The 93361-nt window shown below is 58.5% G+C and carries 90 protein-coding genes and 6 pseudogenes (1 of these 96 cut by a window edge); 38 read left to right on the top strand and 58 right to left on the bottom strand.

Features of this window, described 5'->3' with window-relative positions:
- A protein-coding gene (gene hemF, locus FQ187_RS04715; RefSeq protein ID WP_149628589.1) for an oxygen-dependent coproporphyrinogen oxidase crosses the window boundary here: on the top strand, nucleotides 1-343 show its 3' end. The gene continues 572 nt to the left of window position 1, outside the view; the window shows 343 of its 915 coding nt (coding positions 573-915); its start codon lies off the left edge, out of view; it ends in the stop codon at nucleotides 341-343.
- A 13-nt stretch (nucleotides 344-356) separates the two neighbouring features.
- The gene (aroE, locus tag FQ187_RS04720) at nucleotides 357-1178 is read left to right on the top strand and encodes a shikimate dehydrogenase (RefSeq protein ID WP_149628590.1); all 822 of its coding nucleotides are present in this window, start codon (nucleotides 357-359) and stop codon (nucleotides 1176-1178) included.
- A gap of 109 nt (nucleotides 1179-1287) precedes the next feature.
- Here the strand turns inward: aroE and FQ187_RS04725 are convergent, their stop codons facing one another.
- The 3 genes from FQ187_RS04725 to betC all read right to left on the bottom strand — a co-directional run bounded on the left by FQ187_RS04725 (nucleotide 1288) and on the right by betC (nucleotide 5406).
- A complete protein-coding gene (locus tag FQ187_RS04725; protein WP_149628591.1) occupies nucleotides 1288-2856 on the bottom strand; it encodes a SulP family inorganic anion transporter in 1569 nt (522 codons plus the stop codon).
- A 98-nt stretch (nucleotides 2857-2954) separates the two neighbouring features.
- Nucleotides 2955-3875: a choline ABC transporter substrate-binding protein gene (gene choX / locus FQ187_RS04730; RefSeq protein ID WP_149628592.1), complete on the bottom strand. Its 921-nt coding sequence runs from the start codon at nucleotides 3873-3875 to the stop codon at nucleotides 2955-2957.
- 16 nt (nucleotides 3876-3891) lie between these two features.
- A complete protein-coding gene (betC, locus tag FQ187_RS04735) occupies nucleotides 3892-5406 on the bottom strand; it encodes a choline-sulfatase (RefSeq protein ID WP_149628593.1) in 1515 nt (504 codons plus the stop codon).
- A gap of 114 nt (nucleotides 5407-5520) precedes the next feature.
- On the opposite strand from betC, the gene FQ187_RS04740 reads away from it, so the two are divergent.
- Entirely contained in the window at nucleotides 5521-6471 is a 951-nt protein-coding gene (locus tag FQ187_RS04740; RefSeq protein ID WP_095126794.1) for a LysR family transcriptional regulator, read from the top strand.
- Here the strand turns inward: FQ187_RS04740 and FQ187_RS04745 are convergent.
- Nucleotides 6458-7129, bottom strand: coding sequence for an NAD(P)-dependent oxidoreductase (locus FQ187_RS04745; RefSeq protein ID WP_149628594.1), 672 nt, complete (start codon nucleotides 7127-7129; stop codon nucleotides 6458-6460). The two genes, FQ187_RS04740 and FQ187_RS04745, sit on opposite strands and share 14 nt — an antisense overlap.
- 82 nt (nucleotides 7130-7211) lie before the next feature.
- Between FQ187_RS04745 and FQ187_RS04750 the strand changes: the two genes are divergently transcribed.
- Nucleotides 7212-7538: a DOPA 4,5-dioxygenase family protein gene (locus FQ187_RS04750; RefSeq protein WP_149628595.1), complete on the top strand. Its 327-nt coding sequence runs from the start codon at nucleotides 7212-7214 to the stop codon at nucleotides 7536-7538.
- Between the two features lie 5 nt (nucleotides 7539-7543).
- On the opposite strand, the gene FQ187_RS04755 is transcribed toward FQ187_RS04750, so the two are convergent.
- Nucleotides 7544-7945, bottom strand: coding sequence for a GFA family protein (locus FQ187_RS04755; protein ID WP_134421120.1), 402 nt, complete (start codon nucleotides 7943-7945; stop codon nucleotides 7544-7546).
- A gap of 319 nt (nucleotides 7946-8264) precedes the next feature.
- Between FQ187_RS04755 and FQ187_RS04760 the strand changes: the two genes are divergently transcribed.
- Nucleotides 8265-9572, top strand: a complete 1308-nt coding sequence (locus FQ187_RS04760; RefSeq protein WP_149628596.1) for a CitMHS family transporter — start codon at nucleotides 8265-8267, stop codon at nucleotides 9570-9572.
- 85 nt (nucleotides 9573-9657) lie between these two features.
- Entirely contained in the window at nucleotides 9658-10425 is a 768-nt protein-coding gene (locus tag FQ187_RS04765; RefSeq protein ID WP_149628597.1) for a TerC family protein, read from the top strand.
- A 72-nt stretch (nucleotides 10426-10497) separates the two neighbouring features.
- Here FQ187_RS04765 and FQ187_RS30830 read toward each other — a convergent pair.
- A pseudogene (locus tag FQ187_RS30830) lies at nucleotides 10498-10599 on the bottom strand (DUF6124 family protein); the annotation flags it as partial.
- A gap of 176 nt (nucleotides 10600-10775) precedes the next feature.
- Between FQ187_RS30830 and FQ187_RS04770 the strand changes: the two are divergent.
- The 7 genes and pseudogenes from FQ187_RS04770 to FQ187_RS04800 form a co-directional block, all read left to right on the top strand.
- Nucleotides 10776-11402, top strand: coding sequence for a hypothetical protein (locus FQ187_RS04770; RefSeq protein WP_256667278.1), 627 nt, complete (start codon nucleotides 10776-10778; stop codon nucleotides 11400-11402).
- Nucleotides 11403-11707: 305 nt separating this feature from the next.
- Nucleotides 11708-12040: a hypothetical protein gene (locus FQ187_RS04775; RefSeq protein WP_149628598.1), complete on the top strand. Its 333-nt coding sequence runs from the start codon at nucleotides 11708-11710 to the stop codon at nucleotides 12038-12040.
- Between the two features lie 284 nt (nucleotides 12041-12324).
- On the top strand, nucleotides 12325-13983 hold the full coding sequence (locus FQ187_RS04780; RefSeq protein ID WP_149628599.1) for a Na/Pi cotransporter family protein: 1659 nt from the start codon (nucleotides 12325-12327) through the stop codon (nucleotides 13981-13983).
- 56 nt (nucleotides 13984-14039) lie between these two features.
- Complete coding sequence (locus FQ187_RS04785) at nucleotides 14040-15428, top strand: pitrilysin family protein (RefSeq protein ID WP_149628600.1); 1389 nt, start codon at nucleotides 14040-14042, stop codon at nucleotides 15426-15428.
- Between the two features lie 220 nt (nucleotides 15429-15648).
- A complete protein-coding gene (locus tag FQ187_RS04790) occupies nucleotides 15649-16680 on the top strand; it encodes a DUF5924 family protein (RefSeq protein ID WP_149628601.1) in 1032 nt (343 codons plus the stop codon).
- A 53-nt stretch (nucleotides 16681-16733) separates the two neighbouring features.
- Nucleotides 16734-17342: pseudogene (locus tag FQ187_RS04795) on the top strand (ABC transporter permease); the annotation flags it as partial.
- A pseudogene (locus tag FQ187_RS04800) lies at nucleotides 17330-17821 on the top strand (ABC-type transport auxiliary lipoprotein family protein); the annotation flags it as partial. The pseudogenes FQ187_RS04795 and FQ187_RS04800, both read left to right, overlap by 13 nt.
- Nucleotides 17822-17940: 119 nt before the next feature.
- On the opposite strand, the gene FQ187_RS04805 reads toward FQ187_RS04800, so the two are convergent.
- The 4 genes from FQ187_RS04805 to FQ187_RS04825 form a co-directional block, all read right to left on the bottom strand.
- Complete coding sequence (locus tag FQ187_RS04805) at nucleotides 17941-19170, bottom strand: nucleoside recognition domain-containing protein (protein ID WP_149628602.1); 1230 nt, start codon at nucleotides 19168-19170, stop codon at nucleotides 17941-17943.
- A 102-nt stretch (nucleotides 19171-19272) separates the two neighbouring features.
- Nucleotides 19273-20604, bottom strand: coding sequence for a glutamate/aspartate:proton symporter GltP (gltP, locus tag FQ187_RS04810; protein WP_149628603.1), 1332 nt, complete (start codon nucleotides 20602-20604; stop codon nucleotides 19273-19275).
- Nucleotides 20605-21438: 834 nt separating this feature from the next.
- On the bottom strand, nucleotides 21439-21603 hold the full coding sequence (locus FQ187_RS04820; RefSeq protein ID WP_003177151.1) for a DUF1328 domain-containing protein: 165 nt from the start codon (nucleotides 21601-21603) through the stop codon (nucleotides 21439-21441).
- 81 nt (nucleotides 21604-21684) lie between these two features.
- Entirely contained in the window at nucleotides 21685-21972 is a 288-nt protein-coding gene (locus FQ187_RS04825) for a hypothetical protein (RefSeq protein ID WP_149628604.1), read from the bottom strand.
- Between the two features lie 435 nt (nucleotides 21973-22407).
- Between FQ187_RS04825 and algB the strand changes: the two genes are divergently transcribed.
- Both algB and FQ187_RS04835 read left to right on the top strand, forming a co-directional pair.
- Complete coding sequence (gene algB, locus FQ187_RS04830) at nucleotides 22408-23754, top strand: sigma-54-dependent response regulator transcription factor AlgB (RefSeq protein WP_149628605.1); 1347 nt, start codon at nucleotides 22408-22410, stop codon at nucleotides 23752-23754.
- A gap of 10 nt (nucleotides 23755-23764) precedes the next feature.
- Nucleotides 23765-25555, top strand: a complete 1791-nt coding sequence (locus FQ187_RS04835) for an ATP-binding protein (protein WP_149628606.1) — start codon at nucleotides 23765-23767, stop codon at nucleotides 25553-25555.
- Nucleotides 25556-25567: 12 nt separating this feature from the next.
- On the opposite strand, the gene FQ187_RS04840 is transcribed toward FQ187_RS04835, so the two are convergent.
- The 7 genes from FQ187_RS04840 to FQ187_RS04875 form a co-directional block, all read right to left on the bottom strand.
- Nucleotides 25568-27181 (bottom strand): EAL domain-containing protein, encoded by a 1614-nt coding sequence (locus FQ187_RS04840; protein WP_149628607.1) that lies wholly within the window; start codon nucleotides 27179-27181, stop codon nucleotides 25568-25570.
- A 75-nt stretch (nucleotides 27182-27256) separates the two neighbouring features.
- On the bottom strand, nucleotides 27257-28036 hold the full coding sequence (locus FQ187_RS04845; protein ID WP_149628608.1) for an N-acetylmuramoyl-L-alanine amidase: 780 nt from the start codon (nucleotides 28034-28036) through the stop codon (nucleotides 27257-27259).
- Nucleotides 28037-28139: 103 nt separating this feature from the next.
- Nucleotides 28140-30215, bottom strand: coding sequence for a diguanylate cyclase (locus FQ187_RS04850; RefSeq protein ID WP_149628609.1), 2076 nt, complete (start codon nucleotides 30213-30215; stop codon nucleotides 28140-28142).
- Nucleotides 30212-31090, bottom strand: a complete 879-nt coding sequence (locus tag FQ187_RS04855; RefSeq protein ID WP_033059783.1) for an endonuclease/exonuclease/phosphatase family protein — start codon at nucleotides 31088-31090, stop codon at nucleotides 30212-30214. The genes FQ187_RS04850 and FQ187_RS04855 overlap by 4 nt, the downstream gene beginning before the upstream one ends.
- Nucleotides 31091-31104: 14 nt before the next feature.
- Nucleotides 31105-31746: a thiol:disulfide interchange protein DsbA/DsbL gene (locus tag FQ187_RS04860; RefSeq protein ID WP_149628610.1), complete on the bottom strand. Its 642-nt coding sequence runs from the start codon at nucleotides 31744-31746 to the stop codon at nucleotides 31105-31107.
- A gap of 200 nt (nucleotides 31747-31946) precedes the next feature.
- Nucleotides 31947-32558, bottom strand: a complete 612-nt coding sequence (locus FQ187_RS04870; protein WP_008156009.1) for a cytochrome c4 — start codon at nucleotides 32556-32558, stop codon at nucleotides 31947-31949.
- A gap of 46 nt (nucleotides 32559-32604) precedes the next feature.
- Nucleotides 32605-32895 carry a cytochrome c5 family protein gene (locus FQ187_RS04875; protein ID WP_149628612.1) on the bottom strand — a complete coding sequence of 97 codons (291 nt, stop codon included), beginning with the start codon at nucleotides 32893-32895 and terminating at the stop codon, nucleotides 32605-32607.
- 191 nt (nucleotides 32896-33086) lie between these two features.
- On the opposite strand from FQ187_RS04875, the gene yihA reads away from it, so the two are divergent.
- Entirely contained in the window at nucleotides 33087-33728 is a 642-nt protein-coding gene (yihA, locus tag FQ187_RS04880; RefSeq protein WP_046044882.1) for a ribosome biogenesis GTP-binding protein YihA/YsxC, read from the top strand.
- A gap of 301 nt (nucleotides 33729-34029) precedes the next feature.
- Here yihA and polA read toward each other — a convergent pair whose 3' ends face one another.
- Nucleotides 34030-36801, bottom strand: a complete 2772-nt coding sequence (gene polA / locus FQ187_RS04885) for a DNA polymerase I (protein ID WP_149628613.1) — start codon at nucleotides 36799-36801, stop codon at nucleotides 34030-34032.
- Nucleotides 36802-36875: 74 nt separating this feature from the next.
- Here polA and FQ187_RS04890 point away from each other — a divergent pair, with 74 nt between their 5' ends.
- Both FQ187_RS04890 and FQ187_RS04895 read left to right on the top strand, forming a co-directional pair.
- Entirely contained in the window at nucleotides 36876-37166 is a 291-nt protein-coding gene (locus FQ187_RS04890; RefSeq protein WP_008156001.1) for a DUF2782 domain-containing protein, read from the top strand.
- Nucleotides 37167-37224: 58 nt separating this feature from the next.
- Nucleotides 37225-38175: a homoserine kinase gene (locus FQ187_RS04895; RefSeq protein ID WP_149628614.1), complete on the top strand. Its 951-nt coding sequence runs from the start codon at nucleotides 37225-37227 to the stop codon at nucleotides 38173-38175.
- A gap of 66 nt (nucleotides 38176-38241) precedes the next feature.
- Here the strand turns inward: FQ187_RS04895 and FQ187_RS04900 are convergent, their stop codons facing one another.
- A complete protein-coding gene (locus FQ187_RS04900) occupies nucleotides 38242-39162 on the bottom strand; it encodes a zinc ABC transporter substrate-binding protein (protein WP_149628615.1) in 921 nt (306 codons plus the stop codon).
- A gap of 66 nt (nucleotides 39163-39228) precedes the next feature.
- On the opposite strand from FQ187_RS04900, the gene zur reads away from it, so the two are divergent.
- From zur to FQ187_RS04920, 4 genes are read left to right on the top strand one after another with little or no spacing between them, the layout of a single operon-like run.
- A complete protein-coding gene (zur, locus tag FQ187_RS04905; RefSeq protein ID WP_129439659.1) occupies nucleotides 39229-39711 on the top strand; it encodes a zinc uptake transcriptional repressor Zur in 483 nt (160 codons plus the stop codon).
- Nucleotides 39711-40496 carry a zinc ABC transporter ATP-binding protein ZnuC gene (znuC, locus tag FQ187_RS04910; RefSeq protein WP_149628616.1) on the top strand — a complete coding sequence of 262 codons (786 nt, stop codon included), beginning with the start codon at nucleotides 39711-39713 and terminating at the stop codon, nucleotides 40494-40496. Before zur ends, znuC begins: the two co-directional genes overlap by 1 nt.
- Nucleotides 40489-41277, top strand: coding sequence for a zinc ABC transporter permease subunit ZnuB (gene znuB / locus FQ187_RS04915; protein ID WP_046044875.1), 789 nt, complete (start codon nucleotides 40489-40491; stop codon nucleotides 41275-41277). Before znuC ends, znuB begins: the two co-directional genes overlap by 8 nt.
- 37 nt (nucleotides 41278-41314) lie before the next feature.
- Complete coding sequence (locus FQ187_RS04920) at nucleotides 41315-42031, top strand: PA5502 family lipoprotein (protein WP_149628617.1); 717 nt, start codon at nucleotides 41315-41317, stop codon at nucleotides 42029-42031.
- 64 nt (nucleotides 42032-42095) lie between these two features.
- Here FQ187_RS04920 and katE read toward each other — a convergent pair whose 3' ends face one another.
- A complete protein-coding gene (gene katE / locus FQ187_RS04925; protein ID WP_149628618.1) occupies nucleotides 42096-44234 on the bottom strand; it encodes a catalase HPII in 2139 nt (712 codons plus the stop codon).
- A gap of 263 nt (nucleotides 44235-44497) precedes the next feature.
- Between katE and FQ187_RS04930 the strand changes: the two genes are divergently transcribed.
- From FQ187_RS04930 to FQ187_RS04940, 3 genes are all read left to right on the top strand, one after another.
- On the top strand, nucleotides 44498-45505 hold the full coding sequence (locus tag FQ187_RS04930; RefSeq protein WP_149628619.1) for a methionine ABC transporter ATP-binding protein: 1008 nt from the start codon (nucleotides 44498-44500) through the stop codon (nucleotides 45503-45505).
- Nucleotides 45505-46179, top strand: a complete 675-nt coding sequence (locus tag FQ187_RS04935) for a methionine ABC transporter permease (RefSeq protein WP_149628620.1) — start codon at nucleotides 45505-45507, stop codon at nucleotides 46177-46179. Before FQ187_RS04930 ends, FQ187_RS04935 begins: the two co-directional genes overlap by 1 nt.
- Before the next feature lie 78 nt (nucleotides 46180-46257).
- On the top strand, nucleotides 46258-47031 hold the full coding sequence (locus FQ187_RS04940) for a MetQ/NlpA family ABC transporter substrate-binding protein (RefSeq protein WP_149628621.1): 774 nt from the start codon (nucleotides 46258-46260) through the stop codon (nucleotides 47029-47031).
- Between the two features lie 209 nt (nucleotides 47032-47240).
- Here the strand turns inward: FQ187_RS04940 and FQ187_RS04950 are convergent, their stop codons facing one another.
- From FQ187_RS04950 to FQ187_RS04970, 5 genes are read right to left on the bottom strand one after another with little or no spacing between them, the layout of a single operon-like run.
- Nucleotides 47241-47876: an SCO family protein gene (locus tag FQ187_RS04950; RefSeq protein ID WP_149628622.1), complete on the bottom strand. Its 636-nt coding sequence runs from the start codon at nucleotides 47874-47876 to the stop codon at nucleotides 47241-47243.
- Nucleotides 47873-48772 (bottom strand): heme o synthase, encoded by a 900-nt coding sequence (cyoE, locus tag FQ187_RS04955; RefSeq protein WP_134421173.1) that lies wholly within the window; start codon nucleotides 48770-48772, stop codon nucleotides 47873-47875. The genes FQ187_RS04950 and cyoE overlap by 4 nt, the downstream gene beginning before the upstream one ends.
- Nucleotides 48760-49839 (bottom strand): heme A synthase, encoded by a 1080-nt coding sequence (locus tag FQ187_RS04960; RefSeq protein WP_149628623.1) that lies wholly within the window; start codon nucleotides 49837-49839, stop codon nucleotides 48760-48762. The genes cyoE and FQ187_RS04960 overlap by 13 nt, the downstream gene beginning before the upstream one ends.
- Before the next feature lie 10 nt (nucleotides 49840-49849).
- The gene (locus tag FQ187_RS04965; RefSeq protein ID WP_149628624.1) at nucleotides 49850-50443 is read right to left on the bottom strand and encodes a hypothetical protein; all 594 of its coding nucleotides are present in this window, start codon (nucleotides 50441-50443) and stop codon (nucleotides 49850-49852) included.
- Complete coding sequence (locus tag FQ187_RS04970; RefSeq protein WP_149628625.1) at nucleotides 50409-51149, bottom strand: SURF1 family protein; 741 nt, start codon at nucleotides 51147-51149, stop codon at nucleotides 50409-50411. Before FQ187_RS04970 ends, FQ187_RS04965 begins: the two co-directional genes overlap by 35 nt.
- Nucleotides 51150-51219: 70 nt before the next feature.
- Between FQ187_RS04970 and FQ187_RS04975 the strand changes: the two genes are divergently transcribed.
- Nucleotides 51220-51423 (top strand): twin transmembrane helix small protein, encoded by a 204-nt coding sequence (locus FQ187_RS04975; RefSeq protein WP_094469789.1) that lies wholly within the window; start codon nucleotides 51220-51222, stop codon nucleotides 51421-51423.
- A gap of 4 nt (nucleotides 51424-51427) precedes the next feature.
- Here FQ187_RS04975 and FQ187_RS04980 read toward each other — a convergent pair whose 3' ends face one another.
- From FQ187_RS04980 to coxB, 4 genes are all read right to left on the bottom strand, one after another.
- A complete protein-coding gene (locus tag FQ187_RS04980) occupies nucleotides 51428-52315 on the bottom strand; it encodes a cytochrome c oxidase subunit 3 (RefSeq protein ID WP_149628626.1) in 888 nt (295 codons plus the stop codon).
- A 33-nt stretch (nucleotides 52316-52348) separates the two neighbouring features.
- Complete coding sequence (locus FQ187_RS04985; RefSeq protein WP_149628627.1) at nucleotides 52349-52906, bottom strand: cytochrome c oxidase assembly protein; 558 nt, start codon at nucleotides 52904-52906, stop codon at nucleotides 52349-52351.
- A gap of 126 nt (nucleotides 52907-53032) precedes the next feature.
- Nucleotides 53033-54625, bottom strand: a complete 1593-nt coding sequence (ctaD, locus tag FQ187_RS04990; protein ID WP_149628628.1) for a cytochrome c oxidase subunit I — start codon at nucleotides 54623-54625, stop codon at nucleotides 53033-53035.
- Between the two features lie 82 nt (nucleotides 54626-54707).
- A complete protein-coding gene (coxB, locus tag FQ187_RS04995; protein ID WP_149628629.1) occupies nucleotides 54708-55835 on the bottom strand; it encodes a cytochrome c oxidase subunit II in 1128 nt (375 codons plus the stop codon).
- A 371-nt stretch (nucleotides 55836-56206) separates the two neighbouring features.
- Between coxB and FQ187_RS05000 the strand changes: the two genes are divergently transcribed.
- Nucleotides 56207-56857 carry a hypothetical protein gene (locus FQ187_RS05000; RefSeq protein WP_149628630.1) on the top strand — a complete coding sequence of 217 codons (651 nt, stop codon included), beginning with the start codon at nucleotides 56207-56209 and terminating at the stop codon, nucleotides 56855-56857.
- 60 nt (nucleotides 56858-56917) lie between these two features.
- Here the strand turns inward: FQ187_RS05000 and FQ187_RS05005 are convergent, their stop codons facing one another.
- The 9 genes and pseudogenes from FQ187_RS05005 to FQ187_RS05045 all read right to left on the bottom strand — a co-directional run.
- Nucleotides 56918-58444 carry a SulP family inorganic anion transporter gene (locus FQ187_RS05005; RefSeq protein WP_149628631.1) on the bottom strand — a complete coding sequence of 509 codons (1527 nt, stop codon included), beginning with the start codon at nucleotides 58442-58444 and terminating at the stop codon, nucleotides 56918-56920.
- A gap of 90 nt (nucleotides 58445-58534) precedes the next feature.
- Nucleotides 58535-59266: a carbonic anhydrase gene (locus tag FQ187_RS05010; RefSeq protein ID WP_149628632.1), complete on the bottom strand. Its 732-nt coding sequence runs from the start codon at nucleotides 59264-59266 to the stop codon at nucleotides 58535-58537.
- Nucleotides 59267-59509: 243 nt separating this feature from the next.
- A complete protein-coding gene (locus FQ187_RS05015; RefSeq protein WP_149628633.1) occupies nucleotides 59510-60568 on the bottom strand; it encodes a PA0069 family radical SAM protein in 1059 nt (352 codons plus the stop codon).
- 136 nt (nucleotides 60569-60704) lie between these two features.
- A complete protein-coding gene (locus tag FQ187_RS05020; protein WP_149628634.1) occupies nucleotides 60705-60944 on the bottom strand; it encodes a pyocin S6 family toxin immunity protein in 240 nt (79 codons plus the stop codon).
- 8 nt (nucleotides 60945-60952) lie between these two features.
- Nucleotides 60953-61144, bottom strand: a pseudogene (locus tag FQ187_RS05025) (colicin E3/pyocin S6 family cytotoxin); the annotation flags it as partial.
- Nucleotides 61145-61209: 65 nt separating this feature from the next.
- A complete protein-coding gene (locus FQ187_RS05030) occupies nucleotides 61210-61449 on the bottom strand; it encodes a pyocin S6 family toxin immunity protein (RefSeq protein WP_149628635.1) in 240 nt (79 codons plus the stop codon).
- Nucleotides 61450-61457: 8 nt separating this feature from the next.
- Nucleotides 61458-62595 (bottom strand): annotated as a pseudogene (locus tag FQ187_RS05035) (colicin E3/pyocin S6 family cytotoxin).
- A 253-nt stretch (nucleotides 62596-62848) separates the two neighbouring features.
- Nucleotides 62849-64153, bottom strand: coding sequence for a cytochrome c (locus tag FQ187_RS05040; RefSeq protein ID WP_149628636.1), 1305 nt, complete (start codon nucleotides 64151-64153; stop codon nucleotides 62849-62851).
- 12 nt (nucleotides 64154-64165) lie between these two features.
- Nucleotides 64166-65348 (bottom strand): annotated as a pseudogene (locus FQ187_RS05045) (GMC oxidoreductase); the annotation flags it as partial.
- Between the two features lie 167 nt (nucleotides 65349-65515).
- On the opposite strand from FQ187_RS05045, the gene FQ187_RS05050 reads away from it, so the two are divergent.
- A complete protein-coding gene (locus FQ187_RS05050; RefSeq protein WP_129439616.1) occupies nucleotides 65516-66160 on the top strand; it encodes a tyrosine-protein phosphatase in 645 nt (214 codons plus the stop codon).
- A 9-nt stretch (nucleotides 66161-66169) separates the two neighbouring features.
- Here the strand turns inward: FQ187_RS05050 and FQ187_RS05055 are convergent, their stop codons facing one another.
- The 3 genes from FQ187_RS05055 to prlC form a co-directional block, all read right to left on the bottom strand.
- The gene (locus FQ187_RS05055) at nucleotides 66170-68212 is read right to left on the bottom strand and encodes a M3 family metallopeptidase (RefSeq protein ID WP_149628637.1); all 2043 of its coding nucleotides are present in this window, start codon (nucleotides 68210-68212) and stop codon (nucleotides 66170-66172) included.
- A gap of 114 nt (nucleotides 68213-68326) precedes the next feature.
- Nucleotides 68327-68614, bottom strand: a complete 288-nt coding sequence (locus tag FQ187_RS05060; RefSeq protein ID WP_149628638.1) for a YheV family putative zinc ribbon protein — start codon at nucleotides 68612-68614, stop codon at nucleotides 68327-68329.
- Nucleotides 68611-70662 carry an oligopeptidase A gene (gene prlC, locus FQ187_RS05065; RefSeq protein ID WP_149628639.1) on the bottom strand — a complete coding sequence of 684 codons (2052 nt, stop codon included), beginning with the start codon at nucleotides 70660-70662 and terminating at the stop codon, nucleotides 68611-68613. Before prlC ends, FQ187_RS05060 begins: the two co-directional genes overlap by 4 nt.
- Before the next feature lie 89 nt (nucleotides 70663-70751).
- On the opposite strand from prlC, the gene FQ187_RS05070 reads away from it, so the two are divergent.
- Both FQ187_RS05070 and FQ187_RS05075 read left to right on the top strand, forming a co-directional pair.
- Nucleotides 70752-71297 (top strand): gamma carbonic anhydrase family protein, encoded by a 546-nt coding sequence (locus tag FQ187_RS05070; RefSeq protein ID WP_149628640.1) that lies wholly within the window; start codon nucleotides 70752-70754, stop codon nucleotides 71295-71297.
- 26 nt (nucleotides 71298-71323) lie between these two features.
- A complete protein-coding gene (locus tag FQ187_RS05075) occupies nucleotides 71324-71974 on the top strand; it encodes an HAD family hydrolase (RefSeq protein WP_149628641.1) in 651 nt (216 codons plus the stop codon).
- 87 nt (nucleotides 71975-72061) lie between these two features.
- Here the strand turns inward: FQ187_RS05075 and FQ187_RS05080 are convergent, their stop codons facing one another.
- Nucleotides 72062-73153: an aminopeptidase gene (locus FQ187_RS05080; RefSeq protein ID WP_149628642.1), complete on the bottom strand. Its 1092-nt coding sequence runs from the start codon at nucleotides 73151-73153 to the stop codon at nucleotides 72062-72064.
- A 59-nt stretch (nucleotides 73154-73212) separates the two neighbouring features.
- Here FQ187_RS05080 and FQ187_RS05085 point away from each other — a divergent pair, with 59 nt between their 5' ends.
- Both FQ187_RS05085 and FQ187_RS05090 read left to right on the top strand, forming a co-directional pair.
- A complete protein-coding gene (locus FQ187_RS05085) occupies nucleotides 73213-73635 on the top strand; it encodes a hypothetical protein (RefSeq protein WP_149628643.1) in 423 nt (140 codons plus the stop codon).
- A 40-nt stretch (nucleotides 73636-73675) separates the two neighbouring features.
- Nucleotides 73676-74098 (top strand): hypothetical protein, encoded by a 423-nt coding sequence (locus FQ187_RS05090; RefSeq protein ID WP_149628644.1) that lies wholly within the window; start codon nucleotides 73676-73678, stop codon nucleotides 74096-74098.
- Between the two features lie 6 nt (nucleotides 74099-74104).
- On the opposite strand, the gene FQ187_RS05095 is transcribed toward FQ187_RS05090, so the two are convergent.
- Nucleotides 74105-74338 carry a DUF1161 domain-containing protein gene (locus FQ187_RS05095; protein WP_149628645.1) on the bottom strand — a complete coding sequence of 78 codons (234 nt, stop codon included), beginning with the start codon at nucleotides 74336-74338 and terminating at the stop codon, nucleotides 74105-74107.
- Between the two features lie 156 nt (nucleotides 74339-74494).
- On the bottom strand, nucleotides 74495-74926 hold the full coding sequence (locus FQ187_RS05100) for an OsmC family protein (RefSeq protein ID WP_008152515.1): 432 nt from the start codon (nucleotides 74924-74926) through the stop codon (nucleotides 74495-74497).
- Between the two features lie 241 nt (nucleotides 74927-75167).
- Here FQ187_RS05100 and FQ187_RS05105 point away from each other — a divergent pair, with 241 nt between their 5' ends.
- Nucleotides 75168-76169, top strand: coding sequence for an LLM class flavin-dependent oxidoreductase (locus FQ187_RS05105; protein ID WP_149628646.1), 1002 nt, complete (start codon nucleotides 75168-75170; stop codon nucleotides 76167-76169).
- Nucleotides 76170-76233: 64 nt separating this feature from the next.
- On the opposite strand, the gene FQ187_RS05110 is transcribed toward FQ187_RS05105, so the two are convergent.
- Both FQ187_RS05110 and FQ187_RS05115 read right to left on the bottom strand, forming a co-directional pair.
- Nucleotides 76234-76458 (bottom strand): DUF1161 domain-containing protein, encoded by a 225-nt coding sequence (locus tag FQ187_RS05110; protein ID WP_149628647.1) that lies wholly within the window; start codon nucleotides 76456-76458, stop codon nucleotides 76234-76236.
- Between the two features lie 122 nt (nucleotides 76459-76580).
- Entirely contained in the window at nucleotides 76581-76796 is a 216-nt protein-coding gene (locus FQ187_RS05115) for a dodecin (RefSeq protein WP_123367386.1), read from the bottom strand.
- A gap of 155 nt (nucleotides 76797-76951) precedes the next feature.
- Between FQ187_RS05115 and FQ187_RS05120 the strand changes: the two genes are divergently transcribed.
- Entirely contained in the window at nucleotides 76952-77278 is a 327-nt protein-coding gene (locus tag FQ187_RS05120; protein WP_054047930.1) for a YqjD family protein, read from the top strand.
- On the opposite strand, the gene FQ187_RS05125 is transcribed toward FQ187_RS05120, so the two are convergent.
- Nucleotides 77275-78168, bottom strand: a complete 894-nt coding sequence (locus tag FQ187_RS05125) for a LysR family transcriptional regulator (protein WP_149628648.1) — start codon at nucleotides 78166-78168, stop codon at nucleotides 77275-77277. The two genes, FQ187_RS05120 and FQ187_RS05125, sit on opposite strands and share 4 nt — an antisense overlap.
- Before the next feature lie 126 nt (nucleotides 78169-78294).
- Between FQ187_RS05125 and trpB the strand changes: the two genes are divergently transcribed.
- Both trpB and trpA read left to right on the top strand, forming a co-directional pair.
- Nucleotides 78295-79515, top strand: a complete 1221-nt coding sequence (gene trpB / locus FQ187_RS05130) for a tryptophan synthase subunit beta (protein ID WP_149628649.1) — start codon at nucleotides 78295-78297, stop codon at nucleotides 79513-79515.
- Nucleotides 79515-80327: a tryptophan synthase subunit alpha gene (gene trpA, locus FQ187_RS05135; RefSeq protein ID WP_149628650.1), complete on the top strand. Its 813-nt coding sequence runs from the start codon at nucleotides 79515-79517 to the stop codon at nucleotides 80325-80327. The genes trpB and trpA overlap by 1 nt, the downstream gene beginning before the upstream one ends.
- A 126-nt stretch (nucleotides 80328-80453) precedes the next feature.
- Here the strand turns inward: trpA and FQ187_RS05140 are convergent, their stop codons facing one another.
- The 11 genes from FQ187_RS05140 to FQ187_RS05190 all read right to left on the bottom strand — a co-directional run bounded on the left by FQ187_RS05140 (nucleotide 80454) and on the right by FQ187_RS05190 (nucleotide 90570).
- Nucleotides 80454-82415 carry a DUF4105 domain-containing protein gene (locus FQ187_RS05140; RefSeq protein ID WP_149628651.1) on the bottom strand — a complete coding sequence of 654 codons (1962 nt, stop codon included), beginning with the start codon at nucleotides 82413-82415 and terminating at the stop codon, nucleotides 80454-80456.
- The gene (locus tag FQ187_RS05145; protein WP_149628652.1) at nucleotides 82412-82732 is read right to left on the bottom strand and encodes a DUF2388 domain-containing protein; all 321 of its coding nucleotides are present in this window, start codon (nucleotides 82730-82732) and stop codon (nucleotides 82412-82414) included. The genes FQ187_RS05140 and FQ187_RS05145 overlap by 4 nt, the downstream gene beginning before the upstream one ends.
- Before the next feature lie 27 nt (nucleotides 82733-82759).
- Nucleotides 82760-83077 (bottom strand): DUF2388 domain-containing protein, encoded by a 318-nt coding sequence (locus FQ187_RS05150; RefSeq protein ID WP_149628653.1) that lies wholly within the window; start codon nucleotides 83075-83077, stop codon nucleotides 82760-82762.
- Between the two features lie 107 nt (nucleotides 83078-83184).
- A complete protein-coding gene (locus tag FQ187_RS05155; RefSeq protein WP_149628654.1) occupies nucleotides 83185-83502 on the bottom strand; it encodes a DUF2388 domain-containing protein in 318 nt (105 codons plus the stop codon).
- Between the two features lie 143 nt (nucleotides 83503-83645).
- Nucleotides 83646-83855 (bottom strand): DUF1127 domain-containing protein, encoded by a 210-nt coding sequence (locus FQ187_RS05160; protein WP_149628655.1) that lies wholly within the window; start codon nucleotides 83853-83855, stop codon nucleotides 83646-83648.
- 257 nt (nucleotides 83856-84112) lie between these two features.
- A complete protein-coding gene (locus FQ187_RS05165) occupies nucleotides 84113-84328 on the bottom strand; it encodes a DUF1127 domain-containing protein (protein ID WP_008154465.1) in 216 nt (71 codons plus the stop codon).
- Between the two features lie 319 nt (nucleotides 84329-84647).
- Nucleotides 84648-86141, bottom strand: a complete 1494-nt coding sequence (locus tag FQ187_RS05170; RefSeq protein ID WP_149628656.1) for an acetyl-CoA hydrolase/transferase family protein — start codon at nucleotides 86139-86141, stop codon at nucleotides 84648-84650.
- A gap of 181 nt (nucleotides 86142-86322) precedes the next feature.
- Nucleotides 86323-87774 (bottom strand): NAD(P)(+) transhydrogenase (Re/Si-specific) subunit beta, encoded by a 1452-nt coding sequence (locus FQ187_RS05175; protein ID WP_149628657.1) that lies wholly within the window; start codon nucleotides 87772-87774, stop codon nucleotides 86323-86325.
- A complete protein-coding gene (locus FQ187_RS05180; protein WP_003187010.1) occupies nucleotides 87774-88097 on the bottom strand; it encodes an NAD(P) transhydrogenase subunit alpha in 324 nt (107 codons plus the stop codon). Before FQ187_RS05180 ends, FQ187_RS05175 begins: the two co-directional genes overlap by 1 nt.
- Before the next feature lie 15 nt (nucleotides 88098-88112).
- A complete protein-coding gene (locus FQ187_RS05185; RefSeq protein WP_149628658.1) occupies nucleotides 88113-89234 on the bottom strand; it encodes a Re/Si-specific NAD(P)(+) transhydrogenase subunit alpha in 1122 nt (373 codons plus the stop codon).
- Between the two features lie 436 nt (nucleotides 89235-89670).
- The gene (locus FQ187_RS05190) at nucleotides 89671-90570 is read right to left on the bottom strand and encodes a LysR family transcriptional regulator (protein WP_149628659.1); all 900 of its coding nucleotides are present in this window, start codon (nucleotides 90568-90570) and stop codon (nucleotides 89671-89673) included.
- 157 nt (nucleotides 90571-90727) lie between these two features.
- Here FQ187_RS05190 and FQ187_RS05195 point away from each other — a divergent pair, with 157 nt between their 5' ends.
- Both FQ187_RS05195 and FQ187_RS05200 read left to right on the top strand, forming a co-directional pair.
- The gene (locus FQ187_RS05195) at nucleotides 90728-91909 is read left to right on the top strand and encodes an acyl-CoA dehydrogenase (protein ID WP_123369330.1); all 1182 of its coding nucleotides are present in this window, start codon (nucleotides 90728-90730) and stop codon (nucleotides 91907-91909) included.
- A 13-nt stretch (nucleotides 91910-91922) separates the two neighbouring features.
- Nucleotides 91923-93143: a CaiB/BaiF CoA-transferase family protein gene (locus FQ187_RS05200; RefSeq protein WP_149628660.1), complete on the top strand. Its 1221-nt coding sequence runs from the start codon at nucleotides 91923-91925 to the stop codon at nucleotides 93141-93143.
- The last annotated feature ends 218 nt before the right edge of the window (nucleotides 93144-93361 follow it).

Below are 93361 nucleotides of genomic sequence, written 5' to 3' on the forward strand. Positions count from 1 at the left end.
GAACGAGTGGGACTTCGACACCAGCTTCGCCTTCATGCGCGCCATCGGTGACGCGTTCATCGACGCCTACCTGCCGATCGTGCAGCGCCGCAAAAATGATGCGTTTACCGCCAAACAGCGTGAATTCCAGGAATTCCGCCGTGGGCGCTACGTTGAATTCAATCTGGTCTACGATCGTGGCACGCTGTTCGGTCTGCAATCGGGCGGGCGTACCGAGTCGATCCTGATGTCCCTGCCGCCGCAAGTACGCTGGGGTTACGACTGGAAAGCCGAGCCGGGCAGCGAAGAAGCACGGCTCACCGAGTACTTCCTGCAAGACCGCGATTGGTTGGCCAAGGCCTGAAAGAGGAATTCTGATGGACCGTTATGTCGTTTTCGGTAATCCGATTGGCCACAGCAAGTCGCCGCTGATCCACCGTCTGTTCGCCGAACAGACGGCTCAAAAACTCGACTACAGCACGTTGCTGGCGCCCCTCGACGATTTTTCTACCTGCGCCCGGACGTTTTTCCTCGAAGGTCGTGGGGCGAATGTGACGGTGCCGTTCAAGGAAGAGGCCTATCGTCTGGCGAACAGTCTGACGGCGCGGGCGCAGCGCGCCGGTGCGGTGAACACCCTGAGCAAACTGGCTGATGGCAGCCTGCTGGGCGACAACACCGATGGCGCCGGACTGGTGCGAGACCTGGCGGTCAACGCCGGTTTCAGCCTCAAGGGCAAACGCATCCTGCTGCTCGGTGCCGGCGGCGCGGTGCGCGGTGCGCTGGAGCCGTTGCTGGCCGAGCAACCCGCTTCGGTAGTCATTGCTAACCGCACGGTGGAAAAAGCCGAACTGTTGGCGGAATTGTTCGCGGACTTGGGGCCGGTGTCGGCCAGTGGTTTTGATTGGTTGAAGGAGTCAGTGGACCTGATCATCAACGCGACGTCCGCCAGTCTGTCAGGGGATGTACCGCCGATTGCCAGCAGTTTGATCGAGCCGGGCAAAACGGTGTGCTACGACATGATGTACGGCAAGGAGCCGACCTCATTCTGCCGTTGGGCCAGTGAACATGGCGCGGCAGTGTCGATGGATGGCTTGGGGATGCTCGCCGAACAAGCGGCAGAAGCGTTCTTCCTGTGGCGCGGCGTGCGCCCGGACACGGCGCCGGTGCTGGCTGAACTTCGCCGCCAACTCGCACTTTAAGAGCTTCGCGAGCAAGCCCGCTCCCACATTTTTACCGAGTTCTCCCAGAAGAATGCGATCGAATGTGGGAGCGGGCTTGCTCGCGAATGGCCGCGACCCCGACTTCGGATCAGTCCTCAAACCGGATCGGGCATTTCTCCGCGCCTTCCAGCTTCCTCAATTCTTCCACCACCTGCGGCCGTGCCCGCCGCAGGGTCAGGCTGCGATCCTGGCGCAGTAGCCGTCGCGCTTCCTGGTGCAGCATCTCCACGCCCGAATAGTCGATGAAGTTGATTTGCTGCGCTTCGATCACCACGCGTGCGCCGTGCATCCGTTGCAGGCGTACTTGCAGGTAATGACTGGCGCCAAAAAAGATCGAACCGCCAACCCGCAGAATGTCTTCATCTCCATCACGCCAATGCTGAACCCGCGGTTGCGAGGTGCGTTTGAGGTAGAAGAACAGCGAAGCCAGCACCCCGGCGTAGATCGCGGTCTGCAATTCCAACAGCAGCGTGGCGACACAGGTCAGCGCCATGACCAGGAACTCGGCGCGGCTGACCCGCAACAACGCGCGAATGCCGCGATGATCCACCAGCCCCCAGGCGATCAACAAAATGCTGCCGGCCATGGCCGGGATCGGAATGTGTGCGATCAAATTCGCGCCGAAGATGGCGAACAGCGCCACCCACACCGCCGAAAAAACACCGGCCATCGGCGAGCAGGCACCCGCTTCGTAGCTCAGGCCGGAGCGGGTGAAGGAACCGGCTGACAGCGATCCGGAAAAAAACGCACCGACCATGTTCGATAAACCCTGGGCGCGGACCTCTTGGTTGGCGTCCAGCAACTGCTGGGAGCGGGCCGACAAGGATCGGGCAATCGACAGACTGGTGACCAGCCCGAGCATGCCCACCGCCACCGCGCTGGGTAGCAAGCGCAGAATCAGGTCCAGATCCAGCGGCAGCGGGCTGAAGGGCGGCAGCCGCCCGACAAACGCGCTGACCAACTTCACATGGCCGAACATCGATGGCCAGAGCCAGACCAGCAATCCGCTCAGCGCCAGGGTGATCAATAGCGTCGGCCAGCGCGGCAGGAGCAATTTCAGGATCACGCCCACGACGACCGTCGCCAGGCCCAGCATTAGCGAGGGGTTATCCACTTCGCCGAGATGACTGAGCAGCATCATCAAACTGTTCAGCGCTGTTGCCTGGTTGGGCAAGTCCAGCCCCAACAAATTCGGCAGTTGGCCGATGGCAATCACCACCGCCGCGCCGAGGGCGAAACCCAGCACCACCGAGTGCGAGACAAAATTCACCAAGGCGCCGAAGCGCAGTAAACCGAGCAGCCACTGAAAAATGCCGGCAAGCAGCGTCAGTAACAGGATCAGAGTGACGTAGTCCTCTGACGCAGGAACAGCCAGAGGACTGACGCTGGCGTACAACACAATAGAAATCGCCGCCGTAGGACCGCAGATCAAGTGCCACGAAGAACCCCAGAGACACGCGATCAGCACCGGAATAATCGCAGCGTATAGACCGTACTCAGGTGGGAGACCGGCGATCAGCGCGTAGGCAATGGATTGCGGCAGCGCGAGAATCGCGCCGCTGAGGCCGACGATCAGGTCACGACCGACGCTGGCGCGGGTTTGCCGGGGCATCCAGGTGAGGAAGGGGAAGAGCGAATGGCGACTTGGGAAGGCCATGGTTCCTCTCGGGTGAGATTTTGCGCAAGGGTAGCAGGACGAGACACCGATCGCTGATCGTTCCCGTGCAGAGCGTGGGAACGATCAGCGGCGGGGGTTCAGAGTTTGGCTTTCACCGCCCCCAACGCATCCTTTCCATCCACTGTTTTCACCCCATCCAGCCATTTATCCAGTACCGCCGGATTAGCCTTGATCCATGCCTTGGCCGCATCAGCATTGCTGACTTTCTTGTTCACCACCTCGGCCATGATGCTGTTCTCCATTTCCTGGGTGAAACTCAGGTTGGTAAGCAGTTTGCCGACGTTCGGGCAGGCTTGTGCATAACCTTTGCGAGTCAGGGTGTGGACGCTGCCGGTGTCGCCGAAGTACTTCTCGCCGCCCTTCAGATAGTGCATTTTCAGCTGCACGTTCATCGGGTGCGGGGTCCAGCCGAGGAAGGTCACGAACTTCTGTTTTTTCACCGCGCGAGACACTTCCGCCAGCATTGCCTGCTCGCTGGACTCGACCAGTTTCCACTGGCCCATGTCGAAATCGTTCTTCTTGATGATTTCCTGCAAGGAGATGTTGGCGGGAGCGCCGGAGCCGATGCCGTAGATCTTCTTGTCGAACTTGTCGGCGTATTTGTTCAGGTCGGAAAAGTCATGCACACCCGCGTCCCAGACGTAATCCGGGACGGCGAGCGTGAACTCGGTGCCGTCGAGGTTCTTCGCCAGTTGCGTGACATCGCCGGTGGCCACGAACTTGTCGTAGAAACCTTGTTGTGCTGGCATCCAGTTACCCAGAAACACGTCGACCTGACCATCTTTCAAGCCGCCAAAGGTGATCGGCACCGCCAGCGTGTCGACCTTGGCCTTGTAGCCCATGCCGTCCAGCAGAAACCCGGTGATGGCGTTGGTCGCGGCAATGTCGCTCCAGCCAGGGTCGGCCATTTTCACCGTCTCGCAACTCTGATCGGCATACGCCGATGCACTGCCCAGAGCCAGAAGCCCGACCGTCATTGCTGTGGATAACCTACGCATGGCATTCCCCTTAACATTATTGGTTTTGGCAGGGTTGTGGATAACGTGCTTTACGCTCCAGATCGTCGAGGTCGATGTGGTTGCGCATGTACTGCTGACTGGCGTCTACCAGCGGCTGGTGATCCCAGCTCTTCAGTTTGCCGATGGTTAACGCATCGGCGACAAAACGTCGGCGCCGTTGGCTGGCGAGCACTTGTTGGTGGATCGCCGGGATATCCCATTTGGCCCGGGCTTCGGCGAGAAATTCATCGAAAAGCGGCCGATGTTGCGGCGATTGGCTGAGTTCTTCCTGTTCACGCGGGTCATTGTGTACATTAAATAGTAGGCAAGGGTCGTCTTCGCTGTAGATGAATTTATAGGCGCCGCGACGAATCATCATCAACGGGCTGATGGTGCCTTCAGCCATGTATTCGCCGAAGACCTCGTCATGACCGCCCTGCCCTTGCAGGTGCGAGACCAGTGAGCGGCCATCCAGCGGCAGTCCTGGCTCCAGCGAACCGCCGGCCAGTTCCACAAAGGTCGGCAACAGATCGGCCGTGGAGACCGCCGCGCTGACCCGGCCAGCCCCGAATTGCCCCGGCGCACTGATCAACAGCGGAACGCGGGCGGCCATTTCGTACCAATGCATTTTGTACCAGAGCCCACGCTCGCCGAGCATGTCGCCGTGGTCGCCGGAGAACACGATGATGGTGTCGTCGATCAGGCCGGTTTCCTCGAGTGTTTGCAGGAGTTTGCCGACGTTGCTGTCGATATAACTGCACGCACCGAAATACGCACGGCGTGCATCGCGAATCTTATCCACAGGCAGCGGTTTGTCCCACAGGTCGTAAACCTTGAGCAAACGCTGCGAGTGCGGATCAAGTTCGGCCTGCGCCGGGGTTTCGGGCAATGGGATGTCGGCGTCGTCGTACATATCCCAGAAGGCCTTGGGAATGGTGTACGGGTCGTGTGGGTGAGTCATCGAAACGGTGAGGCAAAACGGCTGATCGCCCTCTTCGCGGATGTGATCAAACAAATACTGTTGGGCCTTGAACACCACTTCTTCGTCGAAATCCAGTTGATTGGTGCGTACGCACGGCCCGGCTTGCAACACTGAAGACATGTTGTGAAACCAGGTCGGACGCACGTCTGGTTCGTCCCAGTTCACAGACCAGCCGTAATCGGCCGGGTAGATGTCGCTGGTCAGGCGTTCTTCATAGCCATGCAGCTGATCCGGGCCACAAAAATGCATCTTGCCCGACAGCGCGGTGCGGTAGCCGAGTCGACGCAGGTAGTGGGCATAAGTCGGTACATCGGCGGGGAAATCGGCCGCGTTGTCGTAGGCGCCTATCTTGCTCGGCAACTGACCGCTGACCAGGGTAAAACGCGACGGCGCGCACAGTGGGCTGTTGCAATAGGCGGCGTCGAACACCACGCCTTGGCCGGCGAGGCGGCTGAGATTAGGCAGTTTGATGGGCGAAGGTCCGTAGAACGGCAACATTGGCGCGGCCATCTGATCGGCCATGATGAAAAGAATATTCTTGCGCTTCATGTGATCGCGGCATTCCATAGTGAATATTTATGCGAGAGTGCTGCGATTGAGCATGTAGCCCAAGCAATTTGTGGTAAAGCCCATGCACGGCAATGACTAGGATAAGCACAGCTTATGTATGACGCCCTTGGTGATTTGTCTCTGGATTTGCTTCGCGCCTTTGAAGCGGCGGCCCGTCAGCGCAGTTTCACGGCGGCCGCAGTGGAGCTGGGCACCACGCAACCAGCCATCAGCCAGCAGATCAAACGGTTGGAAGAACAACTCGGGACGCGGCTGTTCGACCGGATCTATCGCGGCATCGAACTGACCGAGGCCGGGACGATCCTGTTTGAGCAGGTTCAGCTCGGATTGCAGAATATCGATGCAGGATTGAGCGCGATCAGTGCACAGCACCAACATGAAGTGTTGCAGGTCGCCACCGATTTCGCCTTCGCCGCGTATTGGCTGATGCCGCGCCTGCACCGCTTCCATGCCGCCAATCCTCAGGTGGATGTCAGCCTGGTCACCAGCGAACGCAGCCTCAACATGCTGCGCACCGATATCGATGTGGCGGTGTTGTTCGGTGATGGCCGATTCAAGCAGGGCGAAAGCCATTGGCTGTTCAGCGAAGAAGTCTTTCCGGTGTGCAGCCCGCTGCTGTTGAAGGATCGTCCCCTGCCCTTGCCATCCCAGTCATTGCTTGAGTTCCCGCTGCTGCACCTTCGGGGCGAAAACAGCAGCAACTGGTTCGACTGGAGCGGCGTGTTTCGGGAATTGGGGATCGCTTCGGCACCTGCGCCCGGGCAATTGCGCTTCGACAATTACACGCTGCTGATTCAAGCGGCGATTGGCGGCCAAGGTGTGGCGATTGGATGGCGGCACCTTGTGGATAACTTGCTGGCGCAAGGTTTGTTGTGTCGACCGATCGCGGAAACGGTCATTTCCAGGCTCGGCTATTACGTGGTCCTGCCTCAGCGAAAACGGCGTGGTGCGCTGATTCAACAGTTTGTGGACTGGCTGATGGCCGAGCAGGCCAGCAGTGCGCAATCGTTGAACGGCTTACCGTTGCCGTCTATCGCTGTATAGCGTCGGTCGCGACGAAGGTTACGTGTTCGCCGACATGCAGGTTCAACCGCAACTCATCGGCAATCCCGACCGCCACCCGGCTCAACCGTTCAAGCGGTTCGGCGAGGCCCGGCTCCAGGCTGCTGCTGACGTGCCTGAAATGCTCGATGGTCAGCCCGGCCACGCCGCGCGGCGCATTCACCAGTGTCCAGTGCAAGGTGCTGCTTTGCAGGGCCTCGCGGATTTCTTCGGCGGCGTGGCGTTGCAGTCGATCTTCTATCTCCGGATCGTCCAGTACCTCGAAATCTCCGACCAGAAACAGCCGGGTAATCCCCGAGGCCTGCATGCCATCGATCAGCGCATCCACCGCCAGCACTTGCTCGACCGGGCCGGGCACGATGGATTTTTCCACGTGCTCGCTGTTCATCGGCAACCCGGGTGCATCCAGCAGACAGATCACCGCCGAACACCCGGCGACGCTCTGCTTGACCCGCTTGGCGTCGAACAAATCACCGGTCTTGGTCCGCAATCCCGGGCGCGGCGCGAGCGCCGTCAAATCATCGAGAATCGCGATCACTTCATGTTGGCGCCGCAGCATTTCAGCCATCAGCGCACTGCCCAGGCTACTCATGGCACCATAAAGCACCACTTTCACCACCGGGGTTTCGGCATTTCTCATGGCCGTGCTCCGTTTTTCCTACCTATATGGCGTGTGACCTGTGGGAAACAACGCCGGTTCGACTCGGTTCAGAGGCTTTCAAATGAAGCGGATCAAGGGCTACCACGCCCATGTTTATTTCGACGCCAGTACGCTTTCTCAGGCGCAAGCCTTGTGTGAGCAGGCGGCGCAACTGTTTCCAGTGAAAATGGGTCGCGTCCATGAACGCCCGGTGGGCCCGCACCCGGATTGGAGCTGCCAGTTGGCTTTCGAGCCGCAATACATCGGCGACGTGCTGCCCTGGCTTGCGCTCAACCGCAACGGTTTGGTGGTGTTCCTGCACCCGGACACCGGCGACGATCTGCTCGACCACACCGAGCACGCCATCTGGATGGGCGCGATTCGGCCGCTTGATCTGTCTATTTTTTGATCAGTTTACAACTGTTCCTCAGCTTCGCCGGGCAAATGTTCGTCCAGATGCAGCCAGGGCAGGCGGTTGTCGGTCCAGATATGCCGTTGGGCGGGTGCCTGCTCGGGATGATCGAGGGTGGCGATGGTCACGTCGATGCTGTCCGGGCTCAGGTGCGAGACCAGCGCCAGTTGCGCCCCACAGTTGCCGCAGAAATACCGCACGCAGGTTGTTGAAGAGTCGTACTGCGCGGGTGTCCCTTTCACCCATTCAAAGGCGGATGCCGGCACGGTGATCCAGGTGGTCACGATCCCGCCGCTGACCCGTCGGCAAATCGAACAATGACAGTGGGCGATGTCGTGCAAAGGCCCACTGAATTGATAGCGCAGATTTCCGCAATGGCAGCCGCCTGTATGAATTTCGACCATGTTTTGTCCTCCTGCCCTGTTTTCAGGGACTTTGACCCCGCCCGACGACCGGTTGCATATCTGGTCAATGCTTTCATCCGCGAAAGCTGGGTGAAAGCTTCCCCGATTAGGATCGCCCCCACTACCGGCAACAGACCGGTCGGCCAATGCCAGTGTTCTATCGCTCGCACAGCCCATTTAACAACAACAATGGTGATCCTGATGTCCTCTGCTACCCGCCGCTTCGCTGTCACTCCGCCCATACGCCTCGTGCTTCCCGTTCTGCGCTGACCCACCCGGTTCGCCCATTCCCTAGTCGCGCTATGCCTGGAGTATTCCCATGCTGACTTTCCTTGGCTTTGCCATGGTCATCACGTTCATGTTCCTGATCATGACCAAGCGCCTGTCCGCGCTGATCGCTCTGATCATCATCCCGATCCTGTTCGCGCTGTTCGGTGGTTTTGCGCCGAAGATCGGCCCGATGATGCTCGAAGGCATCACCAAGCTCGCACCGACCGGTGTGATGCTGATGTTCGCCATTCTGTACTTCGCCCTGATGATCGATTCCGGCCTGTTCGACCCGGCCGTGCGCAAGATCCTCAAACTGGTCAAGGGCGACCCGTTGAAAGTTTCGGTCGGCACCGCCGTACTGGCGCTCGTCGTCTCCCTCGATGGTGACGGCGCGACCACTTATATGATCTGCGTGGCCGCCATGCTGCCGCTCTACGCCCGCATCGGCATGAGCCCGCGGATCATGGCCGGCCTGATCATTCTCGCCGGTGGCGTGATGAACATGACGCCATGGGGCGGCCCGACCGCTCGTGCGGCCAGTGCGCTGCATGTGGACCCGTCCGACATCTTCGTACCGATGATTCCGGCGATGGCTTTCGGGGTGCTGGCCATCCTCGTGATTGCCTACTTCTATGGCAAGCGTGAGCGTGCGCGTTTGGGTGAGCTGCACCTGGTGGGCGATGAAATCGACCACAGTGAAATCACCGTTTCGCAATTCCCGGATGCCCGTCGTCCGAAGTTGATCTGGTTCAACGGCGCCCTGACCCTGGCCCTGATGGGCACCCTGGTTGCCGGTCTGTTGCCGCTGCCGGTGCTGTTCATGGTGGCGTTCAGTATCGCGATGATCGTCAACTATCCGTGCATGCAACAGCAGAAGGACCGCGTCGCGGCCCACGCCGGTAGCGTGCTGGCGGTAGTCGGTTTGATCTTCGCGGCCGGTATCTTTACCGGTATCCTCACGGGCACCGGCATGGTCGATGCGATGTCGAAAAGCCTGTTGGCGGTCATCCCGGACTTCCTCGGCCCGTACCTGGCGGTGATCACCGCACTGGTGAGCATGCCGTTCACGTTCTTCATGTCGAACGATGCATTTTATTACGGCGTGTTACCGGTACTTGCGGAAGCCGCCAGCCATTACGGTATAACCGCGGTTGAAATGGCACGTGCCTCTATCGTTGGTCAGCCCGTCCACCTGTTGAGCCCGCTGGTACCATCGACCTACCTGTTGGTGGCCCTGGCCGGTATCGACTTCGGTGATCACCAGCGTTTCACCTTGAAGTGGGCAGTGCTGGTTTGCATGTGCATACTGATCGCCGCTTTGCTGATGGGGATTTTTCCGCTGTTCAGCACTCTATAAGCCCAAGACTCACCATGAAGGGTCCAGGCTTTGTTGTTTGAAGCCCGGGCCCTTCGTGGTTTAACACATCCACAAAGGAATACACATGGAATGGCTGACCAACCCTGAAATCTGGGTTGCCTTCTTTACCCTGACCGCCCTGGAAATCGTCCTCGGTATCGATAACATCATCATGATTTCGATCCTGGTCAGCCGCATGCCCAAGCACATGCAGGCGCGCACGCGGATTTTCGGCCTGGCACTGGCTATGGTTACGCGGATTCTGTTGCTGCTGTCGATCACTTGGGTCATGCGCCTCACCGCGGACCTGTTCGAAGTGTTCGGCCAAGGCATTTCCGGGCGTGACCTGATCCTGTTCTTCGGTGGTCTGTTCCTGCTGTGGAAGAGCTCGCAAGAGATGTACCACGCGCTGGAAGGTGAAGACGAAACCAATGAGGAGCCGGGCGGCAAGGGCGGCAACTTCCTCTACACCATCATTCAGATCGCGATCATCGACATCGTGTTCTCGCTGGACTCGGTTATCACCGCCGTGGGCATGGTGTCCCACGTACCGGTCATGGTCGCGGCGATCATCGTTGCCGTGCTGGTGATGATGTGGGCTTCCGGCACCATCAGCGAGTTCATCGACAAGCACCCGTCGCTGAAGATGCTGGCGCTGTCGTTCCTGTTGATCGTCGGCACTGTGCTGATTGCTGAATCCCTCGACGTTCACGTGCCAAAAGGCTACGTCTACTTCGCCATGGCGTTCTCGCTGGCGGTGGAAGCGATCAACATCAAGATGCGCACCGCGATGGCGAAAAAGCGCAAGCAGCAGGATCCAGTGAAGCTGCGCAAGGATATTCCGGGTCAGTAACCCGAATTCCATGTGATGACAAAGGGGCCTTCGGGCCCCTTTGTCATTTCTGTGGGGATTGGGAAATAGTGTTTACTCCGGCGGATCGAGGTTATCCAGCGCTCGATTCACCGCCAACTCCCCGAGCATGATGATCTGCTGAATCCCCAGCAGGGTGTTGCGCTGAGAACCATCCGCTAGCAAATCTTGCGGATAAAAATCAAAGGATGGAATTCGTGCTTCGTGCCGCAGCACAATTCAACAGCCTACTAAAGAATCCAACCACTAAAAGCCAGCTACAAAGCTCCATCACAGATATCGCAAATGGAAATGGAGTGCGCCAGTGACCAGATTAATGCAACGCTGGTTGGATGTTGATTTTTTTAATTCTTCTAGTGGTGGGTAGCCTGGTGTATTCCCGCTCGGGCACCAAGACGTTATCCGTCCATATAGGAAAACCCTACGAGCAGGTTGTCCAAGATTCGACATTCCCTGTCGAGGACAACACGGCGATTTATCCCGGTGACCCTACCGACGCAGAAGAACCTCCGCAGCCAGGCTCCACGTGGATCAGCAGCCCGACCGTCGTTGATTTTGATGATCCCACTTACGGATTCAAACTCCCACCGACGGTATTTGGTGCAGTTACGTATGCAGGCCAGAAAGTCACGACACTGACTACGTCGCCCATGTCGGAAACAATGCCATTTGGAGAGGCAGTGGTTCGATTGGTGGAGGTACAAAACACCCTCAAATCCCAAGGATGGAAGCTTGCGTCTGTAGAGAATAATGATTGGTTCGAAGTCGAGAATGTTGCAGAGCGTGATCAATTACAGGCCAAGCTCTTCGATCAGGCCGTGGGCATCGATTTGTATGTACCTGGAAAGTACAACCTGCTGCTTTTGATTAAGTGCTATGCACGCTGCGATAAGCGTGATTCGACGACAGCAAAGTATCTGATCGATATCAGCGTTGGGCGGGATCGCACCGAGAAATGAGGAGCCACTTCCCGAGGTCAGGCGATTATCTGCACAAAGCAACGTTTTTTATGCTTTTCGTTTGCCTAACCTCTTTTCATTTCCCGATTGATAGGTTGGCCCTTCATATCGGTAAGCCGTACGCAGCAATCGTTAAAGACTCCACATTCCCAGTCAAACGAAAAACCGCGGTTTACCCAAGCGAACCTCCCGAAGTTGACTCCACCTGGATAAGCAGTCCGGTCGTCATTACGTTTGATGATCCTGAACATGGCTTTACCTTGCCCCAAACCATCTACGGGGCTGTGGGTTAGAACAAGGGAAAAGTGGATGGCATCACTACGTCTCCGATGGTGGAGACGCTACCTTTCGCCCAAACAGCAAAACTGTTGGGCGAGCTGCAATCCATGTTCAAAAAGACCGGTTGGACACCTGAGTTGGCTGAAGGTAACGACTGGATAAAAGTATCGAGTGATGAAGAGAAACGACAGTTACAAGCCAAGCTGTTTGATCAGGCTGATGGAGTAATTCTTCTGATTCCCAACAAATACAGTCTGTTACTGCACATCAAATGCTACGCCCGCTGTGATGAGCGAGACGCCGAAACAGCCAGGTATCTGATCGACATAGGGCTGAGCATGGATCATTTCAGCGATTGAGTTCTCCCCCCGATTTTAGGGCTGCTGCGCAGCCCAGCGGGAGCAAGCTCCCTCGCCACAGGTTATGGTCGCGTAACCTTTCAACTGAGGGGCTGAGATCTATGGGCCCCTTTCTCACCTCGGCATCAAGCTGTTTTCATGACAGTTTTGTTTCAATCGCTTCTTTAGCTGTGCGATGCTGGCGCGCAGACCGTTAGCCAACTACAGCTTAAGTACAGAACGTAGAAGAACGCGCGGCACCGTCAACTTGCCCCTTTGGGGCGCTACCACCACAGGGGGCCTGCATGCTCACCCTGCTCAATCTGTTATCTGCCGTGGCCTTGTTGATTTGGGGCACGCACATCGTCCGAACCGGCATCCTGCGGGTCTACGGTTCAAACTTGCGCCACGTGATTGGCCGGAACATGTCCAAGCGCTGGCTGGCGTTCATCTCGGGGATCGTCGTGACAGCGATGGTCCAGAGCAGCAACGCCACCGCCATGCTCGTCACCTCCTTTGTCGGTCAGGGCCTGATGGCGCTGACCCCGGCCCTGGCGACCATGCTCGGGGCCGACGTCGGTACCGCGCTGATGGCACGGGTGCTGACCTTCGACCTGTCATGGTTGTCACCGCTACTGATCTTTCTTGGGGTGATTTTCTTCCTGTCGCGCAAACAGACCCGGGTCGGACAGATGGGCCGGGTCAGTCTCGGCCTGGGGCTGATCATCCTGGCGCTGCAACTGATCGTCGAGGCTGCCGCGCCGATTACCCAGGCCCAAGGCGTGAAGGTGATTTTCGCCTCGCTCACCGGCGACATCTTGCTGGATGCCCTGGTCGGCGCGTTGTTTGCGATGGTTTCTTACTCCAGCCTGGCCGCCGTCCTGCTGACCGCGACCCTGGCCGGTGCCGCAGTGATCAGCCTGCCCGTGGCCATCGGCCTGGTGATCGGCGCCAACATCGGCAGCGGCATCCTTGCCTTCCTTAGCACCAGCATGCAGAACGCCGCTGGCCGTCAGGTGGCGTTGGGTAGCCTGCTCTACAAACTGATCGGCCTGTTGCTGATCATCCCGGTACTCGACCCGTTGGTGCACTGGATCGACAGCCTGGACTTCAGCCCTCAGGAAATGGTCATCGGCTTTCACCTGCTCTACAACACCGCGCGCTGCCTGATCTTGCTGCCCAGTGTCGGGGCGATGGCCAGGCTCTGCGCGTGGCTGCTGCCGGAGCAGCCGGAAATCAACGGCACTGCCAAACCGCGGCATCTTGATCCAACAGCGCTGGTCACGCCCAGCCTGGCGCTCGCGAATGCCGCCCGGGAAACCCTGCGCATCGGCGACCTGATCGACAACATGCTCGAGGCCATGCTCGACGTGCTGAACGGCAAGCAAACCGCCGTTACCCAGGAAATGCGGCGCCTGACCGATGATGTGGAATCGCTCTACGGTGCGATCAAGCTCTATCTGGCGCAAATGCCCCGTGAAGACCTCAGCGAGCAGGACAGCCGGCGCTGGGCGGAAATCATCGAGCTGGCGATCAACCTTAAACTCGCCAGCGACCTCATCGAACGCATGCTGCGCAAGGTCCAGCAGCAGAAAACCTCGCAGCGCCGGTCTTTTTCCGAGGTCGGCCTGGAAGAGCTGGCGGGGCTGCACAGTCAGTTGATATCCAACCTGCGCTTGGGGTTGTCGGTGTTCCTCAGTGCCGATAAGGAAAGTGCCCGCCAGTTACTGCGTGAGAAACGTCGCTTTCGCGCGCAGGAACGGCGCCTGGCCCATGCTCACGTCAGCCGATTGCAACGTAAGATCGTGCAGAGTATCGAGACCAGCTCGTTACACCTTGAGTTGATTGCCGACATGAAGCGTCTGAATTCGCTGTTTTGCAGCAGCGCCTATGTGGTGCTGGAAACTTCCGACACCGGCGCCCTGGCGGTCGACGATTTGGCTGACATCACGCATTCGCCCTGAACGTCCACAGTTGCCTGAAGTCTGTTGAACTTACGCTGGCCGTATGGAAACTCGTTATGCGTTGTCTGTTGTTCGCCTGTCTGTTGCTTGGCTCATTCCCTTCATTTGCCCTGGATCGCTTTCAGGTCGAGGGCTATACGCTGCCCAACGGCCTGCAATTAATGCTCAAACCCGGCACCGAGCGTGGGCATGTTGCGATTCGTTTGGTGGTCGGCGTCGGCATCGATGATTTCAGCTGCGCCGACAAGGAGCTGCCGCACCTGCTTGAGCACTTGCTGTTCAGCGGCATCGACGCCACGGGCGAAGGCGGGCTGGAAGAGCGCATGCAGGCCTTGGGTGGCGAGTGGAACGCTTACACCAGCAATGCCGACACGACGTTCGTCATCGAAGCCCCTGCGAAAAACCAGCGCAAGGTCCTCGACCTGCTGCTGGCGCTGCTGACCCAGACCCGAATCGACGACAACGCCATCAACGCCGCCAAACAAGTGGTCGAGCGCGAAGACGGCGGCCATTACTCGCACCTGCAACGCTGGCTGGATCGCCAGGATCTTGGCCACACGGCGAGCAATCAGCTGGCGGTGGAACTGGGCCTCAAGTGCCCCGAGCGGCCTGAGGTCGATCACCTGACCCGCGATCAGGTGGAAAAGGTACGCAAGGCCTGGTACGCGCCCAACAACATGACGCTGATCGTCGTCGGCGACCTTGAGCGGTTGCTGCCGGCCTATCTGGAACGGTCTTATGGCGCGCTTGAAGCGGTCGACCCGACCGATCACCTGCCCCTGCCGGCCATCCAGGCCAGTGCTGCCCATGAACGGACCCTGAGTCACGGTTTTGTCGGCGGCAGTGCCAAGTTGCATTGGCTGGTACCGGAGCCGGTGCTGGAAGACCTGCACGACGAAACTTTCGACTTGCTCAAGGACTATCTGGACTGGGCGCTCTACCGCCAGTTGCGCCTGACCCATAGCTTGTCCTACGGGCCTTCGGCCGAGCGTGAGGTGTTTGGCGGCGTGGGCTTCATGAGCCTGAACGCGGACCTTGACCGCGACGACGTCACCGAGGCCGAACAGGTGCTGGATAATCTGAAGGCCGGGTTGCTCAGGGACGGTCTCAATGCCCACACCTTCAACCGCCTCAAAGAGGCCGCCATCGCCCGCCAGGCCTGGGCCGTGCAAGGCAACAGCGCGTTGGCCGATTATTACTGGAGTGCTCTTGGGGACTACGAGAACGGCCGTTTCGCGAACCCGGCCAAGGAACTGCAAGGGGTGACGCTGGAGGAGGTGAACAAGGCCATGCGTGAATTGCTCATGCAACCGGGGTATTTACGCATCGAGAAACCGCTGATGAGTGATGACCAGTTGATGTGGGCGATTGGCGGGGTGTTGGGGCTCATCGTATTGATGCTGCTGGGTTGGCGCTTGCATCGAAGGGCACCACGAACCGTGTAGCAGCTGCCGAAGGCTGCGTTCGGCTGCGAAGCAGTCGCAAATCCGTTACGTCAGATATATCTGATGGACCGCGTTGAATGGTTTACGACTGCTCCGCAGCCGAACGCAGCCTTCGGCAGCTGCTACACGGGTTTTTTGATCGGACCGCCGCCCCTCGCCACGCCGACCCGCGGCGGTTACCCTGTCGGGGATTTTTCCCACGACTATTGCGAACCGCCGAATGCCTACTCTGACCCTATACGTACAGCGCATCCTGGAATTGATGAAGCGCTACCCAGGGGTGATTGCGCTCGGCGGTTTCATTTCCGGGGTCGGCAGTTTCATTCTGGTGGATCGCCAGCAAGGTCTGGCGACCTGGATCACCACCATCATGCTGGTCAGCTGGATCTGGCTGATGCTGGAAAACAGCCTCACCAAGCTGTTCGCCAGGATCTTCAAACGCGAAATACCCCAGCCCCTGCTGCGCTACGCCACGCAGATGATCCACCAGGAAAGCCTGTTCTTCGTCCTGCCGTTCTTTTTTATCACCACCACCTGGAACAGCGGCCAGCTGTTTTTCACCGGGCTGTTGGGCATCGCCGCGCTGATTTCCATCATCGACCCGCTCTACTACAAATGGCTGGCCCCCCGACGCTGGGCGTTCCTGGCGCTGCACACACTGACGCTGTTCGCTGCACTGCTGACCGCCCTGCCCGTCATTCTGCACCTGACCACCGCTCAGAGCTTCAAGCTGGCCCTGGGCACGGCCGTCGTGCTGTCGTTCCCGAGCCTGGCGTCGATCTTCCCGATTCGTACCGTGCGCAATGCCTTGGCGATTCTCAGTATCACGCTGGGCATCGGCGTGCTCGGTTGGGTGTTGCGATCCTGGGTGCCGCCAGCGACCCTGTGGATGACCGACGTGGCGATCAGCACCCAAATGCAGGACCGCACCCCCGGCGACAGCCTCGATGAAGTCAGTGCCGAGCAGATTCGCGGCGGCGGGCTGTACGCCTACACCGCGATCAACGCCCCGCGCGGTCTGGATGAGCGGATCTATCACGTGTGGCATTTCAACGGCAAAGAGGTCGACCGCATCCCCCTGGACATCCATGGCGGGCGCAAGGAAGGCTACCGCGCCTGGACCCACAAGCAGAATTTCCCTGGCAACCCCGCGGGTAAATGGCAGGTTCGGGTGCTGACCGAAGATGGCCAGGTCATCGGTGTGTTGCGCTTCGTGGTAAAGGACAGCAAGCCTGCGACTGCCGCAAAGTAACCCGTTCGTGCTATTACGTAGAGCTGCGTAATAGCCGATAAAGCACGGAGCTTATGACCAGCAGCACAATGGCCGGCAGTGCCCAATTGGACACCTCTCACTCCCCCGCTCAGTTGCGGGTCACGGGTGACTGGACGCTTGCCCATTACGCCGATCTCAAGCACTTGTGCGAAAATCTCCACGGCCAATACGACGACAGCACTCACATCGACCTCAATGGCCTCGGTGCGCTCGACACCGCCGGCGCGTCGCTGCTGGTGGAGTTGCTCGGGTCCGAGCGTTTGGGCCGATCCGCCGAACACCCCGATTGCACACTGTCCTCGGCCGACCGTGCCTTGTTACAGACCGTCTATTGTTCGCTGACCGACTTCTGCGTGCCGATCAAAGAGCCGGAAATCAGCGTTGGCATTCAGCTGTTGACCCGTATTGGCCGCGCGGTCGACGCGATCTGGCAGGACACCCTGCAACTGCTGGGTTTCGTCGGCCTGATTCTGGAAACCATCGCCCGCAATCTGTTTCGCCCCAAGCGCTGGCGCATTTCGCCGATGGTGGCGCACATCGAACAGACCGGCCTCGACGCCGCCCCCATCGTCGCCCTGCTGACCTTTCTGGTGGGTGCCGTGGTGGCGTTTCTCGGGGCGACGGTGTTGCGCAGCGCTGGTCGCTGCGCCTGACCAAGCCGCAGGCCAGCGAGGCCTTGAACAGCCCGAATATCGCCGTGATCCCTCAAGGTGACCTGATCAGCAGCTACAAAGCCTCGCGCTGGAGCGACCCGGCACCGGTGTTGCTGCGCAATCGTCTGTTGGATGGTTTCCAGCGTGATGGTCGGGTGACATTGCTGAGCACCGACGACAGCAATTTCCAGGCGGATCTTGAACTGGGCGGTAGCCTGCAGGCATTCCAGACTGAATACCAAGGAACGCACGCGAGCATCGTCGTGCGTCTGGATGCGTTGCTGGTGCGCGGTTATGACCAGCGAATCCTCGCCAGCCGACGCTTCGAAGTGCGCCAGCCGTTGAGCGATGCGAAGGTGCCGGCGGTGGTGGCCGGGTTTGGCCAGGCCAGTGACCAGTTGACGGCGCAGGTGGTGGCTTGGGCGGTGGAGCAAGGGCAGAAAGTCGCGCCACCGCTCAGACCTTGAGGCCAACGCAAACCCAATGTGGGAGCGGGCTTGCTCGCGAAAGCGGAGTGTCAGTCGACATCAATGTTGAATGACATACCGCTTTCGCGAGCAAGCCCGCTCCCACAAGGGTTTTGTGGTTAGCCAAAGAACCAGTAGCAAACCCCGATCGCGCCGAGAACGCCGGCAAACTCCGCCAGCAACGCACACCCTACCGCATGCCGCGCCCGCTGGATCCCCACCGCGCCGAAGTACACCGCCAATACATAGAACGTCGTTTCGGTACTGCCCTGAACCGTCGCCGCCACCAGCGCCGGGAAGCTGTCGACCCCCGACGTTTTCATTGTTTCAATCAGCATCGCCCGGGCGGCACTGCCGGAGAACGGCTTGACCATGGCGGTCGGCAGCGCATCGACGAAGCGCGTGTCCCAACCGGCCCATTCCACCAGATGCCGAATCCCGTCCAGGCCAAAGTCCAGCGCGCCGGATGCCCGCAGCACACCGACGGCACACAACATTGCCACCAGATACGGCAGCAGGTTCTTGGCCACGTCGAAGCCTTCTTTGGCGCCTTCGACGAACGCTTCGTACACCTTCACTTTGCGCAGCGCGCCGATCACCAGAAACAACATGATCAGCCCGAACAGCGTCAAGTTGCCGAGGATCGATGACAGGCCGGCCAGAGCGGTCGCCGAGAGCGTCGCCAGCAGCGCCATGAATGCACCGAGGGCCAAGGCGCCGGGAATCAGGTACGCGAGCACCACCGGGTCCCACAGGCGCAGGCGCTGCATGAATGCCACCGACAGCAGACCGACCAATGTCGAGCAACTGGTGGCGAGCAGGATTGGCAGGAACACCAGGGTCGGATCGGGCGCACCTTGCTGGGCGCGGTACATGAAGATCGTCACCGGCAGCAGGGTCAGGGAGGAGGCGTTGAGCACCAGGAAGAGGATCTGCGCGTTGCTGGCGATCGTGGCGCTGGGGTTGAGCTCTTGCAGCGCCTTCATGGCTTTAAGGCCGATTGGCGTGGCGGCGTTGTCCAGCCCCAGGCCGTTGGCGGCGAAGTTCAGCGTGATCAGGCCGATGGCCGGGTGACCTGCCGGCACCTCCGGCATCAGCCGCAGGAACAACGGGCCCAGCGCTTTGGCCAGCCACTCGACAATCCCGGCCTTCTCGGCAATGCGCAGAAAACCCAGCCAGAGGGTCAAGGTGCCGAACAGCAGGACCATGACCTCGACGGATAACTTGGCCATGGCGAAAATGCTTTCCACCATCGCGGCGAAGATCCCGGCGTTACCGCCGATCAGCCACTGCGCCAGTGCCGAAACGGCAGCCACGATGAAGAAGCCAAGCCACAGGCCATTAAGCATCAGTCAAATCCCCCGAAGAATGCGGCGAATGATAGCGGGGTAGCCAGAAACGACAAACCCCGGATTTCTCCGGGGTTTGTTTTGGCTCTAATGCAGCATTACTCAGTTGCGGGAGATTTCACCCACCGGCAATTTTTCCTTGCTGCGCCAGTGCGGCAAGGAGTTCCAGTAGCGCTGGCCCTTGGCGTCGTCGTACATGCCTTCCCAGCGGGAGATGACCAGCACGGCCAGGGCATTGCCGATCACGTTCAGTGCGGTACGCGCCATGTCCATGATGCGGTCGACACCGGCGATGAACGCCAGGCCTTCAAGTGGAATACCCACGCTGCCCAAGGTGGCCAACAGCACCACGAAGGACACACCCGGTACGCCGGCGATGCCTTTGGAGGTGACCATCAGGGTCAGCACCAGCAGCAATTGCTGGCTGATCGACAGATCAATGCCGTAGAGCTGGGCAATGAAAATTGCCGCGATGCTCTGGTACAGGGTCGAACCGTCGAGGTTGAACGAGTAGCCGGTCGGGACCACGAAGCTGCAAATGGCTTTCGGTGCGCCGTAGGCTTCCATTTTCTCGATCACGCGAGGCAGCACGGTTTCGGAACTGGCGGTGGAGTAGGCCAGCACCAGCTCATCCTTGAAGATGCGCATCAGCTTGATCACCGAGAAGCCAAACAGGCGAGCGATCAGGCCCAGCACCACGAAGGCGAAGAAGGCGATGGCGACGTAAACCAGGATCACCAGTTTCGCCAGCGGCAGCAGGGAGGCGAAGCCGAAGTTGGCCACGGTCACCGCGATCAGTGCGAAAACGCCGATCGGGGCGTAGTTCATAATCATGTGAGTGACTTTGAACATGCTTTCCGACACGCCCTGGAACATCTTCACCAACGGCTCGCGCAGGTCCGATTGCAGGCTCGACAGACCGAGACCGAACAATACGGAGAAGAAGATGATCGGCAGCATCTCGCCGCGGGCCATGGCCGCGAAGATGTTCGACGGGATCAGGTTGAGGATGGTTTCGATGAACGCATGTTCATGCTTAACCTCGGCGGCAGTGGCCTGGTACTTGGAAATATCCACGGTACCCAGGGTGCTCATGTCGATGCCGGTGCCCGGATGGAACACATTGGCCAACACCAGCCCGACCACGATGGCGATGGTGGTGACGATCTCGAAGTAAAGAATGGTCTTCAGACCGATACGCCCGAGCTTCTTCGCGTCGCCGACGCCTGCAATACCGACGATCAAGGATGAGATCACGATCGGGATCACAATCATCTTGATCAGACGGATAAAGATATCGCCTGCCGGTTGCAGGACGTTGCTGACCCACCAGGCTTTTTCGGCGCTGAAATGGTTGAGCAGCGCACCGATTGCAATCCCCAATACCAGACCGATGAGGATCTGCCAGGCGAGGCTAAGCTTTGCCTTCTTCATATCTTTACCCTTACTTGCGTTTGACTCAGACAGATGCAAGAACTGGAACGCTTGTGGCGAAAAAGTCTTGTGCATCGGCCCCCGTATAAGGTGCCCCGGAGCGCTTGTTATCGGCTCTCTGGCAGGCGAAAAAAGGCGCAACTATTCAGATGCAAGGAAGCGACGTCTAATGCCGTAAACGCCTACCCTATGCCGAATCGGCATGAGCTTTTTTAACTGAAACTCGCGTCCCAACCGGTTCGAATACGACATTTCGGCAGGCATAAGTGCCGTGAACCGGCCATCGCAGAGGAGATTGGTTGTTTTTTGAGCAAGGGGGTGCGGGCTAAAACTTGGGAAAAAGCCTACGTTTAAGCGCGAAAAATCTCGGACTTTGAGTCGCAGTTTCTCGATATACGGTCACCAAAGAAACACCGCGAAATGGTTTTGCGAGGGATTAACGGAAATGAAGCGGGGATGCGAGCAGAGCGCTCTAAGACAACGCTTTGCGCTGAGGAAGCTCTTCGCAAGTCCGTCGATCCATGAGTGACCGACGAACTTGCGTCGCAGCTTCTGCCTGATCCGGCCCTTGCGCAGGCACTCCCTGTACCCGTAGGTCACTCCGCCCCTGAAACAGGCAGAACGTCCCGGCCCCTTGATCATGCGTCTACCGTCCTCGGGTAGCGCAGTGGAAAGAAGCCATGCTGCTTCTTTCATGTTACGAATTCAGTACCAGTGTGGATCTTTCTTCAGCTGTTCCATCAACAAGTCCTGCATACCGACTTGTCGCTGTTGCCATGGCACAACCGCCCAAAAGCAGGGCGGCTGCCAGTGTCTTTGACAAAACGCTCATATTCACCCTCGACCGCGACGGCCAAAGAAGAAGGAAGCAATGAACATCACCAGGAACACGACAAAGAGAATCTTGGCGATACCCGTGGCGGTGCCCGCGATACCACCGAAGCCCAGTACCGCAGCGATGATGGCAATGATCAAGAATGTGATTGCCCAGCTCAACATGGTGATTCTCCTTACGCTTCTATTTAGAGATGTTGCTTTTGGTGCTTTTCCCGGCGCATCTAATGCGCCAAGTTCATGTGTTTAGAACACCCAACGTTCCTGGCGAGCCATCTCATCCGCAGGCTGAGCCTGGTCGACGTCCATCATTCGCATTGGGGGGCTGTCAGCCTGGTTACTGCTGGCCGCGATGAAATGGGTTTGTGTCGGGTGCTGAATCGACAAGTGTGGCGCTTCTTGCTGTTGGCTCTGCTCCCAACGCTGAAACTGCTGGCCGCCGATAAAGGTGATTAATAGCGCCAGAACAGCAAACAGACCTTGCTGGATATGCAGTGGCGAGATACGCAACTGGGCGGCACGTTGGCGACTCATCCTGAAGCTCCTCCCACACGGTGGTGATCTTGGTTGGGGGCGACGTCTAAATGCCCTGGTTACTCAGACCATTGCAGCCTGCATGCCAGCTTTTCATGATAATAAAAATCAATAAAATCAATTAGTTATGAATGATGTCGAATTCGGATCGGACGCATCCTGCACGATGGTCCTTTTGAAGTCGTGCGTAATGCACGATGGACTCGTAGGAACTTTCAATATTTTTGAATTGCGAGGAGGGCGTGGATGTCACAAGGGGACACCGGCAATCGCCTGCGAACCGGCTATCTGATAAAAAAACAACAAAATCAGGCGATTAGCCGTAGGGTGAGGAGAGAGCTACGCTGCTGTGGCTGGAATCGACCAGAATCAACCATGCAACTTGCCCGATTATTCCGGGACTAACCAAGATAATTCATTAAGGAGCGTAGGAAAATGGAATCAGCCAGTCAGCATCAAGGCCGCATTCTGCTGGTGGACGATGAGTCCGCCATCCTGCGTACTTTCCGCTATTGCCTGGAAGATGAAGGCTACAGTGTCGCTACCGCCAACAGTGCCGCTCAGGCTGATGCACTGCTTCAGCGCCAAGTCTTCGACCTGTGCTTCCTCGACCTGCGTCTGGGTGAAGACAATGGCCTCGATGTGTTGGCCCAGATGCGCATTCAGGCGCCTTGGATGAGGGTGGTAATCGTCACCGCTCATTCGGCCGTGGACACTGCCGTGGATGCCATTCAGGCCGGTGCCGCCGACTATCTGGTCAAGCCTTGCAGCCCCGACCAATTGCGCCTGGCCACCGCCAAGCAGCTGGAAGTGCGGCAACTGTCGGCACGTCTGGAAGCCCTTGAAGGCGAAGTACGCAAACCCAAGGATGGCCTCGACTCTCACAGCCCGGCGATGAAAGTCGTGCTCGAAACCGCCCGCCAGGTGGCCAGCACCGATGCCAATATTTTGATTCTCGGCGAGTCCGGTACCGGTAAAGGCGAACTGTCCCAAGCCATTCACGGCTGGAGCAAGCGCGCGAAGAAATCCTGCATCACGATCAACTGCCCGTCCCTGACCGCCGAACTCATGGAAAGCGAGCTCTTCGGCCACAGCCGTGGCGCGTTCACCGGGGCCAGCGAAAGCACTTTGGGGCGAGTCAATCAGGCCGACGGTGGGACGCTGTTTCTTGACGAGATCGGCGATTTTCCGTTGGTTTTGCAGCCTAAACTGCTGCGTTTCATCCAGGATAAAGAATACGAACGGGTGGGCGACCCGGTCACCCGCCGCGCCGATGTGCGCATCCTCGCGGCCACCAACCAGAACCTCGAAGACATGGTGCGCGACGGCCGTTTCCGCGAAGATCTGCTCTACCGCCTGAACGTGATCACCCTGCACCTGCCACCCCTGCGCGAACGCAGGGAAGATATTCTGAACCTGGCCGATCGCTTTCTGGCCCGTTTCGTCAAGGAATACGCGCGTCCGGCTCGGGGCTTCAGCGACGAAGCCCGTGAAGCGCTGCTCGGCTACCGCTGGCCGGGGAACATTCGCGAACTGCGCAACGTTGTGGAGCGGGCAAGCATCATTTGTCCACAGGAACGGGTCGAGATCAGTCACTTGGGCATGGCTGAAACCCCGGTCAACAACGCACCTCGCATCGGCGCTGCGTTGAGTCTGGATGAATTGGAAAAAGCCCACATCGGAGCGGTACTCGCCACTGCAGATACGCTAGACCAGGCCGCCAAGACCCTGGGTATCGATGCCTCGACGTTGTACCGAAAACGCAAGCAGTACAACTTGTGAGCTGTCTCCGATGAGACTGGCGATGAAGTTGCGCACGCGGCTGTTTCTGAGTATTTCCGCACTGATCACCGTGGCGCTGCTGGGGCTGTTGCTCGGGCTGGTCAGCGTGATGCAGATGGCGAGTTCCCAGGAAGCGCTGATTCGCAATAATTTCGTCACGCTCGACCTGGGACTGAAATTGCGTCAGACCTTGGGCGATCAACTGATGATCATGCTCAGCGAGAAGCCGGATCCTGCAGCGTTCGAGGCGTCCAAGCAGCATTACTTTCAGTTGCTTGATGACGGCATTGTCCATGCCCAGGCTGGCGATGAGCGCCAGCACGGTTTCGAACAGGCCAAGACTGACTACCTGAGCTTTCTACAGGCATACGACCTGTCACGTGACTCGATGCAAGTGTTGAGTGGCAATAAAGAACTCACCGAAAAATTCAATGCGCTGCGCAATGGTTTGATCGTCGAGCAACAGCGTGCGCTGGATAACATCAATGCCACCGAGCGCCAGGCTCGGGAGAGGGCGCTGCTGGTTGCCGGCCTGCTCGGGTTGGTGGGGTTGGCGGTGCTGATCATCGGTTTCGTCACTGCCCACGCTATTGCTCAACGTTTTGGTGCACCGATCGAGGCCTTGGCCCAAGCGGCGGACAACATCGGCAAAGGCAATTTCGAAGTGACGCTGCCGATTTCCTCGGCCGTGGAAATGAACCAGCTGACCAAGCGCTTCGGGATCATGGCCGAGGCCCTGCGCGAGCATCAGGCCACCAATGTCGATGAGCTGCTCGCAGGCCAGCAGCGTTTGCAGGCCGTGCTCGACAGCATCGACGATGGGTTGCTGATGATCGATCGCGATGGCCGTTTGGAACACCTCAACCCAGTGGCGCAGCGTCAGTTGGGTTGGGACAGCGATCGTCTCGGTCAAGGACTGGGTAAGGCGCTTGAGCGTCCCGAACTCGATGATCAGCTGCAACTGGTGCTGCGCGGCGGCACCCTTGAGCGGGCGCCTGAGGACCTGAGTATCGAGGTCGACGGTGAGTCGCGGTTGCTGACCTTTAGTCTGACGCCAGTCAGCCATACACAGGGGCATATTCTGGGCGCCGTGATGGTGCTGCATGATGTCACCGAACAGCGGGCGTTTGAGCGGGTGCGCAGCGAGTTCGTCCTGCGCGCCTCCCATGAATTGCGAACGCCGGTCACCGGGATGCACATGGCGTTCGGCCTGTTCCGCGAGCGCGCGCACTTTGCCAAGGACTCGCGTGAAGCTGATCTGCTGGACACCGTGAATGAAGAGATGCAGCGCTTGATGCAGTTGATCAACGACCTGCTGAACTTCTCCCGCTACCAGAACGGATTGCAGAAGCTCACGTTGGCGCCGTGCTCCATCGAGGATTTGCTGGAGCTGGCCCGGGCACGTTTTGCCGGCCCTGCAAAAGAGCAGGGCATCGACCTGCTAGTGGAAGTGCAAGGGCCATTACCGCGATTGCAGGCCGATCAGCCGCAGCTCGACCGGGTGCTCGATAACCTGATCGACAACGCGTTGCGCCACACCACTTCCGGCGGGCAAATACGTTTGCAGGCTCGACGCCATGGGGATCGAGTGATTGTCAGCGTCGAGGACAACGGTGAAGGCATTGCCTATGGCCAGCAGGGGCGGATTTTCGAACCCTTTGTACAGGTGGGTCGCAAAAAGGGCGGTGCCGGGCTCGGTCTGGCATTGTGCAAGGAAATCGTGCAGTTGCACGGCGGCCGGATGGGTGTTTATTCGCGGCCAGGGCAGGGGACTCAGTTTTATATGGCGCTGTCAGTTTAAGCCGCAGCCGCTTCAGGCTTCGTCATCGAGACGTCGGGCGGCCAATCGGCGGCCACGGGTTATCAGCTCGGTGAACTGCACCGCACTCAACGCATGGGCGAATAGCCAACCCTGACCGAACTTCACGCCTTCACTGCTCAGTAGCGCCGCCTGGGATTCGAGTTCGATGCCCTCGGCAATTACCTTGAGTTGCAGGGCCTGAGCCATGTGAATGATGTGCGGGGCGACACCGCTACTTGCAGCGTCATGCCCCAACGCATCGATAAACGCCTTGTCTATTTTCAGGCAATCGACTGGCAGGGTTTGCAGATAGGCGAGGCTGCAATAGCCGGTGCCAAAGTCATCGATCAGCACTTGATGCCCGACGTCCCGCAAGGCTTGCAGGTTTTCTCGGGCTACCACGACATCGATCAATCCCCGCTCGGTGACCTCAAAGGCAATTTGTTTTGCCGCGACGCGGTGCAAGGTCAGCAGTCGCGCCATTACCTGACCGATACGCGGCACCATGACGTCGCAGGCCGCCAGGTTGACCGATATGTACAGTTGCGGATTGGCCCGCAACAATTGACCCAGCTGCTCAAGCAGGCGTTGCAGGACGAAGTCGGTCATCTGGCGGATCTGGCCGGTGTTCTCCGCCATCGGAATAAACAGGTCGGGGCTGGTCAGGGTGCCGTCCGGTCTTCGCCAGCGCAGCAAGGCTTCTGCCCCGACACAGTTGCGGCTGTCGAGGTCGAAGATCGGTTGATACAGCACCTGCAATTCGCCTCGTCGTATGGCGCCACTCAGTTCGGCGTCCAGCGACTGTCGCTGGCGCACCAGCAGAAGCACCAGAAAGCCCACGCACATGGCGAGTGCCAGGCTGGCCGGCAGCAACCACCACCAGACTGCGGGCACATGCATCCCGGTGCGCGGGCTGATCAGCACCAATTGGTATTCCGGATTGTTGGTGGGCATGCGGTAAATCAAGCGGGTATGCGTCACTTGTAGCGCGTCGAGGCTTTTCGGGGGCCAGGGTTCGGTTGGTGGCCAGACCTGCAAGACACCCAGCACCGGAATCGCGCGCGTACCGTGGTCGAGCACCACCAGCAGGCTGCTTCCCGGTGGCAAGTCGACCATGTCGGTCAAATGCCCGCGAGACGTCGCGACACGAAAATTTCCGCGTCCGAGCATCAGCGCGGCACGGTTTTCATCAGGTTCGGTGGTGGTGTTCAGCCAGTAACTGTAGGTCGGCCCCTTGATGTCTGGCGGCCTTATCATCGACAGCCCTTCCTGGCGGGGGCGGTTGGAACAGATCCGCGAGGCGTCCATATAAGCGGCTTCGTAAACGAAACGGTAATTGAAGCTGACCTGTTGCAAGGTCGCGATCATTTCGTCATCGCAGCCGCGTAACGGCTGGGATTCCAGGTCGTCGAGGCTTTCACGCAGTTGCCCGAAAAGTTGCTCCAGGCGAGCAAGGAAGCGCTCGCCCTGGGCATTCATTTCTTCACTTTCGCTCTGCTCGACTTGATGCATGGCCACGAACATGCTGCCGGCCATCAGGAGTGTCGCGCTCAAGGCAGCAGCCAGTATCGCCAAAAACCAAGGGCGAAAGAACCAACTACGTAGCGTCTCTCGAGCAGCAGGCATAGGGAATATCCGAAGAATTACCAATGAGTTATAGCTGCTGATTGGAAAAAAGCCCTGACCGTCGGGCGGGCGTCATTATTTTGTCTGGTTCAAGACTTGTAGAAGCGCCGCGGTTTGCGCATCCGGGGTGCCGTCGAAACGTGACGGTCGGAAATGCATCTGGAAGGCCGCAATCACATGACGTGTCGCAACATCCAGTTCGCCGGTTTGCGGCGTGGGATAACCCGCGCGGGCCAGCTGTGCCTGAAACCAGCTGATGGTTGGCAGTTGTACTTCGAACTGTGCTTGTTGACGCGTTACGGCCTGCTCGTTCGGCCAGATTCCCAGGCCTTCGGCAGCCAGACGTTTCCAAGGGAACAGCGGCCCCGGATCAAGCTTGCGCAGCGGGGCGATGTCGCTGTGGCCGATGATGCTGCGGGGATTGATGGCGTAACGCTTGCTGATGTCCTTGAGCAGGACGATCAGGGACTGGACCTGGTCTTCGCTGTAGGGGTACCAAAGGCGCCCGGTAGGGGTGTCTTTAAAACCCGGATTGACGATTTCGATACCGATGGAGCTGGAGTTCAACCAGGTCCGGCCCTGCCATTCGCTTTCCCCGGCGTGCCAGGCTCGGAGGTTTTCATCCATCAGCTTGTAGATGGTGGCGCCCTTGTCGTCGCCAATCAGATAGTGGCTGCTGACGTCGCCGTGGGTCAGCAGTTGCAGCGAGCGTTCCAGTGAAGCGTTGGTGTAGTGCACCACCACGAACTGTATGCGGCTGTCGTAATTGGCTGAAGGGTGACGGGTGTCGAACCGGGGGCCGCTGGCACAACCGGCCAACAGAATCAGCGACACGATGAGAGATAGATATTTCATGGCAGAAGGCAATACACGCAAGACAGTAATGCAACAGTGTAACGTACTGTCTTGCGCGCAGAAGGCCGACGCGATGTTTTAAACAAAATGGAACAATTGACCGTCAGCCCAGTACCACTTGGTTACGGCCGGCATGTTTCGCGCGATATAGAGCCTGATCGGCTCTTTTAAGGACCAGATCGCTATGTTCGCCGGGCTTGAATGCGGTCAGGCCCATGGAAATGGTGATGGTTACCGGCTCACCCTTGAAGTGGAAAGGGCAGGCTTCGATCGAGGCGCGCAGCTTTTCCAGCAGTTTCGCACCAGCAGCTGGCACTGTGTCTGGCATCAACAGGACAAACTCCTCACCGCCGAACCGGGCAATGAAATCCGTCCCACGCAGGCGCTTGTGTAGCACGCTGGCGATGATTTTCAGTACTTTGTCGCCCGCCAGGTGACCATAGTTATCGTTAATGCGTTTGAAATGGTCGAGGTCGAGCATTGCCAGCAACAGGGTGTTGCCGTGTTGCTGCCATTGGTTTATTTCGTGATCCAGCCGTTCGCTCCAGGCTGCCCGGTTAGGCAGCCCGGTCAGTGGGTCGATCAAGGCTTTCTGCCGCTGCTCTTCGAGATGCTCGCGGTAGCCCAGGGCTTCCTGCTCCATGTGCGCAACGCGTTCGGCCAGAGCATGGAGGCGGACCGCGACTTCCTGCTCACGCTCGTCACGCTGCTTCTGGTGCTGGTCCATGGTGCCGAGCAGGCCTTCCAGATGGTTTTCCAGCACGTGCTTGAGGTCGTCCAGGTTGGCTGCTTCCTGCATGCTGCTCTGCAAGCCGTCGACCTGCTCGCGGATCTGCGTGTCCATCTCGCGTGCGGCGGAACGGTTGTCGGCATGGCCTTCACTGGCGGCTTGCAAGTTGCTTTGGAACGACTCGAGGCGTTCGTTTAGCTGTTGCAAGTAGACTTCGAATTCATGCTGGCCACTGTCGGTGATTGCCAGCATCAAGGTTGCCAGATCGTCGAGGATTGGCAGCAGTTCGTACCAATTCAAACCGTTTTGCAGGCGATCACGCATCGCTTCGGCTTGCGGACGATGACGCTCGGGCAGCGTCAGGTCGTCGAGCAGGCCCAGGAGCGTGTCTTCGATATGCTTGGCCACCGAGCTGTAGGACGGCTCGGGTGAGTCCGGCAGGGCGTAGAGAACATCCTGCTCGGATTGTTCAGTGTCTACGGCGGCCAACACCTCGGCCATGGCCGGGGGCAACGGCAGGCTGTCGAGATAGACCACCGGGGTTAGTTCGTCGGGATTGATTGCCGGGAGAGCCTGGGTGGTTGGCTCGATGATCAATGGCGCCGATTCTTCTGGATGTTCAATGTCCGGTGGCGATTGCGGTTGTGTATCTGGAGTCTGGGGTCGTGCTTGCTCCGACTCAAGCACCGGCGGGACAAACGCTACGACCGCAGGAGAAGGCGCTGGCAGAGACTCGATCGCCAGTGGCTCGAGTGCGGCGGCAGCGGCGACTTGTGCAACCGCCCCTTGCGGTTTATCGACCTCTGGTGCGAGATCGACAGCTACCTGTGGTGTTTCGGTATGAGGCACAGCAACTGCTTTGGCATGTTGCGGGATGGGCATCGGGACGGCGGCGGGGGTGACCTGTGATGCCGTTTCACCCGCTTCACGGCTACCGAACAGTCGCTGCAGCAAACCCGGGCGGCCGGGTTCTGCCGGGCTTTCAAGCTGATACAGAGCTTTGGCTTGCAGACCGCTCAGTTCGCTGAGCAGCAACGGAATCTCGCGCGCCTGCCCGACTCTTGCATCCAGCTGCTTGGCGAAGTTTTTCAGCGGCCGGCTTACTTCCCGGGGCAGCGGTAATGTTTGCAGTTGCGAGACCAGCGCGGTCAATGCCGCGCTGGTCTGGTTGACCCGGGTTTCCCGGCGTTGTTCGGAGTCGAGTACGGCTTTTTCCAGCCGCGGAAGCAGGGCAGCCAGGCCGGCGTCCATGTCGTCGGTGCGCACGACTTCACGCATTTCCTTCATGCATTGGTCAACGACGCGGTCGGTACCCTCGGCTGCCAGCGTGCTGCGTACCAGACCACGACGCAGCAGGTCGAGTCGGGCGTCCCATCGACGTTCGAGCTTTTCCTGTTGTTCGATGCTTTTGAGGTATTTTTCTTTCCAGCGTTGTGCTTCGTCGCTCATTCATGGGATCCGCGAGGGGCAGGACTCAACGCGGGCAATGCATCGGCCGTGAGCGAACCCGGCAGACGAATCTCTACCGCGACCGGCAGGTGATCGGAAATGGGTTGTGCCAGCACCTCGACCTTTTCAAGGGTCAGGGTGGGGCTCAGCAGAATATGGTCCAGACATCGCTGCGGGCGCCAGCTAGGGAACGTCGCTTCCAGTTGCGGCGCGAGCAGGCCGAGGTCGCGCAAAGGGGAATTTTGCAGCAAGTCACTGGCATGGGTATTCATGTCGCCCATCAGCACCTGATGTTTATAGCCGCCAATCAGCTCGCGGATGTAAGCCAGTTGCATGCTGCGGGCGCGAGCGCCCAGTGCCAGGTGCATCATGACCACCACCAGCGCCTCAGGACCTTCGCCAAAGCGCACCAGAATTGCCCCGCGACCCTTGGGCCCCGGTAGTGGATGATCTTCAATCGCCCACGGGCGCAGGCGGCTGAGCACACCATTGCTGTGCTGGCCGAGGCGTCCGAGATTGCGATTGAGTTGTTGATACCAGTAGGGGAATGCGCCGAGCTGGGCCAGGTGTTCGACCTGGTTGACGTAGCCTGATCGCAAGCTGCCGCCATCGGCTTCCTGCAAAGCGACCAGATCGAAGTCGCCCAGCAAATTGCCGATCTTTTGCAGATTGTCGGCACGCCCGGTGTGCGGCAACAGATGCTGCCAGCCTCGGGTCAGGTAGTGGTGATAACGCTCGGTACTGATGCCGACCTGGATATTGAAACTGAGCAGACGCAGACGGCTGTCCGCAGGCAGGCCCGTCGATTCCAGATGATGCTCGTTGACCCGCGGATCATGCAGGCCAACGACGCGTTCAGTGCCCCAGCGGCGCATGGCAGTCGCCGCGCTTAGTTGGCAGCAGCCTTGCTAGCCGCTCGCTCTTTGTCGATCAGCTTGTCGGCCAGTTGCAATGCTTGCTCGGCGCCGCCGGCAGAGCCCACGTCGAAGCGATACTTGCCGTTGACGATCATGGTCGGAACGCCGGAGATTTCATACTTTTTGGCCAGGTCAGTGGCCTTGACGATCTGGCCCTTGATGGCGAAGGAGTCGAAGGTGGCCAGGAACTTGTCTTTGTCTACGCCCTGAGTGGCCAGGAAATCCGCCATTTCATTCTTGTCGACCAGCTTCTTGTGTTCTTTCTGAATGGCGTTGAACACCGCAGCGTGAACCTTGTTTTCGACGCCCATGGCTTCAAGGGTCAGGAACATCTGGCCGTGTGCGTTCCACGGGCCGCCGAACATGGCCGGGATGCGGACGAAGTTCACGTCGGAAGGCAGTTTCGCAACCCATGGATTGATCACGGGTTCGAAAGCGTAGCAGTGCGGGCAGCCGTACCAGAACAGCTCCACCACTTCGATCTTGCCAGGCACGGCTACCGGGACGGGATTGGTCAGTTCGACATAAGGCGCTGCGGGTGCTTCAGCAGCTTGGGCGGTCATGCCGAACAGGCTGGCAGCGACGAGTGCGGCGCTGATGATCAGATTACGCATGCTTTACTCCTGGACAATTTGGGTCGCCTCGCGCGACCTGTTTTCAGACAGGTCCTGGCGGGCTTGAGTTCTGTAGTGTAACGGCAGCGGCCACAAAAAAGGGCGGCCTAAGCCACCCTTTTTATACTTGCTGCGACGGATTAATAGAGCGTTAACGTTGCGGGAGATGTACACCTCGCGCAACCCCCGATTCGTCGGTCTTAGTGCAGGCCCTGAATATAGCTGGACACCGCTGCGATATCTTCGTCGCTCAGCTTTTTGGAGATGCTCTGCATCGGCTTGGTGTCGCCATCGTTGGTGCGGCCGGCTTCTTCCTTGCGGAAGTCGGTCAGTTGCTTGGCGATGTATTGAGCGTGCTGGCCGCCCAGGTGTGGGAAGCCGGCAGCTGCGTTACCCGCACCATTTGGCGAGTGGCAACCGGTACAGGCTGGCAGGCCCTTGGCCAGATCGCCGCCGCGGAACAGTGCTTCACCGCGAGAAACGACTTTCGGGTCGGCGGCGCCAACGCTGCCTTTCTGGCTGGCGAAGTAGGCGGCGATATCGGCCAGGTCCTGATCGCTCAGGTTGGTCAGCAGGCCGGTCATTTCCAGTACCGTGCGTTTGCCGGACTTGATGTCGTGTAGCTGCTTGTTCAGATAACGCTCGCCCTGGCCTGCCAGTTTCGGAAAGTTAGGCGCCATACTGTTGCCATCCGGGCCATGACAGGCGCCACATACTGCGGCTTTCGCCTGACCAGCAGTCGCATCACCTGCAGCATGGGCAATGCCGGAGATCCCCACGGTCAACAGCAGACTCACGATCAATTTGTTCATCAGCTAATCCAACTACGGCTAAGGGTTAAAGAGTTATGGACCGGGATCACTCGCTCATCCACTGGATGATTGCTTGGTAATCCTCGGCACTGCAGTCCATGCACAAACCACGCGGCGGCATCGCCTTGAAACCCTGGGTCACGTGTTGCACCAGCGTCTCCATACCTTTCGCCAACCTAGGCGCCCAAGCTTCCTGATCGCCCTTTTGGGGCGCCATGGGTAGTTGGCCGGAATGACAGGCACCACAAACACGGTTGTACACAGCTTCCGGATCCTGTGTAGCCTGAGCGCTGTAAAGCGGCATCAAGACACCGGCAGCTAGCAGCCATTTCGTCATAAAACGACCTTTTCAGGGTTGAGAGCGTTCTGCGTTCTAGTGCGCAATCAAGGTCAATCGCTCTCGTGAACTTCATCCTACGCTGGGACAAAGCGCACACAAAATCTGCGGCATTATATACTGGCGTCACTGAAACGGAAACGACACTGCTCGCCGCGTCCATTCCCGGCGCCGCCCACATCGGAAATCCCATGCAACTCAAGAACCCCATCCTCGGCCTGTGCCAACAGTCCACCTTCATGCTCAGCGCTGCCAAAGTCGACCAATGTCCCGACGACGAAGGCTTTGAAGTGGCCTTCGCCGGGCGTTCCAACGCCGGCAAGTCCAGTGCGCTGAACACCTTGACGCACGCCAGCCTTGCGCGGACCTCGAAAACTCCGGGTCGCACGCAGCTCTTGAACTTCTTCAAGCTAGACGATGATCGTCGTCTGGTCGACCTGCCGGGGTACGGTTACGCGAAAGTGCCTATCCCGTTGAAGCTGCACTGGCAGCGTCACCTGGAAGCCTATCTGGGTGGTCGTGAGAGTTTGAAGGGGCTGATCTTGATGATGGACATCCGTCATCCAATGACCGACTTCGACCTGTTGATGCTCGACTGGGCTGTCGCCAGCGGCATGCCGATGCACATTTTGCTGACCAAAGCCGACAAGCTGACCTACGGCGCGGCGAAAAACGTCCTGCTCAAGGTTCAGGCAGACATCCGCAAGGGTTGGGGTGATGCGATCAGCATCCAGCTGTTCTCGGCGCCAAAACGCATGGGCCTGGAAGACGCCTACACTGTACTGGCGGGCTGGATGGAACTGGCGGACAAGGGCGCCGAGCTCGCGGAGTAAGCTCATTTACAAAAACCGCGGGCAAAAAAAACCCCGGACTTCTTATGGGGAGGGGGAAGTTCCGGGGTTCAAGTTCCGGACCGTTAGGGCGGGGTCCAGATATCTGCCAACACTTAACACAACATTAGGAGCATCGAAGGGCTTCACCACCCATTCAGTAAATCTGAGTGGCGATTCAGGAGATTAGTTCATAATTTTTTAAAAAGCCTTTGGAATAGCCCCTCGAATTTTCCGAACTAAGAGCCCTTCGATCTTTCTGCCGCGGCACTATGCCGCAGCGGAAAACTCCTTTTCACACGGCTCAGTGAGCCTCATCCCAGTTATTTCCTACACCAACCTCGACCAACAGCGGCACATCAAGCTTCGCTGCGTCGCTCATGTGCATGCGAATTTCATCACGGACCTGGTCGACCAAATCTTCACGCACTTCCAGAACCAATTCATCGTGCACCTGCAGGATGACTTTGGCGTCGAGGCCTGACGCTGTCAGCCAGCTATCCACGGCAATCATGGCTTTCTTGATGATGTCCGCCGCGGTGCCTTGCATCGGGGCGTTGATCGCTGTGCGTTCGGCACCTTTGCGCAGGGCTGGGTTTTTCGCGTTGATTTCCGGCAGGTACAAGCGACGACCAAAGATGGTTTCGACGAAACCTTGTTCGGCGGCCTGGGCGCGGGTGCGCTCCATGTACTCGAGCACGCCTGGGTAACGGGCGAAGTAACGGTCGATGTAGGCCTGGGATTGCTTGCGATCAACACCAATCTGCTTGGCCAGGCCGAACGCGCTCATTCCGTAGATCAAACCGAAGTTGATCGCCTTTGCGCTGCGCCGTTGGTCGGTGGTGACGTCTGCCAGTTCAACCCCGAAAACTTCGGCGGCGGTGGCTTTGTGCACGTCCAGGTCATTGCGGAACGCGTGCAGCAAACCTTCGTCCTTGGCCAGGTGAGCCATGATTCGCAGTTCGATTTGCGAATAGTCCGCTGCCAGCAGCTTGTAGCCTTTGGGTGCGACGAACGCCTGACGAATCCGGCGCCCTTCGGCGGTGCGGATAGGAATGTTCTGCAGGTTTGGATCGCTGGACGACAAACGTCCGGTTGCCGCTACGGCTTGGTGGTAAGAGGTGTGAATCCGTCCGGTGCGCGGATTGATCTGCTCTGGCAGGCGATCGGTGTAGGTGCTTTTCAGCTTGCTCATCGAGCGGTACTGCATCAGCACTTTGGGCAGCGGGAAATCCTGTTCGGCCAGTTCCGCCAGCACGGCTTCGGCGGTGGACGCCTGGCCCTTGGCGGTTTTGCTGAGGATTGGCAGGCCGAGCTTTTCGTACAGGATCACGCCCAATTGCTTCGGTGAGCCGAGGTTGAATTCTTCCCCGGCGATGGCGAACGCCTCACGCTCGAGGGCGACCATTTTCTCGCCCAGTTCAACGCTCTGAATGCCCAGCAAGTTGGCATCGACCAGCGCGCCTTGGCGTTCGATTCGTGCCAGCACCGGCACCAACGGCATTTCGATTTCGCTCAGAACCTTGCTCAAGCTTGGGATGGCGTTGAGTTTTTCCAGCAGGGTTTGATGCAGGCGCAGCGTCACGTCGGCGTCTTCGGCGGCGTAAGGCCCGGCCAGTTCCAGCGAAATCTGATCGAACGTCAGCTGTTTGGCGCCTTTGCCGGCGATGTCCTGAAAACTGGTGGTGGTGTGATTCAGGTACTTGAGCGCCAGGCTGTCCATGTCGTGGCGGGTCGCGGTGGAGTCCAGCACGTAGGATTCGAGCATCGTGTCGAAGGCGATGCCTTGCACGGTGATGCCGCAGCTCTGATCGCCACCGATGGCACAGTTGGCCAGAATGTTCATGTCGAACTTGGCGTGCTGGCCAACCTTGAGTTTGCTCGGGTCTTCCAGGATCGGCTTCAGCGCGCGAAGCGCGGTGTCGCGATCGAGCTGATCCGGCACGCCCATGTAGGAATGGGTCAGCGGGATGTAGGCCGCTTCGTTGGCTTGTACAGCGAAAGACAGGCCCACCAGTTGCGCCTGCTGCGCATCGATGCCGGTAGTTTCGGTATCGAAGGCAATCAGCTTGGCATCGTTGAGCTTCTTCAGCCACAGGTCGAAATCAGCCTGGGTGAGGATCGTTGTGTACTTGAGTTCGGTATCGACGGCCGCTTCTTCAGCCACCGGAGCGGCGACTTCCAGGCCGGAACGCTTGGCGTCGCGCTGGTTCTCTTCGAACCAGCTCTTGAACTCCAGCAGGGTATAGAGCTCGGCGAGTTTGTCGTGATCCGGGTTGCCCATTTGCAGGTCGTCGAGGCCGATATCCAGCGGCACGTCGATCTTGATGGTTGCCAATTGATAGGAGAGAAACGCCATCTCCTTGTGCTCTTCGAGCTTGGCCGGCAGGGTTTTGGCCCCGCGAATCGGCAGGGTCGGGACGATGTCGAGTTGCGCATAGAGCTCGGTCAGGCCGCCGTTCACGCCCACCAACAGGCCGGAAGCGGTCTTCGGACCAATACCCGGAACGCCCGGAATGTTGTCGGAAGAATCGCCCATAAGTGCCAGGTAATCGATGATCTGCTCGGGAGCGACGCCGAATTTCTCCTTCACGCCCTCCACGTCCAGCGCACTACCGGTCATGGTATTGACCAAGGTAATGTGGCCGTCGACCAGCTGCGCCATGTCCTTGTCGCCGGTGGAAATCACCACCGGGCGGTCGGCCGCCGCGCTGCTGCGGGCAAGGGTGCCGATCACGTCATCGGCTTCGACGCCTTCGACGCAAAGGAGCGGGAAGCCCAAGGCGATCACGCTCTGGTGCAGCGGCTCGATCTGAACACGCATGTCGTCGGGCATGCTCGGACGGTTGGCCTTGTATTCGGCGTACATGTCATCGCGAAATGTCCCACCCTTGGCGTCGAACACCACGGCGAACGGACTGTCCGGGTACTGCTTGCGCAGACTCTTGAGCATGTTCAGCACGCCTTTGACCGCACCGGTCGGCAAACCTTTGGAAGTGGTCAGCGGCGGGAGGGCGTGAAAGGCGCGGTACAGGTAAGAAGAACCGTCCACCAGGACGAGGGGGGCTTGGCTCATGAGCAGGATCAACCTTTTCGGCGGGTCCGGCGCTAGAATAGCGGGACCGTTGACGACAAAGGGACAAGGTTATCATGCGCACACTAAATCGCCTGTTGCTGGCTGGGTTGTTTGCATCCGTTCCGTTGGCCGTCATGGCGGCGGACGATGCACCGACACCGGAGCCGGAAGTCACTATCCGCACGGAAGGGGATAAAACCATCCAGGAGTACCGTCAAAACGGTTTCCTGTATGCCATCAAGGTCACACCGAAGGGCGCTCCGCCGTATTTTCTGGTGCGCGCGGATGGGACCGATGCAAACTACATCCGCTCGGATCAGCCGGATATGCTGATTCCGTCGTGGAAGATTTTTGAGTGGAAGTAGGTTCTTAATTTCAATCGGCGCTGGCTCAAGCAGCGGCGCCCGTACTGGCAGTTCAAACATGTCTGTGTTCACCCCGCTGGCTCGGCCCGAGCTGGAAACCTTTCTTGCCCCTTACGGGCTCGGCCGCCTGCTTGATTTCCAGGGGATTGCCGCTGGTAGCGAAAACACCAATTTCTTCATCAGCCTGGAGCAGGGCGAATTTGTCCTGACCCTGGTTGAGCGTGGTCCCGTTCAGGAAATGCCGTTCTTCATAGAACTGCTCGACGTGCTGCATGACGCCGACCTGCCCGTGCCTTATGCCTTGCGCACCACCGATGGCGTCGCCTTGCGCGAACTGGCCGGCAAACCTGCGCTGTTGCAGCCACGCCTGGCCGGCAAGCACATCAAGGAAGCCAATGCGCAGCATTGCGCTCAGGTGGGCGAGTTGCTCGGCCATCTGCATTTGGCGACCCAGGCCAACATGATCAAGCGCAAGACCGATCGCGGCCTGGACTGGATGCTGGAAGAGGGCACGCAGTTGCTTTCGCACCTGAATGCCGAGCAGAGCGATTTGCTGCAACGGGCGCTGGACGAAATCTCACAGCAGAAGACGAAAATTCTGGCGCTGCCGCGAGCCAACATCCACGCTGACCTGTTCCGCGATAACGCGATGTTCGAAGGCACTCACCTGACCGGGTTGATCGACTTCTACAACGCCTGTTCGGGGCCAATGCTCTACGACGTGGCGATCGCCTTGAATGACTGGTGTTCGGACGGGAGCGGGTTGATCGACGGGCCGCGGGCGAGGGCGTTGCTTGGTGCTTATGCAGCGTTGCGACCGTTCACGGCGGCCGAGGCGGAGTTGTGGCCGACCATGCTGCGGGTAGCGTGTGTGCGGTTCTGGTTGTCGCGGTTGATCGCCGCCGAGTCGTTTGCCGGGCAAGACGTGCTGATTCACGATCCGATGGAGTTTCAGCAGCGTTTGGCGCAGCGGCAGCACGTCAGTACTCATTTGCCTTTCGCGCTTTAAAGTCAAAAGATCGTCCGAACGCGGCCCGAACCTTCGGGCCGCGTTCGGACGATCTTTTTTATGGGCTTACAACGACTCCAGGCACCCCGCCAAATCATTGCCCAATTTCTCCAGCACCTGCTCATACCCCTGAGCGGTCGCCGGCGTGTACCCGCCCAGCGCGTCCAGTTCCGCCAGCTTCACCGGCAGGCCCGCTACCAGGGTTTCCGCCAGGCGCGGACGCAGCGGCGGTTCGCTGAACACGCAGGTTTTGCCGACTTCCTGCAATCGAGTGCGCATCGCCGCGACGTGCTGGGCGCCGGGCTGGACCTCGGCGGCGACGCTGAATACGCCGGCGTGCTTGAGGCCATAGGCGTCTTCAAAGTAGTCGAAGGCCTCATGGAATACGAAGTACGGTTTGCCCGCGATGCCGGCCAGACGCGCTTTCAAGCGAAGATCCATTGCATCCAGGCGCTCATCGAACGCCTTGAGGTTGCTCTGATAACGTGCGGCATGGGTCGGATCGGCTGCACTCAAGTCAGCAGCCATTTTTGTGGCGATGACACGGGCGTTGACCGGCGAAAGCCACAAGTGCGCGTCCAGGCTGCCGGGACGGTGGTCGTGATCATGTTCGTCGACTTCTTCAGCGTGGGAGTGGCTATCTTCTGCGAAATGTCGCAGTTTCAGGCCCGGCAAATCCTGCACGGCGACGCTGGGCAGCGTACGACCGTTCAGCACGCGTGGCAGGAAACCTTCCATGCCCGGACCGATCCAGTAAACCAGATCCACCGATTGCACCTTCCGTACGTCGGATGGGCGCAAGGCATAGTTATGAGGCGAGGCGCCGGGCGGCAGCAAGACTTCCGGAATCGCTACACCGTCCTGCACCGCCGCGGCGATCAGCTGTAGAGGCTTGATACTGGTGAGAACTTTGACTTCGGCGTGAGCAGAACCCATCAGCAGAAAACTGGCGACAAATGCGACAAAGATAGAAAAAAGTCGGGACACGATGATCACTCGAAGAGGCGAGAACGGGTAACATAATAACGTCTCTCACAAAACTCGTCGCCGCTCATGCCTAAAACACCGATTGCCAGCCGTCCCCACGACCACTCTCATTGCGTCCATAGCGCATTGTCTGAGGCCGATGTTCTGTGCGCACGTCAAGGCCTGCGCCTGACCGCCTTGCGCCGGCGGGTGCTGGAACTGGTATGGCAAAGCCACAAACCGTTGGGTGCCTATGACATTCTCGCGGTGCTCAGCGAGCAGGACGGCCGCCGCGCGGCGCCGCCGACCGTGTACCGCGCACTGGATTTCCTGCTGGAAAACGGCCTCGTACACCGCATCTCCTCGCTGAACGCCTTCGTCGGCTGCAATCACCCGGAACATGCCCACCAGGGCCAGTTCCTGATTTGCCGCGAATGCCACGCCGCCATCGAGCTCGAACAGAAATCCATCAGCGACGCGATCATCGGCAGCGCCAAGGATGTCGGATTTGTCGTCGAAGGCCAGACCGTTGAAGTGGTCGGCCTCTGCTCAGGTTGCCAGGGGGTTTGATGAGCAACGCGCTGATCCGCCTCGAGCAGGTTGCCGTCACCTTTGCCGGGCAAAACGTGCTGGATAACATCGAGCTGAGCGTCGAGCCCGGGCAGATCGTCACCCTGATCGGCCCTAACGGCGCCGGCAAGACCACGCTGGTGCGCGCGGTACTCGGTCTGTTGAAACCGGACAGCGGCAGCGTGTGGCGCAAGCCGAAGCTGCGGGTCGGTTACATGCCACAAAAACTTCACGTCGATCCGACGCTGCCGCTGTCGGTGCTGCGCTTCTTGCGTCTGGTGCCGGGCGTGGACCGCGCCATGGCCTTGGCGGCACTCAAGGAAGTCGGCGCCGAACAGGTGATCGACAGCCCGGTGCAAAATGTTTCAGGTGGCGAAATGCAGCGGGTGCTGCTGGCCCGGGCATTGCTGCGTGAGCCGGAATTGCTGGTGCTCGACGAACCTGTTCAAGGCGTCGACGTTGCCGGTCAGGCCGAGCTCTACAGCCTGATCACACGATTGCGCGACCGCCACGGTTGCGGCGTGTTGATGGTGTCCCACGACCTGCACCTGGTGATGAGCACCACCGACCAGGTGGTCTGCCTCAACCGTCACGTTTGCTGCTCCGGGCATCCCGAGCAGGTCAGCAGTGATCCGGCTTTCGTCGAGCTGTTCGGAAAGAACGCACAAAGCCTGGCGATTTATCACCACCATCACGACCACGCCCATGACCTGCATGGCTCGGTGGTCAGCGCCGGCCCGTCGGCCCCTACCCACGTTCACGGAGATAGCTGCAAGCATGGCTGATTTTCTGCTCTACGCCCTGCTTGCAGGTCTGGCCCTGGCATTGGTCGCGGGCCCGTTGGGTTCGTTCGTGGTCTGGCGGCGCATGGCCTATTTCGGCGACACCCTTTCCCATGCCGCGCTGCTCGGCGTGGCGCTGGGTTTTCTGCTGGATGTCAGCCCGACCGTTGCGGTCACCGTAGGCTGCCTGCTGTTGGCGGTGTTGCTGGTGACCTTGCAACAGCGCCAACCGCTGGCGTCCGACACGCTTTTGGGAATTCTCGCACCGAGCACGCTCTCTTTGGGCTTGGTCGTACTAAGCTTCATGCACGAAGTGCGGATCGACCTGATGGCTTATCTGTTCGGCGACTTGCTGGCGATCAGCCCGACCGATCTGGCCTGGATACTCGGCGGCAGCGCGGCTGTTCTAGCCTTGCTGGTGACGTTGTGGCGGCCATTGCTGGCAATCACGGTGCATGAAGAACTGGCCAGGGTTGAAGGTCTGCCGGTGGCGGCGTTGCGCCTGACCCTGATGTTGTTGATTGCCGTGGTGATCGCTGTGGCGATGAAAATCGTCGGTGTGTTGCTGATTACGTCCTTGCTGATTATCCCGGCGGCTGCGGCACAACGTCACGCCCGGTCACCGGAGCAGATGGCACTGGGCGCGAGCCTGCTGGGTATGCTCGCGGTCTGTGGCGGGCTGGCGCTGTCGTGGTTCAAGGACACCCCGGCGGGCCCATCGATTGTTGTGACGGCCGCCGCACTGTTTCTGCTGAGTTTTGTCCTGCCCCGTCGAGGGGTGTAGACTTGCTCGTTTTTTGCGCAAATAGAGAGTCGCAGGAATGAAGCCGTTCGCCTCCCGTTATCTGCTCCTTGTCGCATTTTCGCTGCTACTGGGCGCTTGCCAAAGCACGCCACCGGCGGCCACCGAGGCTACCGGTGCACGGGCCACGGCCATCGCACAGCTGGAACAAAGCCTCGCCAGCAGTGAGCTGGCGACTGCCGAAGATCAACTCGCTGCCTTGCAGGCTGAGTCGCCCAACGATCAATCCCTTGAGCAATACCAGCGGCAACTGGCCGAAGCCTATCTGCGCCGCAGTCAGATCGTGCTGCAAAAAGGTGATGTGAATGCTGCCGCGACGGCGCTGGCCCGGGCCCGGGCGTTGATGCCCAAGGCTCCGGCGCTGACCGGAGGGGTCAACAACGCCATCGTCAATGCCCGTAAAGCCGAGCTGGATAGAGCCGAAGCTGCGCTCATGGCTGCCGAAGCCAAGCCACAGGCCAAAGTCATTGATCCGACGGCTGAAAGCACCACGGTTGCGTTGAACCTGACTGATATGACCAAACTTCGTCGTCAACTGGATGCGATCGCCGCCGATGTGGTGAATTACCAATGTGATGTGAGTATTCAGGCGCCACGCACCCAGGACTTCCCTTGGTTGACCACGTTGCTGACCAAACGCGTGAAGAAGCTCGATTCGGATTTTGATCTGAATCTGGAGAAGCAGATTCTGCGCAACGTTCCTGCGCAGATGGTTCTGAGCCCGCGTAAACCTTAAAAGCATCGCGAGCCGGCTCCGGGCGGCGTTCCGACGAAGGCGTCCCTGCCATCGATACAAAACGTTAGGCCGGAATCGCCTTGGCTTTCGGCTCCCTGTCCCACACCCGATGCTGCCCGATCGCGGCAAAAAACGGTTTGATCAACTTCACATCCGTACCCACAATCAACCCCGCATCAGCCTCCAGCTTCAACACATCCAGCAACTGTTTGGCCTCGCCCTGCAGCGCAATCGCTTTCAAGTGCTTGTACGCCTCCAGCACGTAATGCAGCGCCACGCCGTCAGTGCTCAACGCCTTGATCGACGCCGCGCCACCGGGCACAAACACCGCATCGAACGCCACCGAAGGCAAGCCTTCCATTGACGCATCGACCGGTAATGCTTTGCCATCGGCGGTGGTCACAGGAGCAGACGTCGGGCCGAGCAGTTTGGCGTGCGCACCTTCGGCCTTCAGCGCTTTCTTCATGGCATCAATCGCTGCACCATCGACGCCATTGGCTGCCAGGATTGCCACTTTGCGGGTTTTGATATCCGCCGGCAGCAAGTTGGCCTGGCTCAGGGCCGGCGAGTGATCCAGTGAGGTTTTGCGTACTTCGACCGTCCCGGCGTTGGGCGCGGGCAACCCCAGGTTCTGCGCCACGCGTTTAGCCAGTTCCAGATCAATGTTGGCCAGAATCTCATTCACTTGGCGCGTGCGGATGAACTCCCGCTCAACCTTGCCCAACTCGAAGCTGTAAGCCGAGATGATGTGCTCCTGCTCGTGCTTGCTCATGCTGTGGAAAAACAGCCGTGCCTGGGAGAAGTGGTCGCTGAAGGATTCGCTGCGCTGACGGATCTTGTTGGCGTCGATGCGCTCTGGATAACTTTCGAAACCGCCATCCTGGGCTGCCGGCGGTGTTTCTTTCGGCCAACCGCTATCAATGGAGTTCGGCTCGTAGGACGCGCGGCCCTTGTCGATGGTGGAACGATGCAACGCGTCCCGTTGACCATTGTGGAACGGTGCCACCGGGCGGTTGATCGGGATCTCGTGAAAGTTCGGCCCACCGAGTCGGCTGATTTGCGTATCGGTGTAGGAAAACAACCGACCTTGCAGCAATGGATCGTTGGAAAAGTCGATCCCCGGCACGATATGCCCAGGGCAGAAGGCGACCTGTTCGGTTTCGGCGAAGAAGTTGTCGGGGTTACGGTTGAGGGTCATTTTGCCCAACGGGGTGATCGGCACCAGTTCTTCCGGGATCAGCTTGGTCGGGTCGAGGATGTCGAAGTCGAATTTATGTTCGTTTTCCTCCTCGATGATCTGTACGCCCAGTTCCCATTCCGGGTAGTCGCCCATCTCGATCGACTCCCAGAGATCGCGACGGTGGTAATCCGTGTCTTTACCGGCGAGTTTCTGCGCTTCATCCCACACCAGCGAACAGGTCCCGGCAGTGGGGCGCCAGTGGAATTTGACGAAGCGCGATTTACCTTCGGCATTGATCAGGCGGAAGGTGTGCACGCCGAAGCCTTGCATGCTGCGCAGGCTTTTCGGGATCGCCCGGTCGGACATGGCCCAGATCACCATGTGCGCCGACTCCGGTACTAGAGAGACAAAATCCCAAAAGGTGTCGTGAGCTGAACCGCCGGTGGGCATCTCATTGTGCGGCTCGGGTTTCACCGCGTGCACGAAGTCAGGAAACTTGATCGCATCCTGAATGAAAAACACCGGCATGTTGTTGCCCACCAGGTCGAAGTTGCCTTCGTCGGTGAAAAACTTCACCGCGAAACCTCGTACGTCCCGCACGGTATCGCCCGACCCACGAGGGCCCTGCACCGTGGAGAAACGGACGAAGACCGGGGTTTTTTGGCTTGGGTCTTGTAGGAACCCGGCCTTGGTCAGCACGGAATGGGTTTCATAGCTCTGGAAGTAGCCGTGAGCACCGGTGCCGCGGGCGTGGACGATGCGCTCGGGAATGCGTTCATGGTCAAAATGCGTGATCTTTTCACGCATGATGAAATCTTCCAGCAACGATGGCCCGCGGGCGCCGGCTTTCAACGTGTTCTGGTTGTCCGAGACTTTCACGCCCTGGTTGGTGCGCAGGGCCTGTTCAGTGGCGTCCGAGCGAAATTGCTCCAGGCTGTCGAGCTTGGCATTGGTGTTTCCGCGGTCCGGAGTATCGGTCCCGGCCAGTGCGCTTTTGGTTGTGGCAGGTTTTTTAGTACTCATCAGACAAAACTCCTCGTTGCGATTCCCGCCGTAGCCAGGACTCTTAAGCAATACCCCAGGCACGGACCGGGGGCGTTTTCGAGTTGCCTAATTAGTGACTGATGACGTTTTGCGCCGTTCCTTTTTTCTAACCTTTGATCGCGTTATTGCCAAATGGAAGGTTGAATGCGGAATAAATGCTAATAACCTCTATACGGACAGGCTAAAATGCGCGCCCGGCTAACCGCTGACCCTTTTCCAACGCGCCCCACAAGGTTCGCTACGTGATCGAGTTTCAAAACGTCCACAAAACTTACCGCGTTGCCGGTAAGGATATTCCCGCCCTGCATCCGACCAGTCTGACGATTGAGAACGGACAGGTCTTCGGTCTGATCGGCCATTCCGGTGCGGGAAAAAGTACCCTGCTGCGTCTGATCAATCGCCTGGAAGAGTCCAGTGGCGGCAAGATATTCGTCGACGGCGAAGAAGTCACCGCGCTCGACGCCAACAGCCTGCGACGCTTCCGTCAGCAAGTCGGGATGATTTTCCAGCACTTCAACTTGCTGGCGTCCAAGACCGTGGCCGACAACGTCGCGCTGCCACTGACCCTGGCCGGTGAGCTGTCGCGCAGTGAGATTGACCGGCGTGTCGCCGAATTGCTGAAGCGGGTTGGCCTGTCCGACCACGCCAAGAAGTACCCGGCGCAATTGTCCGGTGGCCAGAAGCAGCGTGTCGGCATCGCCCGTGCCCTGGCGACCAAGCCGAAAATCCTGCTGTGCGACGAAGCCACCAGCGCACTGGACCCGCAGACCACTGCGTCGGTCCTGCAATTGCTGGCCGAGATCAATCGCGAACTGAAGCTGACCATCGTGTTGATTACCCACGAGATGGACGTGATCCGACGGGTCTGCGACCAGGTCGCGGTGATGGACGCTGGCGTGATCGTCGAGCAAGGTTCGGTAGCCGAGGTGTTCCTGCATCCGAAGCACCCGACCACCAAGCGCTTCGTGCAAGAGGACGAGCAGATCGACGAAAGCGAACAGCGCGACGACTTCGCTCACGTTCCAGGCCGCATCGTGCGTCTGACCTTCCAGGGCGAATCGACCTACGCGCCATTGCTAGGTACCGTCGCCCGCGAAACGGGCGTGGACTACAGCATCCTGGCCGGTCGTATCGACCGCATCAAAGACGTGCCCTACGGGCAGTTGACCCTGGCCGTTACCGGTGGCGACATGGAAGCGGCGTTCGCCCACTTCACTGCAGCTGACGTCCACATGGAGGTCCTGCGCTAATGGAAGTCCTGGCAAGTTTCTTCGTCAACATCGACTGGTTCGAAATCTGGCTGGCCACCGGCGATACCTTTCTGATGCTCTTCGGTTCGCTGTTGTTCACCGTTTTGCTCGGTCTGCCCCTGGGCGTGCTGTTGTTCCTCTGCAGCCCGCGTCAGTTGCTGGAAGCCAAAGGCGTCTACGCGATGCTGTCGCTGGCGGTGAACATCCTGCGTTCGCTGCCGTTCATCATTCTGCTGATCGTGATGATTCCGTTCACGGTGTTGATCACCGGTACGTCCCTGGGTGTCGCCGGTGCGATTCCACCGCTGGTGGTGGGCGCTACGCCATTCTTTGCGCGACTGGTGGAAACCGCCCTGCGTGAAGTGGATCGCGGCATCATCGAGGCAACCCAGGCCATGGGCGCGACGACGCGGCAGATCATCACCAATGCCTTGCTGCCGGAAGCCCGCCCGGGCATCTTCGCGGCGATTACGGTGACAGCCATTACACTGGTGTCCTACACGGCGATGGCGGGTGTGGTCGGCGCAGGTGGTTTGGGCGACCTGGCGATCCGGTTCGGTTACCAGCGTTTCCAGCCTGATGTGATGGTCGTGACGGTGATGTTGCTGCTGGTGATCGTTCAGGTGCTGCAAACCGTTGGCGACAAGTTGGTTGTGCACTTCTCCAGGAAATAAAGAGTCCCGTAAATGACAATTGAGCCGGCCATTCGCTGGCAGGCGCCGAAGACCGGCGTCTCACAAGGAGTTAGCTGAATGAAAAAACTACTCGTAGCGCTCGCAGCCGTTGCAGCGTTCTCTGCTCAGGCCGATGAAACCCTGACCGTCGCGGCTACCCCGGTCCCGCACGCAGAAATCCTCGAATTCGTGAAACCGGCCCTGGCCAAAGAAGGCGTGGACCTGAAGGTCAAAGTCTTCACCGACTACATCCAGCCGAACGTGCAGGTGGCCGAAAAACGTCTGGACGCCAACTTCTTCCAGCACCAGCCGTACCTCGATGAATTCAACAAGGCCAAGGGCACCAACCTGGTGGCCGTTGCCGGTGTGCACCTGGAACCGCTGGGCGCTTACTCCAGCAAGTACAAAGCACTGACCGAGCTGCCAGGCGGCGCCAACGTGGTGATCCCGAACGACGCCACCAACGGCGGCCGTGCGCTGTTGCTGCTGGCGAAGGCTGGCCTGATCAAGTTGAAGGATTCGAACAACATCCTGTCGACCGTCAAAGACATCACCGAGAACACCAAGGACCTGAAATTCCGTGAACTGGAAGCCGCGACCATCCCGCGCGTGCTGACCCAGGTCGACCTGGCACTGATCAACACCAACTACGCGCTGGAAGCCAAGCTTGATCCGGCCAAGGATGCGCTGGTCATCGAAGGCAACGACTCGCCTTACGTGAACATCCTCGTTGCCCGTCCGAACGACAAGGACAGCGAAGCGATGAAGAAGCTGATTGCTGCCCTGCACAGCCCGGAAGTGAAAGCCTTCATCCTCGAGAAGTACAAAGGCGCGGTATTGCCAGCGTTCTGATCTGACAGCAATAAAAAACGGGGACGCATTGATTGCGTCCCCGTTTTTTTATGCCTGGAATACGGACCCTGTGGGAGCGGCGGTGCGACGATTCGACTTGCTCGCGAATGCGGTGTGTCATTCAGCATTTATGGCGGCTGATCCACCGCTTTCGCGAGCAAGTCGAATCGTCGCACCGCCGCTCCCACAATAGTTTTGTGTAGTTCACACTATTTGCGGGTAAGCATCACCGGCAACTGCGCCACCAATTTCACGTTGTTCAACGGGGCGCGAATGAACCCACGCTGCGTCCCGTCCGGCCCGATCACCGCCAGGTTGCCGCTGTGGTCGACGGTGTAGTTCGGCTTGCTGGTGTCCGCCGGAATGAACGGAATACTTACTGCGTTGGCCAGTTTCTGAATGTCTTCAACCGACGAAGCCGTCAGCCCTTGGAACTGCGGATCGAAGTAGCCCAGGTACTGCTTGAGCTGCTGGGGCGTGTCGCGGTTCGGGTCGATGCTGACCAGAATGATCTGCAACTTGGCCACAGCCTCTGGCGGCAGCTCGCTCTTGATCTGGCGCAGCTGGGCGAGGGTGGTCGGGCAGATGTCGGGGCAGAAGGTGTAGCCGAAGAACAGCAGCGACCATTTGTCTTTCAACGCGTTGACCGCCACCGGTTTACCGTCCTGATCGGTCATCGTCACGTCCGGCAGATTACGGCTTTGCGGCAGCAGGATGATCCCGGCGTCGATCAATGCTGTCGGATCGCCCTGGCCTTTACCGGACAGCACTTTGTTGATGGTCAGGCCTAGGACCAGCGCGATCAGGGCAACGAGGATGAAGACGGTTTTCTGGGTTCGAGTCATAGGTTCAACAGTAAGTAGTGGTCTACGAGCAGCGCGATAAACAGTAGGAACAAGTAGTAAATAGAGTACTTGAAGGTGTTGATCGCCGCGTGCGGCCGAGTGCCACGGTACAGCACCACGGCCCATTGCAGAAACCTCGCGCCCAGTCCCAGCGCGCAAATCAGGTAGAGCATGCCGCTCATGTGGATCACGTACGGCATCAGGCTGACGGCCAGCAGCGCAAAGGTATAAAGCAGGATGTGGACCTTGGTGTAGTGCTCGCCATGGGTCACCGGCAGCATCGGAATGTCGGCTTTGGCGTATTCCTCTTTGCGGTGAATGGCCAGCGCCCAGAAGTGCGGCGGGGTCCAGGCGAAGATGATCAACACCAACAGCAAGGGTTCGGCGCTGACATGACCGGTGGCGGCGGTCCAGCCGAGCAGTGGCGGGGCGGCGCCGGCCAGGCCGCCGATGACGATGTTCTGCGGCGTCGCGCGTTTCAGGAAACCGGTGTAGACCACCGCATAGCCAAGCAGCGAGGCCAGGGTCAGCCAGGCCGTCAGTGGATTGGTGAAGGCCAGCAGTATGGCTTGCCCAAGCACCGCCAATACCAAGGCAAACGTCAGTGCGGCCGCCGGCGAAACCCGGCCTTCGGCCAAGGGACGTTTGTGGGTGCGGGCCATAACCGCATCGATGCGTCGGTCCACCACATGATTCACCGCCGCCGCACCACCGGCACACAGCGCAATCCCCAGATTGCCGAACACCAGCACCGTCCACGGCACCCCGGCGCGGGTCGCGAGGAACATCCCCACCAGTGAGGTGATGAGCATCAGCACCACCACTTTCGGCTTCGTCAGCTCCAGGTAGTCACGCCAGATCGCTTGACTGTGACGTGCACCGATCAGAGTCGCCATGGCATCTCTCCTTTTATTGTTATGGGCCCGGCTGAGTGTTTGCGCGGACTGAACCGCCAGCGTGCAGGGGGTTGCTGCTTGACCCGAACCAGACTGGTTCGCGCGTGATAATTGACCAGCACCATCGTCAGCAATAGCGCCGCGCCGCCCGCGTTGTGCGCGACGGCCACTGGCAGTGGCAGGTGAAACAGCACATTGCTGATGCCGAGGGTGATCTGCGCGGCGAGTGCGATCAGTACGAGCCCCGCCAAGCGAGTCATGCCGACCACCCTCAGTTGCCACGCCAAGCCGAGCAGCACCAGCGTAACTAACAATGCGCCGATGCGGTGAGTCAGATGAATCGCGGTGCGGGCATCGCTGTCCAGTTGCCCGCCGAGGTAATTGGGGCCGATGTGTTGAGTCAGGTGAAAACCGTTGGCGAAATCAGCCGGTGGCAGCCATTGCCCGTGGCAGGTCGGGAAGTCGATACAGGCCACCGCCGCGTAGTTGGCACTGACCCAGCCACCGAGGGCGATTTGCCCGATCACCAGCAGCAACCCGGCGGTCGCCCAGTACTGCAAACGCCGTGGCACGGTCAGCGCCGGCAACACGCCGGACAATCGCAACGTCAGCAAAAACAGCAGGCTCAACGTCGCAAAGCCGCCGAGCAAATGCCCGGTCACCACTTGTGGCCAGAGCTTGAGCGTCACCGTCCACATGCCGAATGCCGCTTGGGCAATCACCACCGCCAGCAGAAACAACGGCAACTTCACCGGTTGTCCCGGATGGCGACGATGAACCCAGGCACGACCCGCCAGCACCGAGATCAGCAGCCCCAGCGTACCGGCGAAGTAGCGGTGAACCATCTCGTTCCAGCCCTTATGGGCTTCGACGGGAGCGTCGGGAAAATGCAGTTCGGCGTGGGCCAATTGAACTTCGCTTTTCGGCACGCTGATAAAGCCATAGCAACCCGGCCAGTCCGGGCAGCCGAGGCCGGCGTGGGTCAGGCGGGTGTAGGCGCCGAGCAACACCACAATCAGTGCCAGCAAGGTGGCAAACAGCGCGAGGCGAAATCCAGGTTTGGCCATGACGATGCCCTTATCCGATGTTCGACAGTTTCAGCAAATGGCGCAGGTCGTTGAGCAGATCCTTACCCTTCACCGTCGGGTCGTAGCGCAGCACCAGATTGCCATGCGGATCGATGATCCACAGCTGCGGCACAGCCTTGTCGCCGACAGTTTTATGGAAGTCGGTCAGGCTCAGTGGATAGCGCTGCAATTGAGGATACTCGCGCGTCAGCTTGGCGTCGTATTCACTGCTCAGCGGTTGTGCCGTGGCCAAGGCATGACTGGCGCGCCCGGCATCACGGCCGAGGCCGATCTGGATCTGCCGCGCCAGGTACACCAGTTGCTGACAGTCCACCGAGCAATCCTTGGGCGCGGTCACCAGTATCTGCCAACGATCCTCCTGCGCCTGCACGCCGAGGTCGGCGCGGGTCTGGCCGTTGCCGATCAGTTCGCCGTGATAGCTGCGACCTTCCGGTACCCAGAACTGCAATTTGTACATGCCGGTGGCGAGGATCATCGGACCGATCACCCCAAGCAGGATCAGCAGTAACTGCAAGCGACCTTTGCGCCGACTCGCCGGCGTTTTCGCCTCAGACATGTTGGGTGGATTCATGGCCGCTCCCATGGTGTTTCTCCTTTGCGTTGTGCCAGCCGAGATAGAGATAAAGGCCAAACAGGGCGATCGACATGGCGAACCACTGCACGGCATAAGCCAGGTGTTTTTCCGGCCCCATGGCCACCACCGGCCAATCGGCCTGGTAGGACGCGGGGCCGTTTTCTGCGCGTAATTCGTAGGTAAAGCCTTCACGATCCAGCGCCGTCCAGAGCCTGGCCGGTTCAACTGCGGTAACCAGTTGTGGCCACGTGGTGGTATTCGGGTCGGCGTGCAATTGGAAGGTGGCGCCGGGGGAGACGTAGACCCAGGCAACGAGACTCAAGGCCTGAGTCGGTGTGGTGAATTGCGGTGGGGTGCGGCGATCCGGCCACGGCAGCCAGCCGCGATTGATCAACAACCAGAGCCCGGTCGCCTGATCCTGAAACGGTTGCAGCAGTTCGACGCCAACCTTGCCGTCGCGCTGACGGTTATCCAGCAACAGGCTGTGGGCGGCATCGAACTGGCCGTGCAGGTGAACCCGGCGGAAGGCCGGATCTGCGATGTGTTGCAGCTCGGTGCTGGCCATCGGTTCGGCGGCACGGCGCTCGGTGTAGCTTTGCAGCAGCGCGCTTTTCTCTGCGCCCCGGCTCAATTGCCAGAACCCGAGTGACACCAGCATGGGCAGCAACAACGCGACCACCAGGGTCGGTACGATGCCCGGCCGAAAACGCTTCATGGCGTCGCCAGAAAGTCGCTAGTCGCGATAGCTATACTCAAGTGCATCGCCTTCCCCCCGGAGTCTCACCATGCTCAAAGCAGCCATCGTCCTGATGCTGATTGCCACGGTTGTCAGCCTGTTCAGCGGCCTGTTTTTTCTGGTCAAGGACGACAGCAGCTCGAACCGCCTCGTCATTGCCTTGAGTGTTCGTGTTGCGCTGGCCGCCATTACCGTCGGCTTGATTGCCTGGGGTTTTTTCAGCGGCCAGTTGGTCTCTACTGCGCCTTGGTAAAGCCTCAGAGCACGTAGACGAAAACGAACAGACCGATCCACACCACGTCCACGAAGTGCCAGTACCAGCTCGCCGCTTCAAACGCGAACTGGTGATCGGCGTCGAAGTGCCCGCGCATGATCCGCATCAACATCACAAACAGGATGATGGTGCCGATGGTCACGTGGGCGCCGTGGAAGCCGGTGAGCATGAAGAAGGTCGCGCCGTAGATGCCCGAACCGAGCGTCAGGCCCAGTTCGTGGTAGGCATGCATGTATTCTTCGGCCTGAAAACCAAGGAACGCGCAGCCCAGTAACACGGTGAGCGCCAGCCAGATTTTCAGCGCGCCGCGATGGCCCTTTTTCAAGGCGTGGTGGGCGATGGTCACGGTGATGCTAGAACTCACCAGCAAAACGGTATTGAGCAGCGGCAGGCCCCAGGGACTGATGACTTCCTTGGGCGGCGGGAAGAGTTGCGGGTCAGGGGTGTGCAGCAATGGCCACGCAAACTGGAAATTCGGCCAAAGCATATGAGCGATGCCTTTGACCCCTTCACCCCCGAGCGCCGGGCCGGAAATGTTACGCACATAAAACAGTGCGCCGAAGAAGGCGATGAAGAACATCACCTCCGAAAAGATGAACCAGCTCATGCCCCAGCGGAACGAGCGATCCATCTGTGCGCTGTACAACCCTTGGCGGCTTTCCTTGATCACCGTACCGAACCAGCCGAACAGCATGTAGGCCACCATCAGGCCACCGACGAAAAAGATCAGCGGGCCGTGGGACTCCGGCCGCGCCGCCTTCAGGTCATTGAACCAGGTGGCCAGGCCGAACACGGTGACGAACATACCGACCGTGGCAATGATCGGCCATTTGCTCTGTGCCGGAACGTAATAATGTTCATGAGTTGCCATTTATTGTTCTCCTTATCGGGCACGCTTTAACGCCTAGCCACCGGTGTTTGCAGCAACAGCAGTGGGTGGATGACGTGCGGTGATATCGAACAGCGTGTAAGAAAGCGTCAGGTGCTTCACATCCTTGGGCATGTCACGGTCAACGATGAAACGTACCGGCATCTCGATCCGTTGACCGGGCTGCAGCACTTGCTGGGTAAAGCAGAAACATTCGGTCTTGTGGAAGTACGCCGCCGCGGCGCTGGGCGCGATGCTCGGAACCGCCTGGGCGCTCATCGGGCGATCGGTCGGGTTATGGGCGATGAAAATCATCTCGTTCACCGCTCCCGGATTAGCCGTCAGCTCATCGCTCTTGGGGTAGAAATCCCAGGACATGTCGGCGGAGTTGGTCGACAGGAACTGCACGCGGACCTGCCGCGAGGTGTCGACCGTTTGCTCACCCTCGTACTGTCCGCCGGTCTTGCCGTTGATGCCGAACGCCTTGCACATCACGTCGTAGATCGGCACCAGGGCAAACCCGAAGACAAACATCGCCACCACCACCAGCAACAGGCGCGTGACCAGTTTCTTCAACGAAATAGAGTCAGCCACGGTGCAAGCCCTCCACACAAAACCCTGTGGGAGCGGGCTTGCTCGCGAAGCAGACGCTGCGGTCCGTCAGACAAACTGCGTTATCGTTCTTCGCGAGCAAGCCCGCTCCCACATAGGGCAAGGTGTTCATTTCACTTCCGGCGGCGTGGTGAAGGTGTGATACGGCGCCGGTGACGGAATACTCCATTCCAGGCCTTCGGCCCCATCCCACGGTTTGGCCGGTGCTGGCGGGCCACCACGGATGGTCTTGATCACGATGAACAGGAAGAAGATCTGCGTAGCGCCGAACATGAACGCGCCGATCGACGACACCATGTTGAAGTCGGCGAATTGCAGGTTGTAGTCGGGAATTCGCCGCGGCATGCCCGCCAGCCCCACGAAATGCATCGGGAAGAAAGCCATGTTCATGCCGATGAACGAGAGCCAGAAGTGCAACTTGCCTAGGGTTTCGTCGTACATGTGGCCGGTCCATTTCGGCATCCAGTAGTAGGCCGAAGCGAAGATCCCGAAGATGGCTCCCGGCACCAGTACGTAGTGGAAGTGCGCGACCACAAAGTAGGTGTCCTGGTACTGGAAGTCCGCCGGGGCGATGGCCAGCATCAACCCGGAGAAACCGCCGATGGAAAACAGGATCACGAACGCCACCGCAAACAGCATCGGTGTCTCGAAGGTCAGCGAGCCTTGCCACATGGTGCTGGCCCAGTTGAACACCTTCACTCCGGTCGGCACCGCGATCAGCAGCGTGGCGTACATGAAGAACAACTCGCCCACCAACGGAATGCCGACCACGAACATGTGGTGCGCCCAGACGATGAACGACAGGAACGCGATACTCGCCGTCGCATAGACCATCGAGGTGTAGCCGAACAGCGGCTTGCGTGAGAAGGCCGGAATGATCGAGCTGACGGCACCGAAGGCCGGCAGGATCATGATGTACACCTCGGGGTGACCGAAGAACCAGAACACGTGCTGGAACAACACCGGGTCACCGCCACCGGCGGCACTGAAGAAGCTGGTGCCGAAGTGGATGTCCATCAGCATCATCGTCACGCAGCCGGCCAGTACCGGCATCACCGCGATCAGCAGGAACGCGGTAATCAGCCAGGTCCAGACGAACAGCGGCATTTTCATCAGCGTCATGCCGGGGGCGCGCAGGTTGAGGATGGTGGCGATCACGTTGATCGCGCCCATGATCGAACTGATCCCCATCAAGTGGATGGCGAAGATGAAGAAGGTCACGCTTTCCGGCGCGTAGGTCGTCGACAGCGGGGCGTAGAACGTCCAGCCGAAGTTCGGTCCGCCGCCGGGGGTGAACAGGGTCGATACCAGCAGGATGAACGCCGCCGGCAATAGCCAGAAGCTGAAGTTGTTCATCCGTGGCAGGGCCATATCCGGCGCGCCGATCATCAACGGGATCATCCAGTTGGCGAGGCCGACGAACGCCGGCATCACCGCACCGAAGACCATCACCAGACCGTGCATGGTGGTCATCTGGTTGAAGAATTCCGGTTGGACGATTTGCAGTCCTGGCTGGAACAACTCGGCACGAATCACCATCGCGAACGAGCCGCCGAGCAAGAACATGGAGAACGCGAACCACAGGTACAGCGTGCCGATATCCTTGTGGTTGGTGGTCAGGACCCAGCGCATCAGGCCTTTGGCGGGGCCGTGGGCGTGGGCGGTGCCGATATGAACATGGTCATCGACTACAACAGTCATGTCCTGTCTCCTGCAAACAGATGGGCTGGGCAGGCCGGGGCGCGATGCCCCGACTGGTTCCTTACGTGCGCAATAGACCGGGTCATTTGCTTTCCGCCTGTTTCAGCTCCAGCACTTCTTTAGGGGTGACCATGTCGCCCTTGTCGTTGCCCCAGGCGTTACGTTCGTAGGTCACGACCGCTGCGATATCGACTTCCGAGAGTTGCTTGCCGAACGCCGCCATCGCGGTGCCGGGCTTGCCGTGGAAGACAATGCTCAGGTGCCCTTCTTTCGGTCCGGTAGCGATTTTCGAGCCCTTGAGCGCCGGGAACATCGGCGGCAGGCCCTGACCTTCGGCCTGGTGACAGGCGACGCAGGTGGTGTGATAGATCTTGTCGCCGCGCTCTTTAAGCTCGTCGAGGGTCCATTCCTTGCTGGTCAGCTCTTTGAGCTGCAGGGCTTCAGCCTTGCGCTCGCCCAGCCATTTTTCGTAATCGGCCTTTTCCTTGACCTCGACCACGATGGGCATGAAGCCGTGGTCCTTGCCGCACAATTCGGCGCATTGACCGCGGTAAATGCCGGGCTTGTCGACGCGGGTCCAAGCTTCGTTGACGAACCCCGGAATCGCATCACGCTTGACCGCAAAGGCCGGCACCCACCAGGAATGGATGACGTCGGCGGAAGTCACCAGGAAGCGCACCTTGGCGCCGATCGGAAGCACCAAAGGCTTATCGACCTCAAGCAAGTAGTGTTCGCTCTTGGCTTCCTTGTTGTGGATCTGATCGGCGGGCGTGGTCAGGTTGCTGAAGAACTCAACGTCCTGGCCCAGGTATTTGTAGTGCCACTTCCACTGATAGCCGGTGACCTGGATATCGATATCCGGCTCACTGGCGTCGTACATCTTGATCAGGGTTGCGGTCGCGGGAACCGCCATGGCCACCAGGATCAGGAAGGGCACGATGGTCCAGAGGATTTCAACGGTGGTGCTTTCATGAAATTTTGCGGCCACCTGCCCGGTCGAGCGGCGGTGGAGAATCATCGACCAGAACATGGCGCCGAAGACGATGATGCCGATCACTACACAGATCCAGAAAATGGTCATGTGCAGGTCAAATACTGCGTGACTGATTTCAGTCGCTCCAGGCGCCATATTCACAGTCCAGGCCGCTTGTGCCTGACTGAAAATCGACCACAACAGGAGGCCCATCCAGACATGTGGATGTCGCATCATTGCGGGTTCCCCTTATCGTTCTTGTTATCCCGCCGGCTTTCACCTGCGGCAAGGGAGCGGCTTTTTCAGACTACGAACTTGAATCGCCGAGCCTTGCTGCGTGTGCAGTCGGGCGTCATCAGCTAACTCCATTCCCACCCGAGTATAGCCAGCGACTGCCACCTCGCAATGTGAGGGCGTAAATCATCTGAAACAGCTGGGACTTGCGTTCCAGGGCACGAATGGAGAAGGATGCAGACGAGTGGCGGCAAACCGGTATAACTTTGATGTCTCAAGGATGAAATAATTATGACAAATGCGTCTTAGCATTTTTCGTATGCCAGCTAAGTTATGTCTTCCCTATTTCATTGCCTTTGTTTCCTGGAGTTTTCATGAACACCGCCGCATTGCGCGAGCAGATCCAAAAAGCCCAACAACACGAAGCCGAAACCGGCCAGCTGACTCGTCAGCTGGAAACTCAACTGCCACACCTTCACTCCGCCATCCAATTGCCGGATGTCGACGCCAACGGCGTGATGACGCGTTTTGTGGCCGCGTATATAGAGCAAGTGCCGGACCTGCTGGACGCAGCCAATGAAGTCGCCAGGGAAGCGGGTATCGAATCACAGATCAAACCGGTGCTGAAAATCGCCGAGCAGTTCTTCCTTCAGCCGCCGGCGATCATGGCCGGTCACGTCGGTCTGGACAGCCTGCTGGACGAAGCCTATCTGGCACACCGCCTGGTCGAAGAGGTCAATGACCTGTACATCAAGCATTTTGGCCAGCCGCTGATCCCACTGGACACGACTGTTGCCAACCTGATTGCCCACCAACTGATCGGCGAGGAGTTCGCCAATCAACTGGATGAGGCGGTGCATCTCGCCGTGGACGAGATGCTCAACGAAGACAGTTTCGCGCTGGAGTCAGTGGAAGCCTACCGCGAGAAACTCAACAGCCCGGACACCGGCGCTGCGTGGAAGCGCTGGCCGTGCCTGTCGCGCCAACTGGGTGTAGGCCTGGAGCTGGATCAGCCAGCGGCTTGATCCAACGGTAGGAATCGAATCCCTGTGGGAGCGAGCCTGCTCGCTCCCACAGTGGCTTTCCTATCCCGCAGAGCCGACGCCTGTCGTGGTCCGCAATCGCCCCTCCAACCTGCGCTTCAACCCCCGCGCTTCAATCAACAGTTTTGATCCCTTGGCCGCATTGGCCCGACCCCATTCCTCCAGCAACTCCAGACACGAGTGATCGATGTAGCTCAGGTTATTGAGCGGCACATGCACCGTCGCGCCTGCCGGAATGGTCCCCAGCACTTGGGTCAGCGCCGGCACTTTGAGGAAGGTCGCCGCACCTATCAATCGCAACTCCATTTCGCCGTCCTTGGGCAGATCGATCAGGCTGATTTTCAGCCGCGAAGCCTTCCAGGCCAGCTTGGCCAGGGTCAGGCCGAAGCCGATCAGCACGCCAGTCAGCAGGTCGGTGAAGATGATTGCCAGAGCGGTCGCCGCGTAGGTGAACATCGGCATCCGGCCATATCGGCCCAAACCGCGGAAGGCCTTGAGGTCGACCAGTTTGAAACCGGTATAAACCAGAACGCCCGCCAGGCTCGCCACCGGAATGCTTTGCAGCACGAGGGACAGCAGCAACACGAAAGCCAGCAACCACAGGCCGTGGAAGATCGCCGACAGTCGCGTGGTGGCGCCGGCCTGGACGTTGGCCGAACTGCGCACGATCACGCCGGTCATCGGTAGCGCGCCGAGCAGACCGCAAAGCATGTTGCCGACGCCTTGAGCCGACAATTCCTTGTCGAAGTCTGAGCGCTGGCCGCTGTGCATGCGGTCCACCGCGGCGGCGGAGAGCAGGGTTTCGGCGCTGGCGATGAAGGCCACGGCAAACGCGGCGATCAGCAAGGTCGGGTCAGCCAGATTGAGCAGATCTGCAGGTTTCAACCAGTCGATGGCTTCCGCCAGGTTGGCCGGGACTTCCACTCGTTTGACCTGCAAGGCGAGCACCAGGCTGGCGACGGTCGCCAGGCCTACACCCAGCAATGCGCCGGGAATGAAGCGCAGGGAATGGGGGCGGAATTTCTCCCACAACCACATCACCGCAATCGTCGACAGTCCGAGCAACCCGGCTTGCCAACCCAAGGACGGCAAGGCCTGGACGACGGCCGCCGGGAAGGCTGCCAGGTTATCCAGCCCGGAAGGCTTGGGCACGGCATCAAGCATCACATGCACTTGCGACAACACGATCAGTACACCAATCCCGGCGAGCATGCCGTAGACCACGGCCGGCGCCGTGACCCGAAACCAGCAGCCGAGCTTCAAACGCCCGGCCACCAATTGCAGAAAACCGGCCAGCAGCAGGATGGGCCCGAGCATGGCGATACCGTGTTGGCGCACCAGTTCGAACACCAGAACCGCCAAACCGGCTGCCGGGCCGCTGACTTGCAGTGGTGAACCGGCAATCCAGCCCACCACCAAACCACCGATGATCCCGGTGATCAAACCCTTGGACGGCGGCAGCCCCGAGGCGATAGCGATGCCCATGCACAAGGGCAGGGCGACGAGAAATACAACCACGGACGCCAGCAGCTCCCGTGGCAGAACAGCTTTAAGTTGAGCAGCACGCATGGTGACTCTCCCGAAGTTTTCTTCAGGCGTGGCGAAGCCAGGCTGCCTGATCGGCAGCCTCGGCTAAACCACACAATGATTTAGGAAGATTTAGAAGCGCGCTTTAGGCGTCGCCACCGGAATCGGATGGCTGCCATCGAGCGGCAGGAAACAACCCTTGTCCGCGTCGTAAGCTCTGATTTGGCTGGTTTCGATGTTGTAGATCCAACCATGGATAAACAGCTGACCATTGGCCATGCGCGAGGCTACCGACGGGTGCGTGCGCAAATGTTGCAGCTGAGCGATCACATTCTCCTCGGTGAGGACGTGCATGCTTTCGTTTTCGTCAGCGCAATGGCAGTTTTCCTGGACCATGGTTTTTGCCACTTCGACATGACGCAGCCAGGCTTTGACCGTCGGCATTTTTTCCAGGCTTTGCGGGTTGAGCACCGCGCGCATCGCGCCACAGTCGGAGTGCCCGCAGATGATGATGTGCTGCACGCCGAGGGCCAGTACCGCGTATTCGATTGCCGTGGAAACACCGCCGTTCATTTGCCCATAAGGCGGCACAACGTTGCCGACGTTACGGGTCACGAACAGGTCGCCAGGGGCGCTTTGGGTGATCAGCTCAGGAACGATGCGCGAATCGGCGCAGGCGATGAACATCGCTCTGGGGCTCTGGGCCGTGGCGAGTTTTTTGAAGAGTTCTTCCTGCTGTGGAAAAACTTCGTGATGAAAATGCAAAAAGCCGTCAACGATATGCTGCAGCGCTGCATCGGCGGTTTCCGCCTCTGGTTGGGCTGAAGCCGACGCAGCCAACGGCTGTTTATCCTTGTCACTCATGATTCATCCTCTTTGGCGGAGTCAGGGAATTTTCCCGTTTTGTCCGGTGTGAAGCCAGTGGCTGTATAAAAAACATCCGGGCCGAGAATCTCGCCCCGTCAGTCACTCGATGAACAAGGTAGCGGCCGAAACTTAACTCAAACTGAATAAAACGCTCTAGAACGTGTGTTCCAAGTCACAGAGAACGTGACCAGCGTAGTGGCAAAGTGTATTTCACACTACTCAACCATAGGCCAATTGTCCTCAAATCAACGACATCTGGCGACCCGGCGGACAGAAGGCTTCGCAGTCCAGATTGAAACCTTCCCGATGATTGAGCCCCAGACGTTTGATGGTTTTGGCAAAGCGTTGCGCCAGCAGATCGGCAAACGGCCCTTCGCCGCGCATCCTGGCACCGAAGCGACTGTCGTAGAGCTCGCCACCACGGCTCTGACGAATCAGGCTCAACACATGAGCGGCACGCTGAGGATAGTGGGTCGCCAGCCATTCTTCGAACAGCGGCGCAACTTCCAGCGGCAGGCGCAGCATCATGTAGGCCGCACTTTGCGCCCCCACGGCATGAGCTTCGGTGAGCAGGCTTTCGAGTTCGCTGTCGTTGATCATCGGAATCATCGGTGAGCACAGAACGCCCACCGGAACTCCCGCTTCACGCATCACGCGGATCGCCCGCAACCGAGCCTTGGGTGCAGCCGCGCGCGGTTCGAGGATGCGTTTGAGCTCATCGTCCAGGGTAGTGAGGCTGATCATCACCGCCACCAGCCTTTGCTCGGCGAGTTCGACCAGCAGGTCCAGATCCCGAAGAATCAGCGAGCCCTTGGTAATGATGGTCACGGGATGGCGATAGCGCAGCAGCACTTCGAGGGTTTTGCGGGTGATTTTGTGTTCGCGTTCAATCGGTTGATAAGGGTCCGTATTGGAGCCCAGATTGATCGGCGCACATTGATAGCCGCGCTTGGACAGTTGTTCTTCCAGCACATCGGCGGCGTTGGTCTTGGCGATCAGTTTGGTTTCGAAATCCAGCCCTGGCGACATGTCCCAATAAGCGTGGCTGGGTCGCGCGTAGCAATAGATGCAACCGTGCTCGCAACCGCGATAGGGATTGATCGAACGATCAAAGGGCAAGTCCGGCGAGTTGTTGCGAGTGATGATGGTTTTCGCCGTTTCGATGCGCACCTCGGTGCCTTGGGTGATCGGCGCTTCCTGATACCAGCCGTCATCCTCGGCCACCGAGCGATTCGGCGCGAAACGGTTGTGCGGGTTGGTGGCGGTGCCGCGGCCGCGTGGCGGAAGAGGAGTGGACATCGACGGATACTCGGTAGCTGTATGAACATACAGTACATTACGCTGAATGCCCATGCCAGCACCGCTCGGCGCCCTGTCCTTGATACCAGCGCTTCAAAGGTATGGCCGTAAGTCCCTTATGGAGGCAAAAGAAGAACTACGCCTCAACCCCAATGAATAAATCAAGGTTGCTTGGAATTGGCTGATTGATCAATAAAGCAATCTGCTGAACCTCCTCAGTTGTTAGCAACCATTCTCCGCTAGCCATTTCGTTCAGACTTTTATGGCCGAGAAGTTTAACGATTTGGTCATTAAAGGAGGCATTCAGATCAAGTTCAAATTTAAGCGAATCATCTTCGGCACTGTCAGGCAGAAATCCGCTAATACAAAGGTACATAAAAACTCCTATTTCTCTACTTTTCGACCGGGTTTGGCTGGCTTGTTTTGTTCGCCCGTGACAGGGTCAAACTCTCCTAAATGCTTGCCTTGTTTATCGTACATTTCAACAGCCCCGTGCTGACTATCCAACTCGTAAATACGACCCTTACCATCCTTCCAATGTTTGCGAGCCCCGTCGCCACCTTGAACCCTTGTTCGTTAGGTTCCCAAGTAGGAATTGCCCAGATATCAATAACCCGTGGATTTGTGATTGACATGCAGTACTACGCCTCGACACCAATGAACACATCAAGATCAAGCGGAATGGGTTCGTTGATCAACGCGGCAATCTGCTTAACTTGATCCGTTGTTAGCAACCACTCTCCACTTGCCATCGCGTTAAGGCTTTTATGCCCCAGTAGAGAAACAATCGACTGTTCAAATATTGGTGATACTTTCACCTCGTATTTCAATGAAGTGTCTTCATTGTCGCCAGGCAAAAAGCCAGTGATACACAGATACATAAGAGCTCCTATTTTTCTACTTTCCGACCCGGTTTAGCGGGCTTAGTCTGCTCACCCGTTTCAGGGTCGAACTCGCCCAAGTGATTGCCTTGTTTGTCGTACATTTCTACCGCGCCATGCTGGCTGTCCCACTCATATATACGACCTTTACGATCTTTCCAGCGTCTACGTTGCCCGCCTCCGCCTTGGACATTTCCTTTTGATTTGTCTTTCGCAGCATCAGGAAAAGCAGTTAACCGTCCCGGCGCCGGGTGATAGCCATGGTCACCTGAGACGCTCAGCGAAATGTAAATCGGCTGAATACCGGTGCCAGGAAACGAGATGATTGCGTCTTGGTAGTCTGGCGGGTGCTTCGGGTTGACCAATATCTTATTGGCCTGTTCGGTCGGCGGATACACCCACACAGGCGGTAACTGTGGCGCGCCTTCAAGCGCAGGAATACCTAGCACACCGTCAGGGCTAGCCGCTGGCGTCCAAGTGAGCCCAATTCCGTTGCCAATGTCAGCAACGTAATTCTCACCGTCTTTCTTGCCCTCGATGACAGGGACATTTTCCCAGTCCTTTTTGCCACCCGTGTAGAACCCGTAAACATTTACTGAGCCATTCGGCAAGGTCTTCGCATTGACACGGACACGTGTACGGCCAGCATCAAGCGTTGCGTACTGTCGTGTAGAAGGCACTGTCTGGTGAAATGCTGGTGTTTGGTATCAGTAACGCAACGGTACCCAAAGCAGCGCCAGCAACAACAACTGTTGATCCTTCCAGCAAAGTGAGTGCAAGTGAACCGCCAAGACGTTGAGCAATTGCACTGCCAGTAGCAGACCCACCCACCATTTGCAGTGGAGTGCCTTGGGCGGTAATAGCTGCCCCAGTCCCAAGCACAGCCCACATTCCGTAGTCGGCCAGTTTCTCGACAGGCACAAATCCGGCTGGGTTGTTGTGATTGATTACGCCGTCAGGGAGGTTACAGCTCTTGGCGAACACACAGCCGAAGGTTGGAGCATTCGCCGTTGGCGTTTTAGAGGCTTCGTTCCGTCTGGCCTCATCACGAGCCAATCCTTGTTCATACCGAAGTGTATCTGCCTGTTGACGGCGGATGTCCTCCTGGGTGGGTTTGCGGGCTCTACAAATGGGGCAGCCACACATAGTAAAGCTTCCATACTTCGATGAAAAAAACACCCTAACGGAGGGTTCAAAAACTGGCTGTAGGAAGGCTCCCAAAAACAGTAAGGAATATTCCCTATGTGCCTTGTCATTTACTGGGGGCAAAGGATGACTGGTGGGTGGCGGTAGCGATGGCGGTGCTGCGAGGGGAAGAGGAGTGGAGATAAAAACGCCTCGATACTGGTTTTATATGCAGTCTCGAGGCGTTGCTCATCTGGCTAGTGCCGCTGGGAGATCAGTTCTTCTGAGTGACCTGACCCAGATCGTCGCCCGAGGTGGTTTTCAGATCATCCTTGCGCAAGTCGGCCACGGTACTCGCCTTGACCGGCTCACCCTTGTTGCCCCAGCTGCTGCGGATGAAACTGACCACATCCGCCACTTCCTGATCCGACAAGCGCCAGGCGAATCCCGGCATGGTAAAGGTCGAGGGCGCCGTATGAGTCGCCGGCAACGTACCGCCCTTGAGCACGATGTGAATCAGCGACGTCGGGTCGTCCGACTGCAACACCGGGTTGCCTGCCAGCGCCGGGAACACTTTGGTGTAGCCATGGCCATCGGTACGGTGACAGGCCGCGCAGTTGTCGATGTACACCGAAGCGCCAGGCTTGCTGTCGTCCCCGTTCCACAGCGCCTGTGCGACCTGTTTGTCGTACTGGTGCGGCTGATCATTGGGATCATTCGCCGGCAAGGACTTGAGGTAACGGGCAATCGCGGTCAGATCGTTGTCGGTCATGTACTGCATGCTGTGCGTCACCACATCACTCATGCCTCCAAACACCGCGCTACGATAGCTGCGACCGGTCTTGAGAAACTGCACCAGTTGTTCTTCGCTCCAGCTGCCGAGGCCATTCTTGTGATCGCCGCGCAGACTTTTCGCAATCCAGCCTTCCAATGGCGCACTGCCTGACAGAAATGCGCTGCCTTCGCCTGCATTCAGGGCTTTTTCCTGCATGGTCAGGGCTCGCGGCGTATGGCACGCGCCGCAATGTCCGAGGCCTTCCACCAGATAAGCCCCACGACTGACCACGGCATCTTCGCCGGGTGCCGCTTTGTAGTCCGCCACAGCCGGGGCAAACATCCAGCGCCAGCCTGCAAGCGGCCAGCGCATGCTCAAAGGCCAGGGAATGTCGCTGGCCTTGTTCTCCTGAGCGACAGGCGCTACGCCATGCATGAAGTCGGCGTACAAGGCTTTCATGTCGGTTTCGTTGACGCTGGCGTAGGACGGATAAGGCATCGCCGGGTACAAGGTACTACCGTTTTTGGCGACACCATGACGGACGGCTTTGTCGAAATCCTCAAAGCTGTAGTCACCCAAGCCGGTTTTATCCGGCGTGATATTGGTGGAGTAGATCGTCCCGATCGGTGTTTCCATCGGCAGGCCACCGGCGAACGGCTTGCCGTCCTTTGCGGTGTGGCAGGCCACGCAGTCACCCGCGCGGGCCAGGTACTCGCCTTGTTTGATCAGGTTTTGATCAATTTCTGCGGCGTTGACCGAGCCACAGCCGAGCAACGTCAGGGTCGCGATAACAAGTGCTTTCATGGTCATCGCTCCTTAAGCCTGAACCAGCGGGCCGGGGTTTTTCAGGTACTGCTCGCGGATTGCCCGGGCCGACCAGTAGGTCAACGCTGCCACCAGGCCGGTAGGGTTGTAGCCCAGGCCTTGTGGGAAAGCTGACGCTCCGGGGACGAAAACGTTGTGCACGTCCCAGCTCTGCAAGTAACGGTTCAAGGCGCTGGTTTTCGGATTGGTACCCATGATCGCGCCACCGTTGAGGTGGGTGGTCTGGTAAGACGCGGTGTTGAAGTGATCACCAACCTTCTTACCCAATACGGCGATGGCCTTGGGGCTCATCGCTTCGGCCCTTCGCCGCTGATCGGGTCGTACGGCTTGCCGATACCCGAAAGCAACATCAGCCGCACATTGTGGAACTGGAAGGCACCGAGGATCACCAGATCTGGCGGCTGCTCGATCTCCCGGCCCTGGCCGTCTATGTAGGTCACACCTGTCGCCTTGCTCTTGGTGCTGTCGAGATTGACCCGCAGTACGTGGGAGTTGGGCCGCAGCTCGAAATTGGGCAGCGGATTGAGCGCCGGCAGAATGTTTACGTTCGGCGATGCCTTGGAATACATGTAGCAGACATAGCCGCTGCAAAAACCGCAAAAGTTGCACGGACCCATCTGTGCGCCGTAGGGGTTGGTGTAGGGGCCTGATGTATTGGCAGAGGGCAGGTTGTAAGGTTTGTAACCCACTGCGGTGGCCGCTTTCTGAAACAGCTGTGCGGAAACAGTGTTCTTCTGCGATTCCAGCGGGAAATGATTCGAACGATCCGGCGCGTACGGGTTGCCGCCCTTGCCTTCGCCGACCAACTGACCCTTCACCGTCCAGGCCTGGCCCGAGGTGCCGAAGACCTTCTCGGCGTAATCGAAAAACGGCTCCAGCTCTTCATAGCTGACGCCGAAGTCCTGGATGGGCATGTCCTTGGGGATGAAGCTTTTGCCGTAGCGTTCTTCATAGTGGCTGCGCATGCGAACTCGATCGGGTCGACCCGAAAGTGCACGCCGGACCAGTGCAAACCGTCGCCGCCGACACCATTGCCGGGCAGGAAGGCGCCCAATTGGCGGTTCGGCAGCGCGATGTCATTCACGCTATGGCGAATGGTCACGGTCTCCTTGGAAATGTCCTGGAAGAGTTTTTTACGCACGCTGTAGGTGAGTTCGTCGATCACCTGTGGATAGAGCAGGCTAAGCATCAAGATGAACCGATTCAGCTTAAAAACCTCGGTTTTGCGACAAAAGCGATGGGCTGATTCACGATTCTTTGACAGACGGCTCACGGACCTTTGACCGCTCGGGGGTGAATCTGGGCCTCATCTTCCCGACTCTCCTGAACGGTCACCCGAGCATGTCTCTATCGCGTTGTATCCCAGCGATCTGCCTGTCGCTGGCCGCACTTTTGAACCTGACGCTGGCTCTTGCCGACGACAGTGCGTTGCCCCGACCTGCGGAGTGGGCTCAATCGGTCGAGGTGCAATACAACCTCTTCAAAATGTCCCCGACGCTCTATCGCAGTGCATTGCCCGACAGAGGCGCCGTGCCGTTACTGGAAAAACTCAAGGTCGGGACCGTTATCAATTTCCTGCCCGAGTCGGACTCCAGCTGGTTGTCGACCCCAGGTATCGCACAGGTACAGCTGCCCTATCGCACCAACCATGTGGATGATGCGGATGTACTCAAAGCTCTTCGCGCGATCCAGACTGCCGAAGCCAAGGGACCGGTGCTGATGCACTGCAAGCATGGTTCGGACCGCACGGGCCTGATGGCGGCCATGTACCGGGTCGTGGTGCAGGGCTGGAGCAAGGAAGACGCCCTGAACGAAATGACCCAGGGCGGCTTTGGTGACAGCACTCATTTCAAGGACGGCGTCCGATACATGATGCAGGCCGATGTCGACAAGCTCCGCACCGCGTTGGCCAACGGTGATTGCAGCACGAGCCCGTTCGCCAGTTGTTCGATGAAGAGCTGGTTCAAATCGGCCCATGTCGAGTAAAGCGTTACGTCAGCCGGCAACGGCTTCTGACGAAAGCGCGAAAAGATCTTTGGTGATCGGCCGTTCAAGAAACGCTTCCATGGCGGTCAGCAAGGAGCGCGAATCGCCCGGAGAAAAAAACGCCTCGCGAAAGGCTCGCCCTGTTTGCGCATTGAAGACCCAATCCTGACGGAATCGCTTGAAGGCTTGGATGGCCAGTACGCCTGACCACGTGTAGGCGTAAACGGAGGCTGCGTAACCGGTCACCATGTAGTCAAAGCTGTTCGCGAACCGACAATAAGACGGCAGTTGCACGTGGGGAACCTCCCGCTGAACGTCTTCGAATACTTGCTGGGTGCTACGACCATCGCCTTGGCTGTGGTGCACTTCGAAATCGAACATTGCACTCGTCAGCAAGAGTGCGGCTTGTCGGCTGGTCTGGGTTTCGAGGGCTGCCAGTGCCGCGTCTACCCGCGCTTCGGTCAAGCGTTCACCGCTTTGGTGGTGGGCACCCAGCCATAACAGAAACTCCCGTGACAGACACCACTGCTCGAATACCTGCCCTGCGAACTCCACCGTATCGCGCCCCAGTTGGGAAATGCCGGAAAGGGTGTGATGCGGCGAACTCGTCAGCACGTGTTGCAGACAATGACCGAATTCATGAAAAAGCACCCGCAGATCCTTGTGCTCAAGCAGGCACGGATGGCCGTCGACCCCAGGCGTGAAGTTGCAGTGAAGATCGGCAATCGGTAGCGCTACGCGGCCTTCGGCGTTTATTCGTCGGTTTCGCAGTGTGCCTGTCCAGGCGTAATCTGGAGCTTCTTTGCGGTGGTACGGGTCAAGATAAATATGCCCGATGGTCTGACCATGCTCGCTGATCTCAAACAGGCGCACGTCGTTATGCCAGCGACTGAATTCAGCCTGCTCGAGGATCCGGATCCCGAACAGCCGTTCGCAGAACAGGCAGAGTCGTCGCAAGGTGCCGTCCAGGGGAAAATAGTCGCGCAGATTCTTCAGGGCTTCAGGGAAACGATGGTGGCGCAGTTGTTCAGCGAGAAATTCGTGGTCCCAGGCGTGTATTTCAGAGATGCCCCGTTCGAGCGCAAACTCTTGTAGCTCCTTTGAATCCCGTGCAAGGGGTGGTGTGTTCAATGTCACTTGCCGACGCAGGAAACTACGAACTTGATCGGTGGACTCGGCCGCTGCGGTGGCCAGACGCAGTTGCGCGAAATTATCGAAACCTAGCAGTTCGGCTTTCTGGTGGCGCAGCGAAAGCAGCAACGTCAGTACAGGACCATTATCGAACTCGTCGGCATGCGGGCCTTGATCGGACGCGCGCGTGTAGTACGCCACGAAATATTCTTCTCGCAATGCCCGATTTTCGGCGTACCTCATGATTTGCTGGTAGGTGTTTTCATCCAGGGGAATCAGCCAGCCTTCATGTCCTGCTTCTTTGGCCAGGTGTCTCAGACGATTTTTTACGGAGGGGTATAAACCTTCCAGTACCGCAACGTCATCGACGTGCGTGGACCATGCAGCGTTAGCGCTGTTCAGATGGGTGAGAAACAGCTCTTCGAGCCGATCGATGTCGAGGTTCAATCGGGCCAGCTTTTCCCGTTGTGTCAGGGGCAAGTCGATTCCCGACAATTGAAACTTGCGCAGAATTTTGGCCAGCGCTGCCTTGCGCGGTTTATCGAAGTTGAGGGCGATCGAACTGTTCGCCAACCGCCGGTATGCATCAAACAACGGACGATTGCTCATTCTTTCGGATCGGTACTGCGCCCCAGCATCGCTGCATACAGCAGCTGCCGTGTTCCAGGCGGTATCGTTGTGTTTCGTCATCGACAGGATCTGGATGATGCCCAAAGCCTCGTCCAGGCGCGCATCGATTTCATCGATGGCCAGAACCAGGTCATCCCAATTAGGGAATACGGATTGGCTGATGATGATTTCGGCAATGATCTGCCGGTTGTCGGTAATGATGGCTGTGATTGCCGGCACGAGGTGTTCGGTGCGGACCTCCGACCAGGGCGGCAGGTCCCAGGCCTGCAAAAGCGGATTGGTGTCGGGCATGGCGTCTTCCTTGAGTAGAGGCTGAATGTGGTCAGCCTATAAAGGAAGCGCAGGGGAAAGGTGGTAGATAGATACCACCTTCCAACCCGTTCAGGAGTGGAAGGTGGAGTGGACTCAGTGTTGCTCGTCAGGCTTTTTCTTCAGCTTCGGGTTCGGGAAAAACTGCACGGCCTGAACCTTGGCGTCCGGCACCTTCAGCGCCGAGGTGTTGACCCGCGTGCCCAATTCCTTGGGCACGGACAGGCCTTGTTCATTCAGCGTGTCCGAATAACCGCAGGCCACGCACTCACGATGCGGGACGTCGTCTTCGTTCCACATCATCAATTTGTCCGGCTCGCTGCAGGCCGGGCAGACTGCCCCGGCGATAAAGCGTTTTTTCGTCTTCACTGGCCCCTCGCTCATGCTGCCGCGACCTCACTCAGGCCGCTGTGGCGCAAGAGTGCGTCAATCGACGGCGGACGTCCGCGGAAGTCGACGAACAGCACCATCGGTTCCTGGGAGCCACCGCGCGCCAGGATCGCTTCGCGGAACGCACGACCGGTTTCGGCGTTGAGCACGCCGTCTTCTTCGAACTTCGAGAAGGCATCGGCCGACAGCACTTCAGCCCATTTGTAGCTGTAGTAACCCGCCGCATAACCGCCGGCGAAGATGTGCGCAAAGCTATTCGGGAAACGGTTGTAGGCGGGTGGACGCATGACCGACACCTCGTCGCGCACACCTTCAAGTACCTGTGCCACGCTACGGCCGTCACCGTGGGTGGCGTGCAGGTCGAAGTCGAACAGCGAGAACTCCAGCTGACGGACCATCATCAGACCGGACTGGAAGTTCTTCGCTGCGAGCATTTTCTCCAGCAGGTCCTGAGGCAGCGGCTCGCCGGTTTCGTAGTGACCGGAAATCAGCGCCAGACCTTCCGGCTCCCAGCACCAGTTCTCCATGAACTGGCTTGGCAGCTCGACCGCATCCCAGGCCACGCCGTTGATGCCGGATACGCCGGCGTGTTCAACGCGGGTCAACAGGTGATGCAGGCCGTGACCGAATTCGTGGAACAGGGTGGTCACTTCATCGTGGGTCAGCAGGGCCGGTTTGCCGCTGTCGGCCGGGGTGAAGTTGCACACCAGGTTCGCCACCGGACTTTGCAATACGCCGCTAATCGTGCGGCGACGGTCGCGGGCGCCGTCCATCCAGGCACCGCCACGCTTGTTGGCGCGGGCGTAGAGGTCGAAGAAGAAGCGGCCGACATGCTGGCCGTTTTCCTTGATTTCAAACAGGCGAACATCCGGGTGCCAGGTGTCGAAGCCTTTCTGCTCGGCGATTTCGATGCCGTACAGACGCTGGACGATAGCAAACAGACCGCCCAGCACTTTGTCGATCGGAAAGTAAGCGCGAAGGGCTTCCTGGGCGACGCTGTAGCGCTGCTCGCGAAGTTTTTCACCGTAGAAACCGCTGTCCCAGCTTTGCAGGTCCGGGCAGCCTTGTTCGGCGGCGTACGCCTTGAGCTGTTCCAGATCCTGGGCGGCGAACGGCTTGCTGCGCTTGGCCAGATCGCGCAGGAAACTCAGTACCTGATCGCTGGATTCGGCCATTTTGGTGGCCAGGCTCAGCTCCGAAAAGCTGGCGAAACCGAGCAGCTTGGCCAGTTCCTGACGCAGGTCGAGGATTTCTTCCATGACCGGGCCGTTATCGTTCTGACCGGCATTCGGGCCTTGGTCCGACGCACGGGTGCAGTAGGCGGCGTAGACTTCTTCGCGCAGGGCGCGGTCGTGGGCGTAGGTCATCACCGCGTAGTAGCTCGGGAATTCGAGGGTGATCAGGAAGCCTTCCAGACCTTTGGCCTGTGCAGCCGCGGCCATTTGCGCCTTGGCCGAATCGGTCAGGCCGGCGAGGGTAGCTTCATCGGTGACGTGTTTGGTCCAGGCCTGAGTGGCGTCGAGCAACTGATTGGAGAAGCGGCTGCCCAGTTCCGACAATTTGCTCTGCACTTCGGCGTAACGCTTTTGTTCGGCTTCCGGCAGGTCGATACCCGACAGACGGAAATCACGCAGGGAGTGTTCCAGGATAGTTTTCTGCGCCACCTCGAAACCGGCAGCTTCGGGACTGTTGGCCAGCGCTTCGAACGCCTCGAACAATTCGCGGTTCTGGCCCAGTTCGGTGGAATAGGCGCTCAAGGCCGGCAGGCAGGATTCGTAGGCTTCGCGCAGTTCGGCGCTGTTGCACACGGCATTCAGGTGGCTGACCGGGCTCCAGGCCGCGCCCAGGCGATCATTGAGCTCGTCCATCGCCAGCACCAGGCCGGCCCAGGTCGGTTGTTTGCCCTGGGTTTTGAGGATCTCGATAATGGCGGCGCGGTTGTCAGCCAGGATCTGGTCAATGGCCGGTTGCACGTGTTCGGCACGGATCGCCGAGAACGGCGGCAGGTCGTAGGACTGCAAAAGTGGGTTGTTCACGCTCACGGTTGGCACCTTGGCTGGAAGAAACATTGCGCCATCTTAATTACAATCGACGCTCACCGCAGCTATCAGCAAAAGAGAGAGAGCCTATCGTGACCCTTCGCAAGTATCAGAACCACACGCCGCTACTGGGCAAAGGCGCCTTTGTCGACGGTTCGGCGGTGGTGATCGGCGACGTCGAAATCGGCGAAGACAGCTCGGTCTGGCCGCTGACGGTGATTCGTGGCGACATGCACCGCATCCGCGTTGGTGCACGCACCAGCGTGCAGGACGGCTGTGTGCTGCACATCACCCACGCCGGGCCGTTCAATCCCGATGGCTTTCCGTTGCTGATTGGCGACGATGTGACCATCGCTCATAAAGTCATGCTCCACGGCTGCACCGTGGGCAGTCGGATTCTGATCGGCATGGGCAGCATCGTCATGGACGGTGCGGTGGTCGAGGACGATGTGATCATCGGTGCCGGCAGTCTGGTGCCGCCGGGCAAACGCCTTGAAAGCGGCTTTCTTTATGTGGGCAGCCCGGTGAAACAGATCCGGCCGCTGACTGACAAGGAAAAATCATTTTTCACCTACAGCGCGGCGAACTACGTGAAGCTCAAGAATTTGCATCTGGCCGAAGGCTACGACCAGCTCTGACCCTGCGCCCTTATTCAGGATTCAACATGCATTACCAAACCGTATTGTTCGACCTCGATGGCACCCTGACCGATCCACGCGAGGGCATCACCCGTTCGATCCAGTTCGCCTTGAGCAAACTGGGCATCGATGAGCCCGACCTGAGCAAACTTGAACACTTCATCGGTCCGCCGTTGTTGCAGGCGTTCATGCAGTTCTACGATTTCGACGAGCCCAAGGCCTGGGAAGCGGTGAACTTCTATCGCGAACGCTTCAAGGTCACCGGTCTGTATGAGAACCGCGTATTCGACGGCGTCACACCATTGTTGGAAACCCTCGGCGGGCAAGGGCGACAGCTGTACATCGCGACGTCAAAACCGTGGATTTTTGCCCGGGAAATTGCCCGGCACTTCGACTTCGCCAAACACTTCAAAGTGATCTATGGCAGCGAACTGGATGGAACCCGGACCAACAAAGTCGAGCTGATCGCCCACTTGATGGCCGAAGAAGGCCTGGATCCGGCCAGCACCCTGATGATCGGAGACCGTAAACACGATTTGATCGGTGCGCGCAGTAACGGGCTGGATGCGGCGGCGGTTGGTTACGGGTTTGGCAGTCGGGAAGAGTTAAGCGCTGAAGCGCCGACCTGGCATTTCGAGACGCTGGAAGAGATGCATCAGGCGTTTTTACAGCGTTAATTAATCCGCCATCGCGAGCAAGCTCCCACAGTGGACCAGTGTTTACAGGTCTTATGTGGGAGCTAGCTTGCTCGCGATGAGGCCCGATCAGCCACCACGGCTTTTCAATTGAGCCAAAGCATTCAATGCCGCCTTGCGCTCCCTCACCGGCAACGCGCCGAGCTGCTCGACTGCCGCATAAAACTTCACCCAATCCCCACCCTCTTGTCTGAACAACGCCGCAAACGCCGGCACCCATTGGTCGTACAGCCCAAATGGCAACAGCCGGGCATTGTTCATCGGCGCATTGATCCACGCGTCATAGCGTTTGTCCCCAGCCCATTGGCTGTCGCGCAACTGCCGGTATTCACCCCGCAATCGCTCGAACTCGGCGGCTTTGCGCTGGCGCATCTGGTCGGCGGGCAGGGACAGGGTGTACAGCCGTTCGAGTCGCGTGCGGGTATCCAGAACCAATTGAATGAACTGATCCCGTTGCTGCACCTGCGTGCCGCTGTCCGGCGCCAAGCCCCGGAATGCACGCCATTGGCGGGTGCCTTCCTGTTCGACGAAGGTGGCGAAAGACTCATTGAATTCGGTGTCGTCCTTCACATAAATGCGTTGATGCGCCAGTTCATGGAAGATCAGCGTGGCCAATCGTTCGTCACCCCAGGCCATCATCGAACTGATAATCGGATCGTTGAACCAGCCGAGCGTCGAATAAGCCTCGACGCCACCGATCGACACGTCCATACCTTGCAATCGTTGCAACGCAGCTTCACCGCGGGCCGCGCTCTGACTGTAATAACCGCGATAGGCGACGCAACCGGCGATCGGGAAGCAATGGTTCTGTGGTGTCAGGGAGAATTCCGGCGTGGCAAACACGTTCCAGACTACGAACGGCCGGCCAATGTCGGCGTACAAACGGTAACTCTGGTTATCCGGAAGCTGCAGCTGTTGGCTGGCGAACGTGCGGGCCTGTTGCGATTGAGTCAGGTGCGCACGCAGTAGCTGATCGCGACCGGGATCGGCAATCAGTCTGGAAACCGGCTCGCGTGCCCGCAGCAATTGCAGCTGACCACTGGCCAATTGGCCGTAATAGCTGACGCCGGCGCAACCATTGAGAAACAAAAACAACACGCCCGGAAACAAAATGCGTAAAACGCGATCAAGTAACCCAAGGCTTGGAAGCGGCCTGATCAAAATGAATCATCCCTGGAGAGTCTGCCCGCAAGACTATCCCGCCTGACTGGAGCTCCGCTATGCGCACGTTGATGCTGACAGGAAGCCTGCTGATGCTGGCAGGTTGTGCTGGATTCGGATTACCCCCCCATGATCCGGCTCAAGCGTGGATCGACCTGGATTCGAAGCAGGAAGACACCGCGCTGCAAGCGCTGGAAGTCGATGACAAGGCCGCCACCGACAAGCGCTATTTCCAGGTTCGGCCTGGTAGCCATGAGCTCACCGTTCGTTACCAATTCCCGGTCGCGCCAAGCAACATCGGACCCGATGCCGAGCCACTATGGCGTGACTGCCACCTAAACGTGAAATTCAACGACTTCAACGCTGGCGAGCGGTATCAGTTGAAAGCAGGAAATATCGGCTTTCGGCCGTGGGCAAAACTCTACGATCAACAGCGTAAAGTCATTGGCCAGGGCACACCTGCAGGCTGCCAACGCACCTGAACGGCGTTATGCTGAATGACCAATCCTCGGGACATTCATCATGCGCAGGTTGATGTTGTTGCTGGCTGCAAGCGTTGTTGCTGGCTGTCAGAGCCCGCTGCCGGTAGTCAATCCGCAGATGGCGTGGGTCGAATTTTCTACGCCATTCCCCAATGACAAATTGTTGATGGCTGAACGACTGGACAAGCAGCGATTGCGCGACGGGCGTTTTTTCCAGGTCACTCCCGGTAGCCATGAGCTGATCGTTCGATTCGACTTCGAAGTGCCCGGTGGTGGTGGCTTAGGTGTGATGGACGGTCCCTCGGAACGGCTGTGCTATCTGACCATCAACTACGATCATTTCGAAGCCGGCCAGCGTTATGTGCTGGTAGGCCAGTCGATAGCATTTACTCCTGGTGCCCGGCTGTACAACGCCAAGCGGGAGATTGTCGCTGAAGACCGAGAGTCCTATTGCCTCATGTGAGGTGAATCAGCGGTCGTTCTTCTGGTAGATGATTTTCTTCGTGCCGCCGTCGCACGTGCCAACGACCATATTCTGATCGTGTACTTCGTCGTTGGTGACGATTTCCAGCGTGTAGGACGAGACGTTATTGGCCTGGATCTTGGCTTCAATCTCGGCCTTGAGTTCTTCACAGGATTTCGCTGCCGCCAGGGCCGGTGTGGCCAGCGCGCAACAGATAACCGCCAAGGCAAAACGTTTCATGGTTGAAGCTCCTTTGAGGCAGCGCGCACGATGATGCGTTTTAGCTGCTGTCATTTATTCGACCACAATCTCGCCAGCCAGGTTTTGTTTCAGCGCAAAAAAGATCGCAGCCCGCCGAGGCTGCGATCTTTTATCGGGGAGCGCGACAACCCCCTGTCAGCTGACCAATGTTGCATCCAGACTGATTTTCGCATTCAGCACTTTCGAAACCGGGCAGCCTTCTTTGGCTTTATTGCTCAATTCCTCAAATTGAGCCTGAGTCGCCCCAGGAATCTTCGCTTTGAGGATCAATTTCACTGCCGTGATCGCGAATCCGCCGTCCACTTGGTCCAGGGTGACTTCGGCATTGGTATCGATGCTGTCAGCCTTGAGACCGGCATCGCCGAGAATCATCGAAAACGCCATGGAGAAGCAGCCCGCGTGCGCTGCGCCGATCAACTCTTCCGGATTGGTGCCCTTGCCGCCTTCGAAGCGCGCCTTGAAGCCGTAGGGCGCTTCTCTGAGGACACCGGTTTCCGTGGAAATCGAGCCGATGCCCGTTTTCAGGTCACCTTCCCAATGAGCCGATGCTTTCTTTGTGATAGCCATGAATGCCTCCTCAAGATCCGGCACGAAGCGTCGCGCCTTTGTGGTTTTCGGTTGCTAGGGTTCTGAGGATAGACCGTGGTGCAAAGTTCACTTGATCTGATCGGTCCTCTTATTTCGCAGGAATTTTGGCTCTGCCATTGAAACTCGGGTATATGCCCTCATTGCATGAATCACGCTTATAGATTCGGCAGGTTTTCGTTTGTAAGAAAAAACCTGCGCCCTCAATTGGAGAAGCAGGCTTATGAAACGACTGTCCGATATCAAGTTCTCGACCCTCGATCTGGTGCCCGTGCGGGAGAACGGCAGCGCGGCCCAGTCGCTGCGCAATTCCCTGGACCTGGCTCAGCACGTCGAAAAATTCGGCTACAACCGTTTCTGGGTTGCCGAACACCACAACATGGATGGCATTGCGAGTTCGGCGACTTCGGTACTGCTTGGCTACCTGGCTGGCGGCACCTCGACCATTCGTGTTGGCTCGGGCGGTGTGATGCTGCCAAACCACGCGCCGCTGGTGATCGCCGAGCAGTTCGGTACGCTCGAAAGTCTGTACCCGGGCCGGATCGACCTGGGCCTGGGCCGTGCACCCGGTTCCGACCAGATGACCGCCCGCGCTTTGCGTCGTGAACGCTCCGGCAGCGCCGACGATTTCCCGGCAGATGTTGCCGAACTGATGCGTTACCTCGGCCCACGTACTCCAGACCAACGAATCATCGCAATGCCAGGCACGGGGACTAATGTCCCGGTCTGGCTGCTGGGCTCCAGCTTGTTCAGTGCACAACTGGCCGGTGAACGCGGTTTGCCCTACGCCTTCGCCTCACATTTCGCACCGCGCTTCATGCATGAGGCCATTCGCGTCTATCGCAATCACTTCAAGCCTTCAGCAATATTGGATAAGCCTTACGTGATGCTTGGTGTGCCGTTGGTGGCTGCCGACACCGACGAGCAGGCTGATTATCTGGCGACCTCGGTCTATCAGCGGATTCTCGCACTGATGCGTGGCCAGAGCCTGGTGCAACGTCCTCCTGTCAAAACCATGGACGGCCTGTGGCTGCCTCATGAGAAAGAGGCGGTTGGCGATTTCCTTGGTCTGGCGATGGTTGGCAGTCCGCAGAAAATCCGCGCAAAACTGGAAGTGCTGATCGAGCAGACCCAGGCGGATGAGCTGATTTTCACCTGCGACCTGTACGAACATGCCGATCGCGTGCACTCGTATGAGCTGTTGGCCCATGTCATGAAGGGCTGATACTCAAATAGCGAGCACAAAAAAGCCGACGTCATTGCGTCGGCTTTTTCATTTTCGAGGGAGGTCAGCCCTGCTTGTAGACGATTTGCTTGGAGCCTTTTTCACAGGTGCCGACGATTTTCCCGCCAGCAGCAGCGCCTTTATCGACGATTTCCAGTGAATAATTTGAAATGCCTTTGGCATCAAGTTTCGCGGTGATTTCGGCTTTCAGCTCTTCGCACGACTTGCCCTGAGCCAGGGCTGTTCCCGCGAGACTCAACAAGCCTAATGCCAAAATAAAATTCTTCATCGGTCGCATTCCCTGGTCGGATCAATAGGGGCACCCAGCGATCAGCCGGATGTACTGATGTAGCGCTTTGCAATTCCCTATGGCGCTCGGCCAGCGCGCAATTTCCGAAGATTAGCTCAAACTCAGCTACTGGCAATCCGGAACCCGACTTTGAGCGTCACCTGAAAGTGCGCAGCCTTACCGTCCTTGATGTGCCCGCGGGTTTCGGTCACTTCAAACCATTCCATATATTTGATGCTTTTGCTGGCCTCGGCCAGTGCGTTGTTGATGGCGTCTTCAATGCTGCTGGTGGACGAGCCGACGAGTTCGACTTTCTTGTAAGTGTGATGGTCAGTCATGGCGTTCTCCTCAGGGTGTGAAATACAGCCTAGCAGTGATTTTTCGTATTACTTCTGTCGGTCAATGCGAAGTGGAAGTTCAGATTTACTGCACTTTCTCGAACCCCTGAAGTCCCAACCAACACACGCAACTCAATCAATGCAGGAGAGCCACCATGGCCAACACCTCTTTACGTAAAGCCTCATTGCAAAGCATGGAAGCCGAGATCGAGAGTCTGCTGAAATCTTTGGAAAACCTGAAGGACGACGCCTCGGACGAGTCGCGTAAAACCCTTAAAGCCTTGAAAAGCAACGCCGAGAACGCGCTGAAGCATTCGCGCCATCTGCTCAGCGATGCGTACGAAGAAGTCAAAGTCAAAACCCGTGAAACCGGGATTGCCACGCGGGACTACGCCCAGGAACACCCTTGGACGACAGCGGGTGTGGCTGTCGGTGCATTGGGTCTGCTCGCGGCTTATCTGCTGTGCAAACGCGGTGACTAATCCGTCTGGCGCAGCTCGTTTTTGAGCCACTGCGCCAGTTGCCGAGCGCGGCCGTCCGCGGCGCGCTTGGGTAGCCACAACGCCAGTTGCGCCGGGGTTTCACTGAAGCCCCATGGCGCAACCAGGCGCCCGGCCTTCAAGTCCTCGGCCACCAGCGGCTCAGGCGCAATCGCCACACCCAGGCCGGCCACTGCGGCCTCCAGCAGATAATACAAATGCTCGAAACCCTGACCGTACTTCAACGCTTTGGCGTCGAGGCCGCTTTGCTGTGCCCAGCTTGGCCAGGCCTGAGGGCGTGAGGTGGTGTGCAGCAATGGTTCGTTCAACAGCGCTGTGGGCGGTGCGTTTTGCAGTCGTTCGTAGCCCGCAAATCGCGGGCTCATGACCGGGCCGATCCGTTCGCTCGCCAACTCATAGACCTGCATGTCTGCCGGCCACGGTGGCTCGGCAAACACCAGCAAGGCGTCCAGTCCCGGGCGACGTGGATCGAGATCACCCTCGCCAGCCGACAGGTGCAGGCGCAGGTCCGGCAGGTCGGTATTCAACCGTCCCAACCTGGGAATAAACCAGCGTGCCAACAAGCTGCCCGAGCAACCCAGTACGAACGGTGCATCGGCGGTGCTTTGGGTCAGCTCTGCACAAACAGTCCGTAATCGCTCGAACGCTTCGCCGCTGACATCGCGCAAACGAATGCCGGCATCTGTGAGTTTCAGGCCGCGTCCATCCTTGATGAACAGGCTCACGCCGAGGTGTTCTTCCAAAGCCTTGAGCTGTCGGCTGACCGCGCCATGGGTGACATGCAGCTGTTCGGCCGCCTTGCTGACGCTGTTCAGGCGGGCAGTCGCTTCGAATGCCCGAAGGGCGTTTAACGGAGGAAGGTCATGGCTCATGAGATCTGTGAGTTTTCCTGACGGGTTGCAGCGATCTTATCGGTTTTCAGCCTGAGGCGTCAGGGGTAGAGTTAAGCCCACTCTCTCTTCAAAAGCATCATCCCACGCATTCAACTGGAGCGACCCATGACCCAGACTAATCTGCGCAACGGCCCCGACGCCAACGGCCTGTTTGGCTCGTTCGGCGGCCGTTACGTCGCTGAAACCCTGATGCCGTTGATCCTCGATCTGGCCCGTGAATACGAATTGGCCAAGGATGATCCTGCATTCAAAGAAGAATTGGCCTACTTCCAGCGCGACTACGTAGGTCGTCCAAGCCCTCTGTACTTTGCCGAACGTCTGACAGAGTTCTGCGGCGGCGCGAAGATTTACCTCAAGCGCGAAGAGCTGAACCACACCGGCGCGCACAAGATCAACAACTGCATCGGCCAGATCCTGCTGGCGCGGCGCATGGGCAAGAAACGCATCATCGCCGAGACCGGTGCCGGCATGCACGGCGTGGCGACCGCCACCGTGGCTGCGCGTTTTGGCCTCGATTGCGTAATCTACATGGGCACCACTGACATCGAACGTCAGCAGGCCAACGTATTTCGCATGAAGCTGCTGGGCGCCGAAGTGATCCCGGTCGTGGCCGGCACCGGCACCCTGAAAGACGCGATGAACGAAGCCCTGCGTGACTGGGTGACCAACGTCGACAGCACCTTCTACCTGATCGGCACTGTGGCCGGTCCGCACCCTTATCCTGCGATGGTTCGCGACTTCCAGTCCGTAATCGGCAAAGAAACCCGTACTCAACTGCAAGCCCAGGAAGGCCGTCTGCCGGACAGCCTGGTGGCGTGTATCGGTGGCGGCTCCAACGCCATGGGCCTGTTTCACCCGTTCCTCGACGACAAGAGCGTCGAGATCATCGGCGTCGAAGCGGCAGGTTACGGCATCGAAACCGGTAAACACGCAGCCAGCCTGAACGGCGGCGTACCGGGCGTACTGCATGGCAACCGGACCTTCCTGCTGCAGGACGACGATGGCCAGATCATCGACGCTCACTCGATCTCTGCCGGCCTCGACTATCCAGGCATTGGCCCGGAACACGCCTGGTTGCATGATATCGGCCGCGTCCAGTACACCTCGGTAACCGACGACGAAGCCCTCGACGCGTTCCACAAATGCTGCCGCCTGGAAGGGATTATTCCTGCACTGGAAAGCGCCCATGCCCTGGCCGAAGTGTTCAAGCGCGCACCGACGCTGCCGAAAGATCACCTGATGGTGGTCAACCTGTCCGGTCGTGGCGACAAAGACATGCAAACCGTGATGCACCACATGGAACAATCGAAGCAGGAGAAACACTGATGAACCGCCTGCAAACGCGTTTTGCCGACCTCAAGGAACAGAATCGTGCCGCCCTGGTGACCTTCGTGACCGCTGGCGACCCGAGCTATGACACCTCTCTGGCGATCCTCAAAGGCTTGCCTGGTGCTGGTGCCGACGTGATCGAGTTGGGCATGCCCTTTACCGATCCAATGGCCGACGGCCCGGCAATCCAGTTGGCCAACATCCGCGCCCTCGGCGCCAAGCAGAACCTGGCGAAAACCCTGCAAATGGTTCGCGAGTTCCGTGAAGGCAATACTGAGACGCCGCTGGTGCTGATGGGTTACTTCAACCCGATTCACATGTATGGCGTGCCGCGTTTCATCGCCGACGCAAAAGAGGCCGGCGTTGACGGTCTGATCGTGGTCGACTTGCCGCCGGAGCATAACGGTGAACTGTGCGACCCGGCCCAGGCTGCCGGCCTGGACTTCATCCGTCTGACCACCCCGACGACTGATGATGTACGCCTGCCGACCGTCTTGAACGGCAGCTCCGGCTTCGTCTATTACGTGTCTGTTGCCGGTGTGACCGGTGCGGGCGCGGCGACGCTGGAACACGTTGAAGAAGCGGTTGCGCGTCTGCGCCGCCACACCGATTTGCCGATCAGCATCGGTTTCGGCATTCGTACACCGGAGCAAGCGGCATCCATCGCGCGTCTGGCTGATGGCGTGGTGGTGGGTTCAGCGTTGATCGATCACATCGCCAATGCGTCGACTCCGGATCAAGCCATTGATGGTGTGTTGAGCCTTTGCTCGGCGCTGGCCGAAGGCGTGCGTAAAGCCCGCATCAGCTGAAGGTAAAGTTCCTGATACAGTGGAATTAGAGCCTCGCGGTACAGACTAAACAGAAATTCTCGAAGGGGTGCTTTCAATAGCAGTCAGGCGCTGAAGGCTTCGCGGATTAGCCGCGAAGCCTGTTGTTTATGGCAACTCCAACCCGCCCGCGGCCTTGTGCAACTTCCTCAGATGCTCGCCAACCTGCTTCAGGTTGGCTTCATTGGCGGCCATTTCGGCCGCACGGCTTGGCTCGAGCAGCGCTCTCACTTCTTTGTCCAGATCGCCTGTCAGCGCCTGAAGCTGCTTCTGCCGCAGGCTGCTTTCCGACTCCAGACGCTGCCACTCACTCGGCTGCGGCAATCCATAACCACCGGTGCCGAGCAGCTCCGCCGGACGGCTGAGGAAGCCGCTGTTGGCAAGAATTTGCTGCAAGGTCGCATTGGCCTTGTCCATGCCGCCGTTCTTCAATTCCCGAGCGCCCAGATAGCGCTGCTTTACTTCGTCCTGGGCCAGCACCAATTGTTGGCGGAAGGCTGCCTGCTCCAGTAACAGTAGTGCTGCGCTGGTGCGCAAATCGGCTTGGTCGATCCATTGCCGGCGCTCTTCAGCTTTCAATGAGAGCCAGTCTTCGACCTTGTCCTGCTTGATCGGCAAGTGCTTCTTCAGCACTTCGAACATCGCTTGATAACGATCGCGGAAGGAGTCGAAACGATAGCCCAGACGCAGCGCTTCGCGGGGATCATCCAGCACGCTGGTGTCCGCCAGTCCGCGGCCCTTGAGCACTTCCAGCAAACCGTTGGGCATGATGCTGTCCAACCCGACCAGTTTTGTATTGTTGGTGCTGCTACGCAGTAACTTCAGGCCCTCTACAGCGCAGTTATTGGACAGGAAGAAGTAGTTGCCGTCGTAACTCCAGTGCATTTCGGCGGCGTGTTCCACCACGTCTTCGATCTCGCTGCGCGACAGGTTCAGCGGCACCGAGGCCAGACTGCGCAGTTCGGTCTTGGTGTACTCGTCGATCACTTGCGCCAGTGGCAGGACAAACAGGCGCGACGGGTATTTGCCCACCAGTCCGTCCCAACTCGACAGCTGTACGTCACCGACGAAGGCGCGGTAGGACAACACCAGATGCTGATCCAGATCCAGCCGACAATCCGGCCCACGGGGGCGGCCGGGTGCGCAGATCACCAACCGCAACATGCTGTGACCCCAGCGACTGACCCAATTCTGGTTGGCTTCTGCCAGCAGATAGTCGACAGCGTAGACCCGTTCCGGATCGACCTGGCCCAGTGGTGTTTTGGCGAAATCATTGCCGGCATTGAGGAAGGAGAAGGATTTGCCGCAGGTGTCTTTAGCGGCGGGCGCCCAGCCGAAATGTTCTTTGTAGTAGCGGTACAGCGCAGGACGGCGACAGGCGTAGGCCGGGTCGAGAAGGAAATATTCCATGTTGACCGCGACGAACTCCTTGGGGCTGCTCGTCTCGTAAATGTCCGGGCTGCGGGCAATTTGCCGGTTGTACTGTTCGCGTTCGCCACGACGGCCGACATACTGTGGCCAGCCGGCAAGGTCGAGCAGGTGCGGGTCGTCGCTGAGCGTAAAGCGTCGGTCGGATTGGCCGCGGCATTGATCGGGAATGCCAATCAGCCCCGAGCTGCTGTTGCGCCGGGTGCAGCGCTGAATCAGCGTGCGTTCCGCATCTGGCCACAGGCGCGAGCGGTCATAGATGTGGGTGAGTTCATGCAACACCGTGGCAAGCATTTCGCGGCGCACGGTGCCATGGGGACGATAAGTCTTTTTGGTCGCGGCGCTGCCATCAGTGAGGCTGGCAAGCAGGTTGCGGTTCAGGTCGAGCTCGGACAGCAGCGACGCCTGGCCGTAAGCGTTGCTCGGCATGTCATCGGTCCAGCCGACGTCAATGCGTCGGTCGAGTTGCTCGATTAACCGCGGCGGCAGAGCCTGCATGGCTTCATCGAGCAATGCCTGACTGGCCTGTAGTTGAGCGGGGCTGAGGCCTTCGGTTTTAAGCCTTAATTGCAAGTCAGCCTGGGCCGTGTTGCCGAGCAGCAACATGACCCAGGCCAACAGCCAGGCGCCTGGCGACCTCACAGTGCGAGGATGGCTTCGGCGAGAACCTGATCACTGGCGTCGCGGGCTTCTGGTACGCGGGTGCGCAACGTGGTGAAGGCCGCTTCCAGGTGCGCGCCACGAATGTCGCCATCGCTGGCAACGAAACTGGCGGCATCGTCGTGGGCTTCACGAACGATCTTCGAGTCACGGATGGATGTCGTGGTATCGGAAGTGAAATCAAGGGTGCGCCGGGTGGCGTTGATGAGGATGTTACTGGTGGCGACCAGAGTGTGCGCCTGGGCAACATCGGCCAATAACAGAAGGCCAAGGGCGGCAACAATCAGAGGGCTACGCATGGAACGACTCCGCAAGAACAAGGATAACTATTGGACGAGAATTGCCTGCGCCAGTTCAAGGTCGCTGGCATGAAGTTTTGGCTGGGTCCGGCGCAGATAAATCAGGGCAGACTCCAGTTGTGCTCCCCGCAGTTGGCCGTCACTGGCGATGAACGCCGCAGCGTCATCGTGTGCCGCGAGTAGCAGCTTACGGTCGAAGGGGGCGGAGGTCACCATGCTTGTGGCGTAGCCGGTAGCCACGATGCCTTGCGTAGACAGATTGAAGGCGTCATAGGCATGGACCGAGCCCACCCAGCAGACTGCCACGAAAAGCGGAGAGATCAACAGATTTGAAAGAAAACGCATGAGACTCGATAGTTGAAGGCGAGTCGCAAGGCTAGCGCAACGCCCGGTCTAGAGCCAGCGCCGAAACATTGGGACACGGCGGGCGTGTCCCACGTCAGTGGTGACGCTTAGATAGTCAGTATGGCTTGCGCCAGTTGTGCATCAGTCGCGTTCAGTTGAGGTGCCTGGTGACGAATATGGTCGAATGCACTTTCCAGTTTCACGCCACGAATGGCGCCTTCGCTGGCCACGAAGCTGGCGGCGTCATCGCGGGCGGCGCGTACGATTTTGTTATCGCGAAAGGAAGAAGTGACATCTGAGGTCGCATCGGACGTGGCCTTGAGCGCATTGACGACGGTATCGGTGGTCACGATAAAGCTGGTGGCGTGGGAATTGGCAGCCACGGCAAGCAGGGCTGCAGCGCTGAGCAGACGAAGACGGGACATGGTGGAACTCCTTTGGAAAACCGATTAAGAGGTGGCGCAGTGTCTGATGGTCAGACGCCTGTCATGCAGCGTCCGCCACGTTCTATCTGGATATTAGGCCTAGGAGTATCGCTTCGAACAGTCCCGTCTGTTTACGCAGGTAGTTAGCGCCAGAACGGTTTATCCAATTCGTTGAGACGATCCGCATGGCTGATGTTCAGGTCTGAGAGTTGCCGGTCATCAAGTTGGCCCAGTAAACGCCGGGTTCGGGCCCTTTCCAGGCTATTGGCGAGGCCCCTCAGTAATCTACGAACCCAGTGGGAGCGAGGCGTTGATTGAGACATGGAGACGGAAACATCCAGTAAGTGATTCATGGCGCGGTCCTTTTGCTGGCAGTTCGGGATTTCATGGTGATCCCGTCCTTTCTTCCGCAACAGACACACTGAGCTTAAATTGTACTGGTTCAGTTTTTATATTAGTAAAACTGTACTTGTTAGGCTGGGTCTTTACTGTATGACCCTGTTGAGGGTCCAAAACGACAAAGCCCGTCGTGGTTTCCCACGACGGGCTTTGTTTTTTCAATTTGGAGTGCTGGCGGTGGACCCGGTGGGTCAGAGCCAGCGACGCTAACTTAGCGCCAGAACGGCTTGCTCAGCTCTTCGTAGCGTTGTGCTTCGCTAATCCCTGCGTCAGCCAGCAGACGCGAATCCAGACGAGCCAGTTGATGGCGGCTGGAGATGCGGCGCTGCCACAGCATCAGGTTGGCGAGAACGCGAAGAGGCGTGGAAGCCTGGGTTTTTACAGCGTTGTCTTCGAAAAACAGCTCGGAACTGAGTGTACGTTCCATGGTTGACATCCTTCCGCTTATGGCGGGATTAGGTAGTGGTTTAACTGATGCCAATGATCCTCTCGTTTGGCCAGTCTCTCTAGATACAGTTCACCTGTATTGTGAGGGACCAGTTAACTGTTAAAGGGTGGTGTACTGGTCGAAATTGAGGCAACTGTACTTGTCTGCACTAATATTGTGCATTTTTGGTTGATTGGCTCGGAAAGGTAGGCAATTACGGTAGGAAAAGACCGGTACAGCAGTACAGTTTTATTCAGGATTTGGTATGGCAACAGCAAGCTGACGAAACTGTGTTTGCGTCAGCTGCTATCTGTACCAATTACACCGCGAGCATCCGCCCGGTTTCTTCCAGGTTTATGTGCCAGCTCAGGGCATCACGCAGGATATGCGGCGTGTGCCCGCCGAGTGCACAAGCGGCTGTGAAGTAGTCATCCAGGGCTTGCCGATAGTCCGGGTGCACGCAGTTGTCGATGATGACCCGAGCGCGTTCTCGCGGCGCCAGGCCACGCAGGTCCGCCAGGCCGATCTCGGTGACAAGGATGTCGACGTCATGCTCTGTGTGATCAACGTGGCTGACCATCGGCACCACGCTGGAAATCGCGCCGCCCTTGGCGATTGCTTTGGTTACGAAGATCGCCAAATGCGCGTTGCGCGCAAAGTCGCCCGAGCCTCCGATGCCGTTCATCATCCGCGTGCCGCAGATGTGGGTGGAGTTGACGTTGCCGTACAAGTCGAACTCAAGCGCCGTGTTGATGCCGATGATGCCGAGCCGGCGCACCACTTCCGGGTGGTTGGAAATTTCTTGCGGGCGCAGGACCAGTTTGTCCTTGTAGCGCTCAAGGTTGCCGAAAACATCGGTATTGCGACGGCTCGACAAGGTGATCGAACTGCCCGAAGCAAAGCTCAGCTTGCCGGCGTCGATCAGGTCGAAGGTCGAGTCCTGAAGCACTTCGGAATACATCGTCAGGTCTTCGAACGGCGAGTCGATCAACCCGCACATCACCGAGTTGGCGATGTTGCCAATCCCGGCTTGCAGCGGGCCAAGCTTGTTGGTCATGCGCCCGGCAGCCACTTCCTGCTTGAAGAAGTCGATCAGGTGGTCGGCAATGGCCTGGGTATCAACGTCCGGTGGCAGAACGGTGGACGGCGAGTCGGACTGATTGGTGATCACGATAGCGACGATCTTTTCCGGCGGAATCGGGATGGCCGTGCTGCCAATGCGATCGTCGACCTTTACCAGCGGGATCGGCGTGCGGGTCGGCCGATAGGTCGGGATATAGATGTCGTGCAGACCTTCGAGATTCGGGTTGTGCGCCAGGTTGATCTCGACGATCACCTGTTTGGCGAAAATCGCGAAGCTGGCCGAGTTACCCACCGATGTGGTCGGAACGATGTGACCTTGTTCGGTGATCGCCACTGCCTCAATAACCGCGATGTCCGGCAGTTTGAGCTGCTGATTGCGCAGTAGCTCAACGGTTTCCGAAAGATGCTGATCAATGAACATCACTTCGCCGGCGTTAATGGCCTTGCGCAGGGTGCTGTCCACCTGGAACGGCATGCGTCGTGACAATACGCCGGCTTCGGTGAGCTGTTTATCGAGGTCGTTGCCCAGGCTGGCGCCGGTCATCAGCGTTATTTTCAGCGGGGTGATTTTGGCGCGTTCGGCCAATGCGTGGGGCACGGCTTTGGCTTCGCCGGCGCGAGTGAAACCACTCATGCCGACGGTCATGCCGTCCTGAATCAGAGCGGCAGCGTCAGCGGCGCTCATCACTTTATCCAACAACGAAGGCAAGCGAATACGATCACGGTACATGGATTGTTATCTCGGGCAACGAAAGCAAGGTATGCAGTCTAGTGATTTCAAAAAAATTCCTCCCGCTACCATGGTCGAATGCAGAGCCCTGATTTAGAGCCTTTGGTCGGGTTTTGGCAGGCAATAAAAAACCCCAGCCTACTAAAGGCTGAGGTTTTGGGTATTGCTGCTTCCGCAGGTTTTACTCGACTGCTTTGACCATGTCTTCGATGACTTTCTTGGCGTCGCCGAAGACCATCATGGTTTTGTCGAGGTAGAACAGCTCGTTGTCCAGGCCGGCATAGCCGCTGGCCATCGAGCGCTTGTTGACGATCACAGTCTTGGCTTTATAGGCCTCGAGTATCGGCATGCCGGCAATTGGCGATTTCGGATCGTTCTTCGCTGCCGGGTTGACCACGTCGTTGGCGCCGAGCACCAGCACCACGTCGGTCTGACCGAACTCGGAGTTGATGTCATCCATCTCGAATACCTGCTCGTAAGGCACTTCGGCCTCGGCCAGCAGGACGTTCATATGGCCAGGCATCCGACCGGCGACCGGGTGGATCGCAAACTTCACGGTGACTCCCCGGTGAGTCAGCTTCTCCGCCAGTTCCATCAGTGAGTGCTGGGCGCGTGCCACCGCCAGGCCATAACCCGGAACGATGATCACGGTGTCGGCGTTGGTCAGCAGGAAGGTCGCATCGTCAGCCGAACCGGATTTCACCGGACGGGCCTCTTTCGAACCTGCCGGGCCAGCTGCATCTGCCGTATTGCCGAAACCGCCGAGCAATACGTTGAAGAACGAACGGTTCATCGCCTTGCACATGATGTACGAGAGGATCGCACCGGATGAACCCACCAGGGAGCCGGCAATGATCAGCATCGAGTTGTTCAGCGAGAAGCCGATACCTGCCGCTGCCCAGCCGGAGTAGCTGTTGAGCATCGACACCACCACCGGCATATCGGCGCCGCCGATCGGGATGATGATCAGCACACCCATCACGAAGGCCAGGGCCAGCATGAGGGCGAAAGCACCGAGGTTGCCGGTCAGCATGAAGGTGATACCCAGTGCCAGCGTCGCCAGACCCAGCAGCAGGTTCAGCTTGTGCTGGCCGCCGAACTGTACGGGTGCGCCCTGGAACAGGCGGAACTTGTACTTGCCCGACAGCTTGCCGAACGCGATTACCGAACCGGAGAAGGTGATTGCACCGATGGCCGCGCCGAGGAACAGCTCCAGGCGGTTACCGGCAGGAATGGAGTCACCCAGTTGCTTGACGATGCCCAGCGATTGCGGTTCAACGACAGCAGCGATGGCAATGAACACCGCGGCCATACCGATCATGCTGTGCATGAAGGCGACCAGTTCCGGCATTTTGGTCATTTCAACGCGCTTGGCCATGATCGATCCCGCGGTACCGCCGACCAACAGACCTACGATGACGTAACCGATGCCGGCGGTGGCCCCGCCTTGCCCAAAAGAGAGCGCGCTCAGCTTATAGATGAGGCCGATGGTGGTGAGGATCGCCAGCGCCATGCCGAGCATGCCGTACACATTGCCGCGTCGGGAGGTCGTAGGGTGCGACAGGCCTTTGAGGGCCTGGATGAAGCAGATCGACGCGATCAAGTAGAGCGTCGTTACAAGATTCATGCTCATTACTTAGGCGCCTCTTCTTTTACTGCTTTCGGGGCTTTTTTCTTGAACATCTCAAGCATCCTGCGGGTCACCAGGAAGCCACCAAATACGTTCACCGCTGCCAGCGCTACCGCAAGGGTGCCCATGGTTTTGCCCAGAGGTGTGACGGTCAATGCCGCCGCCAACATGGCGCCGACGATCACAATCGCCGAAATGGCGTTGGTCACCGCCATCAAAGGCGTGTGCAGTGCAGGTGTAACGTTCCAGACCACGTGATAACCGACATAAATCGCCAGCACGAAGATGATCAGGTTGTAGATACCGGGGGAGATAAGCTCTTCCATCGTCTGAATCCCTGCTTAAGCGTTTTTGCGGATGACTTGGCCGTCGCGGCACATCAGGCACGCGGCGACGATGTCGTCTTCGAGGTTGATCTCGAACTGGCCTTCTTTGTTGAAGACCAGCTTCAGGAAGTCCAGCAGGTTGCGCGCGTACAGTGCTGAAGCGTCTGCCGCGACTGCGCCGGCCAGATTGGTCGGGCCGCAAATGATCACGCCATTCTCGACGACGACCTGATCGGCCACTGTCAGCGGGCAGTTGCCGCCCTGAGCGGCAGCAAGGTCGATGACCACCGAGCCCGGCTTCATCTGCGCCACGGTTTCCGCGCTCAACAGTGTTGGTGCCTTGCGGCCCGGGATCAGTGCGGTGGTGATGACAATGTCAGCCTGTTTGGCGCGTTCGTGCACGGCCAGGGCCTGACGTTGCATCCAGCTCGCGGGCATTGGTCGTGCGTAACCGCCGACACCGACGGCGCACTCGCGCTCTTCATCGGTTTCGTAAGGTACGTCGACGAACTTGGCGCCGAGGGATTCGATCTGCTCTTTTACCGCAGGACGTACGTCAGACGCTTCGATCACTGCACCCAGACGTTTCGCCGTAGCGATCGCCTGCAAACCAGCCACGCCAGCGCCGAGAATCAGCACGCGCGCCGCTTTCACGGTGCCCGCAGCCGTCATCAGCATCGGCATGAAGCGAGGATAGTGGTGAGCGGCCAACAACACGGCTTTATAGCCGGCGATGTTGGCTTGGGAGGACAGCACATCCAGGCTCTGAGCGCGGGAGGTGCGCGGCGCGGCCTCCAGTGCGAAAGCGGTAATGCCGCACTCAGCCAGCTTGGCAATGGTTTCATTGCTGAACGGGTTGAGCATGCCCACCACAACGGCGCCGCTTTTTATCAGCGTCAGTTCGCTGTCGCTGGGGGCGACCACCTTGAGAATCAGCTCGGCACCAAACGCATCGTTGGCGCTGCCAATAATTGCGCCTGCCGCTTCATAGGCACTGTCGACAACGCTGGCATTATTGCCGGCGCCGCTTTGCACAGTGACCTTATGACCCTGGCCGATCAGCTTCTTGATGGTTTCCGGGGTTGCAGCAACCCGTGTTTCACCGGTCTGGGTTTCGAGAGGAACACCAATGTGCACGTCAAATCTCCTGCGTGATCTTATTGAGTAAACCCAGGCACTTCGGATGGTGCGGCTGGGGGCGGCCGATCAGCACGATCCCGCCAAATCAGGGCGGGGCGCGGCATTTTGCAGGCGAACTTAGTGCCCTTCAAGGGTTTATGACGGGTGACGGAAAATTAACTACAAGTCACCCCGTGACCGAATGTCGCAACTGATCGGTTCAATCCCTTGCAGGCCGTGCCTTGTAAGGATTCTTGTAAAAATTGAAGAATTTACGCATCGGTCAGGTGAATGAGTCGTTATTGCTCCGCAATAGAGGCTCAAGGCCACGTTTTCAGGCTCTTGTGGGACGTTTGTACTGCTTGTCGGTACAGTCTTCGAATATGCGACAAATACTTATATCTGTAGTGCTTTTATTTTACTGACTACGGGGTCAGCTAATAACGCCAAGCCTTTATCCTTCAAGGCTGTAGCTCTGTGCCTGATTGACCAACCAATCGCGAAATGCCCTTAAAGAGGCCGATTCGACCTTTCGCTCGGGAATCATCAAGTAATACGCCTTGATGCTTGATAACGCTTGGGCGTTGGCAATGACCAGGCGCTTCTCGGCCAGTTCGCGTTGAATCAGGAACGGTGGAATCAGCGCTATTCCCATATCGTGCATGGCCGCTTGGGCAAGCATGGAGAATAGCTCGTAGCGTGGCCCTGTCATGTCTCGCGGGATATTTAGGTTTTGAGAGTTGAACCACTGGCGCCAGGCATAAGGGCGAGTGGTCTGCTGCAACAGGGGCAATTCGGCGATTTCGCCGGGAGACAGGGTTGTCTTTTTCCCCATGAGATTGGGGCTGCAAACCGGCATCGGATTTTCGCCCATCAGCCTGTGGGATTCGGTACCCGACCAGTCCGCGTCGCCAAAATAGATCGCGGCATCGAAGTCGGTGTCGGCAAACAGGAAGGGCCGCGTTCGGTTGGTGAGGTTGACCGTCACTTCCGGGTGTTTTTGCTGAAAATCCTTGAGTCGTGGCAGCAGCCATTGAGTGCCGAAGGTTGGAACCACCGCCAGCTCGATCACGTTGGCGCCTTGTTGACCCATCACTGACAAGGTGTCGCGCTCAACCGCATCGAGTTGGGTGGCTACCCGGCGGCTGTAGGAAAGACCGGCTTCCGTCAGCTTGACTCCGCGTCGCGAGCGTCGGAACAGTTCTACGCTGAGGAACTCCTCAAGGCTGGCGATCTGTCGGCAAATGGCGCCTTGAGTGAGCGAAAGCTCCTGAGCCGCCTTGGTAAAACTTTCGTGGCGAGCCGCGGCTTCAAAGCTGATCAGGGCAGTTGTGCTGGGGATTTTCCTGCGCATGTACGTCAACCTCACTAATACATTGCATAAAAGCTACTTTACGATGTTTCGGAGTGAGAAATTAGCACAACAGTATGCAAAATCCTCGTTTGCCGTAACGCCGAACCCGGCCTAGGATCAGCCCACGTTATTTGACTCGATTCGAGAGGACACACTCATGGGCGGTAAAGCTAGCTTCAACTGGATCGATCCCCTGCTGCTGGATCAACAGCTCACCGAAGAAGAACGCATGATTCGCGACACCGCTGAGCAATTCGCTCAGCAGAAGCTCGCGCCGCGTGTTCTCGAAGCTTTCCGCCATGAAAAGACCGACCCGGCAATCTTCCGCGAGATGGGCGAAATAGGTCTGTTGGGCGCGACTATCCCTGAGCAGTATGGTGGCAGCGGCCTGAACTACGTCAGCTACGGTCTGATCGCCCGTGAAGTCGAGCGCGTCGACTCTGGCTACCGCTCGATGATGAGCGTGCAGTCCTCGCTGGTCATGGTGCCGATCAATGAATTCGGTACCGAAGCCCAGAAACAGAAGTACCTGCCGAAACTGGCTTCAGGCGAATGGATTGGCTGCTTCGGTCTGACCGAACCTAACCACGGTTCCGACCCGGGCGCGATGATTACTCGTGCGCGCAAAGTGGAAGGCGGCTACAGCCTGACCGGCAACAAGATGTGGATCACCAACAGCCCGATCGCTGATGTGTTCGTGGTCTGGGGCAAGGACGACGCCGGCGACATCCGCGGCTTCGTTCTGGAGAAAGGCTGGAAGGGCCTGAGTGCTCCTGCGATTCACGGCAAGGTTGGCCTGCGTGCATCCATCACCGGCGAGATCGTCATGGACAACGTGTTTGTCCCTGAAGAGAACATCTTCCCGGATGTCCGTGGCTTGAAAGGCCCTTTTACTTGCCTCAACTCGGCACGTTACGGCATTTCCTGGGGCGCGCTGGGCGCGGCCGAGTTTTGCTGGCACACCGCTCGCCAATACACCCTGGATCGTCAGCAGTTCGGCCGTCCATTGGCCGCCACTCAGCTGATTCAGAAGAAGCTGGCAGATATGCAGACTGAAATCACCCTGGCGCTGCAAGGTTGCCTGCGTCTGGGTCGTATGAAAGATGAAGGTACTGCAGCGGTCGAGATCACTTCGATGATGAAGCGCAACTCCTGCGGCAAGTCCCTGGACATTGCTCGCATGGCGCGCGACATGCTGGGTGGTAACGGAATTTCCGATGAATTCGGTGTTGCTCGCCACTTGGTCAACCTGGAAGTGGTGAATACCTATGAAGGTACGCATGACGTCCACGCACTGATCCTCGGTCGTGCTCAGACTGGCATCCAGGCGTTCTATTAATAGGAGAACGGCCATGGGCGCGCTTTCGCATCTGCGGGTACTGGATTTATCACGGGTTCTGGCCGGGCCGTGGGCCGGACAGATCCTTGCGGACCTTGGCGCCGAAGTGATCAAGGTCGAGCGCCCGGGTAATGGCGATGACACGCGCGCCTGGGGGCCTCCCTTCCTTAAAGACGCTTATGGCGAGAACACTAGCGAGGCCGCTTATTACTTGTCGGCCAATCGCAACAAGCAATCGGTGACCATCGACTTCACGCGGCCTGAAGGGCAGAAGCTGGTGCGCGATCTGGCGGCGAAGTCGGACATCCTGATCGAGAACTTCAAGGTCGGTGGGCTGGCGGCATATGGTTTGGACTATGAGTCTCTAAAGGCGATCAATCCGAATCTGATCTATTGCTCGATTACAGGGTTTGGCCAGACAGGCCCTTACGCCAAGCGCGCGGGTTATGACTTCATGATCCAGGGACTGGGCGGTCTGATGAGTCTGACGGGGCGACCCGAAGGGGATGAGGGTGCCGGGCCGGTGAAAGTCGGCGTGGCGCTGACTGACATTTTGACCGGTCTCTATTCGACCGTGGCGATCCTTGCAGCGCTTGCGCATCGGGATCATGACGGCGGCGGTCAGCATATTGATATGGCGCTGTTGGATGTTCAGGTGGCTTGTCTGGCTAACCAGGCAATGAATTACCTGACTACGGGCAATGCTCCGAAGCGCCTGGGTAATGCTCATCCGAATATAGTGCCTTATCAGGACTTTCCTACGGCGGACGGAGACTTCATCCTCACCGTCGGTAATGACGGCCAGTTTCGCAAGTTTGCTGAAGTGGCTGGACAGCCGCAGTGGGCAGATGATCCACGCTTTGCGACCAACAAGTTGCGGGTGGCGAATCGTTCGGTGTTGATTCCGCTTATCCGCCAGGCGACGGTGTTCAAGACGACTGCGGAGTGGGTGCTGCAGCTGGAGCAAGCAGGTGTGCCGTGCGGGCCGATCAATGATCTGGCTCAGATGTTTGCGGATCCTCAGGTTAAGGCGCGCGGGTTAGTGATCGAGCTGCCCCATGTGCTGGCCGGGATGGTGCCGCAAGTGGCGAGTCCGATTCGTCTGTCCGAAACGCCTGTGGAGTATCGCAATGCGCCTCCTCTATTAGGGGAGCATACGCTGGAGGTTCTGCAGCGGGTGTTGGGTCTGGATGCCGGCGTTGTGGCTGCATTCAAAGAGGCCGGGGTGCTCTGAGGGTTTCTTCTATATAGGAGGGAGTCGTTTTACTCTCCTATAGAGAGGAGATGGGCTGTTTTCCGGCGTTCTGCAAGTGATTGATAGAAAAGCGTAATTAAGGGTTGACGGCAGATTCTGGAAGTCTATAATTCGCCCCACTTCCGGCGCAGTCGAAACGGAAAACTCCTTGGTAAACAATGAGTTATGCAGTTTTCGACAGCGAGTTGCTTCAGGTC

Origin of the sequence: Pseudomonas sp. ANT_J28 (assembly GCF_008370005.1) — a bacterium.
Lineage (GTDB): Bacteria > Pseudomonadota > Gammaproteobacteria > Pseudomonadales > Pseudomonadaceae > Aquipseudomonas > Aquipseudomonas frigoris.

Coding starts and splice junctions, on each gene's coding strand:
- aroE (WP_149628590.1), top strand. CDS start 357: ATGGACCGTTATGTCGTTTTCGGTAATCCGATTGGCCACAGCAAGTCG.
- FQ187_RS04725 (WP_149628591.1), bottom strand. CDS start 2,856: ATGGCCTTCCCAAGTCGCCATTCGCTCTTCCCCTTCCTCACCTGGATG.
- choX (WP_149628592.1), bottom strand. CDS start 3,875: ATGCGTAGGTTATCCACAGCAATGACGGTCGGGCTTCTGGCTCTGGGC.
- betC (WP_149628593.1), bottom strand. CDS start 5,406: ATGAAGCGCAAGAATATTCTTTTCATCATGGCCGATCAGATGGCCGCG.
- FQ187_RS04740 (WP_095126794.1), top strand. CDS start 5,521: ATGTATGACGCCCTTGGTGATTTGTCTCTGGATTTGCTTCGCGCCTTT.
- FQ187_RS04745 (WP_149628594.1), bottom strand. CDS start 7,129: ATGAGAAATGCCGAAACCCCGGTGGTGAAAGTGGTGCTTTATGGTGCC.
- FQ187_RS04750 (WP_149628595.1), top strand. CDS start 7,212: ATGAAGCGGATCAAGGGCTACCACGCCCATGTTTATTTCGACGCCAGT.
- FQ187_RS04755 (WP_134421120.1), bottom strand. CDS start 7,945: ATGGTCGAAATTCATACAGGCGGCTGCCATTGCGGAAATCTGCGCTAT.
- FQ187_RS04760 (WP_149628596.1), top strand. CDS start 8,265: ATGCTGACTTTCCTTGGCTTTGCCATGGTCATCACGTTCATGTTCCTG.
- FQ187_RS04765 (WP_149628597.1), top strand. CDS start 9,658: ATGGAATGGCTGACCAACCCTGAAATCTGGGTTGCCTTCTTTACCCTG.
- FQ187_RS04770 (WP_256667278.1), top strand. CDS start 10,776: ATGTTGATTTTTTTAATTCTTCTAGTGGTGGGTAGCCTGGTGTATTCC.
- FQ187_RS04780 (WP_149628599.1), top strand. CDS start 12,325: ATGCTCACCCTGCTCAATCTGTTATCTGCCGTGGCCTTGTTGATTTGG.
- FQ187_RS04785 (WP_149628600.1), top strand. CDS start 14,040: ATGCGTTGTCTGTTGTTCGCCTGTCTGTTGCTTGGCTCATTCCCTTCA.
- FQ187_RS04790 (WP_149628601.1), top strand. CDS start 15,649: ATGCCTACTCTGACCCTATACGTACAGCGCATCCTGGAATTGATGAAG.
- FQ187_RS04805 (WP_149628602.1), bottom strand. CDS start 19,170: ATGCTTAATGGCCTGTGGCTTGGCTTCTTCATCGTGGCTGCCGTTTCG.
- gltP (WP_149628603.1), bottom strand. CDS start 20,604: ATGAAGAAGGCAAAGCTTAGCCTCGCCTGGCAGATCCTCATCGGTCTG.
- FQ187_RS04820 (WP_003177151.1), bottom strand. CDS start 21,603: ATGTTGAGCTGGGCAATCACATTCTTGATCATTGCCATCATCGCTGCG.
- FQ187_RS04825 (WP_149628604.1), bottom strand. CDS start 21,972: ATGAGTCGCCAACGTGCCGCCCAGTTGCGTATCTCGCCACTGCATATC.
- algB (WP_149628605.1), top strand. CDS start 22,408: ATGGAATCAGCCAGTCAGCATCAAGGCCGCATTCTGCTGGTGGACGAT.
- FQ187_RS04835 (WP_149628606.1), top strand. CDS start 23,765: ATGAGACTGGCGATGAAGTTGCGCACGCGGCTGTTTCTGAGTATTTCC.
- FQ187_RS04840 (WP_149628607.1), bottom strand. CDS start 27,181: ATGCCTGCTGCTCGAGAGACGCTACGTAGTTGGTTCTTTCGCCCTTGG.
- FQ187_RS04845 (WP_149628608.1), bottom strand. CDS start 28,036: ATGAAATATCTATCTCTCATCGTGTCGCTGATTCTGTTGGCCGGTTGT.
- FQ187_RS04850 (WP_149628609.1), bottom strand. CDS start 30,215: ATGAGCGACGAAGCACAACGCTGGAAAGAAAAATACCTCAAAAGCATC.
- FQ187_RS04855 (WP_033059783.1), bottom strand. CDS start 31,090: ATGCGCCGCTGGGGCACTGAACGCGTCGTTGGCCTGCATGATCCGCGG.
- FQ187_RS04860 (WP_149628610.1), bottom strand. CDS start 31,746: ATGCGTAATCTGATCATCAGCGCCGCACTCGTCGCTGCCAGCCTGTTC.
- FQ187_RS04870 (WP_008156009.1), bottom strand. CDS start 32,558: ATGAACAAATTGATCGTGAGTCTGCTGTTGACCGTGGGGATCTCCGGC.
- FQ187_RS04875 (WP_149628612.1), bottom strand. CDS start 32,895: ATGACGAAATGGCTGCTAGCTGCCGGTGTCTTGATGCCGCTTTACAGC.
- yihA (WP_046044882.1), top strand. CDS start 33,087: ATGCAACTCAAGAACCCCATCCTCGGCCTGTGCCAACAGTCCACCTTC.
- polA (WP_149628613.1), bottom strand. CDS start 36,801: ATGAGCCAAGCCCCCCTCGTCCTGGTGGACGGTTCTTCTTACCTGTAC.
- FQ187_RS04890 (WP_008156001.1), top strand. CDS start 36,876: ATGCGCACACTAAATCGCCTGTTGCTGGCTGGGTTGTTTGCATCCGTT.
- FQ187_RS04895 (WP_149628614.1), top strand. CDS start 37,225: ATGTCTGTGTTCACCCCGCTGGCTCGGCCCGAGCTGGAAACCTTTCTT.
- zur (WP_129439659.1), top strand. CDS start 39,229: ATGCCTAAAACACCGATTGCCAGCCGTCCCCACGACCACTCTCATTGC.
- znuC (WP_149628616.1), top strand. CDS start 39,711: ATGAGCAACGCGCTGATCCGCCTCGAGCAGGTTGCCGTCACCTTTGCC.
- znuB (WP_046044875.1), top strand. CDS start 40,489: ATGGCTGATTTTCTGCTCTACGCCCTGCTTGCAGGTCTGGCCCTGGCA.
- FQ187_RS04920 (WP_149628617.1), top strand. CDS start 41,315: ATGAAGCCGTTCGCCTCCCGTTATCTGCTCCTTGTCGCATTTTCGCTG.
- katE (WP_149628618.1), bottom strand. CDS start 44,234: ATGAGTACTAAAAAACCTGCCACAACCAAAAGCGCACTGGCCGGGACC.
- FQ187_RS04935 (WP_149628620.1), top strand. CDS start 45,505: ATGGAAGTCCTGGCAAGTTTCTTCGTCAACATCGACTGGTTCGAAATC.
- FQ187_RS04940 (WP_149628621.1), top strand. CDS start 46,258: ATGAAAAAACTACTCGTAGCGCTCGCAGCCGTTGCAGCGTTCTCTGCT.
- FQ187_RS04950 (WP_149628622.1), bottom strand. CDS start 47,876: ATGACTCGAACCCAGAAAACCGTCTTCATCCTCGTTGCCCTGATCGCG.
- cyoE (WP_134421173.1), bottom strand. CDS start 48,772: ATGGCGACTCTGATCGGTGCACGTCACAGTCAAGCGATCTGGCGTGAC.
- FQ187_RS04960 (WP_149628623.1), bottom strand. CDS start 49,839: ATGGCCAAACCTGGATTTCGCCTCGCGCTGTTTGCCACCTTGCTGGCA.
- FQ187_RS04965 (WP_149628624.1), bottom strand. CDS start 50,443: ATGGGAGCGGCCATGAATCCACCCAACATGTCTGAGGCGAAAACGCCG.
- FQ187_RS04970 (WP_149628625.1), bottom strand. CDS start 51,149: ATGAAGCGTTTTCGGCCGGGCATCGTACCGACCCTGGTGGTCGCGTTG.
- FQ187_RS04975 (WP_094469789.1), top strand. CDS start 51,220: ATGCTCAAAGCAGCCATCGTCCTGATGCTGATTGCCACGGTTGTCAGC.
- FQ187_RS04980 (WP_149628626.1), bottom strand. CDS start 52,315: ATGGCAACTCATGAACATTATTACGTTCCGGCACAGAGCAAATGGCCG.
- ctaD (WP_149628628.1), bottom strand. CDS start 54,625: ATGACTGTTGTAGTCGATGACCATGTTCATATCGGCACCGCCCACGCC.
- coxB (WP_149628629.1), bottom strand. CDS start 55,835: ATGATGCGACATCCACATGTCTGGATGGGCCTCCTGTTGTGGTCGATT.
- FQ187_RS05000 (WP_149628630.1), top strand. CDS start 56,207: ATGAACACCGCCGCATTGCGCGAGCAGATCCAAAAAGCCCAACAACAC.
- FQ187_RS05005 (WP_149628631.1), bottom strand. CDS start 58,444: ATGCGTGCTGCTCAACTTAAAGCTGTTCTGCCACGGGAGCTGCTGGCG.
- FQ187_RS05010 (WP_149628632.1), bottom strand. CDS start 59,266: ATGAGTGACAAGGATAAACAGCCGTTGGCTGCGTCGGCTTCAGCCCAA.
- FQ187_RS05015 (WP_149628633.1), bottom strand. CDS start 60,568: ATGTCCACTCCTCTTCCGCCACGCGGCCGCGGCACCGCCACCAACCCG.
- FQ187_RS05020 (WP_149628634.1), bottom strand. CDS start 60,944: ATGTACCTTTGTATTAGCGGATTTCTGCCTGACAGTGCCGAAGATGAT.
- FQ187_RS05030 (WP_149628635.1), bottom strand. CDS start 61,449: ATGTATCTGTGTATCACTGGCTTTTTGCCTGGCGACAATGAAGACACT.
- FQ187_RS05040 (WP_149628636.1), bottom strand. CDS start 64,153: ATGAAAGCACTTGTTATCGCGACCCTGACGTTGCTCGGCTGTGGCTCG.
- FQ187_RS05050 (WP_129439616.1), top strand. CDS start 65,516: ATGTCTCTATCGCGTTGTATCCCAGCGATCTGCCTGTCGCTGGCCGCA.
- FQ187_RS05055 (WP_149628637.1), bottom strand. CDS start 68,212: ATGCCCGACACCAATCCGCTTTTGCAGGCCTGGGACCTGCCGCCCTGG.
- FQ187_RS05060 (WP_149628638.1), bottom strand. CDS start 68,614: ATGAGCGAGGGGCCAGTGAAGACGAAAAAACGCTTTATCGCCGGGGCA.
- FQ187_RS05075 (WP_149628641.1), top strand. CDS start 71,324: ATGCATTACCAAACCGTATTGTTCGACCTCGATGGCACCCTGACCGAT.
- FQ187_RS05085 (WP_149628643.1), top strand. CDS start 73,213: ATGCGCACGTTGATGCTGACAGGAAGCCTGCTGATGCTGGCAGGTTGT.
- FQ187_RS05090 (WP_149628644.1), top strand. CDS start 73,676: ATGCGCAGGTTGATGTTGTTGCTGGCTGCAAGCGTTGTTGCTGGCTGT.
- FQ187_RS05095 (WP_149628645.1), bottom strand. CDS start 74,338: ATGAAACGTTTTGCCTTGGCGGTTATCTGTTGCGCGCTGGCCACACCG.
- FQ187_RS05100 (WP_008152515.1), bottom strand. CDS start 74,926: ATGGCTATCACAAAGAAAGCATCGGCTCATTGGGAAGGTGACCTGAAA.
- FQ187_RS05105 (WP_149628646.1), top strand. CDS start 75,168: ATGAAACGACTGTCCGATATCAAGTTCTCGACCCTCGATCTGGTGCCC.
- FQ187_RS05110 (WP_149628647.1), bottom strand. CDS start 76,458: ATGAAGAATTTTATTTTGGCATTAGGCTTGTTGAGTCTCGCGGGAACA.
- FQ187_RS05115 (WP_123367386.1), bottom strand. CDS start 76,796: ATGACTGACCATCACACTTACAAGAAAGTCGAACTCGTCGGCTCGTCC.
- FQ187_RS05120 (WP_054047930.1), top strand. CDS start 76,952: ATGGCCAACACCTCTTTACGTAAAGCCTCATTGCAAAGCATGGAAGCC.
- FQ187_RS05125 (WP_149628648.1), bottom strand. CDS start 78,168: ATGAGCCATGACCTTCCTCCGTTAAACGCCCTTCGGGCATTCGAAGCG.
- trpB (WP_149628649.1), top strand. CDS start 78,295: ATGACCCAGACTAATCTGCGCAACGGCCCCGACGCCAACGGCCTGTTT.
- trpA (WP_149628650.1), top strand. CDS start 79,515: ATGAACCGCCTGCAAACGCGTTTTGCCGACCTCAAGGAACAGAATCGT.
- FQ187_RS05145 (WP_149628652.1), bottom strand. CDS start 82,732: ATGCGTAGCCCTCTGATTGTTGCCGCCCTTGGCCTTCTGTTATTGGCC.
- FQ187_RS05150 (WP_149628653.1), bottom strand. CDS start 83,077: ATGCGTTTTCTTTCAAATCTGTTGATCTCTCCGCTTTTCGTGGCAGTC.
- FQ187_RS05155 (WP_149628654.1), bottom strand. CDS start 83,502: ATGTCCCGTCTTCGTCTGCTCAGCGCTGCAGCCCTGCTTGCCGTGGCT.
- FQ187_RS05160 (WP_149628655.1), bottom strand. CDS start 83,855: ATGAATCACTTACTGGATGTTTCCGTCTCCATGTCTCAATCAACGCCT.
- FQ187_RS05165 (WP_008154465.1), bottom strand. CDS start 84,328: ATGGAACGTACACTCAGTTCCGAGCTGTTTTTCGAAGACAACGCTGTA.
- FQ187_RS05170 (WP_149628656.1), bottom strand. CDS start 86,141: ATGTACCGTGATCGTATTCGCTTGCCTTCGTTGTTGGATAAAGTGATG.
- FQ187_RS05175 (WP_149628657.1), bottom strand. CDS start 87,774: ATGAGCATGAATCTTGTAACGACGCTCTACTTGATCGCGTCGATCTGC.
- FQ187_RS05180 (WP_003187010.1), bottom strand. CDS start 88,097: ATGGAAGAGCTTATCTCCCCCGGTATCTACAACCTGATCATCTTCGTG.
- FQ187_RS05190 (WP_149628659.1), bottom strand. CDS start 90,570: ATGCGCAGGAAAATCCCCAGCACAACTGCCCTGATCAGCTTTGAAGCC.
- FQ187_RS05195 (WP_123369330.1), top strand. CDS start 90,728: ATGGGCGGTAAAGCTAGCTTCAACTGGATCGATCCCCTGCTGCTGGAT.
- FQ187_RS05200 (WP_149628660.1), top strand. CDS start 91,923: ATGGGCGCGCTTTCGCATCTGCGGGTACTGGATTTATCACGGGTTCTG.